The organism is Amycolatopsis sp. NPDC004378 (genome assembly GCF_053602455.1).
The window spans coordinates 1-84,688 of the sequence record NZ_JBSGDR010000030.1; the positions used below are offsets into that span (position 1 = coordinate 1).

88 protein-coding genes and 2 pseudogenes are annotated in these 84,688 nt (G+C 71.1%); 57 read left to right on the forward strand and 33 right to left on the reverse strand.

Annotated features, from left to right (window positions below; all coding sequences use genetic code 11):
• Nucleotides 1–409: 409 nt before the first annotated feature.
• The 3 genes from ACWEN0_RS44435 to ACWEN0_RS44445 all read right to left on the reverse strand — a co-directional run bounded on the left by ACWEN0_RS44435 (nucleotide 410) and on the right by ACWEN0_RS44445 (nucleotide 1,575).
• Complete coding sequence (locus tag ACWEN0_RS44435) at nucleotides 410–787, reverse strand: hypothetical protein (RefSeq protein ID WP_451987191.1); 378 nt, start codon at nucleotides 785–787, stop codon at nucleotides 410–412.
• Nucleotides 788–900: 113 nt separating this feature from the next.
• Complete coding sequence (locus ACWEN0_RS44440) at nucleotides 901–1,203, reverse strand: hypothetical protein (RefSeq protein ID WP_451987193.1); 303 nt, start codon at nucleotides 1,201–1,203, stop codon at nucleotides 901–903.
• 30 nt (nucleotides 1,204–1,233) lie between these two features.
• Nucleotides 1,234–1,575 carry a hypothetical protein gene (locus ACWEN0_RS44445; protein ID WP_451987195.1) on the reverse strand — a complete coding sequence of 114 codons (342 nt, stop codon included), beginning with the start codon at nucleotides 1,573–1,575 and terminating at the stop codon, nucleotides 1,234–1,236.
• A 296-nt stretch (nucleotides 1,576–1,871) separates the two neighbouring features.
• Here ACWEN0_RS44445 and ACWEN0_RS44450 point away from each other — a divergent pair, with 296 nt between their 5' ends.
• From ACWEN0_RS44450 to ACWEN0_RS44460, 3 genes are all read left to right on the forward strand, one after another.
• Complete coding sequence (locus tag ACWEN0_RS44450; RefSeq protein WP_451987197.1) at nucleotides 1,872–2,102, forward strand: aldehyde dehydrogenase family protein; 231 nt, start codon at nucleotides 1,872–1,874, stop codon at nucleotides 2,100–2,102.
• Nucleotides 2,099–3,274, forward strand: a complete 1,176-nt coding sequence (locus ACWEN0_RS44455; protein ID WP_451987199.1) for an FUSC family protein — start codon at nucleotides 2,099–2,101, stop codon at nucleotides 3,272–3,274. The genes ACWEN0_RS44450 and ACWEN0_RS44455 overlap by 4 nt, the downstream gene beginning before the upstream one ends.
• A gap of 130 nt (nucleotides 3,275–3,404) precedes the next feature.
• Nucleotides 3,405–4,583 carry a serine hydrolase domain-containing protein gene (locus ACWEN0_RS44460; RefSeq protein WP_451987201.1) on the forward strand — a complete coding sequence of 393 codons (1,179 nt, stop codon included), beginning with the start codon at nucleotides 3,405–3,407 and terminating at the stop codon, nucleotides 4,581–4,583.
• An 80-nt stretch (nucleotides 4,584–4,663) separates the two neighbouring features.
• Here ACWEN0_RS44460 and ACWEN0_RS44465 read toward each other — a convergent pair whose 3' ends face one another.
• The 4 genes and pseudogenes from ACWEN0_RS44465 to ACWEN0_RS44480 form a co-directional block, all read right to left on the reverse strand.
• Nucleotides 4,664–4,924, reverse strand: coding sequence for a hypothetical protein (locus ACWEN0_RS44465; protein ID WP_451987203.1), 261 nt, complete (start codon nucleotides 4,922–4,924; stop codon nucleotides 4,664–4,666).
• A 34-nt stretch (nucleotides 4,925–4,958) separates the two neighbouring features.
• A pseudogene (locus ACWEN0_RS44470) lies at nucleotides 4,959–5,165 on the reverse strand (AraC family transcriptional regulator N-terminal domain-containing protein); the annotation flags it as partial.
• Entirely contained in the window at nucleotides 5,099–5,395 is a 297-nt protein-coding gene (locus ACWEN0_RS44475) for a hypothetical protein (protein WP_451987205.1), read from the reverse strand. The pseudogene ACWEN0_RS44470 and the gene ACWEN0_RS44475, both read right to left, overlap by 67 nt.
• Before the next feature lie 55 nt (nucleotides 5,396–5,450).
• Nucleotides 5,451–6,416 (reverse strand): NAD(P)-dependent alcohol dehydrogenase, encoded by a 966-nt coding sequence (locus ACWEN0_RS44480; protein WP_451987207.1) that lies wholly within the window; start codon nucleotides 6,414–6,416, stop codon nucleotides 5,451–5,453.
• 66 nt (nucleotides 6,417–6,482) lie between these two features.
• Here ACWEN0_RS44480 and ACWEN0_RS44485 point away from each other — a divergent pair, with 66 nt between their 5' ends.
• From ACWEN0_RS44485 to ACWEN0_RS44585, 21 genes are all read left to right on the forward strand, one after another.
• Nucleotides 6,483–7,166 carry a TetR/AcrR family transcriptional regulator gene (locus tag ACWEN0_RS44485; protein WP_451987209.1) on the forward strand — a complete coding sequence of 228 codons (684 nt, stop codon included), beginning with the start codon at nucleotides 6,483–6,485 and terminating at the stop codon, nucleotides 7,164–7,166.
• Between the two features lie 64 nt (nucleotides 7,167–7,230).
• Nucleotides 7,231–7,839: a TetR/AcrR family transcriptional regulator gene (locus ACWEN0_RS44490; RefSeq protein WP_451987211.1), complete on the forward strand. Its 609-nt coding sequence runs from the start codon at nucleotides 7,231–7,233 to the stop codon at nucleotides 7,837–7,839.
• 91 nt (nucleotides 7,840–7,930) lie between these two features.
• Nucleotides 7,931–9,475 carry a class I adenylate-forming enzyme family protein gene (locus ACWEN0_RS44495; protein ID WP_451987213.1) on the forward strand — a complete coding sequence of 515 codons (1,545 nt, stop codon included), beginning with the start codon at nucleotides 7,931–7,933 and terminating at the stop codon, nucleotides 9,473–9,475.
• A gap of 75 nt (nucleotides 9,476–9,550) precedes the next feature.
• Entirely contained in the window at nucleotides 9,551–10,264 is a 714-nt protein-coding gene (locus ACWEN0_RS44500) for an SRPBCC family protein (protein ID WP_451987215.1), read from the forward strand.
• Nucleotides 10,261–11,661, forward strand: a complete 1,401-nt coding sequence (locus tag ACWEN0_RS44505) for an aldehyde dehydrogenase family protein (protein WP_451987217.1) — start codon at nucleotides 10,261–10,263, stop codon at nucleotides 11,659–11,661. The genes ACWEN0_RS44500 and ACWEN0_RS44505 overlap by 4 nt, the downstream gene beginning before the upstream one ends.
• On the forward strand, nucleotides 11,658–12,770 hold the full coding sequence (locus tag ACWEN0_RS44510) for a zinc-binding dehydrogenase (RefSeq protein WP_451987219.1): 1,113 nt from the start codon (nucleotides 11,658–11,660) through the stop codon (nucleotides 12,768–12,770). Before ACWEN0_RS44505 ends, ACWEN0_RS44510 begins: the two co-directional genes overlap by 4 nt.
• Nucleotides 12,767–13,561 (forward strand): MBL fold metallo-hydrolase, encoded by a 795-nt coding sequence (locus ACWEN0_RS44515; protein WP_451987221.1) that lies wholly within the window; start codon nucleotides 12,767–12,769, stop codon nucleotides 13,559–13,561. The genes ACWEN0_RS44510 and ACWEN0_RS44515 overlap by 4 nt, the downstream gene beginning before the upstream one ends.
• 2 nt (nucleotides 13,562–13,563) lie before the next feature.
• Nucleotides 13,564–14,328, forward strand: a complete 765-nt coding sequence (locus ACWEN0_RS44520; RefSeq protein ID WP_451987223.1) for an SDR family NAD(P)-dependent oxidoreductase — start codon at nucleotides 13,564–13,566, stop codon at nucleotides 14,326–14,328.
• Nucleotides 14,325–16,658 carry a xanthine dehydrogenase family protein molybdopterin-binding subunit gene (locus ACWEN0_RS44525; protein WP_451987225.1) on the forward strand — a complete coding sequence of 778 codons (2,334 nt, stop codon included), beginning with the start codon at nucleotides 14,325–14,327 and terminating at the stop codon, nucleotides 16,656–16,658. Before ACWEN0_RS44520 ends, ACWEN0_RS44525 begins: the two co-directional genes overlap by 4 nt.
• Nucleotides 16,655–17,380 (forward strand): enoyl-CoA hydratase, encoded by a 726-nt coding sequence (locus ACWEN0_RS44530; protein ID WP_451987227.1) that lies wholly within the window; start codon nucleotides 16,655–16,657, stop codon nucleotides 17,378–17,380. The genes ACWEN0_RS44525 and ACWEN0_RS44530 overlap by 4 nt, the downstream gene beginning before the upstream one ends.
• A 10-nt stretch (nucleotides 17,381–17,390) precedes the next feature.
• A complete protein-coding gene (locus ACWEN0_RS44535) occupies nucleotides 17,391–18,209 on the forward strand; it encodes an FAD binding domain-containing protein (RefSeq protein ID WP_451987229.1) in 819 nt (272 codons plus the stop codon).
• Nucleotides 18,206–18,688, forward strand: coding sequence for a (2Fe-2S)-binding protein (locus tag ACWEN0_RS44540; protein ID WP_451987231.1), 483 nt, complete (start codon nucleotides 18,206–18,208; stop codon nucleotides 18,686–18,688). The genes ACWEN0_RS44535 and ACWEN0_RS44540 overlap by 4 nt, the downstream gene beginning before the upstream one ends.
• Entirely contained in the window at nucleotides 18,685–19,125 is a 441-nt protein-coding gene (locus tag ACWEN0_RS44545; protein ID WP_451987233.1) for an LLM class flavin-dependent oxidoreductase, read from the forward strand. Before ACWEN0_RS44540 ends, ACWEN0_RS44545 begins: the two co-directional genes overlap by 4 nt.
• Nucleotides 19,122–19,709 (forward strand): TetR/AcrR family transcriptional regulator, encoded by a 588-nt coding sequence (locus ACWEN0_RS44550; protein WP_451987235.1) that lies wholly within the window; start codon nucleotides 19,122–19,124, stop codon nucleotides 19,707–19,709. Before ACWEN0_RS44545 ends, ACWEN0_RS44550 begins: the two co-directional genes overlap by 4 nt.
• A 97-nt stretch (nucleotides 19,710–19,806) precedes the next feature.
• Nucleotides 19,807–21,006, forward strand: coding sequence for a PucR family transcriptional regulator (locus tag ACWEN0_RS44555; protein WP_451987237.1), 1,200 nt, complete (start codon nucleotides 19,807–19,809; stop codon nucleotides 21,004–21,006).
• Between the two features lie 151 nt (nucleotides 21,007–21,157).
• A complete protein-coding gene (locus ACWEN0_RS44560) occupies nucleotides 21,158–23,488 on the forward strand; it encodes a molybdopterin cofactor-binding domain-containing protein (RefSeq protein ID WP_451987239.1) in 2,331 nt (776 codons plus the stop codon).
• A gap of 9 nt (nucleotides 23,489–23,497) precedes the next feature.
• Nucleotides 23,498–23,974 (forward strand): (2Fe-2S)-binding protein, encoded by a 477-nt coding sequence (locus ACWEN0_RS44565; RefSeq protein ID WP_451987241.1) that lies wholly within the window; start codon nucleotides 23,498–23,500, stop codon nucleotides 23,972–23,974.
• A 205-nt stretch (nucleotides 23,975–24,179) separates the two neighbouring features.
• The gene (locus ACWEN0_RS44570) at nucleotides 24,180–24,494 is read left to right on the forward strand and encodes a hypothetical protein (protein WP_451987243.1); all 315 of its coding nucleotides are present in this window, start codon (nucleotides 24,180–24,182) and stop codon (nucleotides 24,492–24,494) included.
• Between the two features lie 151 nt (nucleotides 24,495–24,645).
• The gene (locus tag ACWEN0_RS44575; RefSeq protein WP_451987245.1) at nucleotides 24,646–25,128 is read left to right on the forward strand and encodes a GNAT family N-acetyltransferase; all 483 of its coding nucleotides are present in this window, start codon (nucleotides 24,646–24,648) and stop codon (nucleotides 25,126–25,128) included.
• A 36-nt stretch (nucleotides 25,129–25,164) separates the two neighbouring features.
• A complete protein-coding gene (locus ACWEN0_RS44580; protein ID WP_451987247.1) occupies nucleotides 25,165–25,911 on the forward strand; it encodes a YrhB domain-containing protein in 747 nt (248 codons plus the stop codon).
• On the forward strand, nucleotides 25,832–26,077 hold the full coding sequence (locus ACWEN0_RS44585; protein WP_451987249.1) for a hypothetical protein: 246 nt from the start codon (nucleotides 25,832–25,834) through the stop codon (nucleotides 26,075–26,077). Before ACWEN0_RS44580 ends, ACWEN0_RS44585 begins: the two co-directional genes overlap by 80 nt.
• 158 nt (nucleotides 26,078–26,235) lie before the next feature.
• Here the strand turns inward: ACWEN0_RS44585 and ACWEN0_RS44590 are convergent, their stop codons facing one another.
• Nucleotides 26,236–26,757 carry a DUF6000 family protein gene (locus ACWEN0_RS44590; protein ID WP_451987251.1) on the reverse strand — a complete coding sequence of 174 codons (522 nt, stop codon included), beginning with the start codon at nucleotides 26,755–26,757 and terminating at the stop codon, nucleotides 26,236–26,238.
• 316 nt (nucleotides 26,758–27,073) lie between these two features.
• Between ACWEN0_RS44590 and ACWEN0_RS44595 the strand changes: the two genes are divergently transcribed.
• Both ACWEN0_RS44595 and ACWEN0_RS44600 read left to right on the forward strand, forming a co-directional pair.
• The gene (locus ACWEN0_RS44595) at nucleotides 27,074–28,354 is read left to right on the forward strand and encodes a hypothetical protein (RefSeq protein WP_451987253.1); all 1,281 of its coding nucleotides are present in this window, start codon (nucleotides 27,074–27,076) and stop codon (nucleotides 28,352–28,354) included.
• A 1,001-nt stretch (nucleotides 28,355–29,355) separates the two neighbouring features.
• Nucleotides 29,356–29,877 (forward strand): hypothetical protein, encoded by a 522-nt coding sequence (locus tag ACWEN0_RS44600; protein WP_451987255.1) that lies wholly within the window; start codon nucleotides 29,356–29,358, stop codon nucleotides 29,875–29,877.
• Between the two features lie 179 nt (nucleotides 29,878–30,056).
• Here the strand turns inward: ACWEN0_RS44600 and ACWEN0_RS44605 are convergent, their stop codons facing one another.
• Complete coding sequence (locus tag ACWEN0_RS44605) at nucleotides 30,057–30,296, reverse strand: three-helix bundle dimerization domain-containing protein (protein WP_451987257.1); 240 nt, start codon at nucleotides 30,294–30,296, stop codon at nucleotides 30,057–30,059.
• 125 nt (nucleotides 30,297–30,421) lie between these two features.
• On the opposite strand from ACWEN0_RS44605, the gene ACWEN0_RS44610 reads away from it, so the two are divergent.
• Both ACWEN0_RS44610 and ACWEN0_RS44615 read left to right on the forward strand, forming a co-directional pair.
• Nucleotides 30,422–30,727 (forward strand): hypothetical protein, encoded by a 306-nt coding sequence (locus ACWEN0_RS44610; RefSeq protein WP_451987259.1) that lies wholly within the window; start codon nucleotides 30,422–30,424, stop codon nucleotides 30,725–30,727.
• A 53-nt stretch (nucleotides 30,728–30,780) separates the two neighbouring features.
• A complete protein-coding gene (locus ACWEN0_RS44615; RefSeq protein WP_451987261.1) occupies nucleotides 30,781–31,203 on the forward strand; it encodes a hypothetical protein in 423 nt (140 codons plus the stop codon).
• Between the two features lie 95 nt (nucleotides 31,204–31,298).
• On the opposite strand, the gene ACWEN0_RS44620 is transcribed toward ACWEN0_RS44615, so the two are convergent.
• Nucleotides 31,299–31,499 (reverse strand): hypothetical protein, encoded by a 201-nt coding sequence (locus tag ACWEN0_RS44620; RefSeq protein ID WP_451987263.1) that lies wholly within the window; start codon nucleotides 31,497–31,499, stop codon nucleotides 31,299–31,301.
• A gap of 412 nt (nucleotides 31,500–31,911) precedes the next feature.
• Between ACWEN0_RS44620 and ACWEN0_RS44625 the strand changes: the two genes are divergently transcribed.
• Nucleotides 31,912–33,201, forward strand: coding sequence for an IS256 family transposase (locus tag ACWEN0_RS44625; protein ID WP_451987265.1), 1,290 nt, complete (start codon nucleotides 31,912–31,914; stop codon nucleotides 33,199–33,201).
• Between the two features lie 4 nt (nucleotides 33,202–33,205).
• On the opposite strand, the gene ACWEN0_RS44630 is transcribed toward ACWEN0_RS44625, so the two are convergent.
• Together ACWEN0_RS44630 and ACWEN0_RS44635 are read right to left on the reverse strand one after the other, a co-directional pair.
• Nucleotides 33,206–33,763, reverse strand: coding sequence for a hypothetical protein (locus tag ACWEN0_RS44630; protein ID WP_451987267.1), 558 nt, complete (start codon nucleotides 33,761–33,763; stop codon nucleotides 33,206–33,208).
• A 25-nt stretch (nucleotides 33,764–33,788) separates the two neighbouring features.
• On the reverse strand, nucleotides 33,789–34,394 hold the full coding sequence (locus ACWEN0_RS44635; protein WP_451987269.1) for a dihydrofolate reductase family protein: 606 nt from the start codon (nucleotides 34,392–34,394) through the stop codon (nucleotides 33,789–33,791).
• Nucleotides 34,395–34,501: 107 nt separating this feature from the next.
• Here ACWEN0_RS44635 and ACWEN0_RS44640 point away from each other — a divergent pair, with 107 nt between their 5' ends.
• Together ACWEN0_RS44640 and ACWEN0_RS44645 are read left to right on the forward strand one after the other, a co-directional pair.
• A complete protein-coding gene (locus ACWEN0_RS44640; RefSeq protein ID WP_451987271.1) occupies nucleotides 34,502–35,467 on the forward strand; it encodes a LysR family transcriptional regulator in 966 nt (321 codons plus the stop codon).
• A 31-nt stretch (nucleotides 35,468–35,498) separates the two neighbouring features.
• Nucleotides 35,499–36,041, forward strand: coding sequence for an RICIN domain-containing protein (locus ACWEN0_RS44645; protein WP_451987273.1), 543 nt, complete (start codon nucleotides 35,499–35,501; stop codon nucleotides 36,039–36,041).
• On the opposite strand, the gene ACWEN0_RS44650 is transcribed toward ACWEN0_RS44645, so the two are convergent.
• The 4 genes from ACWEN0_RS44650 to ACWEN0_RS44665 all read right to left on the reverse strand — a co-directional run bounded on the left by ACWEN0_RS44650 (nucleotide 36,016) and on the right by ACWEN0_RS44665 (nucleotide 40,806).
• Nucleotides 36,016–39,327 (reverse strand): BTAD domain-containing putative transcriptional regulator, encoded by a 3,312-nt coding sequence (locus ACWEN0_RS44650; RefSeq protein ID WP_451987359.1) that lies wholly within the window; start codon nucleotides 39,325–39,327, stop codon nucleotides 36,016–36,018. The two genes, ACWEN0_RS44645 and ACWEN0_RS44650, sit on opposite strands and share 26 nt — an antisense overlap.
• A gap of 154 nt (nucleotides 39,328–39,481) precedes the next feature.
• A complete protein-coding gene (locus tag ACWEN0_RS44655) occupies nucleotides 39,482–39,898 on the reverse strand; it encodes a hypothetical protein (RefSeq protein ID WP_451987275.1) in 417 nt (138 codons plus the stop codon).
• A 110-nt stretch (nucleotides 39,899–40,008) separates the two neighbouring features.
• Complete coding sequence (locus ACWEN0_RS44660; protein ID WP_451987277.1) at nucleotides 40,009–40,206, reverse strand: hypothetical protein; 198 nt, start codon at nucleotides 40,204–40,206, stop codon at nucleotides 40,009–40,011.
• A 168-nt stretch (nucleotides 40,207–40,374) separates the two neighbouring features.
• Nucleotides 40,375–40,806: an Hsp20/alpha crystallin family protein gene (locus ACWEN0_RS44665; RefSeq protein ID WP_451987279.1), complete on the reverse strand. Its 432-nt coding sequence runs from the start codon at nucleotides 40,804–40,806 to the stop codon at nucleotides 40,375–40,377.
• A gap of 1,022 nt (nucleotides 40,807–41,828) precedes the next feature.
• Here ACWEN0_RS44665 and ACWEN0_RS44670 point away from each other — a divergent pair.
• Both ACWEN0_RS44670 and ACWEN0_RS44675 read left to right on the forward strand, forming a co-directional pair.
• Nucleotides 41,829–42,368, forward strand: a complete 540-nt coding sequence (locus ACWEN0_RS44670) for a hypothetical protein (protein ID WP_451987281.1) — start codon at nucleotides 41,829–41,831, stop codon at nucleotides 42,366–42,368.
• Between the two features lie 202 nt (nucleotides 42,369–42,570).
• Nucleotides 42,571–45,876, forward strand: a complete 3,306-nt coding sequence (locus ACWEN0_RS44675) for a trypsin-like serine protease (RefSeq protein ID WP_451987283.1) — start codon at nucleotides 42,571–42,573, stop codon at nucleotides 45,874–45,876.
• A 44-nt stretch (nucleotides 45,877–45,920) separates the two neighbouring features.
• Here ACWEN0_RS44675 and ACWEN0_RS44680 read toward each other — a convergent pair whose 3' ends face one another.
• From ACWEN0_RS44680 to ACWEN0_RS44690, 3 genes and pseudogenes are all read right to left on the reverse strand, one after another.
• Entirely contained in the window at nucleotides 45,921–46,847 is a 927-nt protein-coding gene (locus tag ACWEN0_RS44680; protein WP_451987285.1) for an XRE family transcriptional regulator, read from the reverse strand.
• 136 nt (nucleotides 46,848–46,983) lie between these two features.
• The gene (locus ACWEN0_RS44685; protein WP_451987361.1) at nucleotides 46,984–47,079 is read right to left on the reverse strand and encodes a hypothetical protein; all 96 of its coding nucleotides are present in this window, start codon (nucleotides 47,077–47,079) and stop codon (nucleotides 46,984–46,986) included.
• 68 nt (nucleotides 47,080–47,147) lie between these two features.
• A pseudogene (locus tag ACWEN0_RS44690) lies at nucleotides 47,148–47,810 on the reverse strand (oxidoreductase); the annotation flags it as partial.
• Between the two features lie 78 nt (nucleotides 47,811–47,888).
• Here ACWEN0_RS44690 and ACWEN0_RS44695 point away from each other — a divergent pair.
• Entirely contained in the window at nucleotides 47,889–48,683 is a 795-nt protein-coding gene (locus ACWEN0_RS44695; protein ID WP_451987287.1) for a MerR family transcriptional regulator, read from the forward strand.
• 408 nt (nucleotides 48,684–49,091) lie between these two features.
• Nucleotides 49,092–49,907, forward strand: coding sequence for a hypothetical protein (locus ACWEN0_RS44700; protein WP_451987289.1), 816 nt, complete (start codon nucleotides 49,092–49,094; stop codon nucleotides 49,905–49,907).
• Nucleotides 49,908–49,945: 38 nt separating this feature from the next.
• Here ACWEN0_RS44700 and ACWEN0_RS44705 read toward each other — a convergent pair whose 3' ends face one another.
• Together ACWEN0_RS44705 and ACWEN0_RS44710 are read right to left on the reverse strand one after the other, a co-directional pair.
• Nucleotides 49,946–50,980 (reverse strand): alkaline phosphatase family protein, encoded by a 1,035-nt coding sequence (locus ACWEN0_RS44705; protein WP_451987291.1) that lies wholly within the window; start codon nucleotides 50,978–50,980, stop codon nucleotides 49,946–49,948.
• A gap of 181 nt (nucleotides 50,981–51,161) precedes the next feature.
• Nucleotides 51,162–52,640: an LCP family protein gene (locus tag ACWEN0_RS44710; protein WP_451987293.1), complete on the reverse strand. Its 1,479-nt coding sequence runs from the start codon at nucleotides 52,638–52,640 to the stop codon at nucleotides 51,162–51,164.
• A gap of 247 nt (nucleotides 52,641–52,887) precedes the next feature.
• Here ACWEN0_RS44710 and ACWEN0_RS44715 point away from each other — a divergent pair, with 247 nt between their 5' ends.
• The 6 genes from ACWEN0_RS44715 to ACWEN0_RS44740 all read left to right on the forward strand — a co-directional run bounded on the left by ACWEN0_RS44715 (nucleotide 52,888) and on the right by ACWEN0_RS44740 (nucleotide 55,820).
• Complete coding sequence (locus ACWEN0_RS44715) at nucleotides 52,888–53,718, forward strand: COG4705 family protein (RefSeq protein WP_451987295.1); 831 nt, start codon at nucleotides 52,888–52,890, stop codon at nucleotides 53,716–53,718.
• Between the two features lie 202 nt (nucleotides 53,719–53,920).
• On the forward strand, nucleotides 53,921–54,286 hold the full coding sequence (locus ACWEN0_RS44720) for a ribonuclease domain-containing protein (RefSeq protein WP_451987297.1): 366 nt from the start codon (nucleotides 53,921–53,923) through the stop codon (nucleotides 54,284–54,286).
• 172 nt (nucleotides 54,287–54,458) lie between these two features.
• Nucleotides 54,459–54,620, forward strand: coding sequence for a hypothetical protein (locus ACWEN0_RS44725; protein WP_451987299.1), 162 nt, complete (start codon nucleotides 54,459–54,461; stop codon nucleotides 54,618–54,620).
• 152 nt (nucleotides 54,621–54,772) lie between these two features.
• On the forward strand, nucleotides 54,773–54,997 hold the full coding sequence (locus ACWEN0_RS44730) for a helix-turn-helix domain-containing protein (RefSeq protein ID WP_451987301.1): 225 nt from the start codon (nucleotides 54,773–54,775) through the stop codon (nucleotides 54,995–54,997).
• Nucleotides 54,994–55,554, forward strand: coding sequence for a Clp protease N-terminal domain-containing protein (locus ACWEN0_RS44735; RefSeq protein WP_451987303.1), 561 nt, complete (start codon nucleotides 54,994–54,996; stop codon nucleotides 55,552–55,554). Before ACWEN0_RS44730 ends, ACWEN0_RS44735 begins: the two co-directional genes overlap by 4 nt.
• Nucleotides 55,551–55,820 (forward strand): hypothetical protein, encoded by a 270-nt coding sequence (locus ACWEN0_RS44740; protein ID WP_451987305.1) that lies wholly within the window; start codon nucleotides 55,551–55,553, stop codon nucleotides 55,818–55,820. Before ACWEN0_RS44735 ends, ACWEN0_RS44740 begins: the two co-directional genes overlap by 4 nt.
• A 312-nt stretch (nucleotides 55,821–56,132) precedes the next feature.
• On the opposite strand, the gene ACWEN0_RS44745 is transcribed toward ACWEN0_RS44740, so the two are convergent.
• Nucleotides 56,133–56,651 carry a DUF3558 domain-containing protein gene (locus tag ACWEN0_RS44745; RefSeq protein WP_451987307.1) on the reverse strand — a complete coding sequence of 173 codons (519 nt, stop codon included), beginning with the start codon at nucleotides 56,649–56,651 and terminating at the stop codon, nucleotides 56,133–56,135.
• Between the two features lie 319 nt (nucleotides 56,652–56,970).
• Here ACWEN0_RS44745 and ACWEN0_RS44750 point away from each other — a divergent pair, with 319 nt between their 5' ends.
• Together ACWEN0_RS44750 and ACWEN0_RS44755 are read left to right on the forward strand one after the other, a co-directional pair.
• Nucleotides 56,971–57,804, forward strand: coding sequence for a S1 family peptidase (locus ACWEN0_RS44750; RefSeq protein WP_451987309.1), 834 nt, complete (start codon nucleotides 56,971–56,973; stop codon nucleotides 57,802–57,804).
• A 196-nt stretch (nucleotides 57,805–58,000) separates the two neighbouring features.
• Nucleotides 58,001–58,585 carry a DUF2231 domain-containing protein gene (locus ACWEN0_RS44755; RefSeq protein ID WP_451987311.1) on the forward strand — a complete coding sequence of 195 codons (585 nt, stop codon included), beginning with the start codon at nucleotides 58,001–58,003 and terminating at the stop codon, nucleotides 58,583–58,585.
• A 7-nt stretch (nucleotides 58,586–58,592) separates the two neighbouring features.
• Here ACWEN0_RS44755 and ACWEN0_RS44760 read toward each other — a convergent pair whose 3' ends face one another.
• Nucleotides 58,593–59,618, reverse strand: a complete 1,026-nt coding sequence (locus ACWEN0_RS44760) for an Acg family FMN-binding oxidoreductase (protein ID WP_451987313.1) — start codon at nucleotides 59,616–59,618, stop codon at nucleotides 58,593–58,595.
• A gap of 226 nt (nucleotides 59,619–59,844) precedes the next feature.
• Between ACWEN0_RS44760 and ACWEN0_RS44765 the strand changes: the two genes are divergently transcribed.
• The 4 genes from ACWEN0_RS44765 to ACWEN0_RS44780 all read left to right on the forward strand — a co-directional run bounded on the left by ACWEN0_RS44765 (nucleotide 59,845) and on the right by ACWEN0_RS44780 (nucleotide 64,532).
• Entirely contained in the window at nucleotides 59,845–60,453 is a 609-nt protein-coding gene (locus ACWEN0_RS44765; protein ID WP_451987315.1) for a CBS domain-containing protein, read from the forward strand.
• Nucleotides 60,450–61,355 (forward strand): universal stress protein, encoded by a 906-nt coding sequence (locus ACWEN0_RS44770; protein ID WP_451987317.1) that lies wholly within the window; start codon nucleotides 60,450–60,452, stop codon nucleotides 61,353–61,355. Before ACWEN0_RS44765 ends, ACWEN0_RS44770 begins: the two co-directional genes overlap by 4 nt.
• Entirely contained in the window at nucleotides 61,352–63,742 is a 2,391-nt protein-coding gene (locus ACWEN0_RS44775; RefSeq protein ID WP_451987319.1) for a phosphoketolase family protein, read from the forward strand. Before ACWEN0_RS44770 ends, ACWEN0_RS44775 begins: the two co-directional genes overlap by 4 nt.
• 151 nt (nucleotides 63,743–63,893) lie before the next feature.
• Nucleotides 63,894–64,532: a response regulator transcription factor gene (locus ACWEN0_RS44780; protein WP_451987321.1), complete on the forward strand. Its 639-nt coding sequence runs from the start codon at nucleotides 63,894–63,896 to the stop codon at nucleotides 64,530–64,532.
• A gap of 28 nt (nucleotides 64,533–64,560) precedes the next feature.
• Here the strand turns inward: ACWEN0_RS44780 and ACWEN0_RS44785 are convergent, their stop codons facing one another.
• Nucleotides 64,561–65,550 (reverse strand): Acg family FMN-binding oxidoreductase, encoded by a 990-nt coding sequence (locus ACWEN0_RS44785; RefSeq protein ID WP_451987323.1) that lies wholly within the window; start codon nucleotides 65,548–65,550, stop codon nucleotides 64,561–64,563.
• A gap of 145 nt (nucleotides 65,551–65,695) precedes the next feature.
• Here ACWEN0_RS44785 and ACWEN0_RS44790 point away from each other — a divergent pair, with 145 nt between their 5' ends.
• The 3 genes from ACWEN0_RS44790 (at nucleotide 65,696) to ACWEN0_RS44800 (ending at nucleotide 69,493) form a co-directional block, all read left to right on the forward strand.
• A complete protein-coding gene (locus ACWEN0_RS44790) occupies nucleotides 65,696–67,390 on the forward strand; it encodes a sensor histidine kinase (RefSeq protein WP_451987363.1) in 1,695 nt (564 codons plus the stop codon).
• Nucleotides 67,391–68,086: 696 nt separating this feature from the next.
• Nucleotides 68,087–69,172 (forward strand): acetate/propionate family kinase, encoded by a 1,086-nt coding sequence (locus ACWEN0_RS44795; protein WP_451987365.1) that lies wholly within the window; start codon nucleotides 68,087–68,089, stop codon nucleotides 69,170–69,172.
• Between the two features lie 3 nt (nucleotides 69,173–69,175).
• Nucleotides 69,176–69,493, forward strand: a complete 318-nt coding sequence (locus tag ACWEN0_RS44800; RefSeq protein ID WP_451987325.1) for a hypothetical protein — start codon at nucleotides 69,176–69,178, stop codon at nucleotides 69,491–69,493.
• Between the two features lie 93 nt (nucleotides 69,494–69,586).
• Here the strand turns inward: ACWEN0_RS44800 and ACWEN0_RS44805 are convergent, their stop codons facing one another.
• Nucleotides 69,587–71,227, reverse strand: a complete 1,641-nt coding sequence (locus ACWEN0_RS44805; protein ID WP_451987327.1) for an ATP-binding protein — start codon at nucleotides 71,225–71,227, stop codon at nucleotides 69,587–69,589.
• A complete protein-coding gene (locus ACWEN0_RS44810) occupies nucleotides 71,224–71,979 on the reverse strand; it encodes a response regulator (protein ID WP_451987329.1) in 756 nt (251 codons plus the stop codon). The genes ACWEN0_RS44805 and ACWEN0_RS44810 overlap by 4 nt, the downstream gene beginning before the upstream one ends.
• A gap of 53 nt (nucleotides 71,980–72,032) precedes the next feature.
• Between ACWEN0_RS44810 and ACWEN0_RS44815 the strand changes: the two genes are divergently transcribed.
• On the forward strand, nucleotides 72,033–72,212 hold the full coding sequence (locus ACWEN0_RS44815; protein ID WP_451987331.1) for a hypothetical protein: 180 nt from the start codon (nucleotides 72,033–72,035) through the stop codon (nucleotides 72,210–72,212).
• Between the two features lie 8 nt (nucleotides 72,213–72,220).
• Here the strand turns inward: ACWEN0_RS44815 and ACWEN0_RS44820 are convergent, their stop codons facing one another.
• Nucleotides 72,221–72,676, reverse strand: coding sequence for a universal stress protein (locus tag ACWEN0_RS44820; protein WP_451987333.1), 456 nt, complete (start codon nucleotides 72,674–72,676; stop codon nucleotides 72,221–72,223).
• A gap of 171 nt (nucleotides 72,677–72,847) precedes the next feature.
• Between ACWEN0_RS44820 and ACWEN0_RS44825 the strand changes: the two genes are divergently transcribed.
• The gene (locus ACWEN0_RS44825; protein ID WP_451987335.1) at nucleotides 72,848–73,810 is read left to right on the forward strand and encodes an Acg family FMN-binding oxidoreductase; all 963 of its coding nucleotides are present in this window, start codon (nucleotides 72,848–72,850) and stop codon (nucleotides 73,808–73,810) included.
• Between the two features lie 189 nt (nucleotides 73,811–73,999).
• Complete coding sequence (locus ACWEN0_RS44830; protein ID WP_451987337.1) at nucleotides 74,000–76,129, forward strand: N,N-dimethylformamidase beta subunit family domain-containing protein; 2,130 nt, start codon at nucleotides 74,000–74,002, stop codon at nucleotides 76,127–76,129.
• A 4-nt stretch (nucleotides 76,130–76,133) separates the two neighbouring features.
• Here the strand turns inward: ACWEN0_RS44830 and ACWEN0_RS44835 are convergent, their stop codons facing one another.
• Complete coding sequence (locus ACWEN0_RS44835) at nucleotides 76,134–76,646, reverse strand: DinB family protein (protein ID WP_451987339.1); 513 nt, start codon at nucleotides 76,644–76,646, stop codon at nucleotides 76,134–76,136.
• Nucleotides 76,647–76,813: 167 nt separating this feature from the next.
• Here ACWEN0_RS44835 and ACWEN0_RS44840 point away from each other — a divergent pair, with 167 nt between their 5' ends.
• Nucleotides 76,814–77,800 (forward strand): Acg family FMN-binding oxidoreductase, encoded by a 987-nt coding sequence (locus ACWEN0_RS44840; protein WP_451987341.1) that lies wholly within the window; start codon nucleotides 76,814–76,816, stop codon nucleotides 77,798–77,800.
• 4 nt (nucleotides 77,801–77,804) lie between these two features.
• Here the strand turns inward: ACWEN0_RS44840 and ACWEN0_RS44845 are convergent, their stop codons facing one another.
• Nucleotides 77,805–78,194, reverse strand: a complete 390-nt coding sequence (locus ACWEN0_RS44845) for a CBS domain-containing protein (RefSeq protein ID WP_451987343.1) — start codon at nucleotides 78,192–78,194, stop codon at nucleotides 77,805–77,807.
• A gap of 172 nt (nucleotides 78,195–78,366) precedes the next feature.
• On the opposite strand from ACWEN0_RS44845, the gene ACWEN0_RS44850 reads away from it, so the two are divergent.
• Together ACWEN0_RS44850 and ACWEN0_RS44855 are read left to right on the forward strand one after the other, a co-directional pair.
• Nucleotides 78,367–78,966, forward strand: coding sequence for an Rv1733c family protein (locus tag ACWEN0_RS44850; protein WP_451987345.1), 600 nt, complete (start codon nucleotides 78,367–78,369; stop codon nucleotides 78,964–78,966).
• 24 nt (nucleotides 78,967–78,990) lie between these two features.
• Nucleotides 78,991–79,503, forward strand: a complete 513-nt coding sequence (locus tag ACWEN0_RS44855; RefSeq protein ID WP_451987347.1) for a universal stress protein — start codon at nucleotides 78,991–78,993, stop codon at nucleotides 79,501–79,503.
• 323 nt (nucleotides 79,504–79,826) lie between these two features.
• Here ACWEN0_RS44855 and ACWEN0_RS44860 read toward each other — a convergent pair whose 3' ends face one another.
• The 4 genes from ACWEN0_RS44860 to ACWEN0_RS44875 all read right to left on the reverse strand — a co-directional run bounded on the left by ACWEN0_RS44860 (nucleotide 79,827) and on the right by ACWEN0_RS44875 (nucleotide 83,911).
• Nucleotides 79,827–80,423 (reverse strand): DoxX family membrane protein, encoded by a 597-nt coding sequence (locus ACWEN0_RS44860; RefSeq protein ID WP_451987349.1) that lies wholly within the window; start codon nucleotides 80,421–80,423, stop codon nucleotides 79,827–79,829.
• A 28-nt stretch (nucleotides 80,424–80,451) separates the two neighbouring features.
• Entirely contained in the window at nucleotides 80,452–80,685 is a 234-nt protein-coding gene (locus tag ACWEN0_RS44865; RefSeq protein WP_451987351.1) for a hypothetical protein, read from the reverse strand.
• A 109-nt stretch (nucleotides 80,686–80,794) separates the two neighbouring features.
• Nucleotides 80,795–81,805: an Acg family FMN-binding oxidoreductase gene (locus tag ACWEN0_RS44870; protein ID WP_451987353.1), complete on the reverse strand. Its 1,011-nt coding sequence runs from the start codon at nucleotides 81,803–81,805 to the stop codon at nucleotides 80,795–80,797.
• A 309-nt stretch (nucleotides 81,806–82,114) separates the two neighbouring features.
• Nucleotides 82,115–83,911, reverse strand: a complete 1,797-nt coding sequence (locus ACWEN0_RS44875) for a hypothetical protein (protein WP_451987355.1) — start codon at nucleotides 83,909–83,911, stop codon at nucleotides 82,115–82,117.
• Nucleotides 83,912–84,061: 150 nt separating this feature from the next.
• On the opposite strand from ACWEN0_RS44875, the gene ACWEN0_RS44880 reads away from it, so the two are divergent.
• Nucleotides 84,062–84,565 (forward strand): hypothetical protein, encoded by a 504-nt coding sequence (locus ACWEN0_RS44880; protein ID WP_451987357.1) that lies wholly within the window; start codon nucleotides 84,062–84,064, stop codon nucleotides 84,563–84,565.
• Nucleotides 84,566–84,688: the final 123 nt, after the last annotated feature.

Here is an 84,688-nt window from a genome sequence, read left to right on the forward strand (position 1 = left end):
TTTTTATTTGTTGTTATCTTCAGTTGTGTCGAGGGCCCAAACCCCATTTACTTTTTGTGCTCCGCGGGGGCGTCCCCCCCCGTAATTTGACGCGCGGGGGGGGGGGGGGGGGGGCCCCCCCCCCCCACGTCGGCTGTCCGGACACCAGCCCACCAGGTCACCCGACCGACGACGGTTCGGTCCCGCGCCGGTCGACGGCGTCGAGTGCATCCGCCGGGAAGGCCAGGGCGCCTGCCGGTCCGGCCCTCAGCACCCAGAAGCCGCGGACCAGCCGGACGCGATCGAACGTGTCCTGTGCATCTGGCGTCTCCCAGGCCGTGAGAGGACGCCCGTCCTTGGTGGCGACCAGCGGACGTCGCGCCGGTGCCGTGCGACGAGGTTTACGACGCCAACCGTCCTCGACGTGGCGCTAGACGTGCCAGCCAACCTTGATGACGGATACGCCTCGAGAGAAGGTCACCTGTACGTGAACAGTACTGGCGAGGTCGCTGGTGGTCCCACAGTTGACCGTACCGCTGTTGGCGCCGTTCGCGGGATAGTGATACCAGAGTCCGTTCAACTGTTTGTCGAAGGAAGCCGCCGGGCCGCCACTCCAGTCGCACCAGACTGTCGTGCGGCCGCCAGGTGCTCCTGACGAGTTGGTTCCGCACTGGGTGATCAGTTGACCGGCCGGGGCTACGCACGTGTTCGGGTTTGTTGCCTGAGGCGAAGCGGTCGCCACGCCGGTCCCGGCCAACGCAGCGGTCGCAGCCAGCACACTCCCGGCAAGCGCCAGTTTTTTGGACATTTTGGGCCCCCTCCTTTGTGTTCGGGTACACGATGTCAATTCGCCGGATACCTGGTTCGGAACGTCGATCAGGACCTCGTGTTCACCTTGGCCCGGGAAACGTGGTGACCAGGTCACGGGAAACAGAGGTTGTTCAAGTCGGCTGCGGGAAACCAGCCTGGGACGTTGATCCGGTGGGCATTGGTGCCGATGTCGGTCGCGTGGTCGTAGCCTTGCCAGCGGTCGTCGAAGTTGGTGAACTGGTCGCCCGCCGAAGCCCACCAGATGATGTGGCTGTTGGGATCCGGGTAGGCAGTGATCGCGGTGCCGTACTGCAGTGTGCAGGTGATGGCCGGGCTGGCCTGGGCGGCCCCGGTGGTCGCAGTTAATGCGGCAGCGCTGATCAATGCGATCGTCAGGGCCTTCTTGGGGAACATCGCCGCTCCGTATCGTGTTTGAAAAAATGCTCAGTAGATGTTCAGTGTTTCGATGTAGGTGCTGCGGTCCGGCAGGGTGCCGTGCTCGTTCTTGCCGAAGAACCGGGTGAACGGCCCGCCGTCGAAGTCGGACCAGACGAAGTAGCCGGCGTTGTTCCCGCTGCTCCAGGCGGTTACGAGAGAGAGGCCCGGTTCGGTAACGCCGGCATAGGCGTAGCACGTTTGGTTGAAGTCCCGGTCCTGGAACCTGAAGAAGTCCGGAGCGTTGCACGGCACTTGGTGGATCGTGTCCGCGTTCGCGGCCGGGGCGAAAACGGCTGATACCGCCGCGATGACGGCGGTTGTGACGATGGTCCGGCGAACTTTCGACATGATGCGATCTTCGTGCGTTCATCCTTGACGAGCAAGGGATTCGATCACCGTCGAAAGCCGGCCGATGAATCTCTTTCGCGTGCGCCGCGAGATCTCCCGGCCCGTGGTGATCGCCACGGTGTAGTCGAGCGGGGTGTCGATCGCGGGCGCGCGGGTAACCGCGCAGGGACGTGAAGGAGGTGCGGATGACTGCGGGGACGAGCGAAATCCGAGCCCGGCCGACGCCAGTCCGGTGGGCAGCGTGCCGACCGCGGGCGAAGACGAAATCGACGCCGCGTTGGCGAACCAGACCGGCGGTGGCTCGGGCACGCGCGCTGGCCGGCGCGGCGACGCTGGACCAGTACACGGGACTCGGCCCGGTCCGTCGCGGCCGGAGCCTGCCCGGCGACCCGGGCGCGACGGACGTGATCGTGCTCGAACCGCGCGGGGTGGTCGTCGCGCTCACACCATGGAACGACCCGGGCGCGGTCGCCGGTGGGCTGCTCGGTGACGTGCTGCCTGGTGGCGTCTTGGCGTTGCCCGGATGAGCGAGCGGCAGCAGAGAGCCCGCCGGGCGCTGCGGCTGAAGGCGGGTGAAGACGTCAAGCAGGGCCTCGCCGCGGCGTTCGGGGCCGCGGACGGCGATCAGCACGACCGGACTCCGGTGGGCTGGTTCGCCCGGGCGATCCGGGTCCCCGGCCGCGAGCGCCGGGTGCTCCTGCAGAGCGCGAAGGCCACTTTGGCGGCGACCGGCGCGTGGCTGCTGGCGACGCTGGTGCTGGGGCTGCCCCAGCCGTTCCTCGCTCCGTACGCGGCCATTTTCTTGGTGGAGGCGACCGTGTACCGGTCGCTGCGCGGGTGGCTCCAGCAAGTCGGCTCGGTGGCCACCGGCGTGGTGCTGGCCGCGGTGGCCGGGCAGCTCATTCCGTGGCAGGCGGTGGCGCTGGCCGTCGTCGTGTTCACCGGCCTGCTCCTCGGTGACTGGCGGCACTTCGGCAGTTCGGGGATCTGGGTCGGCGTCACCGGCATGCTGCTGGTTTCCTACGGCACCGCCCGGGATCCGGTGCTGATGGGGGACCGTCTCCTGGAGACGGCGCTGGGCGCGGCGATCGGCGTCGCGGTGAACACGCTGATCCTGCCGCCGCTGTACGGCGACCGGCTGGCGACCGCGGCCGACCGGCTGGCGACCGCGCTCGCGGATCTGCTCGAGTCGCTGTCGGACGTGGTGCGGCTCGACGAGCCGGGCGAGCTCGACGACCTGGTGTCGCAGTGGCAGGACACCCGCAGCCAGGTGCTGGCCGCGGAGGACGCGGTCGGCCTCACGCGGGAGGGACGGCTGCTCAATCTGCGCCGGGGGCGCCCGACGGCGGGCACGCACCACGAACGTCCACTTCGGACGCTCATCGCGTTGTGGCCCGCGGTGGCCCAGCTGGTCACCGCGGTGCGCACCACGGCGAGCCGGGCCGGCGACCACCCGTTCGAGTACCCCTGGCCGGCCCAGCGCGACTCCCTGGCCGACTTGATGCACCTGCTGGCCGGGGCGGTGCAGGCGGTGGCGGTGGTGGGGGAGCCGGTCGACCTGGACGACTGCCGGGAGCTGCTGGAACAGCTGGAGAAGCGGCTGGTGACGGCGGACGAAGACGGCGTCCCGGCCCGGCTCGGCCTGGGCACGATGATCCTGCCCGCGCGGCTGCTGGTGGACAAGCTCGAACAACGCTGAAGGCCGCTGGCGCGGGCGGCGTGGGAACCCGCTACTGCGCAGGGAAAAGACGAATCCGCGGAGCGCATCCCCTTACGGCGTCGGCCGGACTGCGCTACGTTCTGGCGCACCGCACAACTCGGGGGAGACCATGCGTCGATCGATCGTGTCCGCTGCTTGTGCCGTACTTCTGTTCGCCGGAACCGGTACCGCCGCCGCGGGAACCGATCCACGTCAGGCCGCACTGGACGCGGCCGTGCAGGCGGGGAACGTGGGGGTCATCGCGATCGCGGCGGATCCGGCGGGCCGCTGGCGGGGGCGGGCCGGCGCCGGTGACATCGTCACCGGGGCGAAGCCGGACATCGACGGGCGGTTCCGCATCGGCAGCGTGTCCAAGACGTTCACGGCGACCCTCGTGCTGAAGCTCGCCGAGAAGGGGCGGCTGGGGCTGGACGAGCCGATCTCGGAGTACCTGCCCGGCCTGCTGCCCTACCCGGAGCCGATCACTGTCCGCCAGCTGCTGCAGCACACCAGCGGCCTGCCCCGGGACCTGGCCCCGCAGTACACCTGGACGACCCTGCCGGAGCTGGACACCGAACGCTTCGTGCACTTCGGTGAGGTCGAGGCGATCCACGACAGCACCGTGCAGCCGCTGCTGTTCCCGCCGGGCACGGGCTGGTCGTACTCCAACACCGGCTACAACGTGCTGGCTCTGCTGGTCGAAAAGCTCACCGGCCGTCGGTTCGAGCAGGTGCTCGCCGACTGGATCACCGGCCCGCTGCACCTGGCCGACACCTTCCTGCCGAGGGACTTCCCGCTGGTGCCGGACGCGGCCATGCACGGCTACGAGCAGCTCTACCCGGCCCCGCACGGGCTCACCGACGTCACCGCCTACAACCTCAGCCGCTACTTCGGCGCCGGGGACATCATTTCGAGCGCGGCCGACCTGAACCGGTTCTTCCACGCACTGCTCGGCGGCGAGCTGCTGCCCGCCGGCCTGCTGGCGCAGATGAAGACCACGGTCCCGTGGCCGGGCACGGACGGGCGGATCGGCTACGGGCTGGGGCTGATGCGCATCTCCCTGGTAGGCCCCTGCGGTCCCGGCGCTCCCGATGTCTGGGGGCACGCCGGGGACGTGCCCGGGTACAACACGTGGAGCATGAGCGACGAGGCCGGCACCCGCCGGATCACGGTCGGGTCCAGCCCGGATGTGACGGCGTCGGAGGACGCGGCCTCGGGGCGGCTCCTGGCGATGGTGACGGAGTTCTGCACGCCGAACCTCCCCGGCGCCCGGGCGAGCGCCGCCGCTATCCGGACGGCGATCCACTGACGGCGCAAAGCCCTGGGCGACGCCGAGCTGACCCAGGGCGCGTCGGAAGCGCCACGAAGACTGACCGCGGACGCCGTCCGTCAGTTCTGCCGCAGGGTGTACGACTTCAATGCCGGTTCGCCGTGCGCTGACTTCGGGGCGAGCGTCAGCTGCTGGGCGATGACGGCGGCCAAAGCCGCGTAGTTCGTGGCGAACGCCAGCGGGTCGACACCCGGCATGAAGAGCTTGCCGCAGACGGTGCGGTCGATCCGTCCGGGCGCCGCCGGCCCGGGGTGGTCGAGCGCGTCGAGTGCGAGAGCGTAGGCGACGGGGTCGTAGCCGCAGCAGGCGGACAACGGCATCGAGCAGTTCGGCGGAGGCGGTGCTGACGGCCAGACCGGCCGGCGCGCCGGGGGCGAGGTCCGGCGGGTCCCCGGCATCCGCGGCCAGCAGCACTTCGGCGACGGCGGCCGGCGGCAGGTCCAGGCCGAAGCCGAGCACGGGTTCCCGCGGGTCGGCCCGGACGAACTGCGCGGTCACCGGCAACTCAACCGAGGCGACGACGTACTGGCCGGCGTGGTACTCGTACAGGCGGTCGCCCAGCGCGAACCGTTTGTGCCCTGGGCGACGAGTGCCAGCACCTGGCCGTAGGTGGTCGGCACCGGCGGGCTGGGTCGATCGGCGCGGAAGATGCGCACGGCCTCGATGTCCGTGCTGAGGTCGGGCCGGGCATGCCGGGCCAGCAAGGCCCGCAACTCGTCGAGCGACATGGCGATCATTGAAGCACCGCACAGTCCTGCGGCGCTGACCCCGAAGAGGCCGATCAGCGGCACGCCGGTGAGCGCCGGTTCCGGTGCATGAGCCGTCGGGGCACCGTCTTCGACGCTGTCAATCGACTCGGACGACGTGCTTGCCCCGGACGCCGCCGGCCTCGAGGGCGCGGTGTGCGGCCGCCGTCTCGGCCAGTGTGAAGACCTGGTCGACCGCCGGGCGGAGGTTCCCTTCGGCCACCTGCCGGGCGAGGTCGTCGAACTCCGCCCGCTTCGGGTTGCCGCTGAACGCGCGTACCCGGCTGCGGCCGTGGATCGTGCTCACCGCCAGGTAGCCCAGCGAACTGACCGCCCGGGTCAGGTCGAAGGCGATGGTGACCATGCGGCCGCCGGGTGCCAGCAGGCGGTGGAAGCTCGGCAGGTCGGTGCCCACGGTGTCCAGGACGACGTCGAAGCGGCCCAGTTCGGTGAGCCGGACGGTCCGGTGGTCCACGGCCGTGGCGGCGCCGAGACCGCGGACGAAGTCGAGGTTGGCGTCGCGCGCCAACGCCGTGACGTCGGCGCCGTACGCGTGTCCGAGTTGGACTGCCGTGTTGCCGACGCCGCCCGCCGCGCCGCGGACGAGGAGCCGTTCGCCGGGGCGCAACTCGGCCTTGTCGCGCAGCGCGGTCACCGCCGTGGTGGCGACCGGCAGGGCCGCGGCGTGCACCAGGTCCAGCTCGTCGGGCGCCGGGCCGAGCCGCTCGACCGGCACCGTGACGTACTCGGCGGCGCTGCCGAAGCCGGCGGTGCGGCCCAGCACACCCCAGACGCGGTCGCCGACCGTGAACGCCGTCGTCCCGGCGCCGAGCGCAGCCACTTCGCCGGTGAAGTCCAGCCCGACTCGCTGAGGGAACTTGCGGCCGGTGAGCAGGCGGAGCTTGCCGGAGCGGGCCGCGAGCTCGCCGCCGTTGACGCTGAACGCGCGCACTCGCACCAGCACCTCACCAGGCTCCGGCGCGGGCCGCGGCACCCGGGCGACGTAGAGGACATCCGGGTCGCCGTAGCGGTCGAAGAGCACTGCCTTCATCGTGCGGTCGGTCATGACGGCGAGCGTAGGGTCGGAAACGGACGAGATCATCCGGATCGGTCGAGGTGAGAGACATTGCCCGTGGCACCTTCTCGGATCCCGGTGCGGGACGACCTGCGAGCGGATGCGCGGCGCAACCGGGAGCGCATCCTGGTCGCCGCCCGCGCGGTCTTCGCCGAGAGCGGGATCGACGCGCCGATGGCGACGGTGGCCCGGCGCGCCGGCGTCGGGGTCGCGACGCTGTACCGGCGGTTCCCGAACCGCGACGCACTGGTGCGGGCGGCGTTCGCGCGGCAGATCGACACCTGCACGCGGGCTTTCGCCGACGCGCTCACCGAACGCGATCCGTGGCTCGGGTTCCGGCGGCTGATCGAGACGGTCTGCGAACTGCAGCGGGAGGAGCGCGGGTTCCCGGCCGCGTTCCTCGCGGCCTTTCCCGACGACGCCGTGGCCCACGCACGGTTGCGGGGCCAGGCGGACCGGGGGCTCGCGACGCTGGTGCGCCGGGCGCAGGCGGCGGGCGCGCTGCGGGCCGACTTCCACCCCTCCGACCTCGCGGTCGTCTTCGCGGCGCACGGCGGCCTGGTGACCGCGTTGCCCGCCGACGCCGCGGCGTCCCGGCGGTTGGTCGCGTACCTGCTCGAAGCGTTCCGCGCGGACGCGGCGAACGGGCCGCTGCCGCCACCGTCCTCAACGGACTTCGTGCACGCGGGTCACGCTGTCGTTTCCTCGTCGTACGGATCCGATCCGGCGGGGGATGGGTGATCGGCTGGTCCCGTCCGCGGGACGCCGTCGCCGAACGGGGTGGGTGAGTGCCTATCATCGGGAGGTGGCGAGTTCCAAGACGTCGGCGCGTGGCGAAACCAAGACGACCGTGAGCCCGGGCGCGGTCCGGGACGCGGCGCTGACCCTGTTCGCCGAACGGGGCTACCACGGCACGGCGCTGAGCCAGATCGCCGACGCGCTGGGCATCCGCACGCCGAGCCTGTACAACCACATGAAGGCCAAGCAGGACCTGCTGCGCGACATCATCCTGGAAACCAGCCAGCAGGTGTGGGCGGAGCACGAGCAGGCGGTGCACGGGGTCGGTGACGTCGTCGAACGCCTGCGGCGGACGGCGCGTGTCTACGCGCTGCGGCACGCCACCCACCGGCGCGAGGCGCTGATCGTCAACCGGGACGTCGACAGCCTGGACGAGCCCGTGCTCTCGGAAGTGCTCGAACTGCGGCGACGTCATGCCCACGCCATCCGGGACCTGGTCGAAGAGGGCGTTTCCGCGGGCCGGTTCACGGAGGAGGAGCCCACCTTGGCCGCCTTCGGCATCCTCGAGATGTGCGTGAGCATCGCCCGCTGGTTCCGCGAGGACGGGCCGCAGTCCGCCGAAGCGGTCGCCGAGACCTACAGCCGCTACGCGCTCCGCATCGCTGGCCTGAACTGACCGGGCGTCACGACTGACCCTTGTGCGCGCTTGAGGTCGGCGCTAGTCTCACGTGACTAACGAGCATTAGTTAGTAACGTCAGGAGTGCTCATGCTCAAAGTCGAGCTGATCCGTCCCGTACCGCAGCTGCTCGCCGAGCAGGCCGAGCGGTTCGGGGACAAGATCGCTTTCCGGGACGACCACCGCTCGGTGGGCTACCGGGAGCTCGCCGAACGCACCCGCAGGGTGGCCGGTCACCTCGTCGCCGCCGGCGCCGCCCGGGGTGATCGCGTGCTGATCTACCTGGACAACAGCGCCGACATCGCCGAGGCCTACCTCATGACGACCCGGGCTTCGCTGGTCGGGGTCTGCGTGAACGCCGACGCCGCCCCCGCCGAGATCGAGTACATGTTCCTCGACTCCGGCGCGTCGGTGATCATCACCGACCGGGCCCACGCGGCGCGCGCGCGCGAGCTGGCCCGCACCGGGGGAGCGACGGTGCTGGTGGTCCGCCCCGGCCGGGTCGACGACGCGCTGTCCTATGAGGAACTGGCCACCTCCGAGCCCGCCGGGCCGCCGCGGGACGACCTCGGCCTGGACGAGGTCGCCTGGATGCTCTACACCTCCGGCACCACCGGCCGGCCGAAGGGCGTGCTGCTGACCCAGCGTTCGTGCCTGTGGGTGGTGGCGGCCTGCTGGGCGCCGATCGCGGGTCTGTCCGAACAGGACGAAGTGCTGTGCCCGTTGCCGTTGTTCCATTCCTACGCGCTGGTCCTGTGCGTGCTCGGCGTTTTCGCGACGGGGGCGACCGAACACATCATGACCAAGTTCTCGCCGGGCCGGGTGTTCGACCTCCTGGCGCGGGAAGAGTTCACGATCCTGCCCGGGGTGCCGACCATGTTCCAGTACCTCGTGCACGCCGCGCGGGAGCGCGCCGTCGACCCCGGCGGCCTGCGGCTGTGCCTTTCGGCCGGGGCGATCCTGCCGGCGGCCCTCAACGCCGAGTTCGAAGCGGTGTTCGGGGTCAAGCTGCTGGAGGGCTACGGCATCACCGAAACCTCGACGATGGTCACCATGAACACCGTCGACGGCGGGCGCGTGCTCGGTTCGTGCGGGCTGCCGATGCCCGGGGTCGGGGTGCGCCTGGTGGATCCGGTGACCGGCGAGGACGTCGGCGTGGACGAAGAGGGTGAGCTGTGGGTGAGCGGGCCGAACGTCATGCGCGGCTACCACAACCGCGCCGACGCGACCGCCGAAGTGCTGCACCACGGCTGGTACCGCACGGGCGACCTCGGGCGGCGTGACCCCAACGGGTTCGTGACCATCAGCGGCCGGACCAAGGAACTGATCATCCGCGGCGGGGAGAACATCTACCCCGCGGAGGTCGAGGCCGTGCTGCTGAAGTCCGCGCAGGTCCAGGACGCGGCCGTGGTGTCACGCGAACACCCCGACCTGGGCGAGGTGCCGGTGGCCTTCGTCGTCGCGGAAGAGCCGGGGAAGCTGGACGTCGGCGCCCTGCTGGACGGCTGTGCCCGCGAGCTCTCCAAGTTCAAGATCCCGGCCGAGGTCGTCGAAATCGAGGCGATTCCCCGCACCGGTTCCGGGAAGATCCAGCGGTTCCTGCTGCAGAAGCGGCTGACGGCGCCCGCCGGGTGAGACGCGGGTGCCGTTGACCCCGGCAGCACGCTGCCCGTAGCATACAAACTAACGTTAATTAGTAAGGTGGTGTCTGTGGAGCTCTCCAACACCTTCACCGTGAACCTGCCCGTCGACGACGCGTGGAAGGTGCTGACCGATTTACCGCGGGTCGCGCCCTGCCTGCCGGGAGCCTCGCTCCAGGGCGTCGAGGACGACGTGTACTGCGGCTCGGTGAAGATCAAGGTCGGCCCGGTCTCGGCGCAGTACCGCGGCACCGCCCGGTTCGCGGAGAAGGACGACAAGGCGTACCGCGCGGTGGTCCGCGCCGAAGGCAAGGACGCGGGCGGGCAGGGCAACGCCGCGGCGACCGTGACGATGAGCCTGGCCGAGCAGGGTTCCGGCACCAAGGTCCACGTCCGCACCCAGCTCGACCTGTCCGGCCGCGTGGCCCAGTTCGGCCGCGGGGTCATCTCCGACGTCACCAACAAGCTGATCGGGCAGTTCGTGCAGCGGCTGGAGGCCGAGTTCGCCCCCGGCGCCGCGTCCACCGGCGGCCCGCCGGTCGCCCGGGCCGCGACCTCGGGTGATGACGTCGAAGCTCTCGACGTCTTCTCCGGAATGGGCGGCCTCATCGCCAAGCGCGCCCTGCCCGTGGTCGGCGGCCTGGTGGCCCTGCTGGCCGGGATCCTGCTGGTCCGCAACCGCGGTGGCCGCCCGGGACCGGCGCCGGCCGGCCCGCCCGTTGTGATCAACCTGTCCTTCCCGGCCCTGGCCGGCCGGGCCAACCCCGAGGAGACCGTCCGATGACCGACGAGCTGATCCGCGAACCCGCCCTCTACATCGGCGGCGACTGGGTCGCCGGGCACGGCGAGGACAGCGAGGTCGACAACCCGGCCACCGAAGCGGTCACCGGCGTGGTGACCCAGGGGACGGAGTCCGACGTCGACCAGGCGGTCGAGGCCGCACGCGCCGCGTTCCCGAAGTGGGCCGCGACTTCCGTGCGGGACCGTGCCACCGCGGTGCGCCGCCTGCACGACGTCATCGCCGAGCGGGCCGACGAGTTCGCCGGCCTCATCACCCGCGAGCAGGGCTCGCCGCCGCCGGTGGCGCGGAAGCTGCACGTGGACGTGCCGCTCGCGGTCATCGCCCGCACCGCCGACGCGCTGGAGGAGTTTCCCTTCCGCCAGAACCGCGACAACTCGGTGATCCTGCGCGAACCGGTGGGGGTGGTCGCCGCGATCACGCCGTGGAACCTCCCGCTGCACCAGGTGATCGTCAAGGTCGTGCCGGCGATCGCGGCCGGCTGCACGGTCGTGCTCAAGCCCGCCGCCCTGACCCCGCTCGCGGCTTTCGAGCTGGCGCGCGCCTTCCAGGCCGCCGGTTTCCCGCCCGGCGTGCTCAACCTCGTCACCGGCGGCGGCCGGGTGGTCGGGGACCGGCTGTCCCGCCATCCCGGCGTCGACCACGTGTCCTTCACCGGTTCCACCCCCGTGGGGCGGCAGGTCGCCGCGGCGGCGGCCGAGACCGTCAAGGGCGTCACCCTCGAACTCGGCGGGAAGTCCGCGAGCGTCGTGCTGTCGGACGTGTCCGACGAACTGCTGGCGAAGGCGGTCAAGGTGACCGTCGCGAACTGCTTCCTCAACGGCGGGCAGACCTGCACGGCGCTGTCCCGGCTCATCGTCCCGGCCGCCCGGCTGGCGCAGGTGGAGGAGCTGGCCGCCGCGGCGGCGGCGAAGTACGTCCCCGGCCAGCGGCTCGGCCCGCTGATCTCCGCGGGACAGCGCAAGGAAGTCCAGAGCTTCCTCGAGCCGCAGGGCGCCAAGCTCGTCACCGAAAACCTCCCGCTGCCCGACCAGGGGTACTTCGTCACCCCGGCGGTGTTCAGCGAGGTCGACCCGGCGTCGCGGCTCGCGCAGGAGGAGATCTTCGGCCCGGTTCTGTCGATCCTGTCGGCTGACTCCGACGACCACGCGATCGAGCTGGCCAACGACTCGATCTACGGGCTCGGCGGCGCACTGTGGCTCGGGGACACCGACCGCGCGCTCGACTGGGCGGCCCGCATCCGCACCGGCCAGATCGACGTCAACGCGGCGCCGTTCAACCCGCGCGCGCCCTTCGGCGGCTACAAGCAGTCCGGCATCGGCCGGGAAATCGGCGACTTCGGCATCGAAGACGTCCTCGAGATCAAGGCGGTGCAGTTGTGACGGACGGATACCAGGTCGAGGTCGACGCGCTGGTCCTGCGCTCGCCGGAGAGGCCGATGGAGGTCGAACGCATCCGGCTGCGCGACGTCGGGGAGGGCGACATCCGGGTCCGCATCGACGCGACCGGCGTCTGCCACTCGGACCTTTCCCTCGCCCGCGGCGTGCTCGCCCAGCAGCTGCCCGCGGTGCTGGGCCACGAAGCCTGCGGAACCGTGGTCGAGACCGGCTCGGCCGTCACGGATCTGCGCGAGGGCGACCGCGTCATCCTGCTGTGGATCACTCCGTGCGGCCACTGCGTCAGCTGTGCCCGCGACGAGCCGCACCTGTGCGTCAACGGCTCGGCCCGCGGCGCCGAGCCCTACGCGCTGGACTCCGCGGGAGAACCGGTCTACCCGGGGCTGACCGTCGGCTCCTTCGCCGAGCAGACCGTCGTCCCGGCCGCGGCCGCGGTCAAGGTTCCCGACGACATCAGCACCGCGGACGCGGCACTGCTGGGCTGCGCCATCACCACCGGCGTCGGCGCGGTCACCAAGACCGCCGCGGTCACGCCCGGCTCGTCGGTGCTGGTCGTCGGCCTCGGCGGCGTCGGCCTGGCCGCGGTCCAAGGCGCCCGGCTCGCCGGCGCGACGAACATCATCGCCGTCGACCGCAACCCCGACAAGGCAAGCCTGGCCGCCCAGCTCGGCGCACACCACTTCGTGCCGGCCGACGACGACACGAAGAAGGCCGTCCGCGCGCTCACCGGCAAGCAGGGCGTCGACTTCGCCTTCGACTGCGTCGGCTCCGCCCGCACGATCCGCGACGCCTGGGGCATGACCCGGCGCGGCGGCACCGCGTGCGTCGTCGGCATCGGCGGCAAGGACGACCAGGTCGGCTTCAGCGCCCTCGAGCTGTTCCACTTCGCGCGCACCCTCGTCGGGTGCGTCGCCGGCTCGCTGAACGCCGAGCAGGACCTGCCGCGCTACTTCGACCACATCCGGGACGGGCGGCTCGACCTGGCGGCCATGGTCACCGGCCACGGCAAACTGTCCGATGTGGAGGCTGCGCTCACGGAGATGGCCGCGGGCAAGGGAATCCGCACCCTCGTGGTGCCGGAGGGCACCCGATGAAGGTCGGCGCCCTGACCGTCGAACCCGTCTACGACGGCTACGGCCAGGAACCCGCCCGCGAAGTGCTCACCCACCCCGGGGTTTCCGACGCCTGGTCCTGCCACGAGCACCTGCTCGACGAGTCGGGCCGGCTGCGCCTGGAACTCGGCGGGTTCCTCGTCCGGACCGGCGGCCGCGTCATCCTGGTCGACGCCGGTGTCGGGACGATCGACAACGACAAGTACCACGGCGGGCAGTTCCTGGAGAGCCTGCGCGGCCTCGGCGTCGACCCCTGGGACGTCACCGACGTCGTGTTCACCCACCTGCACTTCGACCACGTCGGGTGGGCCACGAAGAAGGGCCAGGTCGTCTTCCCGGAGGCGACCTACCGCGTCCACCGGGCCGACTGGGCCCACTTCGTGGAGAGCCCGGACGCCGACCCGGGCGCGGTGCGCAAGCTCTCCCCGCTCACCGAGCGGCTGGAAACGTTCGAGCACGACACCACCCTCGCGCCGGGGTTCGACGTCCGCCACCTGCCCGGGCACACCCCGGGAACCGCGGTCTACGTCGTGTCGAGCGAGGGCGAGCGGGCGCTGCTGCTCGGCGACGTCGCGCACGCCCCGGTCGAGCTGACGGATCCGGCGTGGGAAGCGGTGTTCGACCTCGACCCGGTGGCCGCGCGCAAGGTCCGCGCGGACCTCGTCCAAGCCGTCACCGACCGGCCCGACCTCCTCGCCGCCGCGCACTTCCCTCCCGGCCGGCTGATCACCGTGGACGGCGAGCGCCGCTTCACCCCACTCGAAAAGGAATGACCATGGATCTCAAGCTCCGCGGCAAGAACGTCCTCGTCACCGGCGCCGGGCAGGGCCTGGGACGCGCGATCGGAGTCGCCTTCGCCGCGGAAGGCGCCAACGTCGCCTTCCACTACAACTCCTCGGCCGACGGCGCGGAAGAGGGCGCCAAGGAAGCGGCCGCCCTGGGCGTCAAGGCGATCGCCGTGGGCGCGAACCTGCAGGACGGCGAGTCCGTGACGCGGGCCGTGGCCGAGGTCGCCGAGCAGCTGGGCCCGATCGACGTCCTGGTCAACAACGCGGCCGCGACCCAGAGCAAGCCGTTCCTCGAGACCACCGAAGAGGACTGGGCGCCGCAGATCGGGGTCACGGTGGCGGGCACGCTGCGCGTCACCCAGGCCGTGGCCCGGCAGATGGCCGAGCACGGCGGCGGCTCGATCGTCAGCCTGATGGGCGACTCCGGCCGGGTCGGCGAATCGCGGCTGCTGGTCACCGCGACCACCCGCTCGACCACCGTCGGCCTCACCAAGTCCCTGGCCAAGGAGCTGGCCAGGCACCAGATCCGCGCGAACGCCGTCTCGATCGCGCTGGTGCGGACCCAGAGCCTCGACGCCCACACCGGCAACGCCGACGAGGCGAAGATGAAGAAGATCCTCTCCGCGTACCCCTTGCGCCGCCTGGGCACGCCGGAAGACATCACACCGACCGTCCTGCTGCTGGCCTCGCCGCTGTCGTCCTGGACCACGGGACAGATCGTGTCGGTCAACGGCGGGTACACGATGCCATGACGACACCCGAGCAGACCCACGACGCCGAGCCCGCGGTCGGCCGGACCGTCCGCCGCAAGGAGGACGACCGGCTGCTGACCGGACGCGGCCGGTACGTCTCCGACCTGCAGCTGCCCCGGATGCGGCACATCGCGTTCCTGCGCAGCCCGTACGGCCACGCCCGGATCAAGGCGGTCGACACCTCCGCCGCCGAGGGCGCGGCCCGGGCGGTGTTCAGCGGCGACCACCCGGCGTTCGCCGCGATCAGTCTTCGCGCCCAGTCGGCGCTGCCGTCCTATGTGGAGACCGAGCAGCCGGTCCTGGCCCGGGAGAAGGTGCGCTTCGCCGGTGAGCCGGTCGCCGTCGTGGTGGGCGACGACCGGTACCAGGCCGAGGACGCACTCGAACTGATCGACGTCGACTACGAACCGTTGCCGGCCACGGTCACCGCCTGGGCGGAGCCGGCCGAACCGCTGCACGCCGACGCGCCGGACAACGTCCTGCTGGAGCGCACCTTCGACACCGGTGCGGTGCCGGAAGCCCTGGCGGGGGCGGACATCGTCGTCGAACGCGAGCTGATCACCAACCGGCACGCGGGCAACCCGATGGAATGCCGGGCCGGGGCGGCGGTCTGGGACGGCGAGCGCCTGACGTTCTGGTCCGGGACCCAGGTGCCGCACATCGCGCGGAACATGCTCGCCGAGCTCCTCGGCGTCCCCGAGGGCACCATCCGCGTCATCGCGCCCGACGTCGGCGGCGGCTTCGGTGTGAAGGCCGTCCTCTACCCCGAGGACGTCGCCGTCTGCCTGGTCGCCCGGCAGATGCCCGGCGTCCCGGTGAAGTGGGTCGAAGACCGCGCCGAGCACCTGCTCGCCGCGACCCACGCCCGTGACCACCGGTACCTGGTGCGGGCCGGGTTCTCCGCCGACGGCACCCTGGTCGCCCTCGACGCCGACGTGACCTGCAATGTGGGCGCGTACTCGGTCTACCCCTGGACGGCGGGGATCGAACCGCTGATGGCCGGCGGGCTCCTGTCCGGGCCGTACCGGTTGCAGCACTACCGCTGCACCGTCCGCGGGGTCGCGACCAACACGGCGCCGTCGGGGCCCTACCGCGGGGTCGCCCGGCCCGCGAGCGTCTTCGCGATGGAATCGCTCCTCGACGACGCCGCGGTCCGGCTGGGAATGTCCGGTTTGGACATCCGGCGGCGCAACCTCGTCACACCCGAGGAGATCCCGTACCGGATGCCGTCCCGGCTGGTCGACGACTCCGGCTGGTACGGCGAGTGCCTGGAAAAGGCGATCACGACGATCGGGCACGAGGACTTCCTCACCGAGCAACGGCGCCGGCGCGAGGCGGGGGAGAACCCGATCGGCCTCGGGATGGCTTGCTACAACGAGCTCACCGGCCTCGGCCGGGCCGCGTCCGCGGGCCCCCGGATGCCGTTCCGCACCGGCCACGACGCGTGCACGGTCCGGGTCGATCCCGACGGCCGGGTGACCGTCCTGTCCGGGGTGACCTCACAGGGCCAGGGCCTGGAGACGACCGTCGCGCAGATCGTCGCGGACGCCGTGGGCGTGCCGTTCGACGACGTCGAGGTGCGCATCGGGGACACCAACGAGTCCCTGTGGGGCTTCGGGGCGTTCTCGTCCCGGCAGGCCGTCATCGGCGGTGGCGCGGCACACCGTGCGGGCCACACGGTCCGCGAGAAGATCCTCAGGCTGGCGAGCGAGCTGTACGAGGTCGGCCCGGCCGACTTGGAAGTCGTCGCGGGCGAAATCCGGGTCACGGGCGACCCGAAGCCGCTCGGAACGCTGGCCGAGGTGGCCCGCGTCGCCTACCTGGAGTCCAACCGGCTGCCGAAGGGCATCGAGCCCGGGCTGGAGGCGACGGAGTTCTACGACCCGGTCCGCGGTGCGTTCGCGGCCGGCGCGCAGGCGGCGGTCGTCGAGGTCGACCGGGCGACGGGCGCGCTGCAGATCCTGAAGTGGGTCTGCGTCGAGGACGCCGGGACGGTGATCAACCCGCAGATCGTCGAGGGACAGATCGCCGGTTCCATCGCCCAGGGCCTCGGGGGCGCGCTGTACGAGCACCTGATCTACGACGAGGCCGGGAACCTCTCCACCGGCACGCTGATGGACTACCTGATGCCCACCAGCGCCGAGATCCCGGACCTCGTCATCGACCACGTGTCGCATCCCGCGGACAACCCGCTGGGCGTGCGCGGGGTGGGGGAGGGCGGCACCCTCGGCCCGAACGCCGTGCTGGCCGGGGCCATCGCCGACGCCCTCGGCGTCCGGATCACGCACCTGCCCTTGACACCCGCCACGGTCTGGGAGGCCCTGCGATGATCACCACCGAGGACCAGGACGGCGTCGGCCTGATCGTTCTCGACCGCCACGTAAAGCGCAACGCGCTCGACGTCGAACATCTCGACGCGCTGCGTGCCGCGGTCGAGAAGCTCGCCGGTGCGACGCGGGCGATCGTCGTGACGGGCTCCGGCACCAGCTTCTGTGCCGGTGCCGACCTCCACGGCGTCTACGGCGACGGCTTCCGCAAAGCGCTCTACGCCGCGCTGAGCGCGATCACCGCCGCGCCGGTGCCGGTGATCGCGGCGGTCAACGGCCCCGCCATCGGCGCCGGCACGCAGCTCGCGATCGCCTGCGATCTGCGCGTCGCCGACAGCACCGCGGTCTTCGCAGTCCCGACCGCGCGCAACGGCCTTGCCGTGGACCCCTGGACCGTCCGGCGGCTCGCGCTGCTCTCGGGTGGGGGACCGGCGCGGGCGATGCTGCTGGGCGCCGACCGGCTCGACGCCGAGCGGGCGCACGGACACGGCCTGGCGGACCGGCTCGGGACGCTCGCCGAAGCGATGGCGTGGGCCCGCGAAATCGCGGAGTTCGCGCCGTTGTCCCTGCAGTACTCCAAAACCGCGTTGGAGTCGATGTTCGAGTCACAGCCGTCGGAGCCGCGGCTGGACGAACTCTTCGATTCCTGCTGGAGCAGTGAGGACTTCGCCGAAAGCCGGCGTGCCCACGCCGAGAAGCGCGCCCCGCGGTTCCGAGGGCGCTGAAAGGTCCGTCATGAAACCCGCACTGTTCGACTACCACCGGGCCACCAGCGTCCGGGACGCCGTGCAGGCCTTGGCCGACGCGGCCGGCGACGGCAAGATCATCGCCGGCGGGCAGAGCCTCGCGCCCGTGCTGGCGCTGCGCATGGCCCGGCCCCACGTGCTCGTGGACATCAACCGGATTCCCGGCCTGTCCACGATCGTGCCCGTCGACGGTGCCATCCGGATCGGCGCACTGGTCCGCCACGCCCGCCTGGTCGAGCAGACCGGGCACCCGATGCTGGCCGAGGCCGCCCGGTGGATCGGGCACACGGCGATCCGCTCCCGGGGCACGAGCGGCGGCAGCATCGCCCACGCCGACCCCGCCGCCGAGCTGCCGGTGGTCGCCGCGGCGCTGGAAGCCACCATCCACATCGCCGGCCCGCGCGGCACCCGCACGAGCTCCGCGGCGGAGTTCTGCACCGGCGCCCTCGAAACCACGCTCGCCGAGGACGAGATGGTCACGGCCGTCGACATGCCGCTGCCCCAGCGGTGGGGGTTCGCGGAGTTCTCCCGCCGGCACGGCGACTTCGGACTCGTCACGGTCGCCGCCGCCGAGGTCGGCGGGCACTGGCGGATCGCGGTCGGCGGGGTCGGCAGCGTCCCGCTGCGCGTCGGGGAAGCCGAACAGCTGCTCGACGCGGGCGCGCCCGTGGAGCAGGTCGCCGCGGCGGCCGCGGCCGCCACGTCACCGAGCTCCGACATCCACGCCTCGGCCGATTACCGGCGTGCGATGACCGCGGAGTTCGTCCGCCGTGCCCTCGTCCAGGACAAGGAGCGTGTCGCAGCATGAAGGTCGAATTCACCGTCAACGGCGATCGCCACGACGTCGACGTCGAACCGCGGCGCACCCTGGCCGACGCTCTTCGCGAGGACCTCGGGCTCACCGGCACCCACGTCGGCTGCGAGCACGGAGTCTGCGGCGCGTGCACGGTACTGGTCGACGGCGAGCCGGTGCGCGCGTGCCTCATGTTCGCCGTCCAGGCGGAAGGCTCGTCGGTCACCACGATCGAGGGCATGGCCGGGCCGGACGGCACCCTGCACCCGCTGCAGGAAGCCTTCTCGGCCCACCACGGGCTGCAGTGCGGCTTCTGCACCCCGGGCATGTTGATGTCCGCGCTCGACCTGCTCAACCGCGAGGAGCGGCCGTGCCGGGCCCGGATCCGCGAAGAGCTGTCGGGCAACATCTGCCGCTGCACCGGCTACGCGGGCATCGTCGACGCCGTCGAGGCCGCGGCGAACGAGCTGGCCACCGGTCCGGAGCCGGCGTGACCCGCGTCGTGCTGCGGCTGCGCGACCGGCCCGCCGCCGAGCTGCGGCGGACCTGCGAACTACTCGACGAAGCGGGCTGCGACACGATCTACCTCGAAGAGGACTTCACGTCCTGCGCCGCCGTGGCCGTCCTGACCAGGCGGGTCCGCATCTGCTGCCTGACCACCTCCCGCGACGCGGCGCTCGTGGCGGACGCCGCCGAAACCCTCGACTACCTCAGCGATGGCCGGTTCGTCCTCGGCGTGGGCCCGTTTTCGCCCGACGACGGCCCCTACAGTGACCTGGTCGCGGCCGAAAGGGTGATCGAAGAGGTGCGTGCCCGGGTGCCGGGGCTTCCGGTGCTCGTGGCGGACGCCGACGACGTCGTGACACCGTTGACGAACCGGCTTCGGACCGTGGACGAGGCGTCCGCCTGGCTCGCCGCGGTGAAGCCGTGACCGACCTCCGCCCGGTCGTGAGCGAGAGCGTGGTGCTCGACGTCGCCTTGACCCTCTTCGCCGAGCGCGGGTTCCACGGCACCGCGCTGAGCCAGATCGCCGGTCGCCTCGGCATCCGCACCCCGAGCCTGTACAACCACATGCGGTCCAAACAGGATCTGCTGCGCGCGATCGTGGACGAAACCACGGCGACCGTGCTCGAGGAGTTCCACCACGCGACCGCCGACGGCGGCTGGGAGACGCGGCTGCGCGAGGCCACCCGGGTCTACGCGTACCGGCACGCGACCCACCGCCGTGAGGCCCTGGTGGTCAACCGCGACACGGATTCGCTCGACGAGCCGCACCGCGGCCGCCTGCAGAGCCGGCGCCGCGAGCACGAGCACGCTTTCCGCGCGATCATCGCCTCAGGGGCCGCGGCGGGAGTCTTCCGGGTCGATTCGCCGGCGCTGGCCTCGTTCGCGATCCGGGAGATGTGCGTGAGCATCGCCCGGTGGTTCCGCGACGACGGGGAGCTGTCCGCGGCCGACATCGCGGAACAGTACGGCGGTTACGCTCTGAGCATCGCGGGCGCGGAGATGTCCTGACCAGCTGCTCCGGCTGTCTGCCGAGCCTGCTGTTCCCATCCCTGCGGCGACCGGCGCCGAATCCCGCCGGTGGAGCTACGACGAGGTGGTGGTGCTGATGCTCGGGACGCGGAAGGACGACAGTGAAACGGCGTCGTCGCTGGCGGCCAGCTTGCTGGGTGAGCTCGACGAACTGACCGACGCCCTGGTGGTCGCGATCGGGGACCAGAACCCGGGCTACCGGGTGATCGACGTGGTGCCCCGCGACGACTTGTGGCAGTCGTGCCACGACAACCTGCGACGCGTGCTTCAGCTCGTCGGACAGGGCGCGGCGGAGGACGACTTCTACGACGCCGCCCGGACGACGGGCCGCCGCCGGGCGGAGCAGCAGTTGCCCCTCGACGACGTCCTGCGCTCGTTCCGGATCGGCGGCCGGCTGGTCTGGCAGGCGCTGACCGAGCAGGCCCGGGCCACCGGGCGCCTGCCCGACGACGCGATGCTCGACCTCGCGACCCGCGTCTGGGAGGTCGTGGACGCGACGTCGGCCCAGGTCGCGTTCGCCTACCACACGGCTGAGCGCAGTTTCGTGCGCGCCGACGAGCAGCGGCGCGCGTCGTTGTGGGAGGGCCTGCTGCAAGGGCGGGCGGCCGACGCCGGGTTCGCCTACGAGGCCGGCCGCACGCTGCGGCTGCCGGTTTCGGGCCCGTACGTGGTCGTCGCCGCGGCGGGGCCCGGGGACGCCGAGCCGCTGGGTGCCGCGCTCGAGAAGCTCGGCTCCACTTCGGCGTGGCAGTCGCGGGCCGACGTGCTCGTCGGCCTGGTGTCGCTGCCCCGCCGCGCCGTGCCGGACGTCGTCGCGGCCGTCGGCGCGGTGCTGGCCGTGCCGGCGGGGGTGTCGCTGGTCGTCGACGGCTTGGCCGCGGTGCACACGGCTTACCGCCAGGCCGTCCTCGCGATGCGGACCGTCCCGCCGGGCCGGGTGGACGTGGTGTGCCTGGCCGAACGGCTGCCCGAGGCTCTGCTGCTCAGCTCGCCCGAACTGACGGACTCGCTGCTGCAGGACTGGCTGCGGGGCCTGCTGGATCTGGGTGGCGACGAACGCGGTCCGTTGCTGGAGACGCTGTCGACGTGGGTGCGCACCGGTGGTTCGGCGACCCGGTCGGCGCTGGCTCTGCACTGCCACCGCAACACGGTGCTCAACCGGATCCACCGGATCGAAGGGTTGATCGAACACCGGCTGACCGGCGGCGATCTGCCCCTGGAGCTGGCGTTGGTCGCTCGCGCGCTGCCGTTCCTGCCGCCACCGCGAGTGCCGTGACGACCACCCATTGTGCAAAGTGCCCAACGGCACTAGGCCAAATGTAGGCAGTCAGGTACTTCATCCGGCGGTGTGATCCGTGCAAAAATCCGGCGGCGGTGCTCAGGGCCGCGCTTCTCCGACACCGTAGTTCGAGAGGACTCAGCTGCTGATGGCCCACCACGTCCCCGCCGGGCAGCCACCCGCGCCCGAGTCCCGCGCGTTCGCCCGTCGTCGCTTCCTCGGCTTCGTGCTCGCCGCGCCCACCTTGGCCGTCGCCGCGCAGGTCGGCGTCGCGGAGTTCGCGCCGGGGGAGGCCGACGCCGCGATCCCGACGCTGCCGCAGCCGGAGGACATCTTCGACCTCGGCGACCTGCAGAACCTTGCCGCGCTGCCGACCTCGGGCCTGATCACCGTGCAGGTCGGCGCCGACGGCCGGGCCGCTTTCGCGGTACCGCGCGCGGAGGTCGGTCAGGGCATGACCACCGCCGTGGCGATGATGATCGCCGAAGAGCTCGACCTGCCGCTGGACAAGATCGACGTCACCTTGGCCGACGCCCGGCCCGAGCTGCTGATGAACCAGCTCACCGGCGGCTCCAACTCGATGCGCAGCATCTACACCCCGGTCCGGACGGCGTCGGCGATCGCCCGGCAGCGGCTGCTGGCCGCGGCCGCCGCCCAGTGGGGGGTACCGGCGTCGCAGCTGACGACGTCGGGTGGGTTCGTGCGCGGCTCCGGCGGACGCACGGCGAGCTACGGTTCCCTCGCGAAGGCCGCCGCGTCCGCGACGACGATCAGCGTGGTCGCGACGCTGAAGCCGCGCTCGGAGTTCACGGTGCTGGGGACCCCGCAGAACCGGCTCGACGCCCACGCGGCGGTCACCGGGACCAAGCAGTTCACCCTCGACATCGCCGTGCCGAACGCGCTGCCGACGATGGTCGCCCGGCCGCCCACGATCAACGGGACCCCGCGGACGATCCTCAACGCGGCCGAGGTCAAGGCGATGCCCGGGATCACCGATGTCGCCGCCATTTCCCACGGCGTCGCGGTGCGTGGCCGGACCTTCGGCCAGTGCATCGACGCGATCCGCGCGCTGAAGGTGACCTGGGGCCCGGGCACAGTGGACGGTGAGTCCGACGCGACCGTGCTCGAGAAGCTCAAGGCCGCGCAGCTGCCGATGACCGTGCCCGGCCTGCTCGACCAGTACATCGACGCCGAGTTCACCTTCGCCGCCGCGAGCAACAGCCCGCTGGAGACCGGCGCCGCGATCGCCGACGTCCGGCCGGACCGGGCGGAGATCTGGTCGTGCCTGAAGGTGCCGATCGTGGCGCAGGAGGACATCGCCAAGCAGCTGGGGCTGCCGCAGGACGCGGTGAAGGTGCACGTCACCCAGGGCGGCGGGTCGTTCGGCCGGCACCTGTTCCACGACGCGGCGGCCGAAGCGGCCGAGGCGTCGCAGAAGATGGGCAAGCCGGTCAAACTGATGTGGTCGCGCACCGACGACTTCCGCCAGGGCCGCATCCACCCGATGTGCGTGTCCCGGGTGCGGGCGACCTACCTGCTGGGCAACGTGGTCAGCTTCGAGCAGCGGCACACGAGCGTCGAGACCGAGTTCAGCCACGGCCTCGGCGAGATGTTGACCGCCTTCGCGTCGAGGCTGCCGGTCGGCGGGAACCTGAGCTTCGCCGAGTCGATCTTCCTGCTGAGCCAGTCCTCGCCGTACAACTTCGGGGTCACGACCCAGCTGCTCAACGAGATCCCGCTGAAGTTCAACACCGGCAGCATGCGCAACATCTACTCGCCGAACGTGGTGACCGCCGAAGAGCTGGTCGTCGACCAGCTGGCGAAGAAGTTCGGCAAGGACCCCGTCGCCTTCCGCCGCGAGTTCCTGCGGGACGACCGGTTGCGTGCCGTTCTCGACAAGGCCGTGCAGGCCGGGAACTGGGGCCGCGCGATGCCCGCCGGCACCGCGCAGGGCATCGCGCTGCACTCGGAGTACCGCGGCGCGGTCGCGGTGCTGGTGGAGATCGACTGCCGGCCGGAGACGGTCAACCGCAAGATCCGGGACGCGGTCACCGGCCCGCGCGTGACCAAGGCGCTCGTGGTCGTCGACCCCGGGTTCGCGATCAACCCGCGCGGCCTCGAGGCGCAGATGATCGGCGGGCTCAACGACGGCATCGCGATGTGCCTGACCTCCAGCATCCACGTCAAGGACGGGATCCCGCTGGAAGGCAGCTGGGACAACTACTTCTACACCCGGGAGTGGAACACCCCGCCGGAGACCGACGTGATCGTCATGCCCAACACGTCGGACAGCCCGAGCGGTGCGGGCGAGCTCGCGGTGGCGCCGTCGTTCGCCGCGGTCGCGTGCGCCTACGCCCGCGCGGTCGGCAAGATGCCGACCTCGTTCCCGATCAACCACGGCACGCTGAGCTTCGAGCCGTTGCCGGTGCAGCCGTCCACGCCGCCGTCGCCGACCGACGGCCTCGACTACGCCTACTAGGAGCACGTTGTGCCGCAACACACCCTGAAGGTCAACGGCCAGGTGGTCACGGTCGACGCCGAGGACGACGTCCGGCTGCTGTGGGTCCTGCGCGACCTGCTCGGGATCACCGGCCCGAAGTACGGCTGCGGGCTCGACGTCTGCAAGGCCTGCACCTGCCACATCAACGGCAAGGCGTTCAACCCGTGTTCGGTGCGCGTCGCCGACATCAAGGACTCCGACGAGATCACCACGATCGAGGGGCTGCCCGCCACCGTCGGCAAGGACCTGCACCCGATGCAGGAAGCCTGGCTCCAGCTCGACGTCGCCCAGTGCGGCTACTGCCAGCCGGGGCAGATCATGGCCGCCGTGGCGAAGGTCCGGCAAGCGCGGGCCGCGGGCCGGGAGATCTCCGACGCCGACCTCGACGAGATCCGCAACATCTGCCGCTGTGGCACCTACGCGCGGATCCGCGAGGCGATCAAGGCCGGCGCCGAGCACATGTGACCGTGGGCTGTCCCTGATGGACAGTCGCCGGGTTGGGATTCGGGCGATCCGCAGGGCCTGGCACATCTGATCACCCACCGGCCCGGGAGTCCGGTTCCCCCGCGGCATCCGTCGGCCACACGGGCGCCGCTTTCGCCCTCGACGACCGCTACAGTAGGGATACCCACCGAGCGGTGGTTCGGGGTGAGCGAGGAACGGGGCCGTGATGCACGAATGGTTCGCGGTGCGGTGTGTCTTCCAGTGGAACGAACCCGACCGCCGCCCGTACGAGGAACGGCTCACGGTATGGCGGGCGGCGGACATGGAGGGCGCGCTCGCCGCCGCCGAGGCGGAAGCCCGCGAGTACGCGGAGGCGATGGGGGCCACCTATCTCGGACTGGCCCAGGGGTACGAGACCGGGCTGGTGGAGCTCGCCTCGGGGAGCGAGGTGTTTTCGCTGCTCCGTGACAGCCCGTTGTCTCCCGAGGAATACCTGGACCGCCACGTCGACACAGGCTCCGAGCACCAGGAGACCACCTGACCTGAGGTTGCCGGTGCGCCGCCGGTCCACAGTGAACGCTGAACGCACGCTCGTCGGCATGAGCATGCGTACGGCTTTCCCGGCGAGGATCGCCTGGCACGAGGGCACCGATAGGGTGTACGCGGCCTGCAGCGCGAGAAGAAGGGTGGCCATGGCAGAGGTCCGGCTCGATCCGATGACCAGCGAGGAATACGCGGCATACCACCGAGACGCGGTGCCGGCCTATGCCGAGGCTCATGTTTCGGCGAAGAGCTGGCCGGCCGATGGGGCGCGACAGCGCGCCGTCGACGAGTACGCCGAGCTCTTGCCCGAGGGCGTGGCCACACCCGGCCATCACCTCTACATCGCGCGGCATGGCGACCAGGAGATCGGCATGATCTGGTTCGCCGAACGTCCCCACGGCGCCGACCGGGTCGCCTACCTCTACGACATCAAGGTCGAGACAGACCTGCGTGGCCAGGGGCATGGTGAAGCGCTCATGCGGGCGATGGAGGAAGAGGTCCGCTCCGTCGGTCTGAAAACCGTGCGGCTCCAGGTGTTCGGCAACAACTCGGTCGCCCGATCGCTTTACGGGAAGCTCGGCTACATCGAGACCAACGTCGTCATGGGCAAGGTTCTCGACCAGCAACAGTAGGCACGCCGCTACGATGATCCCCGCTACCCTCTTGCCATGGTGTCGAAGGCGTGGGCCGTTCAGGTCGTGGAGCGACATCTGGCCGAGTGGCCGACGCAGGGTCACCCGAGAATGGTGGTCATGGATGTCAGTCCACACCGGCTTGGCTGGCTGATCTTCAGCCAAAGCGAGCGCTATGTGCGCACCCGCGAGTTCATGGACATGGTGGTGGGCCACGGGCCTTTCCTGGTCGATGGGGTGGACGGCAGCCTGCACACGGTGCATGCGACCGCTGATCGAGAAGGCGGTGAGTGGATCGAGGACTACCTCGAGCAGGTTCGCGGCCTCGAACGCGATGACCCCCTGCGGTCTCGGATCACTGAGCTGCTCGGTTCCGGTCGGCGCCTTGACGCACTCCGGCTTGTGCGCGCGTCCGCACCCAATCTCGGAGCGCAGGGCGCCAAGGCGTACGTCGAGGCTGCCGCAGCCGGGGTGCCGGTTCCCGAGCACCTACGCGCACTCTTACCGCAACCGCGGTCAGGCGCCGGGTGTGGCGGCGCCTGTCGGGCCCGAACCCGGAGCCATGACCGCCGGATCCTGCCTTGTGCGCGGGTCCAACCGGCGTGGGTGGGTGCTCGGCAGACCGGCCACGCATCAGTGAGGCGACCGCTGCATGGCTGTGCGGTCAGCGGCGTGTGCGGACGTCGGCGAGGATACTGGCAGAGTGTCGAGCAGCGAACGAAGGAAGCGGGCGGCCACGCGCCGCGCCGCGGTCGACGGTGTAGCAGCCTACCTTGCCGATGAGGATGCGGATGTCTACAACATCACCGATGCCGCCTCCCGAGAGGACGCGGTGCTGGCTGCTCTCAATCTGACTGCGCTGGCGGCAGCGGCTGTCACGGCCCTGGCCGAGGCGACGGGCCGTACGCCGTTGGAGGCTTTGCACTCGATCGACCGAGAAGGACGTTGACGAGTTCCCGGCAGAGCATCAGCCAGGCGCCGGGGTACTCGTCGGACGTCACCCGGTGCAGCCCTCGATAATCTGGGTCGCCTCGGGGCCATCCGCTCGTCGGCATGAGCGGATGTTGGACTGCCAGTCCAGTCGTGTCCGTCTGGCGGTAGTCGAGGTCAGCGGCGGTCGTTACGTCCGTCGAATGATCTGGTGAGCGCGCTTTCCTTTGCGAGTGCGCACATTTGGTGGATGGACCGCTGTGCGTCCTGCAGGGAGGGCACCCAGGCCCCGGCGGGTAGCGCGGCGCAGAATTGCCACCAGTGACCGTGGGGTTCGATGAAGCGTGTGGTGTGGCCGGCGCCGAGTGCCTCGTCGAGGCACAAGAGTGCACCCAGGGCCTCGGGCTGGTCGTAGTTGAGGTCGGGCCGGAGCAGATATCGGTCGAGATAGGCGATGAGGTGGGCTGCGTCGGCTTCGGTGCCAAGGCAGGTCAGGGCCATGCAGTACGCCCTGCCGGCCTTGGGGCCTTCGCTGGCGAGGAGAAGGGAGCCGAGCATGTCGCGAAACTGGCTCCGGTCGGTCACGGCGATGAACCACGCGGCGGTCTTGCGTTCGCGCCATCCGCCGTCATCCAGGAGCACCTCGAGTTCTGTGTCGGTGATTTGCCTGGCCGCCTCGGCCAGGTCCCGGAGGAACACGGCGCGGTCGGTGGCCTCGGGCCGTAAAGTCCTCCGCCGAGTCGAAGGTAACGCCGTCCCGGCGTGACGTAGCGCGGGATCAGTTCCGCCAGCGCGGGGGCGTTATCGGGGCGGTGCATGGATGTATCGTGCCGGTGCTGTCGAGGTTCTGCCAGCGGTTTCCGGGTGCCGGCGCTTCCGGCTGAGGGCGGTAGGGGCAGTTCGTCGAGGAGACACGACGAACCGGCATCTGGCGCCGGTCGGAGTGCGCGACCGGCGGCATGAGAATGCGTTATCCGCTGGCCACGAGAGGTGCACCGACTCACACTGTCGGACGATGACCGACGACACGGACACTGGGAACGACAGCTGGTACTACGCGTCGGCCAAGACGTTGCAGGGCGCTCTGCAACGTGGCTGTGGTGCGGCCGGCGCCTGGGTGGCGACTCACCGGGTCGCACCAGAACTCGTAATGGACTGCGTGCGCCGGGACTACCGGTGGGACCGGCAGGTCGACGAGCGGACGGTCTATCTCGCCCGGCTGGTCCTCGACGCCGAGTTGTCCATCGACCCCATCGTCGAACAACTCTGGCGCACCGGGCGAAGCTCCGGGTACGACGGCAACCGGTTCGGTCAGAGCGTCGACCTGCTGGCTACCCTTGCCCGGACACCCGTCGCCGCGGCAGTAGACGCTTTGCGCCAGTACGTCGGTGAGGGTGAACGTTGGGTCGAGGTCCTGCAGGCCGTCGCCGGCACCTGGCCTGGCGAATGGTGGGAGGACCTCGCTCCGATCGTTGCCGGCCGTGCGGGGAACGCCTCGCCGGAGGATGTCTTCCTCGGTCAAGATCCGTGGTCGAGGTGGGCCGGCCGCGACCGCCGGATCGACGCTCTGCTCCAGCGTGCCCAACCGTCGGTTGCCTGGCGGTGCCCGAGTCTGCCCTATCGTGGCGCTCCGGTCGCCGAGTTGCTCAGCCTGCTCGCTGGCCCGGATACTCCCCCCGAAACGCTCTCGGCCGTGCTGCACGATTTCGCGCGGCACCGCGATCCGGAACGGCGGTTGCTCGACGTCGCCGACCAGTTGGCCGCCCGCCCGGACGTCCGGACAATCGGATTGGTCCACGCGCTCACGAAACTGGGCCCGCAGACCGTGAGGCTTGCTCGCCAATGGGCCCGGAATCCGGCCCATCCACTGTGGTGGAGAGCGGTGGTGGAGCTTACCGAACACGGGGACGCTGCCGACGTTCCCGCACTGCTGGACGCCCTCGGCCGGTTGGACAGCGACAAAGACGAATGGTGTGGCTATGACGCCCTCGCTCGCGGATTCGCGCGCTTGGGTGTCACCGAGGCCGCGCCGAGGCTTCGTTCGCTGTGGTACCAAAGTCCACACTCCTACGAACGGGCCGCCTATGTGAATGCGTTACTGGCTCTGGATCCTGACACCACGCGCCAGCAGCTGCCTGATGCGCTCGCAGACTGCGAGGCCGATGTCCGGGTGGTGGCCGCGCGACATGCGCCGCTCACCGGGGAGGTCCGCCGATGGCTTGGCCGGCTGCGTGATTCTCCCATCGAGAACACGGACGTGCGTGAGGCCGCCGCCGATCGCCTCGCCTTGGCGTAAGCGCTCGCTGCACCGGTCGCGACCTCCCGCCAGGTGGGTCTGCTCGCTGGAGGTAAACACCATGACGAGGGCCAAGTCGTCAGCATTCACCCATCGGCATGTGAGTGCGTCGCCGCGTCCCCCCTTGTCAGGCCGGACCTCGCGTGCGATCAGTGACCGTGATGTCCGGGAGGGGGGCTGGACCGCGGGGAGAGTCGAACGTAGTGCCTGCACGACGGGCCTCGGTAGCCTCAGCGTCGGCATCGACTGCAGTTCGGCCTCGAAACCAAGGTCGTCCTCGCCGCAGCCGCAGTCGAGGTACTCCTCCTCGGCGAAGCATCGACTGGCTAGGTTCGGTTCGAAGTCCGGGGGGTGCGAGCCGGGCCGGCAGGCGGGTCATCGGCCCGGTCACCGCGGCCGGCTGGGCACGGAGGTCGCCGCGGTGACCGGGCGACGAGGTCCACTGCCGTCTCCGGGTCGGGCACCGAGATCGTGTGTCGGTCGTACGCGGCGGCCAGCGGTGCGTTGGTGTCCCAGCCGCTGGCTCGTCGGCTCAGGCCGGCCAGTTCGGCGATCTCGGGATCGTCGTTGCCTTCCAGCAGTAGGCTGACTGCGACGTCCGGCCAGTCGCCCGGCTCGAGGCAACCGCGGGATTCGGTCGCCCTCGCGACCAAGAACGTCGTCCGCAGTGTGAAGCATCGTCCACCAACCGACTCTAACGCCCGCTCGTTCGTGATGATCGCGTGCCGCGGTTCGGGGGCGGGGTAGGCTTCGGCGGGCAGCGTTGAGGGGGGACTTCGATGTCAAGGTTCGTCAGGCCTGTGTTGTGGACTTTTGGGGCGCTGGCCGTCGGTGGGTTTGCGTTCTGGCTGTTATTGGCACTGAACATCCCGTATCGAAGTACCGCCGCACCGGAAACCACGTCGCAGACCGTGCCGGCCCCGCCGCCCGTGTCGGCGCCTCCGGCGGAATTCACTGCGACGGTCACCGACGTCCGGGCGGGTCCGGATGACCACAGTGCGGTGCTGCACGTCGGCCTGTCCGCCTGTGCTGTCGGATCGCGCACCCAGGTCACCGAAACCGCCGACCGGATCGACGCCGCAGTCCTGTACCGGACCACGGACAACTCGGGCTGCCAGTGGACCTCGGCCGACTTCCCGATGAAGACGTCGGCTCCGATCGGGACGCGGCGGGTGGTCGTCAACGACCAGGACACCTGGGGACTGGTGTCCGGCGGCTGGAAGAAGTGTGACAAGTTCCTCGGCTGCCAGCCGCCCGCCGACCATTGTGACCGGGCGTGGATCGCGCAGTTGGAGTTCCGGGTGGAGGCCGAGTTCCCGGGCACCACGCGGGCGTGCGACCAGAACTGGCTGATCCACGACCTGCGGCACCGTGGCCGGCCCGTGAGCCGTGCCATCTACCGCTGGACGGGAAGCGACTGGGCGAGTTTCGCCTGGGCGCAGGGCGGCGGCTGCGCCGAGATCCTGGCCGTCGAGCCGAAGTTCCCGATCGATCTCTGCCGGAGACTTGCTCCTCCGTCGTGAGGTTCGGCTCTCGTCGGCTGTGTGGCCCAGTTCGTGCTGCGCGAGCTGGCGCAGGACACCGCAATCGGCGGCTGGGTTCGACCGGGCGACGTTCGTCCGCAGCGCCGGGGGCGGTGTAGCGACGTTCGGCGAATCCCGTGGCCGGTGGTGTCGTGTTTGTCCGGATGCTCCGTGCTGGTCTAGGTGCGCTGGTGCTTGCCCGGTGGTGTGGTCAGGGTCGTGCGGACGGCTCGTTCGACCAGGATGGGGACGAATGCGTGTACGCGGGCGTCGTTGAAGCGGGCGCGCTCGCTGCTGACCAGGTCGTGCAGCCGGGGCCTGGGCACGCTGGAGTAGTCGCGGCTAAGGCGGTCCTCCACCTGTTCGAGGTGGGTGTCGAGCTGTTCGGAGGCCAAGGTGTCCAGGTTCGGGTTGTTCATCGCGGACCCTTCCCTGCTGACTGCGCCGTCGCAAGTGATTGCCCTGCTCAAGCCACTATAGAGTGAACGCGAGGTGAACGACACGTGTTCTTCCTGGGGTTATTCCGCTATGCGAGAGTGGTCGCATGGACGGAACTTCGCGTGCGTCACTCGCGGTGAGCTCGGTTGCCGAATTGGCCCGGCTGTCGGCGTGGACGGTGGCGGGCGCGCGGGGCCGGTGGGTCACCGCTGAGCGGGTCGTTTATGCCGACGGCCGGCGCTGGACCATCGGCCTGACCCCGACGTCCGATGGCTTGACCGCGCTGATGCTGTGGCGGGGCGACGAGGTCCGCGTCCATCGCCGGGGGAGCGAGGCCGAGATGTGCGTGGTCGCGTTGCGGTGGGTGAGCAACCTGGTGGCGGGACGTTCGTGGGATGCCGACGAGCGCTGAATCGAGCCTGGTCCTGGATCGCCGAGCGCGCCGCGCCGGGTGATAATCGGGCGATGATCATCGCCGGCACTCGTCAGATAGGGCGGTGGACTGCCGAAATCCGTGCTGCCGAGGTGATTTTCCGGTTCAGTCCGCCCACCGAAGACCTGACTGCGGCGAGTGAGCTGCCGCGGGTGTGGCCGGGCCGCGGCCTGGGAGCGCTGGACGCGTCGTTGCCGGGGCTGTGTGCGACTCTGGGCGAGGTGATGAAGGTGCCGGCGTACTGGCGTGGGCGGGAGCCGGGCGGCCGGTTTCCGGTTTGGGGTGCGCCGCACCGGGACGGCGAGGACGGTTTCGTCTACTTCGCCGGGCCGGCCGGGCATGCCGGTCCGACGGCGGGGTATCGCGCGGTTCCGTGCTTCTCGGTCGCGATGCCCGACGTTCGTGACCTGAGGATCCGGGTCGCGGCCTATCTCGCGGCGCTTCGGCCGCACTGACCGGGTAATGCGGCGCGCCGCATGACCGTTCGGGAGTCACACGCCCCGGTGGCACACCGGCTGCGCGGCGGGCAGGGCCCGCCGCGCAGGTCGGCCTAGCGCCGGGTGATTTCCCAGAGCACGTTGTCGCCGTGCTGCTGGGTCCAGAAGCGTCTCCAGCCGCCGGTGAATGGCGTCGGCCGCCGGGCACCGAGGATGCCCTGCGGGGACGGGTCGCGGCCTTCGGCGAGGAACCGCACCGGCTGGAGGCCGTGGGCGTGGTCGGTGTGCGCCGTGGGCGAAGCACTCCGGCCCATGTGCGTATTTGGCTTACATAACAACAGTTTCGTCGGTGATCGTCCATCATCCGAGTTTCCGTGAGCGATATGCACGGCAATCAAGCGGTGCTCGTCGCCGCGCGGCCGCTTGGTCACGCCTCGATCGATACGACACATGGCTGCGCCGGGACGGTCCCGAACGGCCTCCTGCCGGTCGGTCTTGCCGGTTGTTGCCGGTCACCCGTCGCGACCTGCGGGAACGGGACTGCAGCGGCAGTGGGGCGGATGTCGTGGTCGCGCTTCTTAGGTTTGTGTCACGGCCGACAACCCCGGCCGCATGAGCAATGCTTGAAACCTGTGGATGGGCTGGGAGGGGGCGTACCTTCCCGGTGACCAGTGAGGTTTCCAAGCATGGTCGACGCGCCAACGTCGGCCGGGAAGGTACGACCCGATGCTGAGCGTAGTCCCTGATCCTGCTGCTGGTGGAGACGGTTCGGCGGGTGGCTCGTCCGCGTCGTCGGTGATCGATGAGCTGGTGCGTGAGGGTGCCCGGCGGATGTTGGCCGAGGCGTTGCAGGCCGAAGTCGAGAGCTATATCGCGCGGTTCGCCGGTGAGCGTGACGAGCATGGGCGTCGGCTGGTGGTGCGTAACGGCTGTCATGAGCCCCGTGAGGTGCTGACCAGTGCGGGCGCGGTCGAGGTGACCGCGCCGCGGGTCAACGACAAGCGCATCGACCCAGATACCGGGCAGCGGCAACGCTTCTCCTCGGCGATCTTGCCGCCGTGGGCGCGCAAGACTCCGAAGATCACGGAGGTGCTGCCGCTGTTGTACTTGCACGGCCTGTCCTCGGGCGACTTCGTGCCCGCGCTCGGCCAGTTCCTCGGGTCGGCGAAGGGCCTGTCCGGCCCGGCGATCACGAAGCTGACCGAGCACTGGCGTGCCGAGCAGCGTGCCTTCTGCGAGCGCGATCTGTCCACTGTGGACTTCGTGTATCTGTGGGCGGACGGGATCCACGTCAACATCCGTCTGGAAGAGGCGAAACTGTGCCTGCTGGTGATGATCGGCGTGCGTGCCGACGGGCGCAAGGAGCTCGTCGCCCTGGCCGACGGGTACCGCGAATCGGCCGAGTCCTGGGCGGACTTGCTGCGCGATGCCAAGCGCCGCGGGATGCGTGCCCCGGTGCTGGCCGCCGGCGACGGCGCGCTCGGGTTCTGGAGCGCGTTGCGCGAGGTGTTTCCCGAAACCAGGGAGCAACGATGCTGGTTCCACAAGATCGCCAACGTACTCGCCGCGCTGCCCAAGTCCGCCCATCCCGGGGCGAAGAAGGCCCTCGCGCAGATCTGGAACGCCGAAGACCGCCGGCACGCCCTGGAGGCGGTCAAGGCGTTCGACGCCGCCTACGGCGCGAAATTCCCCAAGGCTGCCGCCAAGATCACCGACGACGCCGAGGAGCGGCTGGCGTTCTACGACTACCCCGCCGAGCACTGGATCCACCTGCGCACCACCAACCCGATCGAGTCGACCTTCGCCACCGTGCGACATCGAACGAAGGTCACCAAGGGGCCAGGATCTCGTGCGGCCGGGCTGGCGATGGCGTTCAAGCTGATTGAGTCGGCACAGGCGCGGTGGCGGGCGGTGAACGCGCCGAATCTCGTCGCGTTGGTCCGCGCTGGTGCCACGTTCGTCAACGGCAAGCACGTCGAACGACCCGACGGCCAGACCTCACCCACAGCAGCCTAGAGGTCTACTGCTGGGCGTTCCAGCCTGAAACGAACCATCGGACTGCTCCGGTCACCGGGTCGTACAACCGCCGTTCGATGGTGCCGATGTTGGCTCCGTAGACGTGAATGCCAATGGTGGGTACGTTTCCGACCGCTGCGACGGCGTGGACGTCGTCGTCGGTCGTGCAGCACACGGTGACTTGTCCGCGCTCCCACACCTGTTCCCCGGCTGGTGTGAGGGGTCTGCCCGGCTCGGCCGCTGTGGGTTTGACGTAGCGGAACTCGCGTTCGGCACCCGAGTAGATGCCGACGACGCCCCAGGTCTCGTGTCCGTGCACGGGTGTGCATTGACCGACGTTCCACACGACGGAGGCCACGCACCAGCTGTCGTCGGGTGCGATGTGGAGCGGGTAGTTGACGTGGTGCTCTTCCGACGCCCGTGTGAACTCGGGAGGGAGCTGGTAGTCGCTGGCCAGCAGAGCGGACAACCGCTCTGCGACTCGCTTGGTGATCTCGTGCTGGTCGTCGGTCGTGCGGACCACGAGATCCACGTCGTCGATGAAGTTCTGCAGAGTGTTCATGATCGTCTCCGTCAAGGCCTGTGTGTCACGACAGCACTCGGTAGGTCACGTGCGTGACCAGGCTCGTCGTCCGCGCCGTCACCTGTTCAAGCTTCAGCGGCGGGACGCCATCGAAGATCCGGGTCCCGGCGCCGAGCGTGAGGGGCGCGATGTGCAGGCGCAGTTCGTCGATCAGACCGGCGGTGAGGTACTGGTTGATGGTGGTCGCGCCGCCCAGGATGCTGACAATGCCGTCGCCGGCCGCGGCGCGTGCCTGGGCCAGTGCGGACTCGATGCCGTCGGTCACGAAGTGGTAGGTGGTGCCGCCCTCCATCGGCTGTGGCTCGCGTGTGTGGTGGGTGAGGACGAATACTGGGACGTGGAACGGTGGGTTGTCGCCCCACCAGCCGTTCCACTGCCGGTCCCACTCGCCACGCACCGGGCCGAACATGTTGCGGCCCATGATGACCGCCGCGTATGTGCCCAGCTGGTCGATCTCGGCCCGGTTCTCGTCGGGAGTCTCGGCGAACCAGGCGTGCAGCCGGTCGCCCCAGCCGTCACCGCCGTCGTCGCCGAACGGCCGTTCCTCGGTCTGGTTGAGCCCGGCTGAGTACCCGTCCGCCGAGATCGTGATGTCGCCGATCACCCGCATTGCCGTCCTCCTTGTCGTGCCCTGTTCCTGTCTGCCATCAGCATGAAACAGACATCGCATGACGTCTAATGCCAACTCGGCGCGCAACGCATTGATATCTTTGATGCATGCTGAACCTGGTTCATCTGAAGGTCCTGGCCGCTGTGGCCCGACACGGGTCAGTGACCGGAGCGGCAAAGGAGCTGCACTACTCCCAGCCCTCGGTGAGCCATCACCTGTCCCGCCTGGAGGCGGCCACCGGTGTCCGGCTCCTGCAGCGGATCGGCCGTGGCGTCCGGTTGACGCCGGAAGGGCAGCTGCTGGCCCACCGGGCCGCCGAGATCGTGGGCCGGGTCGACGCCGCGGCCAACGAACTCGCGGCACAGGTCGGCCTGCAGGCCGGGCGGGTCCGGCTGGCCGCCAACGCCTCGGCGCTGAGCACTATCGTGCCCACGGCGGTCGCCTCGCTGGCGCGGGAACACCCAGGAATCGAGCTGAGCCTGATCGAGCAGCACCCGGTCGAGGCGCTCCAACTGTTGCGCCACGGCGAGATCGATATCGCCCTCGTCTTCCGGCACGCCGACACCCAGGTGGAGGACGAGGAGTTCCGCCTGGTCCACATCGCCGACGACCCGATCTACCTGATCAGTCAGCGGCCGGGCGACAGCCTCGCGAACCATCGCCACTCCGCCTGGATCGGCGGTTGCGAACGGTGCCAGAACGAGCTGACCGCGGTGTGCCGGCACGAGGGCTTCATGCCCCGCATCGCGTCACACAGCGACGACATGGTTGTCGTGCAAGCCCTCGTCGCCGCCGGCATCGGCGTGACCACGCTGCCGGGGCTCGCGCTGCGCGCCCATCGCCGGCCCGACATCCACGCAACCGAACTCACCGGCTTCCACCGGAGAATCCACGCCGCCACCTACGGCGCCCCACCCGACCCGCCCGCCGTCACCGCCGTACTAGCCGCACTCACCGAAGCAACCACGCCGACAACCTCGACCGCGACGCCGTCAACCACATCCCGCCGAACAACCCGGCGAGACAAGGAGATGACCAGCGAGCAGCGGTACAAGCCCATCCACAAGTCTTGACAATTCCTCCGGCCGCATCACAGGAGGAGACATGAAGATCAGGTTGCCGAGACTGCTCGCCCGGGTCGGTGTGCTGGCCGCGCTGGGTGCCGTCACGCTGGGGGGCGGTGTGGCGCACGCTGATGCCAACTACGTCACGCATGGCACCCAGGCGTACTGGATCACGGCCGGGTACGACGGGTTGAACGTCGCTGTCGCGGGTGGGTCGACCGGGGCGGGTACCCGGATCATCCAGTGGTACAACGACGGTGCGGCCGAGCAGAAGTGGTTCTTCGACACGGTGTCCAACGCCGGGACGTTCGTGGGTTACCTGATCCGCAACGAGAACAGCGGCCTGTGCATCGACACCGACGGCAACGCCGGTGACGCGGTGGTGCAGACCAACTGCACCGCCAATGACGAGGGGCAGATCTTCACCGGAGGGTTCTCGTCGGCGGCGAGCTACCGCGACAAGGGCAACGGCCTGTACCTCGACGTCCAGGGCTTCAGCTACGGTGCCGGCGCGAACGTGGATCTGTGGTACGGCAACGGTCAGCCCAACCAGAACTTCATCCAGACCCCCGTGTCGTCCTGACACGTCCGTCGCTCGTCGGGCGCCGCGCGACCCGTGTGTCGCGCGGCGCGTGCGGGTTCACCGCGGAGGGGATCCGGGCCAGCAGGCGGCGGCCACGCAGCTCGAACAGCGCGGAGCCGGCCAGCCGGCCGAGCACCAGCGCGTCCTGGACGGCCAGCAACGCCGAGTCCGGCTTGCCCAGACGCAGCAGTGAATCGGCCTGGTCGAGCAGAACCTGAGCCTGCAGGTACGGCTGGTCCTTGGCTTCCGCCAGGTGCAGGGCGCGCTCGTGGTAGCGCAGGGCCTCCGAGGCGTTGCCTTGCCGTGCCAGTACGGTCGCGAGGGTGCTCAGGGCGCCGATCTCGGCTCTGGTGTCGGCGCTGTCCTGCGCCATGCCGAGGGCGAGGACACTGAGGGTGTGTGCCGGGGCCAGGTCCTCCAGGTCGCGGTGTGCCTCCGCCAGGACACGCAGGGTTTCCGCCTCGTTGCGCCGGTCGCCGATGGCGCGGTGCAGGGTCAGTGCCTGGTCCAGCAAGGTTTTCGCGTGCACCAAGCTGGCGCGGCGGGCGAGGCCGGATTCGTCGCGGCTGCGTTCGGCGTAGGCGGCGGCCAGGTTCGCCAGCGTGACGGCTTCGCCGGCCTGCCGTCCGGCTCTGCGGTGCAGTACCAGTGCTTCGGTCAACTGGTGGATCGTGTCCTCGACCCGGCCTGCCGTCCAGTGGCAGCGGGAGAGGTTGTTCAGCGCGACGGCTTCACATTCGACCCAGCCGGCGGCGCGCGCGAGTTCGGCGGCGCGCGCGTTGTGCCGCGCCGACTCCGCCGACTGGCCTGGCGTGGCCATCACCATGCCCGACTGCAGGTGTGCCATGGCCTGTTCGAACGGGCCACCTGCGGCTTCGGCGGCGACTGCGGCGGCGGTCACCAGGGACTGCCAGGTGGCCGAGTCCATGCGCAGCAGGAAGTATCCGTTGCTCAGGTGCGCGATTTCCCAGGCTTCCGTGTAGTGGCCTTGGGCGTTGAGTGCGACGACGAGGGCGACCAGGTTGGCGGCCTCGGCCTCGAACCAGGTGAGTGCGGCGTCTTTGCCGGCGAACCGGGTGGGCGCCGCGTTGCCCGCATCCGGCATGCGCAGCAGGTGCGGGTACAGGATGTCGGCCGCGGCGGCGACGGCGGTGCGGTAGTGCCCGGCCAGCCGCGTCAGGGCGGCGTCCCGCTCGGCACGGTCCTCCTCTTCGGCGGCCAGTTCGGCGGCGTAGCAGCGCAACAAGTCGTGCAGGACGTAGCGGCCCGGGCTCGGCTCGGTGACCAGCGCCCGCGCGACGAGCACGTCCATGCTGCGCCGCGCCGCGTCGGCCGACATCCCGAGCAGTGCGGCGAGGGTCTCGAGGGCGATGTCCGGCCCGGCCGTCAGGCCGAGCGATCGGAACATCCGGCGCTCGCCGGCCGACAAGGCATCGACCGACAACCGGAACGTCGCCCGGATCGCCGTGGTCGCATCGCCGGGAATGCTCAGTGCCGCAAGGGGGTCCCGGGCCAGCCGCGTCACGTAGTCGGCGATCCGGTGGCCGGGCCTCGTGGTCAGGTTCGCCGCGGCGATCCGTAACGCGAGCGGCAGGTACGCGCACAACCGGGTCAGCTCGGCCACGGCCGCGGGTTCACCGTCGGTGCGCCGCGCGCCCAGCATTTCGGTCAGCAGGGCGTGCGACTCGGCCTCGCCGAGCGCCTCCAGCCGCACCAGCCGGGCACCCTCCCGGGCGATCAGGCCGCCCAGCTCCTCTCGGCTGGTCACCACGGCCAGGGAGCCGTCGCCGCCGGGCAGCAGCGGGCGCACCTGTGTCGCATCGGCCGCGTTGTCCAGCAGCACCAGCACCGGCCGCCTCGCCAGCTGACTGCGATACAGCGCGGCGGCCCGCGGCTCGTCCCCGGGGATCCGCTCGGCCGGCACGCCGAGACCGTGCAGCAGCTGGGCGAGCGCCTCCAGCGGCCGCAGCGGCGGGTCGACGCTGTGCCCGCGCAGGTCGAGGTGGAGCTGGCCACCGGGGAACCGGTCGCGGACCGAGTAGGCCCAGTGCACGGCCAGCGCTGTCTTCCCGACGCCTCCCATACCGGCGATCATGACGGCCGGCCCCCGGGCACCGTGCTGCCCGAGCATCGCGTCCAGCTCACGCAGGTGCCCGGTCCGGCCGACAAAGCACGTCACCTCGGTGGGCAGCTGCCTCGCGACCATTGCGGGGCCGTCTGTCATACCCGATGGCGAGCGCAGCTGACCTCGCAGTATTCGCAGATGCGCCGCGCGCAGCTCCGTCCCGGGTGCCACGCCGAGGTCGTCGTCGAGGCGTTCCCGCACTCGCTCGAACAGGGCCAATGCGGCGGACTGCCGGCCGCCTCCGGCCAGCGCCAGCATCAGGCGTGCGGCGAGGCCTTCGTGCAGCGGTTCCTCGTCGCACACCATGCGCAACGGCTCGACGAGCTCGTCGTACTGGCCGAGCGCGAACGCGACATCGGCCCATTCGATGAGGATCGTGACCCGTAGCCGGGCAACCGCGGACACCGCCGGATGCTCACGCAACCGAGATGGCAAACCGAGCAGCACCGGGCCGCGCCAGCACGACCACGCCTCGCGGTAGCACTGGTACGCCGGTTCGGCGAGGCCGTCCGTCCATGCTTGCCGGGCCCGGGCCGCCAGATCGAGGCAATCGGCCAAGTCCAGGCCGTCGGCGTCGAGGCGGTAACCGCCGCTCTCCCGGCGCAGCACCCGCCACGGAGCACCGTCACGCCGGTCGGGTTCCACCAGACGGCGCACCTGGCCAACATAGGTCTGAACCAATTGAGCCGCGGTTGCCGGTGGGCTGTCGCTCCACAGCACGTCGACGATCTCGGCGACACCGACCGTGCGACGGGGCTGCGTGGCCAGCAGCCCCAGCAACAGCCGTTGCATCGGGGCTTCGAGGGGCTGCTCGGCATCGTCGTGCCAGACCCGCAATGGTCCCAGTACGCCGATCTGTGTCCGCACCGGACGCGGCGATACCGGCCCCGAGGCAGTGTCCAGCACGCCGACCAGTGTGTCGACCTCGACGCACAACGCCGCGGCCAGCCGGTGCAGTGACGCAGCCCGTGGGCGGGCGACCTGTCCGCTTTCCAGATACCGCACCGCCCGTACGCTCATCCCCGCCCGCGCGGCCAGATCCTGCTGGCTCAACCCCGCGCGCAACCGCAGCATCCGTAACACACCGGCAGTGCCGTGAGCGGACGAGGTACCCACCTGGCCGACCCCCTTCACTACTTCAGGGTTCCGTACCATTGTCATCCCGCGGCCAGGCAACCAGAAGCCGCTGCGCGACCTCGACACCTCGCAAGGACCGCTGCTGCGTGCCCGCGCTGCCGACGCGCGCAGGCACGCAGCGCTCGAGTCCGTGGTCCAGGAAGCTACGCCACCCGTCGCCGCATCCCACAGACCGACTTCATCGTGACCGCTGGCCGCGGCTGACCATCATCGAGGCCACAACCGCGCGTTCAGCGCAGTTCGGTCGATCCTCCGTGCCGGAGGCCGCCACCGTTGGCAGGATCAGCGTCCTTCGAACGGCCGAGGACGCCATCACTCTGCGAGCTCGAGAAGTGCTGGAGCCAGACGCTTTGGCGGCTGCCCTGATCGAGGCTTTGTCCACCGCAGCAGGGGAGAAGTCAACCCCGGTGACTCGTGCTCCGCGGCGGGCCCAGCTGATGCTGTCAGCGTCGCCGACAAGGCCGAGTTCGAGGGATGACAGCGAGTTGGCGCCTGCTACGACGCCAGCAGCGTCGTAGAAGGTGTCGTCGTTACCGTGAAGCGTGGCACGCTCATCCCAGCTGGCCCGGTTGAGCTTTCCCGCGCGGTCGATCAACGCGATGTCCTGATCATGCGCGAATCCTGGCCCCGGCGGTGGGCGCCGAGGCATCGTGGATCTGTTTTAGCTTCGATCCCTCAGGGCTCATCACTGGAACTTGCCCGTGGTCAGGGCCATTGTTGGTCGTCGGGCAGTGGCACGTCGCGGCGCTGGTCGGCCACGTCAGCGGGGTTGGCCTCGAGCACCGCGATCGGCTTGGTGACGGGCTCCACAACGAGGTCGAACTCGTCGTCCGGGAGTTCGGCGTCGGGCTGGGCGGGGCGCAGTTGATCGGCCACGTCGTTCCATGGCTTGTCCAGGTTCATCACGATCGTCCCTTCGGTGGTGGTGACCGCGTGGGTTTCGGTGATAACAGCGGTCACGTCGCCTGCGCCGGGCAGTGACGCGTCGGCGAGCAGGCGTCGAGCCTCGGCCGGCGTGGCAGCCCCAGCACCGCCGGGCAGCGCACCGGTGGCTGGCGCCGCCGGCCTTGGTCAGGGGTTGATCTGCTTGCTGTCACCGCCGGCGCTGATGGCGATCTTGCGGGGCTTGGCCCGCTGGGCGACCGGGATCCGCAGCGTCAGCACACCGGCCTCGTAGCTGGCCTGGATGTGCTCGGAGTCCAGGGCGTCGCCGAGGAACAGCTGCCGGCTGAACACCCCGCGGGGGAGCTCGGCGACCTGGTACTCGGCGCCGTCCTCAGCCGGGCCTGAACGCTCGGCCTTGACGGTCAGCACGTCCTGCTCGACGTCCAGGCCGATCGAGTCCGGGTGCACGCCCGGCAGGTCGAAGGCCACCACGTACTCGTCCCCGGCGCGGTAGGCGTCCATCGGCATCGCCGCCGGGCGGGTCAGCGTCCCGTTGGCGCCGAAGAGCTGCTGGGTCAGCCGGTCGAGCTCACGGGACGGGTCGGTACGCATCACCATGGCACAGTCTCCTTCCACACCATCCGGGTTCGAGATCGGCGGTCCGACCCGCCTCTTCTCCTTGACGAGGCTGAGTGAGGTTTGGCCTGACAGTCCGATGCCCGCCGCAGCGCGGGCTGTGGCGGGCGGATCGGACTGAACTGTCGAGGAAGGGAAGGCGCAACTCCTGCTGGAGGGCACACAACGGGCGAGCCCTGCCGGGACGTGTCGCCTGGATCGCGTCACGAGACGCCGGGCCGGCGCTCCTCGCGGGTGGCTGCCGGCGAGCACGTCAGGCTGACCGTCCACAGCAGACTCAAGACCGCTCGTCGCCGTGCCCTCCTGTCATCACCTCCTTGCCGGCCACTCGCCTTTCTCCGGTGTGTTCGCTGGATTGCCTGACGTGGCACCGCGACCGGGCGGCGGAGGGGACCGCTCCCGCGCCCCGACTCGGCGGGCCGTCCGCGCGAGATCCCCTCGTCGCGCCCAGGGTGGCGGACCGAGCCGGCGGCCCGCACCACCGGGGCGAGCGCGGCGATCCCGCGCGGGACGAGGTGTTCGGCGCGGGGGAACCTCGGGGTGCTCGGCGCCGGTGCCGAAGTTGGCGGCGATGATCGCGTCGAACTCCGCACGCACCCACGCCGGCTCGGCACAGACCAGGTCGGCGAAGCCGCGCTGCTCGGTTTCGGGCAGTCTCCCGCGCTCTGTTCCCGCGGGGTGGGGAACGCTCGTGCCGTCCATCTCGATCACTCCCAGGGTCACTGTCACCAGGTTCCTGACCGATATTTTTCTTATAGCGCTGGCTGTAGATTGTGTCAAGCGCGCTGAAGATAATCTGGAGGAGCTGGGCCACCCTTGGCCTTCCGGCAACGCTCCGAGGGTGGGCACCCGCCCTACAGCCGCCGCCAACTCCGGTTCGCCGCGCGCATCCGCACCCTGTTCGAGCCGGTCCGAGCCGTAAGAGTCGAATGGCACTTCTTCCGCAGCCCGGCCACCGGGGCGATCGGCCGCACGGAGGGCCTGGCGAGACGTAGGCTCAGACCGTGATGGAACTCGGTCACTGGTTTCCGTATATCCCAGTACACGCCGGGCCGCTCTGGGACATGGAGCGCGAGAAGGCGCGCGAATGTTATGACGACATGCTGCGGATGAAGGACGACCGCATCAAGGAGCTGTTCGGGCTCCTCGAATACAACGGTATCGAGTTGACGTGCGACGAGGACGGCGTCCGGACAGTCCTGGAGTGGATCAAGGCGGAAGTCGAACCGGATCCGGGGAACCCGAAACTGCCGCGGCCGTACTGGACCGCGATCACGTTCGATCTGTTCTGGTTGACGGGCGAGGTCCTCCGGAAGATCAACCCGGACTTGAAGTGGGATTTTTACACCGGTCGCACGACGAGCCTGGTCTACCAGTGTCCGACACTCATCAACCTGGTCCGCACCGAACAAGCAGGCCCGCACGCGTTGTTCGTATTCCTGCAGGACGTGAGCGGCAAGAACTCCGCCGCGCGGAGATGCCCGCGTGTCGAGTGGTTCCAGTCCGGCGTCGAGGGACGTCGATCTGCCGCCCGAGTTCCCTGACGCCCGCGCCGCGGGTGTGGACCATTGGCGCGTAACGAGCCTCTGAACTGCGGAAACCGCCCGGCCGCCCGGGTGTCGGTGAAAAACTCTGAACGTTCACTTCCCGCGTACCAAGGGGCCGCGAGGCGATTAGCGTCTTCCGGCACCGGCGATCGCGCGCTTTCGAGTCGGCCGATCCCAGTCCCCGCGAAGTGGAGGAACGGTGTCAAAAACCCTGTCCGCTTTCCGAGCCGTCGCGCTCGCGGCGTGTCTCGTCACGGCCGCCGCCTCGGTGGCCGCCGGCGCCACCGGTGGTCCGCCGCCGACGCTGGTCCCGCTCGCTTCCGGCGGTGCTCCGGTACCGGCCGGCGCGCACCGCGACGGCACGCTGTCGGACGCCCCGCCCTTGCACGTCGCGGTGGCGTTGCGGCCCCACGACCAGGCCGGTCTCGACCGGTTCGTGGCCGCGGTGAACGATCCGCGCTCTCCCGCCTACCGGCACTTCCTGACCTCCGCCGAGTACAACGAGCTGTTCGCGCCGCGTCAGTCCGATGTGGACAAAGTGGCGAACTTCCTGCGCGGGCGAGGACTCCACGTCGACGCGGTGTCCGGCAACCGCCAGGTCGTCGACGCCTCCGCGCCGGCGGACGTCGTGGCGAAGGCGTTCGACACCCCGCTGAGCAGCTACACCGGCCCCGACGGGAAGCACTTCTACGCCAACGACAGCGCACCGAAGGTGACGGCCGACGTCGCCACCGTCGTGCGGGGCGTAACCGGCCTCACCAACCGTGAGGTCGCGCACCGCGCGTCCGCGCCGGGCGGTCCCGGCGGACCGGCCGGCGGCTACACGCCCGCCCAGTTCCGCACCGCCTACAGCATGAAGAACCTCTCCGCGGCCTACACCGGAGCCGGGCAGACCGTCGGGCTCATCGAGTTCGACGCGTTCAAGCAGTCCGACATCAACGCCTGGACGAACTACTTCGGCCAGCCGTCGGTGACCCCGCGGGTGGTTCCGGTCGACGGCGGCGTGTCGAGTCCCGGCAGCAACCAGCTCGAGGTGACTCTCGACATCGAGGCCGTCGCGGCGACCGCACCCGGGGCCGCGCAGGTGGTCTACGAGGCGCCCAACACCGACAGCGCGTGGGTGGACCAGATGGCGAAGATCGCCTCCGACAACGCGATCACCGTGCTGTCGGGTTCCTGGCTGCTCGGCGAAAAGTGTGAAGCCGACCCGATCCCGGCGTCGCACGACTCCTACACCCAGCTCGCCGCCCAGGGTGTGACGATGCTGTCGGCGTCCGGCGACTGGGGCGCGACGGGCTGCGGCTACAACGGCGACAACTCGACCGTCCAGGCCGACTACCCGCCGTCGGACCCGCTGTTCACCGGGGTCGGCGGCACCCAGCTGCGCACCGCCGACAGCGCGGGCACCTACACGTCGGAGTCCTGCTGGAACCAGGGCGGCACCGGCAACACGCGCTCCGGCGGCGGCTACTCGGCGCTCTACGACCGGCCGGACTGGCAGACCGGGAGCAACGCCCACCGCTCGGTGCCCGACGTCGCGCTGGACGCCGACTACGGGGCCGGCGCGCTGTCGGTTTACATGAACGGCGGCTGGCAGGACGTCGGCGGCACCAGCCTGTCCTCGCCCCTGTGGGCCGGCTACGTCGCCATGGTCAACCAGAAGGCCAAAGCGGGTGGCAAGACCAACCTCGGCGGTATCAACCCGACGCTGTACTCGATCGCCAAGGGCAGTGCCTACTCGTCGAACTTCCACGACGTCACCACCGGCACCAACGGCACCTACTCGGCGGGCACCGGCTACGACCTGTGCACCGGCTGGGGGTCCATGCAGGGCGACACCCTGGCCGACTCGCTGATCGGCGGCGCCACCCCGCCCGCGGCGAACGACTTCTCGGTGGCGGCGAACCCGGCGTCGGTCAGCGTCGACCCGGGCAAGTCCGTGACCTCGACCATCGCCACCACGGTCACCAAGGGCAGCGCCCAGACCGTGGCGCTGTCGGCCGGCGGCCTGCCCGCCGGCGTGACCGCGACGTTCGACCCGGCCTCGGTGACCGCGGGCCAGTCCGCCACGCTCACCCTGACCGCGTCGTCGTCGGCCGCACCGGGCCAAGCCACCGTCACGGTGACCGGCAAGGGCTCCGACGCCACCCACACCGCGACGGTGTCGCTGACGGTCAACGGCTCCGGAACGGGCGACTTCTCCATCAGCGTCAACCCGAGCTCCGGGTCGGTGGCGGCCGGCCAGCCCGTCACGGCCACCGTCTCCACGGCGGCGGCGAGCACCGGCCAGGGCGCGAGCCCGAGCGTGATCGGCGGCCAGCCGACCACGGTCGCCAAGTACCCGTTCATCATTTCGCAGCACCGCACCGGCGGCGTCCGCCCGCAGGAGCAGTCCTGCACCGGCAGCGTGGTCGCCAAGCGGGCGGTGCTCATCGCGGCGCACTGCAAGTTCGCCCAAGGGGACCCGAAGTACCTGATCTACGGGCGTGACGACCTGGCCGACACCAGCCAGGGCACCCGGATCGAAATCGCGGAGTACCGGATCCACCCGGACTACACCCCGCAGAGCGACGAGGGCTTCCGCAACGGAAACGACGTGGCGATCATCTTCACCAAGACCGACATCCCGGTGCCCGCCGGCATGACCTACCCGGCGATCGCGTCGTCCTCGGACACGCTGCCGCTGGGCACCCAGGGCACCGCGATCGGGTACGGCAAGACCGACGCCGACGACGCGAACAAGAACACCAAGCTGCGCGAGGTGGTGCTACCCACCGTCGACGGGCAGAACTGCCGGACCATCGACTCGTCGATCTTCAACCCGGACTACATGTTCTGCGACGGGTACGGCAACGGCAGCAAGGGCCTGTGCCAGGGTGATTCGGGCGGGCCGTACTACTACAACGGCAAGATCTACGGGGTGTTCTCCTGGCTGCGCACCGACTGCGCGTCCTACAACGCGCACGGGAAGCTGTGGGGCTCGATGGGCGACTGGGCCAACGCGCAGATCGGCGGCACCCCGCCGCCGGGTGGCGGTGACATCGCGCTGTCGGCGACCGGGCTGCCCGCCGGTGCGACGGCGACGTTCGACCCGGCCTCGGTCACCGCGGGCGGTTCCTCGAAGCTGACCATCGCCACCAGCGCGTCGACCCCGGCGGGCACCTACAAGGTGACTGTCACCGGCAAGAACGCGACCGCCGGTCACGACACCACGTACACGCTGACCGTGACCAAGGGCGGCGGCGGACCGGTGACCGTGCAGGATCCCGGGTTCCAGTTCACCCAGCACAGGCAGCAGGTCACCCTGCCGCTGTCGGCGAGCGGTGGTACCGGCAGCTACCGCTGGTCGGCGACCGGGCTCCCGCCCGGCCTGTCGATCAACGCCACCACCGGGGTGATCAGCGGGACGGCGGGCAACGTCAACCAGCTGTTCCAGGTAGCGGTGACCGCGACCGACACCGCCGGGACCGCCGGACGTGACCAGTTCTCCTGGTACGTCTACTGATCCTGGGGGAGGGACGGGCCGGTGGCTCCCGGTGGGGCCACCGGTCAGTCCCATTCCCAGCTCAGCCCGGCGATCCCGGGCTGGACGTCCTCGAGCACCAGGTGCGCGGTGTTGGAGGGGCCGATCCACAGCGGCCGGCCCTGCCGGGGCGCCGTGGCGGGGGTGCGCTGCCGGTAGGGCACGCAGTGCGCGGGCGCGGTCCCGGCGAACCCGACCTGGAGCACCAGCTCCCGGGCCGGGCGGGTGAACCGCCGGTGGTAGGAGGTGAGTTCCGGGCCGGGGGGAAAGCGCCAGGTGAAGTCGACGACCGCCCGTTCTCCCACCGCCAGCCGCTGGTCCAGCACGAGTTCGCAGACCGTGGCCCCGGTTTCGCGGTCACGGCGGATCCGGCCGGGGCGGCAGCACCGCGGCTCGACGAGCTCCGGCAGGTCCGACTCCTCGACCCACTGGTAGACGAGGAAGCGGTCCACGTGCTCGCGCTGTGCTTCCACGACCATCCGGATGCGGACCTCCGCGAGCCGCCGGTCGGCGCCGACCAGGACGTGCTCGTGCACGGTGAGGTAGCGCAGCCGGTCGTCGGCCGGTGCGGCCAGCGCGACCAGCAGCGGGTCGTGGCCGGGCCACATCCGCCTGCGGTCCACCGATCCCGGTTCCGCGGCCCGGCCGCGCGGCCGGGGCGGCCCGAGCAGGGACACCAGGGCGGACTCGGGGAGCCCGAACAGGTCTTCCAGCGCCCGGACCGCCCGCAGCGACTCGTCGCGTTCCGGCCGGTTGCGCCCGGTGCGCCAGTAGCTCAGGGCCGCCCGGCTGACCCGCGCGCCGCGGACGGCGAGGTGGTCCTGCAGGCGTTTGAGGCTCAGCCCGTTGACGTTCAGGCAGTGGTCGAGGACCTGGGCGAAGGTGCCGTGGCGCAGCAACCTGCGCAACTCCCGGTCGCCGGGGAGCGCGGCGGGCAGGCGATCGGCGGGCACGGGCCTCCTCGGGACGGCGTCGTACCACTATCGCCGCCGGTCGGGGCGCAGGCAACCACCCGTACGTCGGGTCCACAGTGGAGTTCGTCGGGGCAGCGGTTCCGCCACCGAGGATCGCCCGGAAACGGTTCCTGCCTCAAACGGTCGGAACAGTCCCGCCGTCGATCACGTACTCGGCGCCCACGATCGCCGAGGCGCGGTCCGAGACCAGGAACCCGGCCAGGTCCGCGATTTCCTCGGTGTTCGCGAACCGTCCAGCGGTACTCCGCCGAGGGAGTCGTAGATGGTCTGCTTGGCTGCATCACGGGTGAGCCCGTTGCCTTCGGCGATCCGGTCCACGAACCTTTCGTAGGCTTCGGTCTCGATCCCGCCGGGGCTGATCGCGTTGACCCGTACGCCGCGCGGCGCGAGCTCGTTGGCGAGTCCTTTGCTGTACGTGCGCAGAGCCGCTTTCGCTGCCGCGTAAGCCAGAGACGCGTCGTAATGGGGCAGTTCACGCTGGATCGAGGTGAAGTGCAGCACCACGCCCGCCCCGGACTCGATCATCGCCGGGAGAAGAGCCCGATCGAGCCGCACCGCCCCCAGGAAGTTGAGGTTCAGCTCGGTGAGCCACTGGTCGTCGGTGATGACCGCGAAGCCGCCGGCCGGCGTCGACGCACCTCCGACGACGTGCACCAGGATGTCGAGTGCGCCGGCCTCGGCGATCCGAGTGGCCACCGCGTCGGTGCCTGCGATCGTCGTCACGTCCGCCTCGATGAACCGGTCGGGGTGCTCGTACCCCTCGGGCATCGTTCGCGCGGTCACGTACACGTCGGCACCCAGCTCTCGCAGCCTCTCCGCAACGGCTTTGCCCGAGCCCTTCGAACCGCCCGTGACCAGCGCCCGGCGACCGTCGAGACGATCACGATCCGAACTGGACATTTCACTCTCCTCTGAAGATCGGTACCGCGTGGGTTCGGTCATGCGCCCATCGTGTGATCTCGCGGCGCAGGAGGGTCAAGCCGTGGACTCTCTCCCCGGGGGAGAGTCCAGGATGGAGGGGTGCTGAGCATCGGGGAGTTTTCGCGGTTGACCCACTTGAGCGTGCGGACGCTGCGCCGGTACCACGAGGCGGCCTTGCTGGAGCCCGCCGTGGTGGACGAGACCACCGGGTACCGCTACTACGGGCTCGACCAGATCCCGACCGCGCAGGTCATCCACCGGCTCCGCGAACTCGACGTCCCCTTGAACGACGTGCAGCGGATCCTGCGGACCCCCGATCCCGGTGTCCGGGCGGCTCTGGTCGCGGACCACCTGCAACGCCTGGAGGACGTGCTCGACCGCACCCGGGCCGCGGTCGTGTCGCTGCGGCGCCTGCTCCGGCCCGACCCCGCCCCGATCGACGTCGAGCTGCGTGCGGAGCCCGCCCGGACGGTCGCGGCGGTGGAGGCCGTGGTCGGGCACGGCGACGTCGCGGCCTGGTTCGCCGGCGCGATGGCCGAGTTGGAGGCGGCCGTCGGCGACTCCGTGACCGGACCGCCGGGCGGCTGCTACGACAACGCCCTTTTCGAACAGGAACGTGGTCACGCGCTCGTCTACCTGCCGACCGCGGCGCCACCTCGCACCGGACGCGTGCACCCCGCGGTCCTTCCGGCCGCCGAACTGGCCGTCACCACCCACATCGGCGACCACGACGGCGTCGAGGTCACCTACGGCGAACTCGGGACCTGGGTGGTGGAGAACGCGATGTCGGTGGCCGGGCCGATGCGGGAGGTCTACGTCGCCGGTCCTCGTGACTCGAGCGATCCCGCCGCATGGCGCACCGAGATCGGTTGGCCGGTCTTTCGCGTGACCTGAAGCGGTCAGTTCGGAGCTAGCTCCGGGAACGGCGCAGACGTCCGGCAGCGTCGGGTGGGGCAGCCACAGTCCGGCTGTCGCGAGGACTCGGCGCTTTGAACGCCCCAGGCAACCTCGGAGGTCAGCACGGCACGAACGGTTGGCCACAGGTCCCGTGCCACTGCAGAGCAGCCCGGGACGTCATCGACTGCAGCTCCGGAGGGATCACCGGGCTGCCGTACCCGGGCTTGGAAACCGGCTACGAGCACGGGCGGGCGGACCTGGTCGCGCTCGGAGGGAGCTGCTGTACAACCCGAACTGGCCGCTGGACGCCGCGCGCAAACTGGGCGTGCGATCCGTACGTCCGGGTTAACTGGATCGTGACAGATCGGCAGGAGCGGCGTAAGAGACGGCGCGGATGCTGGCCGCATGACCGATGCCGAGGCGCAGCCGAAGGCCGTCCAGCGAGCGAGGACCTCGATGAGTCGTGAGCTGGTCGAGCTCGCGGCCCTGTTCATCGCCACCGGGGTGGCCGATCTGTTCGTCAGCACGTTGTCGCACAACCGCGTGGGCCCCGTCGTGCTGTTCGGTCTTGGCGGGCTCTTGATCGCCACGGCCGCGTGGCGCAGGTGGTGGACGCACCGGCCGCACCCGGATCCGGCGCGCGGCAGCACGGGTGAACACCCGGCGCGGACCGGGGCGGCGTGGCGGGTGCGTGCCACGGTGCGCGACGTGCCGGGAAGCCTGGCCGGCGTGACGGCCGCGCTGGCGGCGCACCGCTACGACATCGTCTCGCTGCAGGTGCTCGCGGTACCGGACGGCGTGGTGGACGAGTTCCTGGTCCGTACGCCGGCCGACGCGACCGCGGCGGACATCGCCACGGTCATCGAACTCGGTGGCGGCCGGGACGTGCGGGTCATCCCCGCGGACGCGCACGAGTTCGTCGACCTGCTGACCCGCGTGCTCACGATGGCGGCTGCGCGGGAAGTGGATCTCGGCCGGCTGCTGCCGGCGGTTCTGGGCGATTGCGACGTCGCGCGGAAACCCTTGGGGCGCCGTGGGAAGCGGGCCGGTGAAGGCATCGACGGAACGGTGATGCGGCTGGCCGACGCCGACGGTGCAGTGGTGGTGACCCGGTCGCTGCTGCCGTTCACTCCGGCGGAGTTCGCCAGGGCCAGGGCCGTCCTGGATCTTCAGCGCCGCCTCGCCGGGGCGCCGGACCAGCTCCGGGCGTCCGAAGCGTAGGTGAGCCATCCCGCCACGACCGCGGTCAGCCCCTGTCGCTATCGGCTGCGCCCGTGGCCCGGCTTCAGGGGGACGTCGTCGGGTGGCGGGAGTGTCTTGCCGTTGCGGAGGATCACCGGCGTGACCGGTTGTGATCCGCCGGGTGGCGGAGGCGGGACGGGAGCCGGTTTCGGTGCGGGACGGGGTGGTGGGGGTGGGGTGACGGTGGTGCCGGGCCGGGGTGGCGCGGGGCTGATCGTCGCCGCGGTGCTCAGGTCGACGAGGTCGGCCAGTCCGGCGTCGGAGTCGAGGCGGGGAACACCCAGCGGTGGCAGGCCGAGCAGGTGCAGTGCGGTTTTCGGGATGCTGACGTGGGAGCACCAGCGGGAGTCGATGCGGTTCTTGACCCGGCCGCCGAACATCAGCAGGGGCACCCGGGGGCCGTAGGCCAGTTGCACGTTGTCGGGTGTGTGTTCGACGTCGGGGGTGGCGACGTGGTCGTCGTAGCCACCCCAGTCGTCCCAGGTGAGCAGGAATACCGTGCGTTTCCAGAGGCCGGCCTGCACGACGGCGTCCACCGCCTGCCAGATCGCGGTCATCCCCTGGCTCACGTCGGCGGGGGGATGTTCGTCCAGGGGCGAGTCGTGCCACATCATCGACAACGCCGGCAGGGCGCGTTTTCCGGCGTCGGTGACGAACTGTGCGGACCGAACGATCCGGGGAGAACCGGACAGCTGCTGGTAGAACTGCAGGGGATATCCGCTGGAGCCCGTGTACGCGCGCCATTCGACGCCGTGGTCCTGGGCGTGCCCGGGCAGGGATGGCATGTCCCAGACCGGTTGCGGGGCCGACCGGGGCGGGTTGCGCAGGGTGGGGGACTGGCCGCCGACGATCAGCAGGTGGTTGGGTGTGGAGTTGGTGCCGAAGCCCGAGCAGTGGTTTTCCAGGAAGGCCCCGGTCGCGGCAAGCCAGGCGTAGAAGGGCAGTGCGGTCGTCGTGTCGAACTGCACGTGGTCGCCGGTGCTCGCCTTGGTCAGCCAGCGGTAGTACGCATGCCGGTCGTGCGGCTGGTCGGACGCCGGGGGATTGGCCACACCGGCCACCCCGTCGCCACGTTGGCCCCGTATGCGGCCATCGACCGGAAGTAGTTGTCGGTGGTGTGGTTCTCCTGCACCATGATCACGACGTGGTCGACTGCGCTGGGCATGCGCCACCTTCCTGTGTCCGATGAACAGTGTGGCGTCGCTTGTTGAGAGGACGCTGAGCGGCGCTTGTTCAGTTGACGCAGGTCACGCTGTCGGCGGTGATCGACGCATCGCCCGGCGGGGTGGTCTGGCCGGCGGATGGCGTGCCCGAGGTGCCCGCGGCAGCGTGGTAGTCGGTGCCGAGCACCACCCGGACGTGGCCGCGGGCGAGGCTGGGATCGGCGGCGATCCCGACGCCGTTCCCGAGGTGGGCGGCCACCTGCCGGGCGGCCGCCTGCTCGCCGGGCGCGTAGTCGACGACCGAGGTGCGCCGCGTGGCGCCATTGGCCACGCTGCCCGCTTTGAAACCCAGCCCGGTGATGCTCTGCGATACGGCCGCGGCGAGTCCGTTGGTACCGCTGGCGTTGCGGACGTCGACCGTGACGGCCGGATCGCCCTTCCCGCTCCCCGTACCGGAATTCACCTGGGACGGCGGCAGCCCTGTCGCGGGCGCGACCGGGCCGGCGCCGGTGATCGCCGTCTTGATCGCCGACTGGACCGCCTGCGGGTTGACCTCGACCGCCTCGCCGTCGCCGGCGGTCTTCAGGGCCACGTTGCCCACGGGGATGGTCTTGAACTCGATCCGGCCGGAGCTCATGTTCCGCATCTGCTGAGCGAACCCGAGCACGTCCCAGCTCTGGTCCAGGGTGACGGTCTTCTTGATCGCGTCGATCAGGTTGGCCAGCTTCGTGGGATCGCTCAGTGTGCCGCCCGACAGCACGGTCCTGGCCAGGCTCGCCATGAAGACCTGCTGACGCTTGACGCGGTCGAGGTCACCGCCGGGCAGCCCGTGGCGCTGCCGCACGAAGCTGAGCGCCTCCTTGCCCGAGACGGTCTGGGGACCGGCGGGAAAGTCCGCACCGGAGAAGGAGTCCCGCGTCGCCTGCTTGAGGCACACCGGAACGCCGCCGATCGCCTGGCTGATGGAGTAGAAGCCGACCAGGTTGACCGACGCGAAATGGGTGAACGTCAGCCCGGTCAGCTGCTGGACCGTCTTGATCGCGTTCTTGGCCCCCGCCTGCGCGGCGCGGACGTTCAGCTGAGCGCCACCCACGCCCTGCGCGCGCAGCGAATTCGCCTCGGCGACCTGCGCGTAGGTGTACGCGGAGTTGATCTTGTGCTTGCCGAACCCGCCGGCCAGCTGGACGTAGGAGTCGCGCGGGATCGAGAACGCGGTCGCTCCTGCACCGCCCGCCGGGATGTGGACCGCGATCATCGTGTCCGTGTTGTCCCCGCCGTCACTCGCGTCGCCCGCGTGCAGCTGGTCGAGCAGTTCCTGCGGGAGCGGGTTTCCTTCGGCGTCGGTGCGGGTGTCGAGCCCGACCAGCAGGATGTTCTGCTCGTCGGCCGGGCCGGCGGCGGCCTGACCGGGGTCGATGACGTCCGCGGTGGTCACGCCGGTTTTGAACTGCGACCAGCTCAGCCCGGTCAGCCCCAGCACCGCGACGGAGCCGAGCGCCACCACGACCTTGCCGACGCGCAAGCCCGCACCGCCTGATCGGTCGTGCACGAGAACGATCTCCTTAAGAACCAGTAACTGCCCCAGATTCCTCCTGCTCCCGTGTGGCAGGCGTGAGAGCGCGCCGTTTCCCGCACCAGGTAACCGCAGGGTTAGCGCAGAGGCTCCGGCCGGCAAAAACCGCGGCCGAGAAGCAATTGCACCAGCATGAAAGAATCCGGCAAACTTGGCAAACGGTCGAATAGGGAAACGGGTGGGTTGCGGATCGGACTGTTCGGCCGTGTGCCAGGATTCCGCCATGGCAACTGGGCAACTCCGGCTCGACGATTCCCCGGCGGCGCCGCGCCGGATGGCCGTCAAGGTCCCGGAAGTGACGGTGTACTTCTGGATCGTCAAGGTCCTGACGACCGGCATGGGCGAGACCACATCGGACTTCCTGGCGCACCTGGTGGACCCGGTGATCGCCGTCGGCATCGCCGGTGCGGGTCTCGTGGTCGCGCTGATCGCGCAGCTCCGGTCCCGGGCCTATGTCGCCTGGCTCTATTGGACGGCTGTGGTGCTGGTCAGCGTCTTCGGCACGATGGCGGCCGATGTCCTGCATGTCGGTTTCGGTATTCCTTACGTTGTTTCAACGGTGTTCTTCGCGGTTGCCCTGGCCGCTGTTTTCGGGGTCTGGTATGCGACCGAGAAGACGTTGGCGATCCACAGCATCACCACATTCCGCAGGGAGCTGTTCTACTGGCTCGCGGTCGTGACCACCTTCGCGCTCGGCACCGCGGCGGGTGACCTCACCGCGACGACGCTGCACCTGGGGTACCTCGGCTCGGGGGTGGCCTTCGCGGTTTTGATCGCGGTGCCGATGGTGGCACGCCGGACACTGGGGCTGAACGTCGTCATCGCGTTCTGGTTCGCCTATGTCGTCACCCGCCCGCTGGGCGCGTCGTTCGCCGACTGGATGGGAGTGTCGGCCGCCCGCGGCGGGCTCGACCTCGGCACCGGGCCCGTCAGCCTTGCCCTGCTGGTGGCGATTGTCGCGTTCGTCGGATATCTCTCGGCCACGGGTAAGGATGCCGGGCGCACCGATCCCGAGGGGACTCCACCTGCCTCGGTCGCAGGTGAGGCGCGATAGCTTCGGCGACTTGACGTGGGTGATTTGTGGCTCTTGCCGGAGTTCCTACTGAAGTTCATTCACATTTGGCGATGATTTTCCTAGCCTGCGAGCGATCGAAAAGTCAGTCTCATCGAGGTTTGCTCATCTGTGGCTCTTACCTGGAGGACTTGTGCGGAATCGGTTGCGTTCTCAGCGGTCGTGGGCGAAGAGGGTCGGTGTGATGGCCGGTGTTGTCGCCTCGGCGCTGAGCATCTCGGCGGCCGGCACGCCGGCGATGGCCTCGACCTACGACTCCTGCACCATCTCGGGCTGCTCCGCCGCCCGGTCGGCGAATTCGATCTGGCAGTCCGATGGCTATCCGGGCAGTCGTGGGTGGTACGACTGGCCGAACGGGCAGTGCAACTACGCCGGCGGCACCTACTACAACAACGACGGTCAGCTGCCCGGTGGGGACTCGTTCCAGGAGTACGACGTCTACCCGCGTACGTGCGGGGCGCACCGGGACGCCTACCGGATCGTGGTCGACCTCGACACCGGCGAGGTCTGGTACTCACCCGACCACTACAGCGACTTCTACCACCTGTAACGATTTCCCGTTCGTGTCGCCGTCCGCGAGGGCGGCGACACGAACCCTTTCGGCAGCCGTTTCCGCGGTGTCCTGTGAGGACGCTGAGAACGCATCCGTCGTGCCAAGCGTGATGCCTCGCGACGGTGGGTACACGCCGTGTCGTTCGGAATCGGCGTTGAAGGGAGCCGTCATGGGGTTGCTCATCGGTCTGCTGGTCGTCTGGGCGGTTCTGGTGGTGCTCGGCATGGTGATCAAGGGACTGTTCTGGCTGATCATCGTGGGTGCCGTGCTGTTCGTCGCGACGGGAGTGATCGGGATCGTCAAGCGCGGCGCCCTGAGCGCTCGCCGATGAGGTGATCACCGGCCTGTTCGCGGTGGCCGACTCGTCCCGGTCGTCACGCCGGTGTCCATGACGTCTGGCCTCCGGCGTCCACGTGGCGGCGAATGCCATGCCCGTCGTCAGCATATGTTGACGACCGCCGGGTGTCAGCCTATGCTGACGGCATGGAGACGCGGATGCAGATCGCCGAAAGCGCGGCGAGTACCGACCCTGACGTCGGATTGCGTGCGGTGGCGGCGTTGCGGGTGCTGACCGAGGAACTCGAAGCGCTGCAGGTGGACCGGGCTCGCCGGGCGGGGTGGTCCTGGCAGGACATCGCGGCCCGGCTGGGGGTCACGAAGCAGACCGTGCATCGCAAGCACGGGCGCAGAAGCGGGGGGCAGGCATGAGGAATCCGCAGTTCGACGAGGACGTCCGGGCTCTGGTGCGCACCGCCCAGGACCGCGCTCGCGCCCTCGGGCACCCCTTCCTCGGCTGCGAGCACCTGCTCTACGCGATCGCGCACTCGCCCACGCCGGTCGGGGAAGCCGCTCGAGCCCTCGGCGTGACGCCGGATCGCGTCGCGGCCCAGACCGAGCGACTGCTGAACTCGCCGCGCAGCGTGTTCGACCGGCTGGACGCCGAGGCGCTCGCCACCATCGGCATCGACCTGCAGGCGGTGCGGAACGCCGTCGAGGCCAACCTGGGGCCGGTGTCCGCGCCGACGCCGCGGACCTGGCGCCGGCGGCGCGTGCGGCTGCCCGGCCATCTGCCGGTCACCGGCCGGGCCCGGTCGTGCCTGGACACCGCCGCGAAGGACGCCCGGCATGCTGGAGCCTCGTGTGTCACCGAGCACCACATCGGCGCGGCGGTGGTCGCCGCGGATGGCGGGCTGGTCCCGCCGATCCTGGCCGCGCTGGGCGTCTCGCCACCGCAGCTGCGCACCGCGATGCTCCGCGGCCGATGACCAGGCACCGTCTGCTGTGGGTGGTGCTGGGGGTGGCCGTGGTCCTGTGGGCGGGGAGCTGGCGGATCATCCACCTGGAGGTGACGCGGTGGTACCACATGGACTCGCACCTGCGGTTCACCCCGCCGCCGGTGCCGCCCGGCAGCCCGGCCCCCTCCGCGGGCCTTCCGGTGATCATGGCGTTGACCGTCGCGGCCGCTGCGCCGCTCGTGACCCTCGCCGCGGCGGTGTTGTTGTGGAGAAAGAGGCGTGCGCCTCGACGATGAACTCCCTGGGGCTCGGTTCGCTCAGCGTCCACTCAACAGGCTTGGCCTAATGTCGGTCACGGGACATCCGAGTGGGGAGGGCCGGCCTGATGATCGTCGTCGTGATCGTGGCGGCTGCCCTGTTCTGCTGCGCCATCGGGTTGCTGGTGTGGAGTCCGTTCTTGATTTCGAAGGAACCGCGACCGGGTCGAAGCGGCAGCGGCAAACCCGCGAACGCACCGAACGCGCAGAGCCGTGAGGGTTCTCGGCATCCTCGCGGCGGTCGGTTCGACACGTCGACGTAGGAACACTTTGTGGTGTCCCCGAGCGTGGTCATGGCGTTCGGTGGCCCTGGTACCCGATCACGTCGCCGGCGAAGGTGTCGGCTTCGGTGCACGGGTCGTCGTAGGCGGCGAGCTTGCGGTCACGGGCGTCGATGACGACGTCGAGGACCACGCCGGCGGCCACGCCGACCTCGATCCGGCAATGACCGACGCCGTCTTCGACGTGCACGGCCGGGTAGCTGTGCACGACGGTCGGCTCGAACGCCGAGAACTGCGTCCGCCGTGCGTAGACGCCTTCGAGGCCTCCGCCCGTGGTGTCGATCGAGGCGTAGTAGGTCAATCCCGAGGTGTCCGAAGGCATCCAGGAACACATGGGGCCGTCCGGGCCCGCGATGACACTGCCCGGACGGGTCACGAAGAACCGGCCCAGGGTGGACGCGGGCAGGAGATCGCAGGGTTTCGGTCCGTACGCGCCCAGGTCCAGCGGATCGCCGGGGATCGGCGGGGACAGCGGCGGCGGGGAAGGGGGAGTCGAGCAGCCGGTCGCCAGCGCAGCCGCACCCAGCACCGCGAGGGTCACCGTGACCGTTCGGACGCGTTCTTTGGCCGGTGCCCCGACAAAGTGCGCAGGAGCCCGTCGTGGTGGCCGGTGCACGCCGGTCCTCCTCTCGGTCCGCTACCGGCCTCGACCTTAGCCGGGCCAGCCTGACAGAACGCTGAGAGCGCAGGGCCGGCGATGGCGAGATCCACTGTGGACCGAAGAACGGCCTCGCCCGGTCGTCACCTGACGGAAAATCACCGACTTTCCCTACTGAGGTAGGTGGTGACCGAAGGGCTGCTCGGGCGACGCTGGAGGTGTCCCCCTCCGGATCACCTGGGAGTGCCTCATGAACACGTCCCTGCCCAGAATCATGTTCACCGCCGGAATCGCGGCGGCCTCCGTGCTTGCCTTGGGAGCGCCGGCTTCGGCCGCGCCCGGCGCGGCTGCGCTCGCGTCCGCGAAAGGTGTTCTCGACCGCGTCCACAATGTCCCCAACACGGCCTGGGGTATCGATCCCGCCACGCACCAGATCGTCGTCACGATCTCCGACGCCGCGCACGGCAGCGGGATGGCGAGTTTGCGCGCCGCGATCGTTTCGCTCGGTTCGGCCGTCCGCGTCAAGCACACGACCAAGCCACTGACGACGCAGGTCTACGACGGCGACGAGATCAGTACCGGTCAGATCATCTGCTCGGCCGGGTTCAACGTCACCAGCGGCGGCCAGCAGTACATCATCACCGCGGGACACTGCACCCAGGGCGGCCCGGCCTGGCAGGGGATCGGGCCCTCGGTCGATTCCAGCTTCCCTGGCACCGACTACGGCCTGATCCGCAACGACTCCGGCGACGGTCCCGGTGAGGTCGACCTCTACGACGGCACCACGCAGCCCATCACCCAGGCCGGCGACGCCTACGTCGGGGAGCAGGTCTGCAAGAGCGGCCGCACCACCGGACTGACGTGCGGCACGGTCACCGCGCTCGACCAGACGGTCAACTACGGCAACGGAGACGTCGTCTACGGCCTGATCGAGACCAACGTCTATTCCGACCACGGCGACAGCGGCGGCGCTCTGTTCGACGGCAGCACCGCGCTGGGCACCGTGTCCGGCGGCGACAGCACCACCGACTACTTCCAGCCGGTCACCGCGGCGCTGAACGCCTACGGCGTGGGCCTCGCCTGACCTGAGCCTGCGCACTTCCTCGTCACGCACGTGCGTACCTTCGCTGCCGGATCGTGTCGCGGCCGCGACACGATCCGCTCGGTGCCCCGGTGAACAGGGCTGGTCTTCTTACCCTGTTCTCACCATCGTCACATCGGATGCTCACCCGGCGCCGCCAAGATGATCACCGTCGCGGACATCGACCACGAAGGACGTCATGACGACGATCAACGGCCTGCCGGCCCACATCCTGCTCGTGCACGCGATCGTCGTGCTGCTGCCGTTGAGCGCGGTGCTCCTGGTGGTGAGCAGCTTCTGGCCGAAGGCGCGCGGCAAGCTCGCCGGGCCGAACGCGCTGCTGGCCGTGCTCGTGACGGTCCTCGTCCCGGTCACCACGGACGCGGGGGAGTGGCTCGAACGGCGCGTCGCGAACACCCCGCTGCTGCACACCCACACCGAACTCGGGGACACGGCGCTCTACGTCGCCATCCCGGTCGCCGTCCTCGCCCTCGTGGTGTGGTGGCGTCAGCGTGAAAGCACCGTCGTCGCGGCCGACGCCGTCGAGTCCCGGGGCGACGACGACCTCGCGGGAACCGGCGGGGGCACCGCCACCGCGGTGCGCCGCAAGACCTACCTCGCGCCCGCCTCGACGACGGTCACCACCGTGCTCGCGATCCTCGCCGTCCTGGCCGCCGGAGCGGCCTGCTACGACATCTACCGCATCGGCGACTCCGGCGCGCAGGCGTCGTGGCAAGGCAACTTCAGCCAGACGCCGGCGCCCCGTGCCGGCCGTCCGGGCTGACCGTCGCTCACGAGCGGGCCCGGCGCCGCAGCTGCTCCGGGATCGGCAACCCGGCACCGTAGGGGTGTGGCCGCGGCCGGAGGACTTCGTCGATCGGGCGGCGGGGTGTCGCCGGGAGCGGGTCCGCGTCCTCGGGCGCGTAGCCGACCCGGATCACGAGCTGGGGCTCGAGGCGTCCACTGAGGACGCAGTCGCGGACCAGGCCGCGGGTGGCGGCCAGCTCCAGCGGCTCGCTGTACACGCACGTCGCGAGGTTCAGGCGGGTCGCGGTCAGCAGGACCGCGCTGGCGGCCTCGCCGGCGCGCAGGCGGTCGAGGGCCGAGTCGCCCGCCGTGGCCAGCACGGTGAGGGCCGCGCCGTCGAGGCCTGTTCCGTCGGGCAGCCGCGCGCCGGCGAATGCGCGGATCCGGAGTTCCCTCGGAGGGGCGAGGGCCAGGATCGCGTTGCGGGCGGGGACGCCGTCCGGGGCGTGTTCGCGGCCGCTCCACGCCGCCAGCTCGACCTCGTAGTCCGGGTCGGCCCGGTGCAGTCCCGCGGCTTCCACGGCGGCACTGGTGAGCGCCGACCGGCGTGCCGCGTCGGTGACCACGTGCAGCTGCGCACCCTGGTCGGACGCGCTTTTCTGCAGGAACACCTCGTCCCGGACGAGCAGCGGCCGGCCGGCGAAACGGCGCCGGTCCGAGCGGCGGCGCGCAATGGCCGCCGCGAGGGCGATGTCGCCGTCCTGGGTGTCGTGCGGCACCAGCTCGATCCGGGCGAGGACGCCGGGTTCGGGCAGCCGCTCGACGTGGGCCGCCCAGCCCATCGCCGCGGCGGCCACGGTGAAGTGGTGCAGCGCGCAGCCGCAGCTGACCAGCTGGTCGCGGCCGTCGGGGTCGGTGTGGCGCAACCGCCGGTGCGGGTCGGCGCGCAGCTCGACCGTGCGGCCGCCGTAGTGCCACTGCCACGGCTGGGAGTTGTGCACCGACGGGGCCCGCACGGCGAGCGCGACGGCCGCCTTGACGGTGTACGCGTCAGGCATCGTGTGGTCCATCGCTCCTCCTCGGATCGCTTACCCCCATGGTTGCGCCGGACGGCGGCCGGGCCCAGGGCCGAAGGGCTTCGCGCGAAGGACCTTGTCGATGGCCTTGGGCCCTTCCAGGGGGAGGGCGGCGGCCGACGTGGGGGACCTTCGGCCCCCCGACCGGTGACCGATGGCGGCGGTGCACCGGACGCCGGCTTCCTAGGTTGACAGGTGACCCGAAAGGCAGGAACACCCGATGCGAGCACGCGACCTGATGACGGCGCCGGTGATCACCGTGCACCCGTGGACGTCCGCCAAGGAGGCGGCCGAACTGCTGTCCGCGCACGGTTTCACCGCACTGCCCGTGGTGGACGACGACGACCGGCTCATCGGCATCGTCACCGAGGCCGACCTGATCCGCGGCCGCATCCCGGCCGACCCGCGGTACGTCCACGAACCCCGCGAGACCGTCGCCGGCAAGGCGGTCGGCGACCTGATGACCACCCCCGCCACCGCCATGAGCACCGGCACCGACGTCGCGGACCTGTGCCAGGCGCTGGTGGACGCGCGGATCCGCGCGATGCCGATCGTCGACGGCTCGGCCGTCGTGGGCATCGTCACCCGCGGCGACGTCGTCCGGGTGCTCGCCCGGGAAGACGTCGAGATCGCCAGGGACGTCCGGCACCGGCTCGAGGTCTACGGCGGCAGCGGCCGCTGGAAGGTCGAGGTCCGGGACGGGTTCGTGCACATCACCGACCAGTTCGACGACGACACCGACCGGCACGTCGCGCAGCTGCTGGCGCTCGCCGTGCCGGGCGTCGTCGCCGCCGAGACCGCCTACGCGGGTGAGGAGCAGAAACGATGACCGCGATCGACCCGAGGGTCACCGTGGGCGTGGACGGCTCGGCCGGCGCCGGCGCGGCCGTGGCGTGGGCGGCGAAGATCGCCTCCCTGCGCCACCTGGAGCTGAAGATCGTCAACGGCCTGCAGGTCGCCGGGTTGTACTACGGCGGCGGCCTTTCCGGCATCGGCGCGGAGACCTTGTTCGACGCGATCCTGGCCGACGGGCAGCGGGCGGTCGCCGACGCGCGCAAGCTCGCGCTGTCGGTCGACAAGGACCTCGCGATCACCACCGAGGTGCCCAACGACCCGCCGGTACCGCGGCTGATCGACGAGTCCCGGCACGCCCGGATGCTCGTCGTCGGCGCGACCGGCTCCGGCGGCTTCACGGGCATGCTCGTCGGCGGGACCGCCGCGTCGGTGGCCGGGCACGCGCACTGTCCCGTCGCGGTCGTCCGCGGCCGCCACGGCTCCGCCGCGATCCCGGAGCAGGGACCGGTCGTCGCCGGCGTCGACGGCAGCCCCAACAGCGAACAGGCGCTCGCCGTCGCGTTCGAAGAGGCTTCGCTGCGCGGTGCGCCGCTGGTGGCGGTGCACGCCTGGAACGACCTCACCTACGAAGACACCCGGGGCACGGCCCGCATCCCGGTCGACCCGGCGATGCTGGCGGAAGAGGAAGAGCGGCTGCTCGGCCAGCGGCTCGCCGGCTGGGGTGAGAAGTACCCGGACGTCCGGGTCCGCCGGGAGATCGTGCGCGACCGGCCGCGGCACGCACTGCTGACCGCCTCCGCCGAGGCCCAGCTCGTCGTCGTGGGCAGCCACGGCCGGGGCGGCTTCACCGGGATGCTGCTCGGCTCCACCAGCCAGGCCCTGGTCCAGCACGCCCAGTGCCCGGTGCTTGTGGTCCGCCCGGAGCGGAAGGCGTGACCGCGCTCGGCACCCGGCCCGCCGTGCTCGGCAGCACCGAACTCGCCCAGGTGGACGCCCTCTGGCGCGCCGCGAACTACCTCGCGGCCGGCCAGATCCACCTGATGGCCAACCCGCTGCTGCGCGAACCGCTGCGCCCCGAGCACGTCAAGCCGAGACTGCTCGGGCACTGGGGGACCTCGCCCGGACTCAACTTCGTGTACGCCCACCTGAACCGCGCGATCCGCACGCACGACCTGAACGCCCTGCTCGTCACCGGCCCGGGCCACGGCGGCCCGGCACTGCTGGCGAACACGTGGCTCGAAGGCAGCTACACCGACGCCTGGCCCGAGGTCACCCGGGACGCCGCCGGGATGGCGGAGCTGTTCAAGCAGTTCTCCTTCCCCGGCGGCGTGCCCAGCCACGTGGCGCCGCAGGTGCCCGGGTCGATCCACGAAGGCGGCGAGCTGGGCTACTCGCTCGCGCACGCCTTCGGTGCGGCCTTCGACAACCCCGGGCTCGTGGTCGCGTGCGTCGTCGGCGACGGCGAGGCCGAAACCGGCCCGCTCGCGACGTCGTGGCACGCCAACAAGTTCCTCGACCCGGTCCGCGACGGCGCGGTACTGCCGATCCTGCACCTCAACGGCTACAAGATCGCCAACCCGACGGTCCTGTCCCGCATCCCGCCGGCCGAGCTGGAGGCGTTGCTGCGCGGCTACGGGTACGAGCCGATCCACGTCGAAGGCCACGAACCGGCGGCGATGCACCAGGCCATGGCGGCCGCGCTCGACACGGCGCTCGGCCTCCTCGCGCAACGGCGCGGGGTGTGGCCGGTGATCGTGCTGCGCAGCCCCAAGGGCTGGACCGGTCCGTCCGTTGTGGACGGTCTGCCGGTCGAGGGCACCTGGCGGTCGCACCAGGTGCCGATCCCGGACGTCCGGAACAACCCGGAGCACCTGAAGCAACTGGAGGACTGGCTGCGGTCCTACCGCCCGGAGGAGCTCTTCGACGAAGCCGGCCGCCCGGTCGCCGACGTCACGGCGCTGATCCCGGCGGGGGAGCGGCGGATGGGCGCCAACCCGAACGCCAACGGGGGCGTGCTGCTGCGCCCGCTCTCGCTGCCGGACGTGGCGGCGCACGCCGTCGCGGTCACCTCACCGGGAGCCACGCAGGCCGAGCCGACCCGGGTGCTCGGCCGGTTCCTGCGGGACGTCTTCGCGCTCAACGCCGACCGGGCGAACTTCCGTCTGTTCGGCCCGGACGAGACGGCGTCCAACCGGCTCGACGCGGTCTACGACGTCACGGCGAAGGAGTGGCAGGCGGCGGTCGAGCCGGCCGACGAGCACCTCTCCCGCGACGGCCGGGTGCTGGAGGTGCTTTCGGAACACCTGTGCCAGGGCTGGCTCGAGGGGTACCTGCTGTCGGGCCGGCACGGGCTCTTCTCCTGCTACGAAGCGTTCGTGCACATCGTCGACTCGATGGTGAACCAGCACATCAAGTGGCTCCGCGTGCACCGGGCGATCCCGTGGCGGCGGCCGATCGCGTCGCTGAACTACCTGCTCACGTCGCACGTCTGGCGGCAGGACCACAACGGCTTTTCCCACCAGGACCCCGGGTTCGTCGACCACGTCGCGAACAAGAGCTCCGAAGTCGTGCGCGTCTACTTCCCGCCGGACACCAACACGCTGCTGGAGGTCGCGGCGCACTGCCTGCGCAGCCGCGACTACGTGAACGTGGTCGTGGCGGGGAAGAACGAAACGCCGAACTGGCTCGACGCGGAGCAGGCCGCGCTGCACTGCGCCCGGGGCGTGAGCATCTGGGAGTGGGCGAGCACGCGGACCGACCGCGAACCGGACGTCGTCCTGGCCTGCGCGGGCGACGCGCCGACATTGGAAGTCCTTGCGGCGGCTTCGATCCTGCGGCGGGAGCTGCCGTCGCTCGCGGTCCGCGTGGTGAACGTCGTCGACCTGATGCGCCTGCAGCCGGCCGACGAGCACCCGCACGGGCTCTCGGACCGCGAGTTCGACGCGCTGTTCACCCCCGACCGCCCGGTGATCTTCGCCTACCACGGCTACCCGTGGCTGATCCACCGGCTGGCCTACCGCCGCACCGGGCACCACGACCTCCACGTGCGCGGCTACACCGAGCACGGCACCACGACGACTCCGTTCGACATGCTGGTGCTCAACCACCTGGACCGGTTCCACCTGGTGATCGACGTGATCGACCGGGTACCGGGCCTGGTGGCGACGGCCGGCGTCCTGCGGCAGCGGATGACCGAGGCGCAGGGCCGGCACCGCCGGTGGATCCGCGCCCACGGCGAGGACCTGCCGGAGGTGCGGCACTGGACCTGGGACGGCACTTCCCCCTCGAGCGGTTCTGGTAACCCCGGTGACTCTTCCCGGTGAACCGGTCTTGATGGTGCGGCAGGCCGGGCGGAGGCTTTCCCGCGGTCGGCGGGAGGGTCCTTGGTCCCTTCCCGGACGGTCACGGGTCCCTGCCACCGGGGCTCCTGCGGTCGTACCCTGATCTCCGTCGAAGCGTGCTCGGGAGGTCGGAATGCTCCGTGTTTTCCTGGTCGACGACCACGAGGTCGTCCGTCGTGGCGTGGCCGACCTGCTGGACGAGGACGAGAACCTCAGCGTGGTCGGCCAAGCCGGCAGCGTGTCCCAGGCGCTGGCGCGCGTCCCGGCGCTGACCCCCGACGTGGCCGTCCTGGACGTGCGGCTGCCGGACGGCAACGGCATCGAGCTGGCCCGGGAGCTGCGCTCCAAACTGCCCGAGCTCAAGTGCCTGATGCTGACCTCCTACACCGATGAGCAGGCGATGCTCGACGCCGTGATGGCCGGCGCGAGCGGGTTCGTCATCAAGGACATCAAGGGCATGGACCTGGTTTCGGCGGTGCGCGACGTCGGCGCGGGCAAGTCCCTGCTCGACGCGCACGCCGCGGCGGCCCTCATGGCCAAGCTGCGCGACAGCCAGGCGAAGAAGGGCCCGCTGGCCGACCTTTCGGACCAGGAGCGGAAGCTCCTGGAGCTGATCGGCGAGGGACTGACCAACCGGCAGATCTCCGAGCGCATGTTCCTGGCCGAGAAGACGGTGAAGAACTACGTCTCGCGGCTGCTGACCAAGCTGGGGATGGAACGGCGGACGCAGGCCGCCGTGCTGGCGACCGAACTGCGCAACGAAGCTCGGTGACGCGGTTCGTGACGACTCGGCCGGCGGGTCACCGGGCCGGCAGTGCCGGCTCCAGCAGGACGTCCGTGAGCGACCGCCTCGGCGTCCACGGCACCGGCGTACCCCGGCCCAGCCGCAGCACGATCTGCGGCCACAGCCCGCCGCCGAGGAGCGCGCGCAACTCGGTTCGCACCACGGGGACCTCGACCGGCTGGGAGACGAACGACGCGTCGAACCCGGCGGCGGTCGCCGTGAGCAGGACCCGCTGCATCGCCTGCCCGGCCCGGACCCGGTCGGCCGGGGTGTCGTCGAACGAGCCGATCACCACCACGAGCGGCTCGGAGTGATCCGTCCGGTCGCGCGGGGACGAACCGAAGTCACGCAGGACCCAGCCCCCGTTGGTCGACGGCGTCGCCCCGGCCGCGTACTCGGGGACACCGTCGCGGCAGTCCGGGGCACGGGCGGTCCAGCTGTCCCATTCCCGGCGGAAGGCCGGGTCGGCGACCTGGGCGTGGTGGGCCTTGTGGACCAGCTCCCGCAGTCTTTCCAGCTGTTTCGCGCTCAGCTGGGGCAGCCAGGCCTGCTCCACCTCGGCGGCGTGCCGCAGCTCGGCGACCAGGGAGCCGGGGATGCCGTCCGGTGCGAACGGGGTCCGGTTCGTGTGGCGGCGCGGGATCGCGTCGGCGAGCTGGACCATCCGGGGGTCGGGGCGGCGGGCCGCGAACGGCCCGATGACCGCCAGCAGGGTCGGATCGTCACGCCGGGGGAACAGCGTCGTGGCCGGGTGCGCGCCGAGGGCGTGGATGGCGGCGCGCAGGTTGAACAACGCCGCGCCGCAGGAGACCAGCAGCTCCCGCCGGTCGGCGTCGGCCACCGGCAGGGCCCGGTCCGGATCGGCGTGCAGCTCCAGACCCGCCGGCGTGCAGCGGAACCGCCAGGGCTGCGTGTTGTGCGTCGACGGTGCGAGCACCGCAGCGCCGATCACTGACTTCACCTGATCGGAGTCCAGCAAGCCGATCGAGGTGATGGGTAGTGTCATGGTCTCCCCTTGGTGCCGCGGGACGGCACACCGACGTCGGAAGCTTTCCCAGACGGTCTCTCGTGCCGCGCCGCCGCGGAAAGGGGACAAAGTCACCGATGATGCGGAGGCCTTGGTGAGTGGAGCCGCCCAGGAACCGCGGCGGATGGCGGGCACGCTGTCCGGACTGCGGCTGCGCGAGCTTTTGCGCGACCTGCAGGACCGGATCGAGCTGCTGATCGGCACGCGGGACAAGATGGACGGACTGCTCGACGCCGTGCTCGCCGTCGCGTCCGGGCTGGAGCTCGACACCACGCTTCGGCGCATCGTGCAGTCCGCGATCGAGCTGGGGGAGGCGAAGTACGGGGCCTTGGGCGTGCTGGCGGAGGACGGGTCGCTGGCGGAGTTCCTCCACCTCGGCATCGACGACGACACCCGGCGGCTGATCGGAGACCTGCCGGAGGGCCACGGCGTGCTGGGCGTGGTCATCGAGGAGGCGAAGCCGCTGCGGTTGGAGGAGATCGCCGAGCACCCGGCGTCCGTCGGCTTCCCCGCCCACCACCCGCCGATGCACACGTTCCTCGGCGTGCCGGTGCGGGTGCGCGACGAGGTCTTCGGGCGGCTGTACCTGACGGAGAAGAAGAACGGTGAGCCCTTCACCGACGACGACGAGGTCGTCCTGCAGGCCCTCGCCGCGGCGGCCGGGATCGCGATCGAGAACGCGCACCTGTACGAGCAGGCGCGGGTGCGGCAGCAGTGGCTGGCCGCGACCAGCGAGGTGACCACCGAGCTGCTGGGCGGCACGGATCCGGCGGAGGCCCTGAACCTGATCGCCAGCCGGGCCCTGGAACTGACCGGTTCGGACGTCACCATGCTCGCGCTGCCGAACTCAGGGCGCCTCGACGTCGACGAGGACTGGGGCGACGACGTCGAGGACCTGACCGTCACGGTGTGCGCGGGAGCCCGGGCGGGTGAGCTGTCGGGAACCCACGTCGATCTCGAGGACAGCGTGCCCGGAGCGGTGTACCAGGACCGGACCCCGCGCAGCGTGCCCGAGATCTGCCTGCGCGAGCAGCGGTTCGGCCCGGCGATGGTGGTTCCGCTGCGGGCGGGGGACCGGACGACCGGGGTGCTCATCGCGGCCCGGGAAGCCGGGTCGGCGTCGTTCGAAGCGGCCCAGCTGTCGGTGGTGGCGTCGTTCGCCGACCAGGCGGCCTTGGCGCTGCAGCTGGCCGCCCAGCAGCGCGCGGCCCGGGAGCTGGACGTGCTCGGTGATCGGGACCGCATCGCCCGCGACCTGCACGACCACGTGATCCAGCGGCTCTTCGCCGTCGGGCTGTCGATGCAGAGCACGCAGCGGCGGACGAAGTCGCCGGAACTGCAGAAACGGCTCGGGGACAGCATCGAGCAGATGCACGAGATCGTCCAGGAGATCCGCACGGCGATCTTCGACCTGCACGGAGGCGTGGCGGGGGAGACCGGGATGCGGTTGCGGCACCGGCTCCACGACGCGATCGCCGAGCTGACCGACGACGCGCCGATCCAGCCGACGGTCAGCATGACCGGCCCGATCGACACGGTACCGGCGCACCTGGCCGAGCAGGTCGAAGCGGTGGTGCGCGAGGCGGTCAGCAATGCCGTGCGGCACGCGGAGGCCTCGTCGGTGGCCGTCTCGGTGGCGGTGAAGGACGAGGCGATCACCATCGTGGTCGTCGACGACGGCAAGGGCCTGCCCGAAGGGGTGTCACCGAGCGGGCTGGGCAACCTCCGGGACCGCGCCGAAGCGGCCGGCGGTTCGTTCGCGCTGGGCAGCGGACCCGAGGGCGGTGTGCGGCTGGCGTGGTCGGCGCCGGTCGGCTGAGCCGGCTCTTCCGATCGGCACGAAGGGTGACGGTCGGATAGCGTGTGTCACGCGGGTCGGCGCGCTCCCTCCCCCTCGGCTCGCCGGCCCGCGCCACCCGGTGACCAAAGTCCCCGGGGTTCAGGCAATCCGGCCGCGTCCCCGGACTCCGCTCCCGAGGTCTCCTTGCGCTGCGACACCCGATGTCGCACGGAAGGAGGACCGGATGACGGCCTGGATGCCGTGCCCGATCGACCGCACACCGGTCCGGACCGAGGAGTCCACTGAGGACGGACGGTACCGCGGGCGGGACGGACTGCCCGGCTTCGACCCGGAGGGCCCACCCTCGTGTCGTGAGGAGAAGCGATGACGCGGGCTCTGCTCGCCGGGGGTGACGTGGTGCGCGTGCGCCCACTGCACCCGGCCGACAAAGCCGAGGTACTCGCCCTGCACACCCGGCTCACCGAACGGGACACCTGGTTCCGGTTCTCCGGCGCATCGTCCGGTTTGGACAGACTGGCGGCGCGGATCGCCGCCGGCCCGGGGCACGGCCACTACGCCGTGGGCTGCTACCGGCGAGGTGAGCTCGTCGGCGTCGCCGACTACGAAGTGCCGGCCGGCTCGTGCGTCGCCCTCGACGTCCACGCTCGGCTGGCGCACCCGGTGGCCGAAGACCCGTTCCTGCGCCGGTTGCCGGACGGACCCGAGAGGAAAGCCGTGCGTGTGCTCACCCTGAACCCCGGCTCGTCGAGCATGAAGGTGTCGCTGGTGGCCGACGGCACCGGCGTCGGCTGGGCCGCCTGGGACCTCACGGCGCCGGACGCGATCGGCCAGGCGATCGGCCGGTGGTCCGATGTGGACGCCGTTGCTGTCCGGTTCGTCCACGGTGGAGCGCAGAAGGCTCCGGCCCGCGTCGATGACACCCTGCTCGCCAACCTCGAACGCCTGACGTCCCTGGCCCCGAACCACCAGCCCCGGTCGCTCTCGGTGGCCCGGGAGGTCCGCCGCCTGCTGCCGGACGTCCCGGTGATCGCGTGCTTCGACACGGCGTTCCACGCCCGGATGCCCGAAGCCGCGGCACGGTACCCGCTGCCGCGTGCGTGGACCGCGCAGAACCGCCTGCGCCGCTACGGTTTCCACGGTCTTTCGTGCCAGTACGCGCTGCGCCGCACCGGTGAGCTGCTGGGCCGGGAACCGGACGGGCTGCAGCTCGTGTGCGCCCACGTCGGCGCCGGGGTGTCGGTGACCGCGATCCGCGACGGCCACGGCGTCGACACCAGCATGGGGTTCACCCCGCTCGAAGGCGCGATGATGGCGACGCGCTCCGGCTCGGTCGATCCGGGGCTGCTGCTGCACGTGATGCAGACGGCGCCGATGAGCCCGGAAGAGATGGCGGACGCGCTGTTCCACCGCTCCGGCCTGGCCGGGATGACCGGCACCAACGGCGACCTGCGCCGGGTGCTCGCCGCCGCGGTCCGGGGCGAACCGGACGCCCAAGCCGCCCTCGCGGTGTACCGCCACCGGCTCCGCCGGGAGATCGGCGCGGCCGCCACGAGCCTGTCCCGGCTGGACGCCGTCGTGTTCACCGGTGGGGTCGCCGAGCACCAGCCGGACGTGATCACGTCCGTCCTCGACGGGCTCGGCGTGCTCGGCCTGCGGGCCGGGAAGGTCCCGCACACCGAGGTCGACCGGATCGTCACGCAGGCGGACTCGCCGGTGCCCGCCCTGATCGTCCTGCCCCGGGAAGACCTGGAGCTGGCCCGCGGCGCCGAAGAAGCGCTCGCCCGAACCTCCGCGAGGTGACCCATGCACGTCCTGCTGACCGAAGCGGAGACACCTCGGTTCGCCGGGAAGATGACCGGCCCCGGGTACCGGTGGGAGCGCTCGCCCCGGCCGGACGAGGTCGTGCCGACCGAACCGCTCACCCGCCGGGAACCGGCCGGAAACGCTGTCCTGCTCGACTGCGAAGCGGCACTGTCGCCCGTCTGGACGGTCGTGCGGGTGCTGAGCCGGGAACCGGCCGGCCGCGGCGGTCCGCGGGTGCTGTCCGCCCTCGGGACGGCGGAGCGGGCCCACCAAGCCGACGTGCTGCCCGGCGTCCCCCAGAGCATGTTGAAGCCGTGACGACCACCCACCTGAGGCCGAAACCGGCGGAGCCCGAGCCGGTCGACGCCCGGCTGCCGATGCCGGTCCTGGTGCGGGGCACGGACGAACTGTTCAGGTGGGCGGCTCGCCGCCGTCGTCCCGCGGCCGTGGCAGGGCGTCCAGTTCGGTGAGGTCGAGCGGTTTGGCGAAGTGGGCGTCGAACCCGGCGGCGCGGCTGCGCTCGCGGTCGGCGTCCTGGCTGAACCCGGACACGGCCACCAGCAGCGCGTGCCGGTGCCGCGGGTCCCGGCGCAGCCGCCGGGCGATCTCGTAGCCGTCGATGTCCTCGCCGAGCGCGAGGTCGCAGAGGACGAGGTCGAACGCCGCCGAGCCGGCCGCGGCCAGCGCGTCGCGCGCGGTGGTGGCCACGGTGACCGTGTCGCCCCGGCCGCGGAGCATGATCGCGTACATCCCGGCCAGGTCGGCGTTGTCGTCCACGAGCAGCACCCGCAGCGGCCGGTGCGCGGAACCCGGCCCGGCCGGGGCGAGGGTCCTCGTGGTCAGCGGGAGCCGGACGGTGAACGCCGCGCCGGTGCCCGGGCCGGCGCTGTGCGCGCTGACCTCGCCGTCGTGGAGTTCCGCGATGCCGCGCACGATGGCGAGCCCGAGGCCCAGCCCGCCCGGCACGCCCGCGCCCGTGCCGACCCTCGTGAACGGGTCGAACAGCGTGCCCGCGAGCGCGGGGTCGAACCCGGGGCCGGTGTCCCGGACGCGCAGTTCGGCCCGGCCGTCCCGCACGCCGAGGTGCACGGTCACCGCGGTGGTGTCGCCGGTGTGCTTGCGCGCGTTGTCCAGCAGGTTGGTCAGCAGCTGACCGAGCCGGACGGGGTCGCCGTCGATCACCACCGGCTCGGCCGGGAGGACGACCGTCGGCCGGGGGACGTGCGCGGGCAGGTCGTCCACCGCCGCGTGCACGAGCGCGCGCAGGTCCAGCGGGGCGCGGCTGGCGCGGAGGTTGCCGGTCACGACGCGGGCGGCGTCGAGCAGGTCGCCGGTGAGCCGGGTGAGCGCGGTGAGCTGGCGCTCCAGCACCGCCTGGGCCGGGTGGCCGGCGACGTCCAGGCCCAGCACGTCCAGCGCCGCGCTGGCGGACGCGAGCGGGTTGCGCAGCTCATGGGACAGCGTGGCGATGAACCGGTCCTTGGCCCGCTGCTGGGCCCGCAGCTCCTCGGTGACCACGGCGAGCTCGGCGTTCGCCTCGCGCAGCCGCCGGTTGGCCTCCTGCACCTCGCGGGCACGGGAGAACAGGTCCGCCTCCATCTGCTGCAGCCGCGCGGCGGTGCGCTCCCGGTCCCGCTCGCGCAGGTCGATCAGCTCGGTGACGTCCTGCACCCGGTGCACGATCAGCACGACCCGGCCGTCGTCGTCGAAGACCGGGCTGTTGACCGGGCTCCAGTGCCGCACGACGAACCGGCCGTCCGGCTCGCGGATGTCGTAGCGCTGCAGGGCCATCGCGTCCGCCCGGCCGGTCTCCACCACGGTCTCCAGCGAGCGGCGCAGGTTGCCGACGCCGTCGGCGTCCGGGTCGTCGGGGTTGTCGGGGAACACCTCGAACATCGGCTTGCCCGCGACTTCGGCCGGGTCGATCATCGTGGCCCGCGCGTAGGCGTCGTTGACGGTGACGATCGTGAACCCGGCCGTCATCAGCAGGTACGGGGAGGGCAGGTGCTGGAACAGCCGGCGGTAGTCCAGGCCCGCGAACTCGCCGGTCACGGGTCCAGCCGGTAGCCGGCGCCGCGCACGGTGACGATCCGGGGCCGCTCGACCCCGGCCTCGGCGAGCTTGCGGCGCACCCGGTAGACGTGCTCGACGACCGACGACGGGTCGTGGCGCTCGCTCGCCCACCCCCACACCGCGGTCAGCAGCTGCGCGCTGGTGAAGACGCGGCGCGGCGCGGCGGCGAGGCACGCCAGCAGCCCGTATTCCAGCGGGGCGAGCCGAACCGGGCGGCCGTCCGCGGCGACCTCGTGCGAGGCGGTGTCGATCGTCAGCGTGCCGAGCCGGAGCACCGTGCCGGCCACCGGCGGCCGGCTGCGGCGCAGCACCGCCCGGATCCGCGCGGCCAGTTCGGGCAGCGAGAACGGTTTGACCACGTAGTCGTCGGCACCCAGCTCCAGGCCGACCACGCGGTCCCGCTCGCTGCTCCACCCGGTCAGGATGATCACCGGCAGGTGCCGGCCGGCGCGGACCCCGCGCAGCAGGTCCAGGCCGTTGCCGTCGGGCAGCCCGAGATCGAGGACCATCAGGTCGGCGTCGCGGTCGCGCAGGACCGTCGCGGCCGACCGCGCGTCGCGGGCCGTCACCACCTGGAAGCCGTCGCGGCGCAGGTAGGTCTCGGCCATCGCCACGAGGTCCGCTTCGTCTTCGACGAACAGCACCACCGGCCGGGCGAGGTCCGTGCTGAGCGGCTCGTACGGCTCGACTTCGTCGACCGGATGCCGATCGGGCGGCGATGCGGCGTCCATCTTCGGAAAGTACCACTGGAACGGCCGTCTCACGCCGGCGAAGGGAGCCCTCGTTGTCCAGTGCACGCGTCGAAGGCGGGGCCGGGTCCGACAGGGCACGGCGCGCGACCGAGGCGGCCGAACGGGTCCGCCGGCGCCGCGACGCGTCCAAGGACCTGATCGACCGCACGGAACGGCTGATCGAGGGCTCGGAGCAACGGATCGAGCGGTCGCCGCGGCTGCCGCCGGAGTGAAACCGCCGCTACGCCGGTGTCAGGCGGTGCGCGGCTTCGGGCGTGATCACCACGACCGGGCACCGCGAGTACCGTACGCACTCGCGCCCGACGCTGCCGAGCACCAGGTCCGCGACCGCGCCCCCGCGGTGGGCGCCCAGCACCAGCAGGTCGGCGTCGGCCGAGGCGGTCACCAGCTCGGTCGCGGGGTCGCCGTGGACCGTCCGGGTCTCGACGGCCGCCCGCGATTCCAGGCCGAGACCGGAAATGTGCGACGAGAGCGAGTAGCCGGCTTCCGGCACCCGGCCGTGCGGCTGGAGGGTGAACGACGTCCCCGGCAGCAGCGTGTCGCGGGGCCGGACGAGGATCGCGCGGACCGTGTCGCCGGCGTGCGCCGCGACTTCGAGGACCCAGCGCAGAGCCGCGTCGCCGCGGGGCGAACCGTCCATGCCGACGACGATCACGCGGCCGGTCTCTGACTCCATGGTCTTCCTTCTTTCCTCCGGTGTCGCCGCGATCGTGCGCCCGCCGGCCCGCCGCGGGTAGGGGACGAATTCCGCCGGAGCGGAGGACTTTGTGCTCCGGTGCCGGGCACCGGATCGCGGTGACGATGGCTCTCGGCGGAGCGCCGGGCTCCGCGCCGAGGAGTGACCGCGATGACCGCCGCCCTGACCACCGAGCAGATCGGTGTGCTCGCCCGGGCCGTGAGCCGGGCACCGTCGGTGCACAACAGCCAGCCGTGGCAGCTGCTCGTCCGCGGCACCGAGGTCGACCTGCTCGAACGCCGCGACGTCGAGCTGCGCCGGCACGACCCGTTCGGCCGGGACCGGCTGCTGTCCTGCGGTGCCGCCGTGACCAACCTCGTGCTCGCGGTCCGCGTCCTGGGCCGGGAGTGCCACGTCGAGTACCGCGACGACGTCGCGGCCACGGTGACGATCGGCCGCCCGCACGCGACGTCGGCCCGGGACTTCGCGCTGTACAACGCCATCGCCCGCCGTCGCAGCTACCGGCACGCCTTCCACCCCGACCGCGTACCCGCCGCCGTCCACGCCGCCGTGGTCGCCGCGGGGGAGACCCCGGGCGTGCACTTCGTCGCGCCCGGGCGCCTGGACAAGCTGGCCGAGCTGCTCGGCTTCGCCACGCGCGTGCTCCGCGAAGACCGCGGCTACCAACGCGAACTGGAAGTGTGGACCGCGCACACCCACGGCTGGGGCGACGGCGTGCCCGAGGACGCCCTGAGCGCCGAGGGGCCGCCGGTGGCGGGCCTCGTCCGCCGGAACACCCCGGTGCCGGACGACGCCGTGCTCGCCGCCCGGCTGGCGGCCGAAGACCTGCTGGTGGTCTGCACCGACGGCGACACCCGCGCCGACCACCTCGCGGCCGGCGCGGCCCTGCAGCGCGGCTGGCTCACCACGACGGCCAAGGCGCTGGCCGGCTCGGTGCTCACCCAGCCCCTGCACCTGACCGGTTTCCGGGCGCGGCTCGTGTCGGAACTGGCGCTTCCCGGGTGCCCGCAGGCGATCTTCCGCTTCGGCTGCCCCGCCGTCCCGGCGGCACCCTCACCGCGGCTTCCGCTCGGCGAGCTGTTCCGGACCGCACGGGGACGTGTCGGCAGCTGAAGATCTACGAAAGGTATGTCCCGGTTCGGGCGGAAGTAACCGCACTGGGCGGATTCCCTGACTTCGAATCGCAATCAACCGTTGGGCTCATCGGGTGATCGTCACCCATTCGTGTAAACCTGCCGGGTGCCTTCCGCGCTTGACAGGTAGGCGTGCGCGAGGGCGCGCGGCGCAAGCATGGGGGTGAGCATGGGATTCCTTACCGGCCGTGAAGAACTTCCGATCAGCGAAGCCGAAGTACCCAAGGGCTACCGGCGGGCGAACGAAGTGCCGGCGGCGGCCGCCGCGGCCGTCGCGTCCGATCCGCACCAGCGGTGGAGCCGGTTCGTCGGCGGTGGCGACGGCATCCTCTACGGCGTCCAGTCGGACGGCGCGCTCTACTGGTACCGGCACCGCGGCTGGTCCACCGCCGCCTTCGACTGGGCCGGCGGCGGCTTCGGGGTGCAGATCGGCTCCGGCTGGCAGGACTTCACCACCGTGCTCGGCGACACCAACGGCGTCCTCTACGGCGTGCGCGGGGACGGCACCGTCCTGTACTACCAGCGGATCGTCTCCGACCTGGAAACCGGCGCGGGCAGCTGGGCCAACGGCGGCACCGGCGTCGTCGTCGGGACCGGGTTCAACGCCTTCCCGCGGATCTTCGGCGGCCCGGGCGGGGTCATCTGGTGCGTCGACGCCGAGGGCGTCCTCTACCGCTCGCGCCGGATCAGCGGCACCTTCGAGACCCCGCAGCCGCTCGGCGGCGGGTTCAACGTCGCCCGCTACCTGTTCGCCGACACCGGGAACGTCATCTACGCCGTCGGCGGCACCGGCGCGCTGACCTGGTTCCGCTACCGCGACGGCGTGGGCTGGGCGAACAACGGGACGCCCATCGTGATCGGCGACAGCGACTGGTTCGAGCTCATCCGCAGGGACCTGTTCGCCGGCGTCGCCAACGGCGCCGTCTACCTCGTCCGGATCGACCACTCGACCGTGCCCGGCGACGACGGCGACCTGATCGAGCTGCGGATGACCAACTTCCAGACCGTCGACACCGACGGCGGGGCGCGGTGGATCAACAACGCCACCGGCAAGCTCGTCGGCCAGGGCTTCACCATCGAACGCAGCGCCGGGCTGCAGGGCTACCCGCAGCGGCAGAGCGTGCCCGCCGGCGGCCGGGTGTCGGTCGCGCTGTCGACGGCGTTCACCTCGGTCAGCGCGCAGGTGGTGCGGGTCGTGCCCGGCGGGGACACGCCCACGGCCGTCACCGGCACGACGACCGTCACCGGCGGGCTCCAGGCGTTGCCGTCGAACTACCGCTCGGCCGGGTGCGGCTGGGCCGAGCGGTACGGCGTCACCATCCCCGCCGACTGGCCGTCCGGCGTGTACTCGGCCCAATTCACCGGGCCGTACAACCGGGTGCAGCACATCCCGTTCGTGGTGCGGCCGGCGGCACCGGCGAAGAAGATCGCCGTGGTCCTGCCGACGAACACCTACCACGCGTACAACGGCTGGGGCGGCCACGACCAGTACTCCGAAGGCCAGGCGGGCGTCCAGCGAGTGATCTCGTTCCTGCGCCCCAGCTACGACTGGCTGATCGCGCCGAAGGGCCAGTACGACAACGAGCTGTGGAGCGATCTGGAACTGCTGCGCTGGCTGAGCGGCGAGCAGATCGGCTTCGACTGCTACACCGACTACGACCTGCACACCGGCGGCTGGCTCCGGTCCTACAGCGCGATCGTGCTCGGCGCGCACCCGGAGTACTTCTCGCTGGCCATGCGCACCAACCTGGCCGGCTACCTCGCGGCCGGCGGCAGCGTCATCGCCACCGGGGGCAACCAGATCTACGAGCGCGCCGAGTTCACCCCCGACGGCACAGCGCTGACCTTCCGCGCCGCCGACGGCAGCCGCGACCTGTTCCTCGACCACTACAACCTGCCGGAGTCGCAGCTGCTCGGCGTGAACTTCGAGTACGAGGGCTGGATGACATTCGCGCCGTACCGGGTGCTGCACGACCACCCGTTCCTGGCCGGCACGGGGCTGTCGGTGGGGAGCGAGTTCGGCGCGCACGGCCGCAACGGTGCGGCGAGCGCGTGGGAGTTCGACACGCTGCAGGGCTTCGACGGCGAAGTACCGCCGGCCGCGGTCATCGCCCAGGGCACGAACCCGACCGACCGCGCGGGCGCGGCCATGGTGTGCAAGGAACTGCCGGGCGGCGGTTTCGTGTTCAGCACGTCGTCCCTGACGTTCAACGGCGTGATCCGCGTGGACCCGGTGGTGCAGCAGCTGCTGCGGAACGTCTTCGCCCGGGCGGTGAGCCGGCCCGCGCCGGGCGTCTGAGGCGCTAGCGGTCGAGGGCGAGCTGCCGCAGGTGGAACTCGAAGTGCCGCGCCGGATAGCCGTAGACGTCGGCCAGCGTCATGTACGGCCGGAAGAACGGGTCCCACCGGACCGGGTAGTGCATCCCGCGGGCGAGGTCCGCTTCGCCGGCCCGGTCCAGGCTCCGGTGCAGTGAGGCGACGATCCGGTCGAGCCATGCGGCGGCGAGCCGCGGCCCCAGCAGGCCGCCGCCGCAGGACCCGAGGTAGTTGACCACGTGGAAGGGGGCGGTGGCCGCGTCGAGGAGGGCGGCGAACCGGCGGCTCACGGGGTCCGGGAGCCGCCCGAACACGCGGACCAGCACCAGCAGCGCCCGCACGATCTGGTAGCCGAACACGAGGTGGAAGACCAGCTGCCGGTTGGTCCACCGGGTGCCCCGCGACCGGCGGCGGAGCTCGGTGGCCGTGGCGGAGGCGACGAGCTCGTGCAGGGTCGCGCGATCGCGTTCCCATTGTTCGTGCACTGCCTGCCGATCCATGGCGCACCCTCCGGCCTTGGGGACAGGATCCCACCGGGAGGCTGAGAACGGCTTCAGCCGGGCCGGAGGTCTTTGGTCCCTCGGGGACGTGACGCGCTGCCGTCGTCATGGGTGGGCCGGCGGCGCGATGCTGGGCTGGTCCGCTACCCAGGAACCGGAGCCCGACGATGAACCGACCGCTGCCCACCGCGTTCGACCAGGCCCTCGCGTCGGCCGTGCGCGCGCCCTCGCCGCACAACACCCAGCCGTGGCGGTTCGTCGTCGAGCACGACGTGTTCGAGGTCTGGCTGGACCGCGGGCGCGTGCTCACGGTCGCGGACCCGCACGCGCGGGAGGCCCGGCTCGCCTGCGGCGCGGCGGCCCTCAACCTGCAGATCTGCTTGCGCGCCAACGGTTTCGCGACGGTCGTGCGCCTGCTGCCCGATCCGGCCGAGCCCGACCTGGTCGCCGTGGTCCGCCTCGACGGCAACCAGAAGGCCACCGCCGCCGACCGCCGCCTGGCCGAGGCCGTGTTCCGCCGGCACACCAACCGACGTCCGCTGCTGGACAAGGAGGTGCCGTCCGCGGTGCGGGCCGCGCTCAAGTCCGCGGCGCTGCACGAGGGCGGGCAGGTCGAGTACCTCGACGTCTCGGGCCGCTACACCCCGGTCGCGTCGCTGGTCCGGCAGGCCGAATCACTCCAGGCCGGCGACCTCGCCTTCGAGCGGGAGACAGCGTTCTGGACCCAACGCGAGCCCGACAGCCCCGACGGCGTCCCGAAGGTCGCCGCCGGGCCGCCGCCGAACGCGCCCGGTCTCGTCGCGATGCGGGCGTCGCACGAGAACTTCGCCCTGCCCGAGCGTGAATACGAGCAGCAGCCGCTGCTCGGCGCCCTGCTGACGCGGGACCGGGGCCCGCACGCGGAAGTCCGGGCCGGGATGGCGATGCAGCGCGTCCTGCTCACCGCGACGGCCGAGGGCCTGGCGACGTCCTTCCTGTCACAGCCCTTCGAGACCCCGCGCACGCGCGAGTCGCTCGACCGGCTCTTCGCGGGGCTCGGGCAGCCGCACACCCTGCTGCGCATCGGCTACGGCTACCCGACCCGGCTCACCGCCCGGCGTCCCGTCGAGGACGTGCTGACCCACCGCACGGGCCCGGACGTGCCGGCGAGCTGACGCCTCACCGGTGTCGCAGCACGTCCTGGAAGGTCACCATGCCGACCACGCGCCCGCCTTCGACGACCGGCGCCGAGCGCACGCCGGCGTCGGTCATCAGCCGCGCGAGCTCGCGCACTTCGGCGTCGGCCGGCACGGCCAGCCCGGACGTGCGCATGACCGAGCCCGCCGTGTGCCGGCCACCGTCCACCATCACGCCGGTGTCCGGGTCGCCGGGCGGAACGGGCGCGCGCAGGATGTCCACTTCGGACAGCAGGCCGAGCAGCCGCCCGTCCGCGTCGACGACCGGCATCGTGGTGAACCCGTGGGCGGTCATCATCGCGGCGGCCTCGCCGAGGCTCGCCGACGGCGACAGGGCGAACGTCGGGGTGCTCATGATGTCGCGTGCGCGCATGGCCGGTGCTCCGTTTCCGTCGGGTGTCCCGACGATCTCTCCTCCGCCGCGCCGCGGTACAGGGCCCTAAGTCCCCGGCGTGTCCGCCCACGGACACCAGGCTGGGGTCCAAGGCCTCTTCGGTGAAGCGGGAATTCCGATGATCCTGGGAGGAACGGAAGGGAGCAGGACCATGAGCACGTCGTCGAACCCGGTCGCGCGGATGGGGCGCACGGTCTTCCCGCGCCGCGGTTCGGTGGCGCGGCCGTCGGACCGCGTCCAAGCCGGCCTGCTGGTGTTCGTGGTCCTCGTCGTGCTCGCGGCGCTGCCGGTGGCGGCGAGCTTCGGGTCGGAAACGTACGTGCGGCAACAGGCCCGGTCCGCGCAGCAGCTGAGCGAGCGCACCCGGGTGACCGCGACGCTGCTGGCCGACGGTCCGCCGCTCACGGTGAACTCGCGCACCGGCGTCACCGGATCCGGCGAGCCCACCGACGCCACCTGGGTGCTCCCGGACGGGACCCGCAAGGTCGGCAAGGTCATCGCGGACGAAGGCACGCTGAAGGGCGAGACCGTGCCGGCCTGGGTGGACCGGGACGGCACCGTCGTCGATGCGCCCCTGAGCGGTGCCGGGGCCGCCATCGACGCCGTCGGCGTCGGGCTCGGCCTGTGGCTCGCGACCCTGGCCCTGCTGGCGGCCGCCTACCGGCTCACCGTGTTCGCCCTCGACCGGCTCCGCTACGCCCGGTGGCAGCAGGAGTGGTTCCAGGGCCAGGACCGCAAGACCCGTTCTTGAAGACGAGGAGAAGGTGAAACGGAAATGACCACGGCAAACCAGGGCGACATCGTCGTCGGCGTGGACCATTCGGCGGTCAGCGTGGCGGCGCTGCGCTGGGCGGCGGACGAAGGAGCGAAGAGCGGCCGCCAGGTCGTCGCGTTGCGGGCGTGGACGTTCGAACCGGTCTACGACCTCGGCGCGGCGGTCGCCGGAACCCCGCAGACGGTCGCGGACCGGGAGCGGCGGCAGCTCGACGAGGTCGTCGGGCCGGTCCGCGACGAGCACCCGGGTGTCACGATCCGGGCCGAACTGGTCGAGCACTCGGCCACGGTGGCGCTGGAAGAGGCGTCGAAGACCGCGGCGATGCTCGTGCTCGGCAGCCACGGCCGCGGCCGGCTGCTGAAGCTGCTCGTCGGCTCGGTCGCCGAGCACTGCCTGCGCGAGGCGAGCTGCCCCGTCGTGGTCATCCCGGCGCGGACCGTCCCGGAGCCGGACAGGGAAACGGCCCCGGCCGGGGAGCCGGCGGCCACCTACTACCCCGGGCCGCTGTTGTGAAGGGGAAGCTCCCACGGGAGCCGCACAACTGAGCGCCGGCGCCGAAGGGGCCACTGTCCGGATCGGACGGTGGCCCCTTTCGGCGTCGGATCAGCTGCGGAACAAGGCGACCTTTCAAGGCCTTGCTGTCCTGCGGGTGGGCGAAGACGTCGTAGGCCTCGTCCATCTCGTGCCGACCGCTTCGTGACCGAGGATCCGGCCGCGCCCGACCTCCGGCACATCGCCCTTGAGGATGCGCAGGTCATGAGCGCCTTCATCTTTCTTCCTTCCGGCAGGAAAACGGGCGCCCGCCGACCGGCGGGCGCCCGGGGAACGGATCGTTTTCAGCGCAGCCACTTGCGCGCGCCGACGAGGTCGGCCCAGCGGCGGCCCAGGCCCCACGTGTTCCCGGCCGCCGCGGCGGCCAGCGCGATGAGGACGAGCCCGTAGATGACGTGGTAGTCGACGATCGGGTTGGTCGAGTGCGTCGCCTCACCGGTGCTCGTGCTCTGCGCGAGCGGCCATTCGGCAGCCCACATCATGAGCATCATCAGCGCGCCCGCCGCGGCGGACAGCCGCAGCCCGACGCCCGCCATGACGGCGATGCCGATGCCGCCCAGGCCGATCATGAACAGCCAGTCGGCCCACCAGGTGCCGGCCCAGGCGTGGAACATCGACGCGAACGGGCCGACGTGGACGCCGCTCAGGAAGCCCTGGGTCGGCGAGCCGCCGTTGAGCCACGCGCCCTTCGACGGGGTCGCGTAGCCCAGGCCGAACAGCTTGTCGAGGAACGCCCACAGGAAGACGAACCCGGTGGCGATCCGGAGGACGGCCAGCGACTTGCCGGCGACAGGGGGTCGGGCGACGAAATCGGGGACCGGCACCGGTTCGGTGGCCCGGTGGCCCGTGGCCGTCTTCTTTTCGTCCGGTCGGATGGACATGGGAAACTCCGTTCTTTCGGTACTGCGGTCATTTTCTTCCGGCGCCACGGCCGTTTCCGGGGCCCAAGCCTTCCGCCGCCGACGCCGCCAGCCGGTTGACTTCGTCATGGCGAAAGGGAAAGCGGATGAACGGCACGGAACTGGTGTTCGGCTCGACGAGACAGGCGCTGATGTCGCACGCGCTCTGCCCGGTCGTGGTGGCTGTCCCTGCGCGAAGTAGCACACCGGCCCGGTGAAGTTCGCTCTTCGGATCCGAGGTCACGACATGCCGGTAGGACGTGGAGGACGGCGTGGTGGTCGTGCCGGAGGGGGGAGAGCGCCCGCGGGCGAACCGTTCGTCGAGGATCGGCCGGGCCGGGTCGGCCGGGTTCCTAGTGGGCTTGGAAGTGCTTCGGGGGCGCTTCGAGCGGCTGCAGCACGTCGGCCAGGTCGCGCCGGGGGGTCGCGGGCAGCGGGTCGGCGTTCGCGGGGGCCCAGCCGATGCGCAGCACCATCTGCGGGAACGACCCGCCGGTGACCCGCTCGGTCACGGTTTCGCGGACGTCGGGCAGTTCGAGCGGCTCGGTCAGGGGACAGGACGAAAGGCCGAAGGCGTTCGCCGTCAGCAGCACCGCGCTCGTCGCCTCGCCGGCCCGCAGCCGCGACATCCGGTCGTCGGACGCGGTGCTCAGCACCAGCAGGACGGTCTCGTCGTCTTCGGCCTTCGCGTCGGGAGGCTGGGCGAGGAGCGGGTCGGCGAACGGGCGGGTCCGCAGTGCGCCCGGGGTGTCGTCCGGCGCCGGGGTGTTGCGGGCCGGGACGCCGTCGGGGGAGACGTGGCGGCCGCTCCACGCGGCCAGTTCGGTGCGGTAGGCGGGGTCGTCGGCGTGGCGCCGCGACGCCTCTTCGATCGCCGTGGCCAGGTGGTAGCGCGCCGCGTTCTCGGCGACCTGCAGCACGGTGCCCTCGAGCGCGGCGGCCCTTGCCAGTGCTTCGACGTGCCCGCGCGGCACGGCCCACGAGCTCTGCCGGCGCCGGTCGGTCCGCCGGCGCGGGATCGCCGCCGCCATCGCGACCTCGTCCTGCGACGGGTCGTGCCGGTGCAGCGTGATCGCCGCGAGGTGGCCGGGGTCGTCCGGGTTCGGCAGCCGGTGCACCTCGGCGGCCCAGCCGAGCGCGGCCAGGCCGATCCGGAGGTGGTGCAGCGCGGCGCCGCAGCTGAGGACCAGGTCCCGGCCGTCCGGGTCGGTTTCGTGCAGCAGCCGGTCCTGGTCGGCGTAGAGGTGCAGCGAGCTGTGGCCGATCCGCCAGTACCAGGGCTGGGAGTTGTGCACCGACGGCGCGCGGACGGCCATGGCGACCGCGGTCTTGACGGTGAAGTCGTCCGGGAATCGTCGGTCCATCATCGGCCTGCCTCGGGTCGGGTGCGGCTTCCGGTTCGAGACTCGCACCGCGTTCGCGGCCGCCGGAAGGGCCGGAATGCCTCTGGGCCGGGGACTTTCGGTGCTCGGCGCGGCGATCTCCGCGGTGGCGTCGGAGAACTCGCCGCTTCGGCGTGATCACCCGCCTGGACGACCAGAGCCTTTCGGCTCCTGACCCCGCGGCCGAGGTGAGGCGGGCCCCGGACGCCGTCGCGGTGATCGAACCCTGGTGAAGATCGTCGGGGTGACCGCGTACGACACGGCTTTCCCGCTCATCGAGAGGGACCGCCTTCACGCCGGGCGGTACCAGCACCACCGTCCGGTGTGGACGGTGCCGCGCAGGTGCGCGCCGATCGTCGGGTCGGCTTCGGTGACGCGGGTCAGGGCGCGGCGGATCGCCTTGCCCACGGCGATCCGCGCGCGCTCGGCGTTGCCGGGGAACTGCCGGGCGCGGCCGCCGAGTCCGGTCGCGCGGGCGAGTTCGGCCGTGAGCCACTCGCGCTCGGCCGTCGGGGCGTCGCCCAGCTGGGCCAGCCGGTGCCGGTACTGCCGGACCGCCGTCGCGTCGAGCACCGGGTGGTCGGCCTCCGGCACGGTCTCCGCCCCCGCCAGGCCGAGCGCCGCGACCTCCCTGCCCGGGTTGGCCGTGAGTGTCGCGAGGTGCCGCAACCCGATGCAGCCCGGGACGATGACCACGTGCGGGCCGAGCTCGATGCGCCAGCCGCCGCGCGTGGACGTCATCGACACCCGCGGCGGCGCGCCCGGCGTCGGCATGCCCAGCGCGTCGGCGTCGCGCACCGCGGCTTCGTGCTCCTCCCGGGTGGCCGGCACGTCGGCCGGATCGGCGCGCAGGGCCAGGACCCGCGCGTGCGCCAGCCGCGACAGCACCACGGCGGGCCAGTGCCCCAGCGCGAGGTTGCGCCGGACGGCCGTGCGAAGGTGACCGGCTGCCGCATCGAGGTCGCCGGACGTCGCCGCGGCCATCCCGAGGACGTGCTCGACCGAGCCCAGGCACACCGCGCCGAACCCGGCCACCACCGGCAGATCGCCGTGCGGACGCAACAGTGCGTACACCGCGGACGCCAGTTCGGCGTCGTGCAGCGCGTGCGCTCCTTCGGTCACGCAGCACAGCGTGAAGAGCCACGCGCCGGTGCGGGGGAGCCCGGCCGGATCGCCCAGCTTGGCCAAGGCGGCCTCGGCGGTGCGGTGCTCACCGGCGGCGGCCGCGGTGACGGCGAGTGCGGCCAGGTACGCCTCGTCGTCGGCGGTGAAGGCGTTCGACCGCGCGAGGCGCCGCAGCGACGGCAGCAGCTCCGGCAACCGGCCTTGGTAGCGCCGGATCGCGAACAGCTGCACGCCGAACCAGCCCGCCGCGTCGACCACACCGGCCGCCGTCGCGCGGGCGGCACTGGCGCGGGCGAGGCTCTCCGCCGCGGCGAACCGGCCCGCGCGGACGGCGAACATCGCGTCGATCGCGCTCACCGCGAGACCGACGGCGAGGTGGTCGCGCCGCGTCAGCTCCGCACGCAGTTCGTCGAGGAGCCGTTCGGCCTGCGGGTCGGCGTCCCGGATCCGGTCGACGACCTGCCACAGCAGGCCCGTGAGCAGGTCACCGCGGCGTCCGGTCCGGACGCTCTCGCCGGCCAGCTCGGCCGCGAGCGTGCGGCGGAGCCCGCCGTGCTGCGGGCCGGGAACGCCGTGGTGGGCGAGGATCAGGGCTTCGACGAGCGCCACGGCGTCGCCCGTGCGCCGCGCTTCGGTGAGCAGCGGGAGGAGGTCGCCGGCCGCATCGCCGTGGCGGCGGGCGCGTTCGGCGGCGAGCCGGACGCGCAGCCGCACCGCGAGGACCGAGCCCGGTCCGGCGACCGTCAAGGCGTGCCGCAACCGGGACATCGTGACCTCCCGCGCGGTCGCCGTGGGGTGCTCGTGCACCCACAACCCGCCCAGCCCGAGCGCCGCCCGCGCGGTCGCCACCGCGTCCCCGGACCGTTCGGCCCGGCGAAAGGCGTCGTCGAACAACGCCCGTGCGGCAAGAAGATCTCCGTCGTCGTGCAGCGCGGACATCGCCCGCGCCCATGGTTCCGTCATGGCGTCCCCCCACCCGATCCGGGATACACGGGTGGACCGGCCGCCCGGTTCGGCCGTTCACCCGGCCGGCGTAGCGGGGGAACGGGCCGGGAACGCCTTCCCGGGTGACACCGCTGTCCGAGGCGGTGGTCAGTCCGGAGGAGGAGTCCCATGAACATCAGCGATCTGCGCCGCACGCCGCGGCGCCGGGTGACCGCACTGGCGGCCGTGCTCGGCGCGGCCGCGGCGGCCGTCACCACCGTCACGCTCGCCGAGCCGGCCTCGGCCCTGCCGATCGGGCAGGCGACCTGCACGCTGTCGAACCTCACGATTTCCCCGGCGACCGGCTGGTTCCCGCTCACCTCGGCGCGTTCGGTCACCCCGGGCGTCGAAGGGGAGGCCAAGGTCGAAGCGGTCGCGGACGTCGCGGTCGACGCGGGCGCGGAGGTCCGGATCGGCTGGTCGGTCAACAACCAGACGCCCCAGGAGAGCTTCTTCGGGCCGGCGAACTTCGCCGACCACCTGGAGTTCGCGCAGACGCGCTCGACATTCGGCCTGATCTTCGTCGGCGCCGGGACGACGAGCGTGCAGCCCTTCGTACGCCTCGTCGGCGGCACGGACAAGCGCGCGGGCCTGCTGAACCGGTGCTTCACCGTCGAAGCGCTGACTCGCTGAGCCGCGGGGGGGGGGGGGGGGGGGGGCGGGGCGGGCCCCCCCCCCCGGGGGGGGGCCCCCCCCCCCCCGGCCCCGCCTCCCCTCGGCCCGCCCCGCGCCGGTGGGGGGGCCCCCCCAACTCGG

Coding starts and splice junctions, on each gene's coding strand:
- ACWEN0_RS44610 (WP_451987259.1), top strand. CDS start 30,422: ATGGACGGAACTTCGCGTGCGTCACTCGCGGTGAGCTCGGTTGCCGAA.
- ACWEN0_RS44455 (WP_451987199.1), top strand. CDS start 2,099: ATGAGCGAGCGGCAGCAGAGAGCCCGCCGGGCGCTGCGGCTGAAGGCG.
- ACWEN0_RS44570 (WP_451987243.1), top strand. CDS start 24,180: ATGCACGAATGGTTCGCGGTGCGGTGTGTCTTCCAGTGGAACGAACCC.
- ACWEN0_RS44725 (WP_451987299.1), top strand. CDS start 54,459: ATGGGGTTGCTCATCGGTCTGCTGGTCGTCTGGGCGGTTCTGGTGGTG.
- ACWEN0_RS44820 (WP_451987333.1), bottom strand. CDS start 72,676: ATGGAGTCAGAGACCGGCCGCGTGATCGTCGTCGGCATGGACGGTTCG.
- ACWEN0_RS44535 (WP_451987229.1), top strand. CDS start 17,391: ATGAAACCCGCACTGTTCGACTACCACCGGGCCACCAGCGTCCGGGAC.
- ACWEN0_RS44555 (WP_451987237.1), top strand. CDS start 19,807: ATGCTCGGGACGCGGAAGGACGACAGTGAAACGGCGTCGTCGCTGGCG.
- ACWEN0_RS44515 (WP_451987221.1), top strand. CDS start 12,767: ATGAAGGTCGGCGCCCTGACCGTCGAACCCGTCTACGACGGCTACGGC.
- ACWEN0_RS44855 (WP_451987347.1), top strand. CDS start 78,991: ATGACCACGGCAAACCAGGGCGACATCGTCGTCGGCGTGGACCATTCG.
- ACWEN0_RS44650 (WP_451987359.1), bottom strand. CDS start 39,327: ATGACAATGGTACGGAACCCTGAAGTAGTGAAGGGGGTCGGCCAGGTG.
- ACWEN0_RS44785 (WP_451987323.1), bottom strand. CDS start 65,550: ATGACACTACCCATCACCTCGATCGGCTTGCTGGACTCCGATCAGGTG.
- ACWEN0_RS44850 (WP_451987345.1), top strand. CDS start 78,367: ATGAGCACGTCGTCGAACCCGGTCGCGCGGATGGGGCGCACGGTCTTC.
- ACWEN0_RS44440 (WP_451987193.1), bottom strand. CDS start 1,203: ATGTTCCCCAAGAAGGCCCTGACGATCGCATTGATCAGCGCTGCCGCA.
- ACWEN0_RS44525 (WP_451987225.1), top strand. CDS start 14,325: ATGACGACACCCGAGCAGACCCACGACGCCGAGCCCGCGGTCGGCCGG.
- ACWEN0_RS44620 (WP_451987263.1), bottom strand. CDS start 31,499: ATGGGCCGGAGTGCTTCGCCCACGGCGCACACCGACCACGCCCACGGC.
- ACWEN0_RS44665 (WP_451987279.1), bottom strand. CDS start 40,806: ATGGTGATGCGTACCGACCCGTCCCGTGAGCTCGACCGGCTGACCCAG.
- ACWEN0_RS44760 (WP_451987313.1), bottom strand. CDS start 59,618: ATGGACCACACGATGCCTGACGCGTACACCGTCAAGGCGGCCGTCGCG.
- ACWEN0_RS44830 (WP_451987337.1), top strand. CDS start 74,000: ATGGGATTCCTTACCGGCCGTGAAGAACTTCCGATCAGCGAAGCCGAA.
- ACWEN0_RS44540 (WP_451987231.1), top strand. CDS start 18,206: ATGAAGGTCGAATTCACCGTCAACGGCGATCGCCACGACGTCGACGTC.
- ACWEN0_RS44465 (WP_451987203.1), bottom strand. CDS start 4,924: ATGCCGTTGTCCGCCTGCTGCGGCTACGACCCCGTCGCCTACGCTCTC.
- ACWEN0_RS44460 (WP_451987201.1), top strand. CDS start 3,405: ATGCGTCGATCGATCGTGTCCGCTGCTTGTGCCGTACTTCTGTTCGCC.
- ACWEN0_RS44530 (WP_451987227.1), top strand. CDS start 16,655: ATGATCACCACCGAGGACCAGGACGGCGTCGGCCTGATCGTTCTCGAC.
- ACWEN0_RS44740 (WP_451987305.1), top strand. CDS start 55,551: ATGACCAGGCACCGTCTGCTGTGGGTGGTGCTGGGGGTGGCCGTGGTC.
- ACWEN0_RS44595 (WP_451987253.1), top strand. CDS start 27,074: ATGACCGACGACACGGACACTGGGAACGACAGCTGGTACTACGCGTCG.
- ACWEN0_RS44825 (WP_451987335.1), top strand. CDS start 72,848: ATGACCGCCGCCCTGACCACCGAGCAGATCGGTGTGCTCGCCCGGGCC.
- ACWEN0_RS44660 (WP_451987277.1), bottom strand. CDS start 40,206: ATGAACCTGGACAAGCCATGGAACGACGTGGCCGATCAACTGCGCCCC.
- ACWEN0_RS44860 (WP_451987349.1), bottom strand. CDS start 80,423: ATGTCCATCCGACCGGACGAAAAGAAGACGGCCACGGGCCACCGGGCC.
- ACWEN0_RS44800 (WP_451987325.1), top strand. CDS start 69,176: ATGCACGTCCTGCTGACCGAAGCGGAGACACCTCGGTTCGCCGGGAAG.
- ACWEN0_RS44875 (WP_451987355.1), bottom strand. CDS start 83,911: ATGACGGAACCATGGGCGCGGGCGATGTCCGCGCTGCACGACGACGGA.
- ACWEN0_RS44735 (WP_451987303.1), top strand. CDS start 54,994: ATGAGGAATCCGCAGTTCGACGAGGACGTCCGGGCTCTGGTGCGCACC.
- ACWEN0_RS44505 (WP_451987217.1), top strand. CDS start 10,261: ATGACCGACGAGCTGATCCGCGAACCCGCCCTCTACATCGGCGGCGAC.
- ACWEN0_RS44765 (WP_451987315.1), top strand. CDS start 59,845: ATGCGAGCACGCGACCTGATGACGGCGCCGGTGATCACCGTGCACCCG.
- ACWEN0_RS44790 (WP_451987363.1), top strand. CDS start 65,696: ATGGCGGGCACGCTGTCCGGACTGCGGCTGCGCGAGCTTTTGCGCGAC.
- ACWEN0_RS44560 (WP_451987239.1), top strand. CDS start 21,158: ATGGCCCACCACGTCCCCGCCGGGCAGCCACCCGCGCCCGAGTCCCGC.
- ACWEN0_RS44625 (WP_451987265.1), top strand. CDS start 31,912: ATGCTGAGCGTAGTCCCTGATCCTGCTGCTGGTGGAGACGGTTCGGCG.
- ACWEN0_RS44845 (WP_451987343.1), bottom strand. CDS start 78,194: ATGCGCGCACGCGACATCATGAGCACCCCGACGTTCGCCCTGTCGCCG.
- ACWEN0_RS44715 (WP_451987295.1), top strand. CDS start 52,888: ATGGCAACTGGGCAACTCCGGCTCGACGATTCCCCGGCGGCGCCGCGC.
- ACWEN0_RS44770 (WP_451987317.1), top strand. CDS start 60,450: ATGACCGCGATCGACCCGAGGGTCACCGTGGGCGTGGACGGCTCGGCC.
- ACWEN0_RS44730 (WP_451987301.1), top strand. CDS start 54,773: ATGGAGACGCGGATGCAGATCGCCGAAAGCGCGGCGAGTACCGACCCT.
- ACWEN0_RS44700 (WP_451987289.1), top strand. CDS start 49,092: ATGACCGATGCCGAGGCGCAGCCGAAGGCCGTCCAGCGAGCGAGGACC.
- ACWEN0_RS44640 (WP_451987271.1), top strand. CDS start 34,502: ATGCTGAACCTGGTTCATCTGAAGGTCCTGGCCGCTGTGGCCCGACAC.
- ACWEN0_RS44520 (WP_451987223.1), top strand. CDS start 13,564: ATGGATCTCAAGCTCCGCGGCAAGAACGTCCTCGTCACCGGCGCCGGG.
- ACWEN0_RS44435 (WP_451987191.1), bottom strand. CDS start 787: ATGTCCAAAAAACTGGCGCTTGCCGGGAGTGTGCTGGCTGCGACCGCT.
- ACWEN0_RS44615 (WP_451987261.1), top strand. CDS start 30,781: ATGATCATCGCCGGCACTCGTCAGATAGGGCGGTGGACTGCCGAAATC.
- ACWEN0_RS44630 (WP_451987267.1), bottom strand. CDS start 33,763: ATGAACACTCTGCAGAACTTCATCGACGACGTGGATCTCGTGGTCCGC.
- ACWEN0_RS44480 (WP_451987207.1), bottom strand. CDS start 6,416: ATGACCGACCGCACGATGAAGGCAGTGCTCTTCGACCGCTACGGCGAC.
- ACWEN0_RS44605 (WP_451987257.1), bottom strand. CDS start 30,296: ATGAACAACCCGAACCTGGACACCTTGGCCTCCGAACAGCTCGACACC.
- ACWEN0_RS44720 (WP_451987297.1), top strand. CDS start 53,921: ATGGCCGGTGTTGTCGCCTCGGCGCTGAGCATCTCGGCGGCCGGCACG.
- ACWEN0_RS44780 (WP_451987321.1), top strand. CDS start 63,894: ATGCTCCGTGTTTTCCTGGTCGACGACCACGAGGTCGTCCGTCGTGGC.
- ACWEN0_RS44810 (WP_451987329.1), bottom strand. CDS start 71,979: ATGGACGCCGCATCGCCGCCCGATCGGCATCCGGTCGACGAAGTCGAG.
- ACWEN0_RS44445 (WP_451987195.1), bottom strand. CDS start 1,575: ATGTCGAAAGTTCGCCGGACCATCGTCACAACCGCCGTCATCGCGGCG.
- ACWEN0_RS44580 (WP_451987247.1), top strand. CDS start 25,165: ATGGTGTCGAAGGCGTGGGCCGTTCAGGTCGTGGAGCGACATCTGGCC.
- ACWEN0_RS44870 (WP_451987353.1), bottom strand. CDS start 81,805: ATGGACCGACGATTCCCGGACGACTTCACCGTCAAGACCGCGGTCGCC.
- ACWEN0_RS44645 (WP_451987273.1), top strand. CDS start 35,499: ATGAAGATCAGGTTGCCGAGACTGCTCGCCCGGGTCGGTGTGCTGGCC.
- ACWEN0_RS44750 (WP_451987309.1), top strand. CDS start 56,971: ATGAACACGTCCCTGCCCAGAATCATGTTCACCGCCGGAATCGCGGCG.
- ACWEN0_RS44835 (WP_451987339.1), bottom strand. CDS start 76,646: ATGGATCGGCAGGCAGTGCACGAACAATGGGAACGCGATCGCGCGACC.
- ACWEN0_RS44495 (WP_451987213.1), top strand. CDS start 7,931: ATGCTCAAAGTCGAGCTGATCCGTCCCGTACCGCAGCTGCTCGCCGAG.
- ACWEN0_RS44755 (WP_451987311.1), top strand. CDS start 58,001: ATGACGACGATCAACGGCCTGCCGGCCCACATCCTGCTCGTGCACGCG.
- ACWEN0_RS44575 (WP_451987245.1), top strand. CDS start 24,646: ATGGCAGAGGTCCGGCTCGATCCGATGACCAGCGAGGAATACGCGGCA.
- ACWEN0_RS44880 (WP_451987357.1), top strand. CDS start 84,062: ATGAACATCAGCGATCTGCGCCGCACGCCGCGGCGCCGGGTGACCGCA.
- ACWEN0_RS44840 (WP_451987341.1), top strand. CDS start 76,814: ATGAACCGACCGCTGCCCACCGCGTTCGACCAGGCCCTCGCGTCGGCC.
- ACWEN0_RS44635 (WP_451987269.1), bottom strand. CDS start 34,394: ATGCGGGTGATCGGCGACATCACGATCTCGGCGGACGGGTACTCAGCC.